Annotated in this window: 105 protein-coding genes, 3 tRNA genes, 2 pseudogenes and 1 other annotated feature (1 of these 111 running past the window's edge); of the genes and pseudogenes, 57 read left to right on the top strand and 53 right to left on the bottom strand. The window is 53.3% G+C overall.

Features of this window, described 5'->3' with window-relative positions:
- A protein-coding gene (locus NNO04_RS03365; RefSeq protein ID WP_271443485.1) for an MFS transporter crosses the window boundary here: on the bottom strand, positions 1-275 show its 5' portion. Its footprint begins 889 nt before the window's first position; only the first 275 of its 1,164 coding nucleotides appear in the window; it begins with the start codon at positions 273-275; its stop codon lies beyond the left edge, outside the window.
- A 445-nt stretch (positions 276-720) separates the two neighbouring features.
- Between NNO04_RS03365 and NNO04_RS03360 the strand changes: the two genes are divergently transcribed.
- The 3 genes from NNO04_RS03360 to bglB all read left to right on the top strand — a co-directional run bounded on the left by NNO04_RS03360 (position 721) and on the right by bglB (position 4,872).
- Positions 721-2,394 (top strand): hypothetical protein, encoded by a 1,674-nt coding sequence (locus tag NNO04_RS03360; RefSeq protein ID WP_271443484.1) that lies wholly within the window; start codon positions 721-723, stop codon positions 2,392-2,394.
- Positions 2,395-2,635: 241 nt separating this feature from the next.
- The gene (locus tag NNO04_RS03355; RefSeq protein ID WP_271443483.1) at positions 2,636-3,793 is read left to right on the top strand and encodes a hypothetical protein; all 1,158 of its coding nucleotides are present in this window, start codon (positions 2,636-2,638) and stop codon (positions 3,791-3,793) included.
- Positions 3,790-4,872, top strand: a complete 1,083-nt coding sequence (bglB, locus tag NNO04_RS03350) for a beta-galactosidase BglB (RefSeq protein WP_271443482.1) — start codon at positions 3,790-3,792, stop codon at positions 4,870-4,872. The genes NNO04_RS03355 and bglB overlap by 4 nt, the downstream gene beginning before the upstream one ends.
- A gap of 131 nt (positions 4,873-5,003) precedes the next feature.
- Here the strand turns inward: bglB and NNO04_RS03345 are convergent, their stop codons facing one another.
- The 6 genes from NNO04_RS03345 to symE all read right to left on the bottom strand — a co-directional run bounded on the left by NNO04_RS03345 (position 5,004) and on the right by symE (position 11,003).
- A complete protein-coding gene (locus tag NNO04_RS03345) occupies positions 5,004-6,284 on the bottom strand; it encodes a DUF445 domain-containing protein (protein ID WP_271443481.1) in 1,281 nt (426 codons plus the stop codon).
- Positions 6,285-6,440: 156 nt separating this feature from the next.
- Positions 6,441-6,971, bottom strand: coding sequence for an NlpC/P60 family protein (locus NNO04_RS03340; protein ID WP_271443480.1), 531 nt, complete (start codon positions 6,969-6,971; stop codon positions 6,441-6,443).
- A gap of 333 nt (positions 6,972-7,304) precedes the next feature.
- Positions 7,305-8,240, bottom strand: coding sequence for a LysR family transcriptional regulator (locus NNO04_RS03335; protein WP_271443479.1), 936 nt, complete (start codon positions 8,238-8,240; stop codon positions 7,305-7,307).
- Between the two features lie 20 nt (positions 8,241-8,260).
- Positions 8,261-9,466: an MFS transporter TsgA gene (gene tsgA / locus NNO04_RS03330; RefSeq protein ID WP_271443478.1), complete on the bottom strand. Its 1,206-nt coding sequence runs from the start codon at positions 9,464-9,466 to the stop codon at positions 8,261-8,263.
- Positions 9,467-9,505: 39 nt separating this feature from the next.
- Entirely contained in the window at positions 9,506-10,339 is an 834-nt protein-coding gene (xapA, locus tag NNO04_RS03325) for a xanthosine phosphorylase (RefSeq protein ID WP_271443477.1), read from the bottom strand.
- Between the two features lie 319 nt (positions 10,340-10,658).
- On the bottom strand, positions 10,659-11,003 hold the full coding sequence (symE, locus tag NNO04_RS03320) for an endoribonuclease SymE (RefSeq protein ID WP_271443476.1): 345 nt from the start codon (positions 11,001-11,003) through the stop codon (positions 10,659-10,661).
- Positions 11,004-11,561: 558 nt separating this feature from the next.
- Between symE and NNO04_RS03315 the strand changes: the two genes are divergently transcribed.
- Both NNO04_RS03315 and NNO04_RS03310 read left to right on the top strand, forming a co-directional pair.
- On the top strand, positions 11,562-12,038 hold the full coding sequence (locus tag NNO04_RS03315) for a hypothetical protein (protein ID WP_271443475.1): 477 nt from the start codon (positions 11,562-11,564) through the stop codon (positions 12,036-12,038).
- A gap of 3 nt (positions 12,039-12,041) precedes the next feature.
- Positions 12,042-12,626, top strand: a complete 585-nt coding sequence (locus tag NNO04_RS03310) for an OmpA family protein (protein WP_271443505.1) — start codon at positions 12,042-12,044, stop codon at positions 12,624-12,626.
- A gap of 34 nt (positions 12,627-12,660) precedes the next feature.
- Here NNO04_RS03310 and NNO04_RS22850 read toward each other — a convergent pair.
- Positions 12,661-12,807, bottom strand: a pseudogene (locus tag NNO04_RS22850) (PLP-dependent aminotransferase family protein); the annotation flags it as partial.
- Between the two features lie 205 nt (positions 12,808-13,012).
- On the opposite strand from NNO04_RS22850, the gene NNO04_RS03305 reads away from it, so the two are divergent.
- Both NNO04_RS03305 and NNO04_RS03300 read left to right on the top strand, forming a co-directional pair.
- A complete protein-coding gene (locus tag NNO04_RS03305; RefSeq protein ID WP_271443474.1) occupies positions 13,013-13,300 on the top strand; it encodes a BrnT family toxin in 288 nt (95 codons plus the stop codon).
- Positions 13,287-13,589: a BrnA antitoxin family protein gene (locus NNO04_RS03300; RefSeq protein WP_271443473.1), complete on the top strand. Its 303-nt coding sequence runs from the start codon at positions 13,287-13,289 to the stop codon at positions 13,587-13,589. The genes NNO04_RS03305 and NNO04_RS03300 overlap by 14 nt, the downstream gene beginning before the upstream one ends.
- Before the next feature lie 61 nt (positions 13,590-13,650).
- Here the strand turns inward: NNO04_RS03300 and yjiA are convergent, their stop codons facing one another.
- The 13 genes from yjiA to hpaG all read right to left on the bottom strand — a co-directional run bounded on the left by yjiA (position 13,651) and on the right by hpaG (position 28,009).
- A complete protein-coding gene (gene yjiA, locus NNO04_RS03295; RefSeq protein WP_271443472.1) occupies positions 13,651-14,607 on the bottom strand; it encodes a GTPase in 957 nt (318 codons plus the stop codon).
- Positions 14,608-14,619: 12 nt separating this feature from the next.
- Positions 14,620-14,814, bottom strand: a complete 195-nt coding sequence (locus NNO04_RS03290; protein ID WP_003830038.1) for a YbdD/YjiX family protein — start codon at positions 14,812-14,814, stop codon at positions 14,620-14,622.
- A 108-nt stretch (positions 14,815-14,922) separates the two neighbouring features.
- The gene (btsT, locus tag NNO04_RS03285) at positions 14,923-17,073 is read right to left on the bottom strand and encodes a pyruvate/proton symporter BtsT (RefSeq protein WP_271443471.1); all 2,151 of its coding nucleotides are present in this window, start codon (positions 17,071-17,073) and stop codon (positions 14,923-14,925) included.
- 271 nt (positions 17,074-17,344) lie between these two features.
- Entirely contained in the window at positions 17,345-17,857 is a 513-nt protein-coding gene (locus NNO04_RS03280; RefSeq protein WP_271443470.1) for a 4-hydroxyphenylacetate 3-monooxygenase reductase subunit, read from the bottom strand.
- Between the two features lie 17 nt (positions 17,858-17,874).
- Positions 17,875-19,437, bottom strand: coding sequence for a 4-hydroxyphenylacetate 3-monooxygenase, oxygenase component (gene hpaB, locus NNO04_RS03275; protein WP_162380751.1), 1,563 nt, complete (start codon positions 19,435-19,437; stop codon positions 17,875-17,877).
- 221 nt (positions 19,438-19,658) lie between these two features.
- Positions 19,659-20,549: a 4-hydroxyphenylacetate catabolism regulatory protein HpaA gene (hpaA, locus tag NNO04_RS03270; protein WP_271443469.1), complete on the bottom strand. Its 891-nt coding sequence runs from the start codon at positions 20,547-20,549 to the stop codon at positions 19,659-19,661.
- A gap of 9 nt (positions 20,550-20,558) precedes the next feature.
- A complete protein-coding gene (gene hpaX / locus NNO04_RS03265) occupies positions 20,559-21,935 on the bottom strand; it encodes a 4-hydroxyphenylacetate permease (RefSeq protein WP_271443468.1) in 1,377 nt (458 codons plus the stop codon).
- A 172-nt stretch (positions 21,936-22,107) separates the two neighbouring features.
- The gene (hpaI, locus tag NNO04_RS03260; protein ID WP_271443467.1) at positions 22,108-22,902 is read right to left on the bottom strand and encodes a 4-hydroxy-2-oxoheptanedioate aldolase; all 795 of its coding nucleotides are present in this window, start codon (positions 22,900-22,902) and stop codon (positions 22,108-22,110) included.
- Between the two features lie 10 nt (positions 22,903-22,912).
- Positions 22,913-23,716: a 2-oxo-hept-4-ene-1,7-dioate hydratase gene (gene hpaH / locus NNO04_RS03255; protein ID WP_271443466.1), complete on the bottom strand. Its 804-nt coding sequence runs from the start codon at positions 23,714-23,716 to the stop codon at positions 22,913-22,915.
- A gap of 297 nt (positions 23,717-24,013) precedes the next feature.
- Complete coding sequence (locus NNO04_RS03250) at positions 24,014-24,394, bottom strand: 5-carboxymethyl-2-hydroxymuconate Delta-isomerase (protein ID WP_271443465.1); 381 nt, start codon at positions 24,392-24,394, stop codon at positions 24,014-24,016.
- A gap of 9 nt (positions 24,395-24,403) precedes the next feature.
- Positions 24,404-25,255, bottom strand: a complete 852-nt coding sequence (gene hpaD / locus NNO04_RS03245; RefSeq protein WP_203359038.1) for a 3,4-dihydroxyphenylacetate 2,3-dioxygenase — start codon at positions 25,253-25,255, stop codon at positions 24,404-24,406.
- Position 25,256: 1 nt separating this feature from the next.
- A complete protein-coding gene (gene hpaE, locus NNO04_RS03240; protein WP_271443464.1) occupies positions 25,257-26,723 on the bottom strand; it encodes a 5-carboxymethyl-2-hydroxymuconate semialdehyde dehydrogenase in 1,467 nt (488 codons plus the stop codon).
- The gene (hpaG, locus tag NNO04_RS03235; RefSeq protein ID WP_271443463.1) at positions 26,720-28,009 is read right to left on the bottom strand and encodes a 4-hydroxyphenylacetate degradation bifunctional isomerase/decarboxylase; all 1,290 of its coding nucleotides are present in this window, start codon (positions 28,007-28,009) and stop codon (positions 26,720-26,722) included. Before hpaG ends, hpaE begins: the two co-directional genes overlap by 4 nt.
- Before the next feature lie 272 nt (positions 28,010-28,281).
- On the opposite strand from hpaG, the gene hpaR reads away from it, so the two are divergent.
- Positions 28,282-28,725: a homoprotocatechuate degradation operon regulator HpaR gene (hpaR, locus tag NNO04_RS03230; RefSeq protein WP_271443462.1), complete on the top strand. Its 444-nt coding sequence runs from the start codon at positions 28,282-28,284 to the stop codon at positions 28,723-28,725.
- Here the strand turns inward: hpaR and NNO04_RS03225 are convergent, their stop codons facing one another.
- The 4 genes from NNO04_RS03225 to NNO04_RS03210 are packed head-to-tail and all read right to left on the bottom strand — an operon-like array spanning position 28,726 to position 32,273.
- The gene (locus tag NNO04_RS03225; RefSeq protein WP_271443461.1) at positions 28,726-29,982 is read right to left on the bottom strand and encodes an NAD(P)/FAD-dependent oxidoreductase; all 1,257 of its coding nucleotides are present in this window, start codon (positions 29,980-29,982) and stop codon (positions 28,726-28,728) included.
- Positions 29,963-30,223, bottom strand: a complete 261-nt coding sequence (locus tag NNO04_RS03220; RefSeq protein ID WP_271443460.1) for a (2Fe-2S)-binding protein — start codon at positions 30,221-30,223, stop codon at positions 29,963-29,965. Before NNO04_RS03220 ends, NNO04_RS03225 begins: the two co-directional genes overlap by 20 nt.
- A complete protein-coding gene (locus tag NNO04_RS03215; RefSeq protein ID WP_271443459.1) occupies positions 30,220-31,329 on the bottom strand; it encodes an NAD(P)/FAD-dependent oxidoreductase in 1,110 nt (369 codons plus the stop codon). Before NNO04_RS03215 ends, NNO04_RS03220 begins: the two co-directional genes overlap by 4 nt.
- Positions 31,326-32,273: a 4-hydroxyproline epimerase gene (locus tag NNO04_RS03210; RefSeq protein WP_271443458.1), complete on the bottom strand. Its 948-nt coding sequence runs from the start codon at positions 32,271-32,273 to the stop codon at positions 31,326-31,328. Before NNO04_RS03210 ends, NNO04_RS03215 begins: the two co-directional genes overlap by 4 nt.
- A gap of 309 nt (positions 32,274-32,582) precedes the next feature.
- Between NNO04_RS03210 and NNO04_RS03205 the strand changes: the two genes are divergently transcribed.
- The 10 genes from NNO04_RS03205 (at position 32,583) to pgaD (ending at position 47,329) form a co-directional block, all read left to right on the top strand.
- Positions 32,583-33,410, top strand: a complete 828-nt coding sequence (locus tag NNO04_RS03205; RefSeq protein ID WP_271443457.1) for an AraC family transcriptional regulator — start codon at positions 32,583-32,585, stop codon at positions 33,408-33,410.
- A gap of 172 nt (positions 33,411-33,582) precedes the next feature.
- Positions 33,583-34,503, top strand: coding sequence for a dihydrodipicolinate synthase family protein (locus NNO04_RS03200; RefSeq protein ID WP_162380766.1), 921 nt, complete (start codon positions 33,583-33,585; stop codon positions 34,501-34,503).
- Between the two features lie 14 nt (positions 34,504-34,517).
- A complete protein-coding gene (locus tag NNO04_RS03195; RefSeq protein WP_271443456.1) occupies positions 34,518-36,125 on the top strand; it encodes an aldehyde dehydrogenase (NADP(+)) in 1,608 nt (535 codons plus the stop codon).
- 11 nt (positions 36,126-36,136) lie between these two features.
- Positions 36,137-37,738 (top strand): APC family permease, encoded by a 1,602-nt coding sequence (locus tag NNO04_RS03190; RefSeq protein ID WP_271443455.1) that lies wholly within the window; start codon positions 36,137-36,139, stop codon positions 37,736-37,738.
- 11 nt (positions 37,739-37,749) lie between these two features.
- Entirely contained in the window at positions 37,750-38,757 is a 1,008-nt protein-coding gene (locus NNO04_RS03185; RefSeq protein ID WP_271443454.1) for an Ldh family oxidoreductase, read from the top strand.
- Positions 38,758-38,894: 137 nt separating this feature from the next.
- Complete coding sequence (tsr, locus tag NNO04_RS03180) at positions 38,895-40,559, top strand: methyl-accepting chemotaxis protein (RefSeq protein ID WP_271443453.1); 1,665 nt, start codon at positions 38,895-38,897, stop codon at positions 40,557-40,559.
- Between the two features lie 586 nt (positions 40,560-41,145).
- Positions 41,146-43,569, top strand: coding sequence for a poly-beta-1,6 N-acetyl-D-glucosamine export porin PgaA (gene pgaA, locus NNO04_RS03175; RefSeq protein WP_271443452.1), 2,424 nt, complete (start codon positions 41,146-41,148; stop codon positions 43,567-43,569).
- An 8-nt stretch (positions 43,570-43,577) separates the two neighbouring features.
- Positions 43,578-45,596, top strand: coding sequence for a poly-beta-1,6-N-acetyl-D-glucosamine N-deacetylase PgaB (pgaB, locus tag NNO04_RS03170; RefSeq protein WP_271443451.1), 2,019 nt, complete (start codon positions 43,578-43,580; stop codon positions 45,594-45,596).
- Positions 45,589-46,914 carry a poly-beta-1,6-N-acetyl-D-glucosamine synthase gene (gene pgaC, locus NNO04_RS03165; protein WP_271443450.1) on the top strand — a complete coding sequence of 442 codons (1,326 nt, stop codon included), beginning with the start codon at positions 45,589-45,591 and terminating at the stop codon, positions 46,912-46,914. Before pgaB ends, pgaC begins: the two co-directional genes overlap by 8 nt.
- A 1-nt stretch (position 46,915) precedes the next feature.
- Positions 46,916-47,329, top strand: coding sequence for a poly-beta-1,6-N-acetyl-D-glucosamine biosynthesis protein PgaD (gene pgaD / locus NNO04_RS03160; protein WP_271443449.1), 414 nt, complete (start codon positions 46,916-46,918; stop codon positions 47,327-47,329).
- A gap of 140 nt (positions 47,330-47,469) precedes the next feature.
- On the opposite strand, the gene NNO04_RS03155 is transcribed toward pgaD, so the two are convergent.
- From NNO04_RS03155 to NNO04_RS03140, 4 genes are all read right to left on the bottom strand, one after another.
- Positions 47,470-48,747, bottom strand: a complete 1,278-nt coding sequence (locus NNO04_RS03155; RefSeq protein WP_271443448.1) for a TRAP transporter large permease — start codon at positions 48,745-48,747, stop codon at positions 47,470-47,472.
- Positions 48,738-49,217, bottom strand: a complete 480-nt coding sequence (locus NNO04_RS03150) for a TRAP transporter small permease (RefSeq protein ID WP_271443447.1) — start codon at positions 49,215-49,217, stop codon at positions 48,738-48,740. Before NNO04_RS03150 ends, NNO04_RS03155 begins: the two co-directional genes overlap by 10 nt.
- 72 nt (positions 49,218-49,289) lie before the next feature.
- On the bottom strand, positions 49,290-50,285 hold the full coding sequence (locus tag NNO04_RS03145; protein ID WP_271443446.1) for a C4-dicarboxylate TRAP transporter substrate-binding protein: 996 nt from the start codon (positions 50,283-50,285) through the stop codon (positions 49,290-49,292).
- Positions 50,286-50,504: 219 nt separating this feature from the next.
- Positions 50,505-51,425 carry a GntR family transcriptional regulator gene (locus NNO04_RS03140; protein WP_271443445.1) on the bottom strand — a complete coding sequence of 307 codons (921 nt, stop codon included), beginning with the start codon at positions 51,423-51,425 and terminating at the stop codon, positions 50,505-50,507.
- A 138-nt stretch (positions 51,426-51,563) separates the two neighbouring features.
- Here NNO04_RS03140 and NNO04_RS03135 point away from each other — a divergent pair, with 138 nt between their 5' ends.
- Together NNO04_RS03135 and NNO04_RS03130 are read left to right on the top strand one after the other, a co-directional pair.
- Positions 51,564-52,586, top strand: coding sequence for a zinc-binding alcohol dehydrogenase family protein (locus NNO04_RS03135; RefSeq protein ID WP_271443444.1), 1,023 nt, complete (start codon positions 51,564-51,566; stop codon positions 52,584-52,586).
- Between the two features lie 13 nt (positions 52,587-52,599).
- Positions 52,600-54,045, top strand: coding sequence for a tagaturonate reductase (locus NNO04_RS03130; RefSeq protein ID WP_271443443.1), 1,446 nt, complete (start codon positions 52,600-52,602; stop codon positions 54,043-54,045).
- A gap of 102 nt (positions 54,046-54,147) precedes the next feature.
- Here NNO04_RS03130 and opgB read toward each other — a convergent pair whose 3' ends face one another.
- The 6 genes from opgB to NNO04_RS03100 all read right to left on the bottom strand — a co-directional run bounded on the left by opgB (position 54,148) and on the right by NNO04_RS03100 (position 59,908).
- The gene (opgB, locus tag NNO04_RS03125; RefSeq protein WP_271443442.1) at positions 54,148-56,439 is read right to left on the bottom strand and encodes a phosphatidylglycerol--membrane-oligosaccharide glycerophosphotransferase; all 2,292 of its coding nucleotides are present in this window, start codon (positions 56,437-56,439) and stop codon (positions 54,148-54,150) included.
- A 267-nt stretch (positions 56,440-56,706) separates the two neighbouring features.
- Positions 56,707-57,201, bottom strand: coding sequence for a DUF2501 domain-containing protein (locus NNO04_RS03120; protein ID WP_271443504.1), 495 nt, complete (start codon positions 57,199-57,201; stop codon positions 56,707-56,709).
- 57 nt (positions 57,202-57,258) lie between these two features.
- Complete coding sequence (gene dnaC, locus NNO04_RS03115; protein WP_271443441.1) at positions 57,259-57,996, bottom strand: DNA replication protein DnaC; 738 nt, start codon at positions 57,994-57,996, stop codon at positions 57,259-57,261.
- Positions 57,993-58,538 (bottom strand): primosomal protein DnaT, encoded by a 546-nt coding sequence (gene dnaT, locus NNO04_RS03110; RefSeq protein WP_271443440.1) that lies wholly within the window; start codon positions 58,536-58,538, stop codon positions 57,993-57,995. The genes dnaC and dnaT overlap by 4 nt, the downstream gene beginning before the upstream one ends.
- 129 nt (positions 58,539-58,667) lie before the next feature.
- Positions 58,668-59,141, bottom strand: a complete 474-nt coding sequence (locus tag NNO04_RS03105; RefSeq protein ID WP_162380784.1) for a threonine/serine exporter — start codon at positions 59,139-59,141, stop codon at positions 58,668-58,670.
- Positions 59,132-59,908 (bottom strand): threonine/serine ThrE exporter family protein, encoded by a 777-nt coding sequence (locus NNO04_RS03100; RefSeq protein ID WP_271443439.1) that lies wholly within the window; start codon positions 59,906-59,908, stop codon positions 59,132-59,134. The genes NNO04_RS03105 and NNO04_RS03100 overlap by 10 nt, the downstream gene beginning before the upstream one ends.
- 610 nt (positions 59,909-60,518) lie before the next feature.
- Here NNO04_RS03100 and NNO04_RS03095 point away from each other — a divergent pair.
- Together NNO04_RS03095 and bglJ are read left to right on the top strand one after the other, a co-directional pair.
- A complete protein-coding gene (locus tag NNO04_RS03095) occupies positions 60,519-61,241 on the top strand; it encodes a helix-turn-helix domain-containing protein (protein ID WP_271443438.1) in 723 nt (240 codons plus the stop codon).
- Positions 61,202-61,876, top strand: coding sequence for a DNA-binding transcriptional activator BglJ (gene bglJ / locus NNO04_RS03090; protein ID WP_271443437.1), 675 nt, complete (start codon positions 61,202-61,204; stop codon positions 61,874-61,876). The genes NNO04_RS03095 and bglJ overlap by 40 nt, the downstream gene beginning before the upstream one ends.
- Positions 61,877-61,930: 54 nt before the next feature.
- Here the strand turns inward: bglJ and NNO04_RS03085 are convergent, their stop codons facing one another.
- Entirely contained in the window at positions 61,931-62,389 is a 459-nt protein-coding gene (locus NNO04_RS03085; protein WP_271443436.1) for a YbaK/EbsC family protein, read from the bottom strand.
- Between the two features lie 368 nt (positions 62,390-62,757).
- Here NNO04_RS03085 and NNO04_RS03080 point away from each other — a divergent pair, with 368 nt between their 5' ends.
- The gene (locus NNO04_RS03080; protein ID WP_271443435.1) at positions 62,758-64,101 is read left to right on the top strand and encodes a PTS sugar transporter subunit IIC; all 1,344 of its coding nucleotides are present in this window, start codon (positions 62,758-62,760) and stop codon (positions 64,099-64,101) included.
- Positions 64,102-64,132: 31 nt separating this feature from the next.
- On the opposite strand, the gene fhuF is transcribed toward NNO04_RS03080, so the two are convergent.
- Together fhuF and NNO04_RS03070 are read right to left on the bottom strand one after the other, a co-directional pair.
- Positions 64,133-64,921 carry a siderophore-iron reductase FhuF gene (fhuF, locus tag NNO04_RS03075; protein WP_271443434.1) on the bottom strand — a complete coding sequence of 263 codons (789 nt, stop codon included), beginning with the start codon at positions 64,919-64,921 and terminating at the stop codon, positions 64,133-64,135.
- 113 nt (positions 64,922-65,034) lie between these two features.
- Positions 65,035-66,099 (bottom strand): GGDEF domain-containing protein, encoded by a 1,065-nt coding sequence (locus tag NNO04_RS03070; protein WP_271443433.1) that lies wholly within the window; start codon positions 66,097-66,099, stop codon positions 65,035-65,037.
- A 217-nt stretch (positions 66,100-66,316) separates the two neighbouring features.
- Here NNO04_RS03070 and NNO04_RS03065 point away from each other — a divergent pair, with 217 nt between their 5' ends.
- Entirely contained in the window at positions 66,317-66,592 is a 276-nt protein-coding gene (locus NNO04_RS03065; protein WP_271443432.1) for a DUF1435 domain-containing protein, read from the top strand.
- A 35-nt stretch (positions 66,593-66,627) separates the two neighbouring features.
- Here NNO04_RS03065 and NNO04_RS03060 read toward each other — a convergent pair.
- From NNO04_RS03060 to rsmC, 4 genes are all read right to left on the bottom strand, one after another.
- Positions 66,628-66,713: transfer RNA gene (locus NNO04_RS03060), tRNA-Leu, on the bottom strand.
- Positions 66,714-66,746: 33 nt separating this feature from the next.
- A tRNA-Leu gene (locus tag NNO04_RS03055) sits at positions 66,747-66,833 on the bottom strand.
- Positions 66,834-66,861: 28 nt separating this feature from the next.
- Positions 66,862-66,948, bottom strand: a tRNA-Leu gene (locus NNO04_RS03050).
- A gap of 172 nt (positions 66,949-67,120) precedes the next feature.
- Positions 67,121-68,152 (bottom strand): 16S rRNA (guanine(1207)-N(2))-methyltransferase RsmC, encoded by a 1,032-nt coding sequence (gene rsmC / locus NNO04_RS03045; protein WP_271443431.1) that lies wholly within the window; start codon positions 68,150-68,152, stop codon positions 67,121-67,123.
- A gap of 102 nt (positions 68,153-68,254) precedes the next feature.
- On the opposite strand from rsmC, the gene NNO04_RS03040 reads away from it, so the two are divergent.
- From NNO04_RS03040 to NNO04_RS03005, 8 genes are all read left to right on the top strand, one after another.
- Positions 68,255-68,668 (top strand): DNA polymerase III subunit psi, encoded by a 414-nt coding sequence (locus tag NNO04_RS03040; RefSeq protein ID WP_271443430.1) that lies wholly within the window; start codon positions 68,255-68,257, stop codon positions 68,666-68,668.
- On the top strand, positions 68,637-69,083 hold the full coding sequence (gene rimI / locus NNO04_RS03035; protein ID WP_271443429.1) for a ribosomal protein S18-alanine N-acetyltransferase: 447 nt from the start codon (positions 68,637-68,639) through the stop codon (positions 69,081-69,083). The genes NNO04_RS03040 and rimI overlap by 32 nt, the downstream gene beginning before the upstream one ends.
- A gap of 21 nt (positions 69,084-69,104) precedes the next feature.
- Positions 69,105-69,782 (top strand): pyrimidine 5'-nucleotidase, encoded by a 678-nt coding sequence (gene yjjG, locus NNO04_RS03030; protein ID WP_271443503.1) that lies wholly within the window; start codon positions 69,105-69,107, stop codon positions 69,780-69,782.
- A 90-nt stretch (positions 69,783-69,872) separates the two neighbouring features.
- Complete coding sequence (gene prfC / locus NNO04_RS03025; protein WP_271443428.1) at positions 69,873-71,462, top strand: peptide chain release factor 3; 1,590 nt, start codon at positions 69,873-69,875, stop codon at positions 71,460-71,462.
- Positions 71,463-71,866: 404 nt separating this feature from the next.
- Positions 71,867-72,484, top strand: a complete 618-nt coding sequence (gene osmY / locus NNO04_RS03020; protein WP_271443427.1) for a molecular chaperone OsmY — start codon at positions 71,867-71,869, stop codon at positions 72,482-72,484.
- A 126-nt stretch (positions 72,485-72,610) separates the two neighbouring features.
- Entirely contained in the window at positions 72,611-72,772 is a 162-nt protein-coding gene (locus tag NNO04_RS03015; RefSeq protein WP_132454036.1) for a DUF1328 domain-containing protein, read from the top strand.
- Between the two features lie 124 nt (positions 72,773-72,896).
- Positions 72,897-73,970: a patatin-like phospholipase family protein gene (locus tag NNO04_RS03010; protein ID WP_271443426.1), complete on the top strand. Its 1,074-nt coding sequence runs from the start codon at positions 72,897-72,899 to the stop codon at positions 73,968-73,970.
- A complete protein-coding gene (locus NNO04_RS03005) occupies positions 73,967-74,743 on the top strand; it encodes a metal-dependent hydrolase (RefSeq protein ID WP_271443425.1) in 777 nt (258 codons plus the stop codon). The genes NNO04_RS03010 and NNO04_RS03005 overlap by 4 nt, the downstream gene beginning before the upstream one ends.
- 81 nt (positions 74,744-74,824) lie before the next feature.
- On the opposite strand, the gene NNO04_RS03000 is transcribed toward NNO04_RS03005, so the two are convergent.
- Both NNO04_RS03000 and NNO04_RS02995 read right to left on the bottom strand, forming a co-directional pair.
- The gene (locus tag NNO04_RS03000; RefSeq protein WP_271443424.1) at positions 74,825-75,688 is read right to left on the bottom strand and encodes a YjjW family glycine radical enzyme activase; all 864 of its coding nucleotides are present in this window, start codon (positions 75,686-75,688) and stop codon (positions 74,825-74,827) included.
- Complete coding sequence (locus NNO04_RS02995) at positions 75,660-77,210, bottom strand: YjjI family glycine radical enzyme (RefSeq protein ID WP_271443423.1); 1,551 nt, start codon at positions 77,208-77,210, stop codon at positions 75,660-75,662. The genes NNO04_RS03000 and NNO04_RS02995 overlap by 29 nt, the downstream gene beginning before the upstream one ends.
- A gap of 261 nt (positions 77,211-77,471) precedes the next feature.
- On the opposite strand from NNO04_RS02995, the gene deoC reads away from it, so the two are divergent.
- The 4 genes from deoC to deoD all read left to right on the top strand — a co-directional run bounded on the left by deoC (position 77,472) and on the right by deoD (position 81,768).
- On the top strand, positions 77,472-78,251 hold the full coding sequence (deoC, locus tag NNO04_RS02990; protein ID WP_271443422.1) for a deoxyribose-phosphate aldolase: 780 nt from the start codon (positions 77,472-77,474) through the stop codon (positions 78,249-78,251).
- Positions 78,252-78,346: 95 nt separating this feature from the next.
- A complete protein-coding gene (gene deoA, locus NNO04_RS02985) occupies positions 78,347-79,669 on the top strand; it encodes a thymidine phosphorylase (RefSeq protein ID WP_271443421.1) in 1,323 nt (440 codons plus the stop codon).
- 52 nt (positions 79,670-79,721) lie between these two features.
- Positions 79,722-80,945 carry a phosphopentomutase gene (gene deoB, locus NNO04_RS02980; RefSeq protein WP_271443420.1) on the top strand — a complete coding sequence of 408 codons (1,224 nt, stop codon included), beginning with the start codon at positions 79,722-79,724 and terminating at the stop codon, positions 80,943-80,945.
- A gap of 103 nt (positions 80,946-81,048) precedes the next feature.
- Positions 81,049-81,768: a purine-nucleoside phosphorylase gene (gene deoD / locus NNO04_RS02975; protein WP_203359000.1), complete on the top strand. Its 720-nt coding sequence runs from the start codon at positions 81,049-81,051 to the stop codon at positions 81,766-81,768.
- Positions 81,769-81,867: 99 nt separating this feature from the next.
- Here deoD and lplA read toward each other — a convergent pair whose 3' ends face one another.
- Together lplA and NNO04_RS02965 are read right to left on the bottom strand one after the other, a co-directional pair.
- On the bottom strand, positions 81,868-82,884 hold the full coding sequence (lplA, locus tag NNO04_RS02970) for a lipoate--protein ligase LplA (protein ID WP_271443419.1): 1,017 nt from the start codon (positions 82,882-82,884) through the stop codon (positions 81,868-81,870).
- A gap of 67 nt (positions 82,885-82,951) precedes the next feature.
- On the bottom strand, positions 82,952-83,599 hold the full coding sequence (locus NNO04_RS02965; RefSeq protein WP_271443418.1) for a YtjB family periplasmic protein: 648 nt from the start codon (positions 83,597-83,599) through the stop codon (positions 82,952-82,954).
- A 117-nt stretch (positions 83,600-83,716) separates the two neighbouring features.
- On the opposite strand from NNO04_RS02965, the gene serB reads away from it, so the two are divergent.
- The 3 genes from serB (at position 83,717) to nadR (ending at position 87,435) form a co-directional block, all read left to right on the top strand.
- Positions 83,717-84,685 (top strand): phosphoserine phosphatase, encoded by a 969-nt coding sequence (serB, locus tag NNO04_RS02960; protein ID WP_271443417.1) that lies wholly within the window; start codon positions 83,717-83,719, stop codon positions 84,683-84,685.
- Positions 84,686-84,696: 11 nt separating this feature from the next.
- Complete coding sequence (radA, locus tag NNO04_RS02955; protein ID WP_162380816.1) at positions 84,697-86,079, top strand: DNA repair protein RadA; 1,383 nt, start codon at positions 84,697-84,699, stop codon at positions 86,077-86,079.
- A 123-nt stretch (positions 86,080-86,202) separates the two neighbouring features.
- The gene (gene nadR / locus NNO04_RS02950; protein WP_271443416.1) at positions 86,203-87,435 is read left to right on the top strand and encodes a multifunctional transcriptional regulator/nicotinamide-nucleotide adenylyltransferase/ribosylnicotinamide kinase NadR; all 1,233 of its coding nucleotides are present in this window, start codon (positions 86,203-86,205) and stop codon (positions 87,433-87,435) included.
- Positions 87,436-87,465: 30 nt separating this feature from the next.
- Here nadR and ettA read toward each other — a convergent pair whose 3' ends face one another.
- On the bottom strand, positions 87,466-89,133 hold the full coding sequence (ettA, locus tag NNO04_RS02945; RefSeq protein ID WP_271443415.1) for an energy-dependent translational throttle protein EttA: 1,668 nt from the start codon (positions 89,131-89,133) through the stop codon (positions 87,466-87,468).
- Between the two features lie 212 nt (positions 89,134-89,345).
- On the opposite strand from ettA, the gene sltY reads away from it, so the two are divergent.
- Entirely contained in the window at positions 89,346-91,283 is a 1,938-nt protein-coding gene (gene sltY / locus NNO04_RS02940) for a murein transglycosylase (RefSeq protein WP_271443414.1), read from the top strand.
- Positions 91,284-91,372: 89 nt separating this feature from the next.
- Positions 91,373-91,699 (top strand): trp operon repressor, encoded by a 327-nt coding sequence (gene trpR, locus NNO04_RS02935; protein ID WP_271443413.1) that lies wholly within the window; start codon positions 91,373-91,375, stop codon positions 91,697-91,699.
- Between the two features lie 96 nt (positions 91,700-91,795).
- Here the strand turns inward: trpR and yjjX are convergent, their stop codons facing one another.
- Positions 91,796-92,311, bottom strand: coding sequence for an inosine/xanthosine triphosphatase (yjjX, locus tag NNO04_RS02930; RefSeq protein ID WP_271443412.1), 516 nt, complete (start codon positions 92,309-92,311; stop codon positions 91,796-91,798).
- 51 nt (positions 92,312-92,362) lie between these two features.
- Here yjjX and gpmB point away from each other — a divergent pair, with 51 nt between their 5' ends.
- Positions 92,363-93,010 (top strand): 2,3-diphosphoglycerate-dependent phosphoglycerate mutase GpmB, encoded by a 648-nt coding sequence (gene gpmB / locus NNO04_RS02925; protein ID WP_271443411.1) that lies wholly within the window; start codon positions 92,363-92,365, stop codon positions 93,008-93,010.
- On the opposite strand, the gene robA is transcribed toward gpmB, so the two are convergent.
- Positions 93,007-93,876, bottom strand: a complete 870-nt coding sequence (gene robA / locus NNO04_RS02920) for an MDR efflux pump AcrAB transcriptional activator RobA (protein ID WP_271443410.1) — start codon at positions 93,874-93,876, stop codon at positions 93,007-93,009. The two genes, gpmB and robA, sit on opposite strands and share 4 nt — an antisense overlap.
- A gap of 211 nt (positions 93,877-94,087) precedes the next feature.
- On the opposite strand from robA, the gene creA reads away from it, so the two are divergent.
- From creA to creD, 4 genes are read left to right on the top strand one after another with little or no spacing between them, the layout of a single operon-like run.
- The gene (gene creA / locus NNO04_RS02915; RefSeq protein ID WP_271443409.1) at positions 94,088-94,561 is read left to right on the top strand and encodes a protein CreA; all 474 of its coding nucleotides are present in this window, start codon (positions 94,088-94,090) and stop codon (positions 94,559-94,561) included.
- A gap of 11 nt (positions 94,562-94,572) precedes the next feature.
- Positions 94,573-95,262, top strand: a complete 690-nt coding sequence (creB, locus tag NNO04_RS02910; RefSeq protein ID WP_271443408.1) for a two-component system response regulator CreB — start codon at positions 94,573-94,575, stop codon at positions 95,260-95,262.
- On the top strand, positions 95,262-96,686 hold the full coding sequence (creC, locus tag NNO04_RS02905) for a two-component system sensor histidine kinase CreC (RefSeq protein ID WP_271443407.1): 1,425 nt from the start codon (positions 95,262-95,264) through the stop codon (positions 96,684-96,686). Before creB ends, creC begins: the two co-directional genes overlap by 1 nt.
- A gap of 58 nt (positions 96,687-96,744) precedes the next feature.
- Positions 96,745-98,103 (top strand): cell envelope integrity protein CreD, encoded by a 1,359-nt coding sequence (gene creD / locus NNO04_RS02900; RefSeq protein ID WP_271443406.1) that lies wholly within the window; start codon positions 96,745-96,747, stop codon positions 98,101-98,103.
- A gap of 61 nt (positions 98,104-98,164) precedes the next feature.
- Here the strand turns inward: creD and arcA are convergent, their stop codons facing one another.
- The gene (arcA, locus tag NNO04_RS02895) at positions 98,165-98,881 is read right to left on the bottom strand and encodes a two-component system response regulator ArcA (protein ID WP_001194359.1); all 717 of its coding nucleotides are present in this window, start codon (positions 98,879-98,881) and stop codon (positions 98,165-98,167) included.
- Positions 98,882-98,976: 95 nt separating this feature from the next.
- On the opposite strand from arcA, the pseudogene yjjY reads away from it, so the two are divergent.
- The 6 genes and pseudogenes from yjjY to thrC all read left to right on the top strand — a co-directional run bounded on the left by yjjY (position 98,977) and on the right by thrC (position 105,247).
- Positions 98,977-99,116, top strand: a pseudogene (yjjY, locus tag NNO04_RS02890) (protein YjjY).
- Between the two features lie 400 nt (positions 99,117-99,516).
- The gene (locus NNO04_RS02885; protein WP_271443405.1) at positions 99,517-100,203 is read left to right on the top strand and encodes a tRNA/rRNA methyltransferase; all 687 of its coding nucleotides are present in this window, start codon (positions 99,517-99,519) and stop codon (positions 100,201-100,203) included.
- Between the two features lie 213 nt (positions 100,204-100,416).
- Positions 100,417-100,482 carry a thr operon leader peptide gene (thrL, locus tag NNO04_RS02880; protein WP_162381205.1) on the top strand — a complete coding sequence of 22 codons (66 nt, stop codon included), beginning with the start codon at positions 100,417-100,419 and terminating at the stop codon, positions 100,480-100,482.
- Positions 100,418-100,538, top strand: a sequence feature (Thr leader region). It overlaps the preceding gene by 65 nt.
- Positions 100,539-100,563: 25 nt before the next feature.
- The gene (gene thrA, locus NNO04_RS02875) at positions 100,564-103,026 is read left to right on the top strand and encodes a bifunctional aspartate kinase/homoserine dehydrogenase I (protein WP_271443404.1); all 2,463 of its coding nucleotides are present in this window, start codon (positions 100,564-100,566) and stop codon (positions 103,024-103,026) included.
- Between the two features lies 1 nt (position 103,027).
- A complete protein-coding gene (gene thrB, locus NNO04_RS02870) occupies positions 103,028-103,957 on the top strand; it encodes a homoserine kinase (RefSeq protein ID WP_271443403.1) in 930 nt (309 codons plus the stop codon).
- Between the two features lie 3 nt (positions 103,958-103,960).
- Entirely contained in the window at positions 103,961-105,247 is a 1,287-nt protein-coding gene (gene thrC / locus NNO04_RS02865) for a threonine synthase (protein WP_192611002.1), read from the top strand.
- A gap of 49 nt (positions 105,248-105,296) precedes the next feature.
- Here thrC and yaaA read toward each other — a convergent pair whose 3' ends face one another.
- Both yaaA and NNO04_RS02855 read right to left on the bottom strand, forming a co-directional pair.
- On the bottom strand, positions 105,297-106,070 hold the full coding sequence (yaaA, locus tag NNO04_RS02860) for a peroxide stress protein YaaA (protein ID WP_271443402.1): 774 nt from the start codon (positions 106,068-106,070) through the stop codon (positions 105,297-105,299).
- Positions 106,071-106,139: 69 nt separating this feature from the next.
- On the bottom strand, positions 106,140-107,585 hold the full coding sequence (locus NNO04_RS02855; protein WP_271443401.1) for an alanine/glycine:cation symporter family protein: 1,446 nt from the start codon (positions 107,583-107,585) through the stop codon (positions 106,140-106,142).
- A 272-nt stretch (positions 107,586-107,857) separates the two neighbouring features.
- Here NNO04_RS02855 and tal point away from each other — a divergent pair, with 272 nt between their 5' ends.
- The 3 genes from tal to NNO04_RS02840 all read left to right on the top strand — a co-directional run bounded on the left by tal (position 107,858) and on the right by NNO04_RS02840 (position 110,938).
- Positions 107,858-108,811, top strand: coding sequence for a transaldolase (tal, locus tag NNO04_RS02850; RefSeq protein WP_192611005.1), 954 nt, complete (start codon positions 107,858-107,860; stop codon positions 108,809-108,811).
- 112 nt (positions 108,812-108,923) lie between these two features.
- Positions 108,924-109,511 carry a molybdopterin adenylyltransferase gene (gene mog / locus NNO04_RS02845; protein ID WP_271443400.1) on the top strand — a complete coding sequence of 196 codons (588 nt, stop codon included), beginning with the start codon at positions 108,924-108,926 and terminating at the stop codon, positions 109,509-109,511.
- A gap of 125 nt (positions 109,512-109,636) precedes the next feature.
- Complete coding sequence (locus NNO04_RS02840) at positions 109,637-110,938, top strand: MFS transporter (protein WP_271443399.1); 1,302 nt, start codon at positions 109,637-109,639, stop codon at positions 110,936-110,938.
- Positions 110,939-110,979: 41 nt separating this feature from the next.
- Here the strand turns inward: NNO04_RS02840 and satP are convergent, their stop codons facing one another.
- Positions 110,980-111,546 carry an acetate uptake transporter gene (gene satP / locus NNO04_RS02835; RefSeq protein ID WP_271443398.1) on the bottom strand — a complete coding sequence of 189 codons (567 nt, stop codon included), beginning with the start codon at positions 111,544-111,546 and terminating at the stop codon, positions 110,980-110,982.
- Between the two features lie 531 nt (positions 111,547-112,077).
- Between satP and dnaK the strand changes: the two genes are divergently transcribed.
- Both dnaK and dnaJ read left to right on the top strand, forming a co-directional pair.
- A complete protein-coding gene (dnaK, locus tag NNO04_RS02830) occupies positions 112,078-113,994 on the top strand; it encodes a molecular chaperone DnaK (RefSeq protein WP_162380858.1) in 1,917 nt (638 codons plus the stop codon).
- Between the two features lie 85 nt (positions 113,995-114,079).
- Positions 114,080-115,213, top strand: coding sequence for a molecular chaperone DnaJ (gene dnaJ / locus NNO04_RS02825; RefSeq protein ID WP_271443397.1), 1,134 nt, complete (start codon positions 114,080-114,082; stop codon positions 115,211-115,213).
- The last annotated feature ends 130 nt before the right edge of the window (positions 115,214-115,343 follow it).

The following is a 115,343-nucleotide window of genomic DNA, read 5'->3' as shown; positions in this document are numbered from 1 at the left end:
GTCGCAATGGCTGAGGTCAACAGCATGGGGCGTAAACGTGAGGGAAGATGGAACAGGCCGAAGGAGAACAACAGGCTTCCCGCCAGATAGCCAGCATAGTTAGCGCTGGCTATCCACGACAGTTGGCTGAAAGAGAAATGACCTTCCGTCAGCAGCAACGCCAACATCGGGGTATACAGAAAGCGGCCAATCCCCATGCCCAGCGCCAGTACCAGCATGCCAAAAAGCGACGTCCTGATGGAATAGCGATCCGAATCGGTGTTCCTCTGAATCATGCCGTGTTCTCTTTCCTTCTCTCATGCTGATTTTGTTATCATACATAGGTAAATGATAATAAAAAGTAAAATAATCAATGGTAACCTCATGGGGGAGCGACAATGTCTGGAGCGTCGTCTCTGAGGAATTCCGTCAACACGGGGGGAACAATAGTTTTTCACGTTATAAAATCAGAATGTTTTATCTTCGGGTGACAATGTTAAAACTCACGAGGGCAGGATGCGTAAATAACGGAATCCCCCTTTTGGGGTGGGCGCATTTTTTATTACGATAGCGTTAAATAAAATCAAGAAAATATTGCGCCAGTAAATATAAAAAATTTAAGTAATTCTGAATGATAAATAAAGACGATTAAATAAGGGTGATATCGTGCGGCACCAGCGCACAAACGCCTTGTTCTATGCTATCTATACGGGCGAAAACGTGCGGTAGAGGTAAATGAAGATGTGGCAAACGCGAGCGCTGGAACTTAACAATCAGGCGTACTGGAACTGGGAAAAAGCCTGCGAACTGGTCGAATGGGCCGTAGCGCATGATTTTAATACCCTTATTGTTGGACAAGTCGATCTGTTCGACAAACTGGTTTCCCCTAAAGGCTATACGCCGCATCAGTATAATGACCGCCTTTCCAGTCAGCAGCGCGCCCGTTGCGTTTATCTCAACCGGCTGGGAAAACTCTGTCAGCAAAAAGGGCTGCGTTTTTACCTGCAAGCCAAAGAGTTTAACTTTCCGACCGATCTGCTGCTCGCGCATCCGCAACTGTTTGAACCTGGCCGTGGCGTCCGCTTTGACGTTGATTTCTGGTGCGGGTATCTCGCCGACAAAGTCTCACTGATTTGCCAGCGCATTCCGGCGCTTACCGGTTTACTGGTGGCGATTTCCAACACCGATGGCCTGTTGCCGGTTTCGCGTCCTAACTGGGAGCTACCGTCGGAAGACGACACGACGCAGCCACAGCGTGACGAGCGCAGTTTTGCCATTTACAGCCGCTGTTTCAATACGTTATCCCGCGTGATGCAGGCGGAAAACAAACATCTGGTGCTGCGCGTATTCCCTGCCGGAAATCACGATCTCGGCAATGTGCTGGCGGCGATCCGCCCGTTGCCGGAGAGCGTCAGCGTCTCCATCAAACTCACGCCTGAACGGTTCTGGCCCTCCTTTCCCAACAACCCGGCGCTGTTGCAGGTTCGTGAGCGTGAAGTGTGGGCCGACATCGATCTGGTCGGCGAAGAAGTCGGCTGGGGCGTTTTCCCGTTCCCGCGTATCAATGAGTTGCAAGGGCGATTGTTGTGGTGTCGCAGCAACCCGGCGATTCGTGGCGCGGTATGTAAAGCCAGCTGGGAAGGCGTCGATAACCACTGGATCATGGGCACCCTGAGCGCCTGCAATCTGGTGGCGTGTAGCCGGATGCTTGCCAGTAACGGAACGCACTATACCGAAGCGCAACTGATGACCTGGTGGCTTGATGAAACCTACGGCTGGCGTCCCGACGAGAAAACGTTTGAAACGTTCTGTTCGCTGATGGAACAGGCGGGGCAGGTGCTGTACAAGGCCACCTACGTGCGTGACCACGTTTTTCACCGTCACAGCCAGGTACCGGAAAGCTACGGTCAGGCGGTCTGGAGTTTGTACGGGCAGCTAAACCGCAACCACTGGCTACCGGGCTCGGAGAGGGACATCACCTTCGATCGTAGCGATGTCGAAACCTCTGCTGCCTGCCTTTCGCGTATTGCCAGTGAAAAAGACGAAGCCCGTGAGGCGGCGGTAGCGCTGCGTGATCAGGCGCTGAGTTTTGCGCAAACGGCGGCCTTTCCCTGGGCGCTAAAACGCCGCTGGCTGGAGGAATGGCAAGGTTTTGCGCTCTACTGCCACCTGTTTTTACATGCCCAGAAAGCCTTTTTCACCCTGCGTTTTGCTCATGAAGCGGAGAACAGCTGGAGCATGCGCGAGATCTGCCAGATCAACATTCAGGAGTTGTACCGTAGCGCGGCAGAGCTGGAAGATTATTGTGAGAAACACGCTGATGCGTCACCCGGTCTGCACGTTCTGTTTGACGCCTCGCGGGTGCGATCGCTGGCAGACAGCCTGAGCGATGAACTTAAAATCCTGAAAGGGTAATTTTTGTGTGACGCAGATCACGAAAATGAGCGGAGGCTCAAATTTTGCGTGATCTGCATCACGCCGCATTGCCATCACCCTCAATAGGGTGTGATCTGCGTCACGCTCTGTCGCCTGGTATTCTCCGGATTGTGAGTTGTCAGGCATAACCCGATATTCCCCAAAAATGGTTGCTCGCCTCAAAAATCAAACCCGCTGAAAATATCGCCCATAGCATGAATTCTGCTGGAGATGAGTAAATATGTCACAGGGTGACTGGAAAGTAGTACAGGGAGACGCACTGACGCGTTTCCTGTTTTCAGCGGCAAAAAAAGAACGCTTTGCCGAGTTTTACACGGGCGAAGGGGCGGACCCGGCGACCAGTGAATCATTTTGTCGCGACGTGTTTCGTCAAAACCTGGCGCAGCGCGTGGTCAATCCCGCGGTGGCTCTGTCCTGCAATGAAGCTGTTATCGCCGATGAAAACGGCGTGGTCTCTTTCCCCGACTTCAGTCCGCTGCCGTTTCACGTTCAGCGCTGGTTGGCGATAGATCTTTACGCGCCGTCCACCGGGACCTTCGCCTTTCGTCTGGGAACCTGCGGTGGGGTTCGGGTCTGGTGTCGGGGCGCTCAAGTCGCCTGCTTCACGCCGTTTACGCGCAACTTCATGCAGCATACCGACGTTGAAATCCCGTTACGCGCAGGCAAAAACAGTCTGCTTATCCATCTGGATGAGCTGGCGGAGCGCGAGATGGCCTGCGCTCTGCAGATGGTCTATCTGGGCGCGCAAGCGCTGAGCGCGGCGTTTCCTCACAGCCAGGTGCAGGCTGAACATCAATGCACGTCGCAGCATCCGGTGGTTTCCCAAACGAACGCCTGTGCCAGCCACCTGTTGACGTTGATGCAACAGCGTCAATACGGACCACAGGCGGATGCGCTGCTGTACAGCGCTCTCAAGCATATCAGCGCACGCGAAGAAGGTTCGGTATTCTCCGTGCTACCGCTGCTGCAAATCTGGCGTTGCCACCAGGGCGAATACTTTTCCGACGTGATGTTCCGCCGCATAAAATCCACGCTGATGGGCTATCGCTATGGTCCCGATGAGCGCGGATGCGACGCCATGCGCTTCGACACAGAGAATCACGCACTGGCTTTCCATGCCGCGCAGTATCTGGCGGGGCAGAGCTTCCCGGACGGGCTGTTTATCGCCTCGTGTCGCAAAGGGCGCGACCAGCAGGCGATCGCCAAAGCGCGGCTGGAAAACTGGCTCAGCGTGGTTGAAGCACAGGGGCTGGCCGAATTGAATGCAGTAGTAAGCTATCCCGTTGATTATCGAGGGCTGTCTGCTCTCGCCCTCATGGCAGACGATGCGAGTCTGCGCGATCGTGCGGGCAAACTGATTAAAGGAGTTCAGGCATGAATCGTGATGCACTGATGGGAACGTTGGATCAGGTAGTTCGCGGATTTTGCCGTCTGAAAAACCTTGATGAAGTGGGCACCAGCGACGGATTCTCCATCCACTTCGAAGAGTGGGAGTGGGAGATAGGCGTCGGGCTGTACGGTTTCTGGCGTTTTGCGGATTTCCAGCAGGACAAAGCGCTGCAACAGTCGATCCTCAACTGGTACGAAACGCAGATCGGCAAAGGGTTGCCGGAGATGCAGATCAACACCACGGCGCCGATGATCGCACTGGCGCTGGTGGCGAAACATCATCAGCGTCAGGATCTGTTGACCGTTGTCAACGACTGGGCGGATGCGCTCCTGCGTGATTTGCCAAAAACGGAAGAGGGCGGTTTTCAGCATGTGGTGAAAGAGCAGGCCAATACCGGCCAGCTGTGGGATGACACGCTGTTTATGACCTGTCTGTTCCTTGGCGTGGCGGGCATTGCGCTGAAACGTCAGGATCTGATTGATGAAGCGGGATATCAGTTCCTGCTGCACACGCGCTATCTCAGCGATCCGGCGAGTGGGCTGTGGTATCACGGCTGGACGTTTGTCGATAAACACCATTACGCCGGGGCGTTTTGGGCGCGGGGCAACGCGTGGATCACCGTGGCGATCCCGGAGTTTATCGAGCTGATGGGCGAGCATCTCGACACCAGCGTGCGGCGCTTTCTGTCGCAGGTGGTGGCGCGCCAGGTTCGCACGCTCTGCGAACTGCAGGCCGACAACGGCATGTGGCATACGGTGCTTGACGATCCGCTTTCACCGCAGGAATCGTCCGCAACGGCAGGCATTGCCTACGGCATGCTGCGTGGCGTGCGGATGGGGATTCTGGATGATTCAGTCAGCGCCAATGCGCTGCGCGCGTTCGACGCCGTGATGGCGCGGGTGGACGATAGCGGTCTGGTGCTGGAAGCTTCACGCGGGACGATGCTCGGCTGGGATATTCAGTATTACTGTGACATCGCGATGGCACCAGTGCCTTATGCGCAGGCGCTCACCATGTTGCTGTTGCTGGAAATGGACCAAGGAAACTGGCTTGAGGCAACGCGATAGCGTTTATGCCGGATGGCGGCATAAATGCCTTATCCGGCCTATAATCCTGCGCCGTTTGGCCGAATTAGGTGCAGTCTGTAGGCCGGATAAGGCGAAGCCGCCATCCGGCAATCCCTGGCTTTACGTCCGTGTTAAAGGTTCGGCAGCGTCAGCAAAGCTGGAATTTGCGAGAGCAGATACAACACCAGCCCGATGGAGCCGCCGACCAGCGTGCCGTTGACGCGGATAAACTGCAAATCTTTGCCGATGTTCAGCTCAATTTGCCGCGACATATCCCGCGCGTCCCAGCTTTTAACCGTGTCGCTGATGTGACGGGTCAAAAACGCGGCAAACTCTGGCGCAACCTTACGCGCGGCCTGCTCCAGATGACCATTCAGCGATGCGCGCAGCGCGTCGTCGGCAACCAGCGTTTCACCAAACCATTGCCCGGCATGCGCGATCCGCTGTTTCACCCGGGAATCCTCGGCATTAATATCCGCTTTCAGCCACTGACGTACATCCGCCCATAGCTCGCCGAGATAACGGTTAAATGCCTCATCTTCTTTCAGATACGCTTTGATATTCTCTGCCCGCAACGCCATTTCCGGATCGTGTTTGAGTTTGTCGATCAAGGTAAACGTTGCGCGATCGAACGCATGGCGGATCTGATGGGCGCGATCGTGACTGATATCATCGAGCAGTGAGTTGACGGCGTCCGAAACCAGTTCGGCGCTGTGTTCTCCCAGCCATTCGGTCGGTAAAATTTTTGCTTTCAGCGGGTGCTCCGTCTCCAGCCAGCGCACGATCTGGTGGGCGATAAACGCCCGCGAGCTGTCACGCTGTAGCAGGGCGATGAGCTGGGCGATCAGCGTATCGAGCAACTCCTGATGGCGATCGTTTTTCGTCATACTCTCCAGCATTGCTGCGCTGGTTCCGGAAAGATCTACCTTATCAATGGCTTTATGCACCGCACGCTTGATCAGCCGTTGAATGCGGGCGTCGTCGGTCAGTTCCAGAAAACCGCTCATGATCTGCAACAGATGCTGCCCTATCCGCTGGGCGTTTTCCGGCTGGCTGAACCAGTGACCGAGAAGGCTGGCCGGTTCGTGGCGGCGAATCAGCGCCACCAGTGACTGGGTATCGAGAAACTTCTCCTGGACGAACAGCCCCAAATTTTCGCCGATCCGCTCTTTATTGCGGGGAATAATCGCCGTATGGCGAGAAATAAACGGAATCGGCACCCGGCGAAACAGCGCCACCACCGCAAACCAGTCGGCCAGCGCGCCGACCATCGCGGCTTCGGCAATCGCCTTAATGCCCAGCACCCAAAAGTTGGGCGGCAAAAAGAGCGTAATGACAAACGTTGCCGCAGCCATCAGCAGCAAAGAGAGCGCCAGCAACTTGGCGCGTTTGAGTTCAGCAATTTTATTCATAAGGGTAAGGATAGAGCCAGACGGGACGATCGTGCAAAGCGGCGTTAGCAGGTCGTCGTCGGCGAAACCTGGTGCAGCCGGTCTTCGGGCGTTTCGCCAGACAGGATTGCCCGTCAGATTGCCTGGTTCTCAATCTGACGGTGGCCAATCTGAACGTTACGAAAATTCCCGTACAGGCTTCATTCTCCGGGCGGTCAGAAAATGTTCTTGCCAGTAACTCCCAGACAGATGGGAGATCATCACACCATGAGAGCTGGAGGCATGGATAAATTGATCATTACCGACAAAGACACCGACATGGCGAACATTGGGTTTTGTCATAAAAAAGACCAGGTCCCCAGGTTTCAGTTGTTCCTGTTGAATCAGGTAACCAATGTGACTCTGCTCTGCGGCTGTTCTCGGTAAATTCAGATGAGAAACGGTGTGTATCACCCTGCGGGTGAAAGCCGAACAGTCAATGCCATTATGGCTATCTCCGCCCCAGAGATAACGGGTTCCTTTCCATACCGCAAATTCATCCATAATACGTTGCTTTAAATCCCCCTCTTTTGAGGCGGATATTGGCGGAGTCGATGATTTCAACGTATAAAAATTACCGTCTCCCCATTCTCCGGGAATAATGTGTTCAAAAGCAAAGGTGGTTGAGGAGGAAACTACAAATACAATAAATAAAATGATACGAAGCATAACTCGAAAACTAATTTATATGATCAAATCCTTACGTTTTTGCGCAAAAGTACCCCATCAACCATGATGGTTTAATTTTATATTTTTAACGACGCTAAAAATAATATCATTGATGAATGAATACATCGCTCACAAGATGGTCCACAATTGGACAGGGGGTAAATTTATTGTTTATCAAATGGATGAGGTGGGATTGCGCCAAAAGGCGGGACAGTGAATATTAAGTGAAGTTATTATTAAAATGGTGTAATCGCCAGTTTTAGATATTCTCTCTGCGATTGTTCTTATTCGTAAAAAATAGACGCAGGAGCAAGGCGGCGGAAAAACGCCACCCTAACCGCGCAGTGCCTGTAAAAAACGGGTGAACAGTTCAGGTAATGGTTCGTCGTACCACAATGCGTACAGGTCGGCGGGGATCGTCTCTTCAAGCGGGAGAAATGCCACGCCGGGCCAGTGGATCAGCGCGCAGGACTCCGGCAACAGCGCCACGCCACTGCCGGTGCTGACCAGCGCCAGCGCGGTTTGCGGCTCGAAAACCTGATGGGTAATCAGCGGCGAGATACCCAGTTCGAGACAGTGCTCATATACCTGATGGGCAAAATCGCTGCGGGTGAAGGAGAGTGAAATAAATGGCCGATCCGCCAGATCGCCAAGCGAGACTTTACCGCGACGGCACAGCGGATCGCTTTCATGCATGGCGACCTTCACCGCTTCACGAGCGATCAACTGACAGCGGATCTTCGCTTCGACGTGAGGAATCACATTGCGGTTGATGGCGATGTCGATGGTGCGGGCGCGCAGCGCTGTGATTTGCTCATGCTGCCCCAGTTCGTGCAGAGTCCAGTTCACATCGGGATTGGCTTCCCGAAACGCTTTCATGCGTTCCAGCAACGGACCCCACATCGCGCTGCCAATCACTCCAATGTTGATGTGCTGCTTTTCGCTGCGGCCAATCTGGCGCACATAGTTCAGTGACTGTTCGGTGGCGTTAAGCAGCCGGTCGACTTCGGCTTTCAGCACTTTTCCGGCGTGAGTCAACACGACTTTGCGGCTGGTGCGTTCGAACAATTCCACGCCGAGGATCTCTTCCAGCTCTTTGATTTGTATGCTGAGTGGCGGCTGAGAGATGTTCAGCCGCGCAGCGGCGCGGCCAAAATGCAGCTCGTCGGCAAGGGTCTGAAAATAGCGCAGCATCCGAAAGCGAATGCGGCTGTTGGCCTGAGGATCGAGCATGCCGGGCACCGTGAAGGAGGAGGGTGGCGGTATCATGCAACCCTCCCTGAACGCTGTCAAACTGCGACCGCCTCGCCCTGATGCAGGCGTTCGGCTTTGCTACAGGCAACCGCCATGAGCAACGTGACCATCAGCAGCGCATAGGCAATCGTCGAGGCGTTGACCGCGCCATGCAGGCCAAAGTGGCTGTTGACCAGCGAAGAGACGGTGGCGAACAGCAGCGTACCGACCGTACCGCAGGTGAGCAGGGCGGAGATAAGCGTTGGCGAACTGTGGCTGACCTGCAATGAACCGTAGCTCATCAACCCGGAGAACAGCCCGGAGTTGAAGAAGCCAAACGCGCCGCAGGCAATCAAAATCAGCGTGGTATTGGCGCTGTTGGTGATAAGCGCAATCGACACCAGCCCCACCGCCGTACAAATCAGCAGGAAGGTGCGCAGCTTCATCCACTTGACGGTGAACTGGTTGAGGAACAGGCCGATAGCCTTCGCCACCCAGTACACGGTGGTGTACAGCGCGGCTTCTTCCGGCTTAATCGTAAAGCGCCATTGCAGATAGCCCGGCGTCCACATGGTGAAAATCGGCTCGGCCAGCAGGAACAGGAACAGCGCGCCGCACAACAGCCATACCGGGCGACCCCACGGCTCTTTGCTGGACACTTCCTGATGTGCCGCTTCCGGTGCTTCGGTGCTCGGGTAACGGCTGCGCAATGTCAGGATCAGCATAATCACCCCCAGACCGCCCATGATGGCGTACATCGCTATCCAGCTTGCGCCGAGTTTAAACATCCATGCCAGCAGGAACGAGAGCGTTGCGCCCGCCAGGCTGAAAAAGAAGTCGGTAAAAATCAGCGCCGAGGAGCGGCTCTTTTCGTCCGGGTTGATGCGCACCACCAGATAGCTACCGATGGTCATGAAGATCCCGCCGCAGGCGCCGATAATCGCGACCGCCACGCTGAACATGGTCAGCGTCGGGGTAACGAACAGCAGGGCGCTGATGAGAATGGTCAGCGCGGCGGCGATCACCAGCGGCTTTTGCAGGCCCCATTTCCTCATCAAAATGCCGCCGAGCATGATCGGTACAAACATGCCGATGTTCATCAGCGTGAATACCTGACCGATAAAGCTCGGATCTTTGTTAAATGCCGCACACAGCGGGCCGAGCACGATCCCAAGCGTCGACACCAGCGCGCCGACGAAGTAATAGCTCAGATACGAGATCGCATTCAGACTGCCGCGAGAATAATGTTCTGACATCTGCATTTCTCCTGGCGGGCACTACGCCCGCCGCTGGACGGGAACTTAACGACAGTTCTTCACGAACTGGCTGATCAGGCGAATGAAATCGTCGGTCACCATCGCCGCGCATTTCAGCGTTTGCTCGTGGGAGAGTTCCACGTCGCTCAGGCCTTCCGCCATGTTGGTAATGGCCGACACCGCCAGCACTTTCAGGCCGCAGTGACGCGCCACAATCACTTCCGGCACCACCGACATACCCACCACATCGCCACCGATTTTCTGCATCATGCGGATTTCGGCTGCGGTTTCGAAGTTCGGCCCAGGATAGGAGACGAACACCCCTTCGTGCAGTTTCAGACCCAGATCGCGGGCAGTGTGGTGCAGTTTTTCACGCAGATCTTTGTCATACGCGTTGGCGAGGCTAAAGAAACGCGGACCAAAGCGGTCATCATTCGGCCCGACCAGCGGCGTGGAGGGCATGGTGTTGATGTGATCGTTAAGCGCCACCAGGCTGCCCGCCGGAATGTCCGGGTTCAGCGAGCCCGCGGCGTTGGTGCAGAACATAAATTCGCAGCCGAGCAGCTTAAAGGTGCGCACGGCGTGGGTCATGATGCCCATTCCGACGCCTTCGTAAAAATGGCCGCGCCCCTTCATGCAGATGAGATCCACGCCGTGCAGCGAGCCCATCACCACTTCGCCGGCGTGACCAATGACGGTGCTCACCGGGAACCCCGGCAGCTTTTCATAAGAGATAACGGTTTTGTTATCGAGCTTATCGGCCAGCGCCCCGAGACCGGAGCCGAGAATAAACGCGATGCGCGGCTGAAAGCCGGGTTTCGCCGCCTTAAGGATTTCAACGGCGTCGAACGGGGTATCGTTAATCATGGAATGCGACATAAAAACTCCTGAATGCGTAGGTTTATGCACATTCTGCGAAGCGGTCGATTGCTAATCCAATTGGATAAATACGCTTATCGATTCGTTTTTATGAATGAATAGTGAGGGGGAATTTTTGGAACGACGAAATTTCAAAGGGTTATGCAGAAGGAAATGCCGCTTCTGTGGGTAAGCGGGGAAAATGAGAAGGTTGAAGTGTGATGAGGTTCACTGGTGGCCAGTTCGGGTCTGGCGGTGTCTCTGCCGGATGGCGGCGCAACGCGCCTTATCCGGCCTACGGCTAGTGTAGGTCGGATAAGCGAAGCGCCATCCGACAGGCTTACATCAGTTTCTGCGTTTTACCCGCAATCACGCCGATAAACTCCTGCACCTGCTTTTGCTTACGTGCCGACAGCTTGCTCACCTGGCGCAGCGACTGCATTAATTCACTCTCTTCGGCGGCGGGCGGCTGCACGGTCAACACAATACACCCGTCCATCACTTTGACATCAATTTTGCTGCCGGTGGTAAAACCGGCCGCCTCCAGCCACTGACCTTTCAGGGTGAGCGCGGGAATACGGGTATAATCAGGATGGCGACTCGCATAACTGACGGTAGCAACGCGGTTATTTGCCGGGGACACTTCTGGTTCAAACGAATCTGCAATACAATGCGCGGTAGTCATAGTCTCTATTCTCTATTAATAGGGATTGTGATTAGCGATGCGGGTGTGTTGGCGCACATCCGCACCGCGCTAAAAAACCTGTACATAACATCAGCAAATAAAAACAAAGTCCAGCTAAAAATAGACAATAATAAAAACGTTACCGGAAATATTAATATAGAAATTAAAATATCGGAAAATATAAAAAAGCCGGATAAACAAAACGCCATCCGGCAATCAATATTAATTAAGCGTATTTATATGATGCTGTTTAAAATTCTCCGCCTGCGACAGTACGCCCATATACACATTATTACTCGAAGCACCGAATACTATTCTTTATTCAATCTAAAATTCATAAAACAACGGTCAATCCACTTCCCGTAATTCCACTGCATGACTGCTTACCTGTCCGGGTTGCCGGGTCGTAACGTGATCACGCTAACGTTTTTGCACGCTATGGGGGTGATACCGGGGCATTTTACTATACTTCGGGGGCATTACTCTCCCGGCGACTTTCCTATGTTATTGAAAATATTAAATAACAAAGGTAACGCCCTACAGAATAAGGACCTCAACATGAAGCGAATGAAAAACTTCGTTGCCTCCTGTCTGTTGACCGCGCTGGTTTTCCCGGGCGTCGCGCTGGCAGAGGATGCTCCAGCCGCGCCGCTGGCCACCGGTATGGTGAGCGCGGGGACGGCGGAAGCGCAGGTCGTGGAAGCGGTACGCCACGGCGACATCCTGACCGTCAAGGTACGCTTTAAGGGCCTTGCGGATAACCTGACTGCGCAATCTCTGTATACCGGAATAGATAAAGAGGCTCTCGCTAATTCCTTCTATTTGTTGGTGGGTAACAAGAAATATCTGCTACTGACCGATTCGAACGGTGTACCTCTGGCACCGAATAGCGTGATGTTTTCCTCGCGCCGCGGTGTACCGTACGTCGGTTCGTGGTACGGCAGTTTCCCAGCGCCGCCGAAAGACGTCAAAGAAGTGTATTTGACTATCGAAAACGTTGAGCCGCTCGGGCCCATCGCCATTACGGATCGTTAAGTGATGAGTCGCCTGCACAAACTCCTGTTCGCCAGCGGTCTGGCGTTGTGTACTGCCGCCGGAGCGGAAGAAGTGCCAGCGCATGCGCCGCCAGTGATCCTCGACCTTAAAGCGACAACGCTGGATCTGGTGGGCTTCCCGTCGGATACCGGCGGTGCGGTGCTGGATTTACAGAGCAAGGCGGCGGACCTGGCGAAGCAGTCGGCAGATATATCATTCCGCGATGATAAAGACGCGGTGACATTATCGATTCGTAGCGACGTGCTGTTTGCTTTTGATAGTGATGCGATCGCCAAAAAAGCCGAACCGACGCTGAAAAAGGTGGCGCAGCTCATCGCCGACGATCCTGGCGGCGTAGTCACGATCGAAGGGCATACCGATTCAGTGGGGAGCGATAAGTACAATCTCGATCTTTCGCAGCGCCGTGCCCGTTCGGTCGCCAACTGGCTGACGGCACACGGTGTGGACCCGTCACGTTTAAGTGAGAAGGGGGCAGGAGAAAGCCAGCCGGTGGCGAGTAACGATAGCGACGCCGGAAGGGCGAAAAACCGTCGCGTCGATTTCGTATTGCCGAAGAAGAAAGCGTAAGCTCGCTGCCTGACGACCGGATCTCTGCCGTATATTTCAGCGCTACCTTCACTGCCATCCCTGGCGGCACTTTCACCTGACGATGTTTGTCGATCGACGGCAGTGCGCGGTTGATCCGCAAACCATTTCTGTATTTCCCCGGTGCGACCGGGATCTTCATCTGGCACAGCTGCTGGGCGAGATTCAGCACTGTGCGTTGGCGGGCGTCGGGCATGATAAAGCCCTACGGGTTGTGGCCGCTGGGAGGAGAGCTTGCTCTGACCGCTCTGGGGATTTTTGTCCCTCTTATCCATTTATGCAAAATGTGATGCTTTTTCCAACATCAACGGTATAATTCCAGGATAATTGTCTATACTTTTTTGTATATACAATCAGGGATAGATACCATGCCGATGGAGTATGAGTGGGATGCGAATAAGGCCAGAAGCAACCAGATAAAACATGGCATTCGCTTTGAAGATGCCGTTCTTGTGTTCGATGATCCGTGGCATCTCTCACGGCAGGATCGTATAGAAAATGGTGAGCACCGCTGGCAAACCCTCGGGCTTGTGCATGGGATTATTGTCATTCTTGTTGCCCACACCGTTCGTTTTGAAAGTGGTAGCGAAGTCATTCGGATCATTAGCGCCCGAAAGGCTGACAGTAAAGAGAGGAATCGTTATGAGCATGGTTAAACATAAACGTGGTATGCCCTCCGCGCTCAATTCTCAGCATGAAGCTGAACTCAAGGCGCTGGCGGCGAAATCCGATGATGAGATTGATTACAGCGATATTCCTGCTTCGGAGGATGCAACGTGGTCAGAGGCCGCTCGCGGTAAGTTTTTCCGTCCGTTAAAAACGCAGGCGTCCGTGCGCATTGATGCTGATGTCATGGAGTGGTTGAAGCGCCCAGGGAAAGGGTATCAGACCCGGCTGAATGCGATTTTGCGCGAAGCCATGCTGCGAGAGCAAAACAAGAAATAGCGAGTGATTGCTCGCGTGTAGATGCCGGATGGCGGTTACGCCTTATCCGGCCTACAAAAATTTACTTCTTCAACCCCGCAAATGCCGTGCGGATCTCGTCTTCCGGCAGATTAATGCCGATAAACACAAGCGTGCTGTGCGGTTGTTCGTCGCCCCACGGGCGGTCCCAGTCGGCGCTGTAGAGGCGTTGCACGCCCTGGAACAGCAGGCGGTTTGGCTCGCCGTCGATCCACAGCATCCCTTTGTAGCGCAGCAGTTTGTCGGCGGATTCCAGCAGCAGGTTTTCCATCACGCGGGAAACGTCGCCGATGTCGACCGGGTAATCCAGCTCCACCACAATCGATGAAATGTCGTTCTGCTTGTCAGCGATAAAGTGGAAACGCGGTGTGGCGCTGACGATATTCTCTTCCAGCATAAAGCCGTTGGTGTTGAACAGCAGGGAGAGGTCGATATCGCCATGCGTCACGGTGTAAACCGGAGCGCGGGCGTTGATACGCGCCAGGCGTTCACGCAGTTTTTCGCTCTCGCCCGCCACATCGGTTTTGGTCAGCAGAATACGGTCGGCGTAGCCAATCTGCGACTGAGCAATGGTGAACTGGTTCATCTGCTCGTCGGCATGGACCGCATCGACCAGCGCAATCACGCCATCCAGCAGGTAGCGTTCGCAAATCACCTCGTGCGAGAAAAAGGTCTGAATAATCGGGCCAGGATCGGCCATGCCGGTACATTCAATCACCAGACGGTCGAAATGGATGTTGCCCTTGTCGAGGTTATCGAGCAGGTCCAGCAGCGCGTCTTCCAGCTCGCTGGAGCGGGTGCAGCAGATACAGCCGTTGGTGAGGGTTTTGATCTGCGTGGCGCGATCGCCAATCAGCTGATCGTCCACGGAAACTTCGCCGAATTCGTTTTCGATAACGGCAATTTTGTAGCCGTGCTGTTCGTTGAGAATATGGCGCAGCAGCGTGGTTTTACCGGCGCCAAGAAAACCGGTGAGTAGGGTAACTGCAATCGGGGTCATTCATTTCTCCTTCTAACAGCAACTGCTTCCGCCGCTACCGTAGCGGGCTTCCTGGCGCTCGCGGAAGAATTCTTCGTAAGTCATATAGGGCTTATCGGGATGGTTGGTCTTCATGTGCTCGACGTAGTTGTCGTAGTCCGGAATGCCAATCAACATCTTTGCCGCCTGACCGAGATATTTTTTTGCCTGACCTAAAGTACCAAACATTATACCGTCCCGTTAATGAATAAAGCCGGATAGTGGCATTCGCCTTATCCGGCCTACGTTAACTGCTTTCTGTAGGCCGGGTAAGCGTAACGCTACCCGGCACATCGATTAGTGGTGTGAAGAGGTCTTCACGCCGCCTTCCGGCACCGGTACATACGGCGTCTCTTTATCAGAGCGACCGTTGATGGTGCGGGCTTTCTGCCAGGTACGGAACCCGTAGAAAATGATGCTATAGACGACCACCAGGAACAGAATACTCAAACCTGCGTTGGTGTAGTTGTTCACCACGATATGGTTCATGTTGGCAATCTGCTGTGCAGTCAGTTCACCGCCATTAGCAATCTTCTCTTTGTACTGACTGGCCATGTAGAAGAAGCCTTCCATCTGCGGGTTGGTGCTGAACAGTTTCAGACCCAGCGCCCAGGTGGTGCAGATAAGCAACCATACTGCCGGAACAACGGTAACCCAGATGTATTTGGTGCGCTGCATTTTAATCAGTACGACGGTACAGAGGACCAGCGCCACGGCTGCCAGCATCTGGTTAGAGATACCGAACAGCGGCCACAGGCTCTTAACGCCGCCCAGCGGATCAACCACGCCTTGATACAGCAGGTAGCCCCACAGACCTACGCAGCCCGCAGTACCGATGATACCCGCAACCAGAGAGTCAGTTTTCTTCAGGAACGGAACGAAGTTACCCAGCAGGTCCTGCAGCATAAAGCGGCCAGAACGGGTACCGGCATCCAGTGCGGTCAGGATGAACAGCGCTTCAAACAGAATACCGAAGTGGTACCAGAAGCCCATATCGGCGATTGGCAGCACTTTGTGGAACACGTGTGCGATACCTACAGCCAGCGTCGGCGCACCACCAGCACGGTTCAGAACGGACGGTTCACCGATGTCTTTCGCCGTTTGCAGGATCTGCTCAGGTGAAATCACGAAGCCCCAGGAGCTCACGGTCGCGGCCGCATGTGCCGTTACGTCTTTCAGCTGCGCCATAATCAGCGGCGCGTTCTCGCCACCCATCTCATGCAGGTTCGGCATGGTGATGCCAAGGCCCGCTGGCGGGGTGTTCATTGCGAAGTAGAGACCTGGTTCGATGATGGACGCAGCAACCAGCGCCATAATCGCCACAAAGGATTCCATCAGCATTGCGCCGTAACCGATAAAGCGCGCGTCAGTTTCACACGCCAGCAGTTTCGGTGTCGTACCGGAAGAGATCAGCGCGTGGAAGCCAGAGACCGCACCACAGGCGATGGTGATGAACAGGAACGGGAACAGTGCACCTTTCCACAGCGGACCGGTACCGTCGATGTACTGAGTCATCGCTGGCATTTTCAGCTCTGGGTTGAGGAACACAATACCCAGCGCCAGACCGACGATAACGCCGATTTTCAGGAAGGTCGCCAGATAGTCGCGCGGCGCCAGAATCAGCCATACCGGCAGCAGTGCAGAAACAAACGCGTAGCCGATCAGTGCGAAGGTGATGGTGGTGTCTTTAAAGGTCAGCGCCGGGCCCCAGTACGGGTCGTGAGCAATCACGCCGCCGAAGTAAATAGAGGAAACCAGCAGCACGATACCAATAATGGAGACTTCACCCACACGTCCCGGACGCAGGAATCGCATGTAGATCCCCATGAACAGCGCGATAGGTACGGTTGAGCAAACGGTGAACACACCCCACGGGCTTTCGGCCAGTGCTTTTACCACGATCAACGCCAGTACCGCGAGGATGATGATCATGATGAGGAAGCAACCGAACAGCGCGATGGTTCCCGGTACTGAACCCATCTCTTCTTTGATCATCTCACCGAGAGACGCGCCGTTACGGCGAGAAGAGATAAACAGCACCATGAAGTCCTGTACCGCGCCTGCCAGCACAACACCGGCCAGCAGCCACAGGGTACCCGGCAGGTAGCCCATCTGTGCGGCCAGAACCGGGCCGACCAGCGGACCGGCACCGGCGATAGCGGCGAAGTGGTGACCGAACAGTACGTTGCGGTTGGTCGGCACGTAGTTCAGGCCGTCGTTATTGATGACCGCCGGCGTGGAACGCGTCGGGTCGAGTTTCATCACCTTTTGAGCGATGTACAGGCTGTAGTAGCGATAAGCCACCAGATATACCGAGACGGAAGCGACGATGATCCACAGGGCGCTGATGTGCTCACCCCGACGTAATGCCACTACCGAGAGGCAGAATGCCCCGATGATTCCGAGAATCACCCAGGGTATGTGCTTGAATATCTTTTTGGTATCCATAGTAAAACCTGGTTTCTTTAGATTAATAATTGGCCGAAGCCGTTTGAGTTAATGCGTGTGTTTGAGGAGGTAACTGACTGTTATGCTGGAGACGATCTTGCCAGAGAAACGCGCGCGTAAAGTAAGGTAAATAAGCGAGTGGTTGTATGTCAGCTTAAGCGGTCAGGAATGTCAGTGAGCGGTAAAGAGAGGGCGTGAGTGGTGGAAATTGTGTGATTTGTATCACAATGAAAGCGGGCGACAGCGCTGTCGCCCGTTGGGTTTCACATTTTTAGACGGTGGTTTCCATTTCCGTCATCACCGGATGGAAACGACGCTTGAAGTAGATCAGACCGTGACCGTCCTGGCCCAGGATAATGTTTTTGATCTCAACCAGATAAACAAGATGCGTGCCGATCGCCTGCACATCGCGGATCTCGCCTTCAAGGCTGGCCAGCGCGCCTTTCAGCACCGGTTGCGCCAGAGGCCCTTTTTGCCAGCAGGAGAGGTTAAAACGTTCGTCCATCGCCATCCCGGTCATGCCAGCGAAGTGGCGCGCCATCAGTTCCTGCTCGTGATTTAGCACATTGACGCACAGCTTACCGTTGTCCTGAAACACCGGATTCATGGCGCTGTTGGCGTTAATGCAGACCATCACCGACGGGGGCGTATCGGTCACCGAGCACACGGCGGTCGCGGTGATCCCGCAACGTCCACCGTCACCTTCGGTGGTCACAATATTGACCGCCGCCGACAGGCTGGCCATCGCATCACGAAAACGCAGACGTTGTTCATCTAATTGCATTTTGACCTCCGACTGCGTTATTTCAGCAGCTTATCCAGCAGGTTGATATCGTTGTTGTTGTGCAGGTGTGGCACCGTCCAGCCGTTCTGGTCGTATTCAGACAGGCAGCGGTCAACCATCGCCATCATTTTGTCCATGTTGCCGGAGGTCTGCGCCTGACGCAGACACTGCAGGCGGATCTCGTCCTGGCTACCGGAGTAGTTGATTTCATATAACTCGTGGCGTCCACCAAATTCGCTGCCGATGGCGTCCCACATCAGTTTTAAAATCTTAATGCGTTCAACGTGATCCATCCCGTTGGAGCCGCGCACATATTTTGCCAGATACTTGTCGATCTGTGGATTATTCAGATCACGCGCGCTGGAAGGCAGATAAATCAAACCGCTGGTGACGTTACGCTCAATAATGTTTTTGATCTTCGCATAGGCCATCGGCGCCATCACGCGGTAGGTTTGCAGCGCCGCGTGATCCGGCAGCCAGGCACCGTTTACCCACGGCGTCGCTTCTGAACACATGGAGTCGCTCAGCGCCCAGAACATGTTGCGCCAGGCCACCACTTCCCCGAGATCGGCCTGCACGCCACGGAACTCCGCAGTGCCGGTACATTCGAGCGATTTTTTCAGCAACGCGGTGATGAAGTCGAGTTTGACCGCCAGGCGTACGCACGCCTGTAGCGGGTACATACGGGCGAAACCGCCTTCCATTGTCCAGCGACGGCAGCGGTCAAAATCGCGGTAGATCAGCACGTTTTCCCACGGGATCAACACATTATCCATTACCAGAATGGCATCGTTCTCGTCAAAACGGCTGGAGAGCGGGTAGTCATACGGGGAACCGGTCGCACCGGCCACCATTTCATAGGAGGCGCGGGAAATCAGTTTCACACCGTCGGCGTCCATTGGGGCGACGAACATCAGCGCGAAGTCCGGGTTTTCGCCCATCACCTGCGCAGAACCAAAACCGATCATGTTGTAGTGAGTCAGCGCGGAGTTGGTCGCTACCACTTTCGCGCCGCTGACGATGATCCCGGCGTCGGTCTCTTTTTCCAGTTTGATGTAGACGTCTTTCACTTCGTCGGCCGGTTTATGGCGGTCGATCGGCGGGTTGACGATGGCGTGGTTAAAGTAGAGTCCGGTTTCCTGAATGCGGGTGTACCAGTTGCGGGCGTTCTGCTCAAACTGACCGTAAAACGCCGGATTCGCGCCCAGCGCGCAGCCAAAAGCGGCTTTGTAATCTGGCGTACGTCCCATCCAGCCGTAGCTCAGACGGGACCACTCCGCGATGGCGTCACGCTGCTGACGCAAATCGTTGGCGCTTTTCGCCACGCGGAAGAATTTGTGGGTGTAGCCGCCGCTGCCGGTGTCGGTGCCCCAGCAGAGGGCGTCTTGCATTTCCGGTTTGTGCAGTGCGTCGTAGAGTTGGGCAACGGAAGCCGCCGCGTTGCGAAACGCCGGATGCGTGGTGACATCTTTCACACGCTCGCCGTAGATGTAGATCTCGCGGCCATCCTGCAGGCTTTTTAAGTACTCTTCACCGGTTAATGGGCGTTTGGCGTCAGCGCGGAAATCTTCAGGTTTCATATTCAGACTCTCTTTTCGTCATCGGATGGAAAGCCTGCGCCAACGGGCGTTTCAGGCTTTAATGTTAAATTTGTGTTTTGTTTTTGTTGTTCAATTGAAGCGTGATAAGGCGACGGCGTGAAGGGACGATTGCGACAACGGCAGGTACTTTTCAGACGGGATTGTGTTTTGTGATCCGGGCGACTTTTTGACGGGCGGTGCTGCGCCTATCCGCCGGATATTCACGATACCGGTACTTTACTCGCCCGATACGCACTGGGTGAACATCCCACCAGCCGGTTAAAGAAGCGGGCGAAATAGGCGGGATCTTTAAACCCCAGTTGCCAGGCAATCTCATTGACCGCGCTGTCAGAAAACAGCAGTAGCCGTTTGGCCTCGCGCAGTTGCCGGTCGAAGATCAGCCGTTTAGGGGGCCGATTGGCGAAACGGCGACAAATGTCGGTCAGGCGGGACTCCGTCAGATGCAACTCGCTGGCATAATCCGGCACGCTCCAGTGCTGGTGGAAGTGGGTGTCGATCAACTGGGTGAAACGCTGAAACAGCTTCAGTTCGCCGCGCATTCCGCTTGCCGCATGGTCGTCGAGTCTGGCGTTACGCAGCAGCAGAGTGAAGACCGCCTGCGCCAAAAGTACCAGCGTGTGTTCGCTTCCGGGCAGTTGTTCTGTCGATTCCCGCGCAATCAGTTGCCAGTAGTGGGCAAGCGCCGCGAGTTCATCGGGTTTATCCGCCAGCGAAAGGCAAATCCCCGGCAGGCCGAACGTCTCCCGCGTGCCGGGGTAGAGCACTTCTAATAGTGGCCAGATCAGCGCTTCCCGCACCGTCAGCACGTGGCCGTCGCTGTCGGATTCGGTGATAAACGCGTGCGGAACCGAAGGTGGCGTCAGGACAAACAGCGGCGCCTGGACCGAATAGCGGTGATCGTCGAGCTGGAGTTCGATCTGTCCGGTATCAAGAAAGTGCATCTGAAAGAACTGGTCGTGGCGATGCGCCTGCATATCGCGGCCAAAAAACGCCGCCATGCGGGCGAAAGACTGGTAATGCACATCGTCGCTGCCGAGGCTTTCGTCATACTCTTTGCTGATGTCGATATTGGTGATCGAACTCTGGCACATACTCGCTCCTTACGGGGTGGCGCGCGGGCGCGATGACTGCATGGGAATTAACCAGATAATGACGGCGCCGACAATCAGCAGCGAGGCGACAAACCACAATCCGCTGTTAAAGCTGCCGGTGATATCTTTCAGCCAGCCGATCATAAAGGGGCTGAGCGCCGATCCAATATTGCCCGTGGCGTTGATCACCGCAATCCCGATCGCTCTCGCCCGCAGGCTGATCGACTGATCCGGCGTGGTCCAGAAAATGGCCATTGCGCAGAACGATCCGGTCGATGCCATGATGATCCCCAGCATCTGGAGCAGATTGTTATCGGTGGCGGAGGCCAGTAGCCAGCCTGCGGCGGCGAAGAGATACGGCAGGGTGGTGTGGTACTTACGCTCCTGACGGCTGTCCGAATGGCGACTCCAGAAGATCATCCCGAAAATAGTACACACCTGCGGAATGGCGGCCAGCAGTCCGATAGTGATGTTGCTGCTGCCCTGATTAAAACTTTGCAGGATCTGCGGCGTCCAGATACCGATGGCGCTCAGCGTATTGGTCAGGCAGAAATAGGCCAGCGTATACATCATCACAATCGGGGTGAAGATTTCGCGCCACAGGCTGCGCTGCTGCATGGCGTGGTGACTCACGGCACCTTCCGGCTGCACCAGCGTCAGGCGGTCGTTGTCCATCATCTCCTGCAGACATTTTTTGTCTTCAGCCGTCAGCCATTTGGCCTTCGCCGGGGAGTCGTCCAGCCAGAACCAGACCAGGACGCCCAGCAGGACCGACGGGAACCCTTCCAATAGGAACAGCCACTGCCAGCCGCGAAGATCAAACAGACCGTCCATCGCCAGAATATAGCCAGAGACAATCGAGCCGAGCGCCGTGGTGACGGGCATGGCTATCATAAACAGGGCGTTGGCGCGGGCGCGGAAAAACGCCGGAAACCAGTAGGTTAAATAGAGCAGAATGCCCGGTAAAAAACCGGCCTCGGTGATGCCGACCAGAATACGCAGTATGTACAGGCTGTTAGGCCCGGTGGCAAACAGGGTCGCGGTGGAGGCAATTCCCCACAGCACCATAATGGTCGCGATCCAGCGGCGAGCGCCGACGATACTGAGCATGATGTTGCTGGGAATACCGAAAATAACGTACGCGGCGTAAAACAGGGTGGTCGCCAGGCCGAACATGGTGGCGTTTAGCCCCAGATCGCGGCCCATCGTTAATCCGGCAAAACCAATGTTGATGCGATCGAGGAAGGAAAAAATAAACAGCACGAACAGAAACACGATCAGGCGGCGAAACAGCTTGTTGATTACCGACTGTTGCTGCGCCGTCAGTTGTTTATGCTGACTGGCGGGGTTTTGTTTCTCAGGGATTGCAGATGAGGTGTCGCTCATTGTTTTTCCTCTAATGGGAATTTTGTAGGGTACGACATGGATTGTGCCGGAGAGGGCTAATGCCTTATCCGGCCTACGGTTTGGTACTGCTGTCTGCCGGATGGCGGCGATGCCTTATCCGGCCTACGGTTCACTACTGCTGTTTGCCGGATAAGCGCAGCGCCATCCGGCGTTAATACACGCCGGGTACTGCCGGTTTGACATTGGCGTGTGCGCCAAACCGTTCAGCTAACGCTTCGGCGGCGCGGGCAAGCAGGGTGGTGTCGACGCCAACGGCGACAAACAGCGCGCCGAGTTCAAGATAGCGTTTCGCCAGTTGCTCATTGGCCATCAAAATGCCCGGCGCTTTACCTGCGCCACGAATTTGCGCGATGGCATTTTCAATCGCCGCCTGCACTTCCGGATGCTGTGGATTACCGGCAAAGCCCATATCGGCGCTCAGATCCGCCGGGCCGATAAACACGCCGTCCACCCCTTCAACATCCAGAATCTGCGGTAAATTCTTCAGCGCTTCTCGGGTTTCTATCTGCACCAGCACGCACATTTCATCGTTCGCCTTTTGCAGATAATCCGGGATGCGATTCCAGCGCGAGGCGCGCGCCAGGGCGCTGCCAACACCGCGAATTCCGGCCGGAGGATAACGGGTGGCGCTCACCGCCAGACGGGCTTCATCGGCGTTTTGCACCATCGGAACGAGCAGCGTTTGCGCGCCAACGTCCAGCAACTGTTTGATCTGCACCGGATCGTTCCACGAAGGACGAACGATCGGCTGGCTGGCGTAGGGGGCAATCGCCTGGAGTTGCGTCAGCACCGTTTGCACGTTATTCGGCGCATGCTCACCGTCGATAAGCAGCCAGTCGAAACCCGCGCCCGCCAGCAGCTCCGCGCTGTAATTGCTGCACAGCCCCAGCCACAGGCCGATTTGCGGACGGCCCGCTTTCAGCGCCGCTTTGAATACATTTTGCATCGTCGTCTCCTTACACAAAGCGGCAGCTAATAGAGCCCATATTGCCGTAGTCCACATGGAAGGTGTCGCCCTTGCTGGCCGTCACCGGGCGGGTAAACGAGCCGCCGAGAATGATCTGCCCTGGCTCCAGTTGCACGTCGTAAGGCGCCAGCTTGTTCGCCAGCCACGCCACGCCGTTGGCCGGGTGATTGAGAACGCCAGCGGCCACGCCGGTCTCTTCGATCACGCCGTTGCGATAGAGCAGGGCGGAGATCCAGCGCAGATCCAACTGGTCTGGCTTAATCGGGCGACCGCCGAGGATAACGCCTGCGTTGGCCGCGTTATCGGAGATGGTGTCGAACACTTTGCGCGGACGCTGCGTTTGTGGGTCGATGTTGTGACAGCGGGCGTCGATCAACTCCAGCGCCGGGATCACGTAATCTGTCGCGTTGTAGACGTCGAACAGGGTGCAGTTCGGGCCGCGCAGCGGTTTTGCCAGCACGAACGCCAGCTCGACTTCAATACGCGGGACGATAAAGCGATCGGTTGGGATATCGCTGCCGTCATGGAAAAACATGTCGTCGAGCAACGCGCCGTAGTCCGGTTCGCTGATCTGCGAGCTGGCCTGCATCGCTTTCGAGGTCAGGCCGATTTTGTGGCCTTTCAGCACGCGGCCTTCGGCGATTTTCAGACTGACCCATTCGCGCTGAACGGCATAGGCGTCGTCGATGGTGATCGCCGGATAATCCAGCGAGATCTGGCGGATCTGCTCGCGGGATTGTTCCGCCTGATGCAGACGCTGCGCAATCAGGGTATGGGTGTGTTTATCGAGCATGTTAGTTTCCTTTGTGCTGCTGTTGCCGGATGGCGGCTTTGCCTTATCCGGCCTACGGGCCGGTGTTGCACTTTATTCGACCTGCGGTTTGGTGCTGTTTTTTGCCGGATGGCGGCTTTGCCTTATCCGGCCTACGGGCCGGTGTTGCACTTTATTCGGCCTGCGGTTTGGTACTGTTTTTTGCCGGATGGCGGCTTTGCCTTATCCGGCCTACGGGCCGGTGTTGCACTTTATTCGGCCTGCGGTTTGGTGCTGTTGTAGGCCCGGTAAGCGCAGCGCCACCGGGCAAAAAGCGCGTTACTTAAATAACGCGTGCACATTGTTTTGTTTGTAATTCAGCGTCGGATGCAGCTCGTCGAGTTCAAATGACAGCGCCAGATAGCGGTTGGCCATCAACTCAGCGAAATGGGTTTTGATAAGCGCAAACAGCATCTCACCCACGGCCTCGCGGCTCTCCAGACTGCGCCCGGTGCCGATTTTCAGCGTCATATGGACAAACGCATAGTCGTGTTGACCGTCGGCCATCTGCCAGGTATCCAGCCAGTGCGCGCGGCTGCGGATACCGCCGAGCGGGAAAATACCCGTGGCGGCAAGCGCCTCGTTCACTTTGGCGAACAGTCCCGGCAAGTCGGCCTGTTCACGGATGTTGTCGGTACATTCAGCAATAAAGTGCGGCATTTTCTCTCCTTAGGCGGGCAGCGGGAATACGGCGTTCACCTGGCCGGTGCCGGAACTGGCGAATAACTCGGTGAGGAACTCCACCTTGCCGTCGTATTTGTCCCAACCGAGCATGCCCAGCAGCATCACCGTGTCGTGCATGTTGCCTTCGCCGTAGCAGTAGTCGGCGTACTCCGGCAGCATGCTGCAAAACTCTTTGAACTGCCCTTCGCGCCACAGCTTGACCACGCGCTCGTCCATCTGACGATCAAACTCGCGGGTGTAGCTGTTCATCCCTTCTTCCGCACGCTGGTCGTCGATGAAACGGTGCGACAGCGAGCCGCTGGCGAGCACCGCCACGGTGCCGTCGTATTTTTCAATCGCGCTGACGATCGCCTCGCCAAGCTTGCGGCTGTCGGCGAAGTCATGCACGGTACAAAAGGCGGAGATCGACACCACTTTGAAATGCTTATCGCTGTTCATGTAGCGCATCGGCACCAGCGTGCCGTACTCCAGCTTCAGGCTCGGGATGTTGTGCGCTTTGGCGCGCACGCCCAGCTTGACCGCTTCATCGGCAATCAACTGACCCAGTTCCGGATTGCCGTCATAGTCGTAGGTCATGTCGCGGATAAAATGCGGCAGTTCATTACTGGTATAGATGCCGGAAAAATGGTCCGCGCAGTTAATGTGGTAGGCACTGTTCACCAGCCAGTGGGTGTCGAACACGATAATGGTGTCGACGCCCATCTCGCGGCAGCGATGGCTGATCTCTTTGTGTCCGTCGATCGCAGCCTGGCGGCAACCGTGGTTTTTCCCCGGCAGCTCAGAGAGATACATTGACGGCACATGTGTGATTTTTGCGGCTAACGCTAATGTGCCCATATCAGACTCCCCATTTCGGGATCGGATGGTCGCCCATAGAAATGCAGACGTTCTTCATTTCGGCGAACACCTCGAAGCTGTATTCTCCGCCTTCACGCCCGGTACCGGAGGCTTTTACGCCGCCAAACGGCTGGCGCAGGTCGCGCACGTTCTGGGTATTCACAAACACCATGCCGGCTTCGATATTGCGCGCCAGGCGCAACACTTTGCTGACATCCTGGGTCCAGATATAGGAGGCGAGGCCGTACTCCACGTCGTTAGCCAGACGCAGACCTTCCGCCTCGTCTTTGAACGGCAGCAGACACGCCACCGGCCCGAAGATCTCTTCCTGGGCCACGCGCATCCGGTTGTCGACGTCCGCCAGCACCGTTGGGCGCAGGAAGTTGCCGTTTCTCAAATGCGCAGGCAGATCGGTCGGTTTGTCCGGGCCGCCCGCCAGCAGGGTGGCGCCTTCTTCAATGCCGAGGCGAATATAGCCGGAGACTTTCTCCCAGTGCTGCTGGCTAATCAGCGCGCCGACCTGGGTGTTCGGATCGTTCGGATCGCCCACGCGCAGACGGTTGGCGCGTTCGGCAAAGCGTTTAACGAATTCCGGGTAGATGCTCTGCTGAATAAAGATGCGCGAACCGGCGGTGCAACGCTCGCCGTTGATCGAGAAGATAGTGAACAGGGCTGCGTCCAGCGCACGCTCAATGTCGGCGTCTTCAAAAATCAGTACCGGCGATTTGCCGCCCAGTTCCATCGAGTATTTCTTCAGCCCGGCGTTTTTCATGATGTTGCGCCCGGTGGCGGTGCCGCCGGTAAACGACACGGCACGCACATCGTGATGACGCACCAGCGCGTCGCCTGCCGTAGCGCCGTAGCCCTGCACTACGTTCAGCACGCCCGCCGGAATGCCCGCTTCCAGCGCCAGTTCGCCCAGACGATCGGCGGTCAGCGGCGAGAGTTCCGACATCTTCAGCACCGCGGTATTGCCCAGCGCCAGGCACGGCGCGACCTTCCAGGTGGCGGTCATAAACGGTACGTTCCACGGCGACACCAGCGCGCAAACCCCCACTGGCTGCACCAGCGTGTAGTTGAGCATTTTGTCGTCAACCGGGTAGGTTTTGCCGTTCATCTGCTGGCACACTTCGGCGAAAAATTCGAAGTTGTGGGACGCACGTGGGATCAGCACGTTTTTGGTCTGGTGGATTGGCAAACCGGTGTCGGCGGTTTCCATCGCGGCGATTTCTGGCACGTTCTGATCAATCAGATCGCCGAGACGGCGCATCAGGCGTGCGCGCTCTTTCATCGGCAGATTCGCCCATTTCGGGAACGCCTCTTTCGCGGCCGCTACCGCCTGGCTTACCTCCGCTTCACCGCCGGACGCCACTTCCGCCAGCACGTCTCCGCTGGCCGGATTGGTGGTGTGGAAATAGTCGGTGCCCGCCACGTTTTTGCCGTTGATCCAATGGTTTATTTTTTTCATTTTGCGGTTTCCTCACTCACAATTCGGTTGACCAGTCGGCCCACGCCTTCCACTTCCACCACCACTTCATCACCCGGCACCACATCGGACAGCCCTTTTGGCGTGCCGGTTGCGATCATGTCGCCCGGTTGCAGGGTCATGAATTCGCTCAGGTAAGCGATCAAAAATGGGATGTTGAAGATCAGATCGGCGGTGGTGCCTTGCTGGCGCAATTCGCCGTTGACGAAGGTGCGCAGAGTTAAGTTGTGTGGATCCGGGATCGCGGCTTTATCAACGACCCACGGCGCAATCGGGGTCAGACCGTCGCGGTTTTTCACCCGCAGATTCGGGCGGTAGTAGTTTTCCAGATAGTCGCGGATGGCGTAGTCATTACAGACGGTGTAACCCGCGACATAGTCCATTGCATCGGCTTCGGTTACGTTGCGCGCCGTTTTGCCAATCACCACCACCAGTTCCGCTTCGTAGTGCATGTACTCAATGTTGTTCGGGCGAACGGAGGTCTGGTTATCGCCGTTAAATGTGTTGGGCGCTTTGATAAACACCAGCGGCTCTTCCGGCGGTTTGAAATCCAGCTCGCTGGCGTGGTCGGCGTAGTTCAGGCCCAGCGCGAACAGGGTGCCGTTAGGGTGTGAAAGCGCAGGGCGGGTTCTGATTTCCGTCATTTCGCGCGCGTCCACCACCGGGTTTTCCAGCGGCGGGAAACCGTCCGCCAGAATGCGCACTTGGTCGCCGGGCTGAATGTCCACGCGAGCGTGCGGGGTGCCGATCAGTATGGCGTCGCCTGGGTTGAGGGTGGCGAATTCGCTGAGCGCGCTGAGCAGTTCGGCCGCGCTGCGTTGCAGGTCGGCGGTGTTCCAGCGATCGGCTTCGCGACCGTTGATTTCGGTGATAATCGTCAGGTTATCGACGTTTTTCAGCGCCACCGTTTCGCCCAGCGGGCAGAAACCGTCGCGGCATTTTGCTTTGATGGCCGGGCGGTAGAAGCTCTCTTCCGGCAGGCTGACCTCGTTGGCCAGCGCATAACCAGCGATATAGTTTGCCGCTTCTGCAATCGAGACTTTGCGGGCTGTTTTGCCGACCACCAGCGCGATCGTCGCACCGCTTTGCACCGTTTCGCCCTGCGGATGAGGGATTGCCTCTCCGCTGCGGATCACCGTGTTGTGCGGCTTAATAAACCAGACAGCCGTCTTCGGCGGTGCTTTATACGGGGCTTGCGTAAACGCGTCGCGCCAGGCATCAAGCTGGCTGCGATGGTTTAACGCGACGGCAAAAACAGTACCTTTCATACACAAACTCCTCAGGGTGAAATACCACACTGTGATTTCATTAATATATTAATGATTCGGTTGTATGCTTTTGCTGCGCGTTTGGCAAACGGAAGTGAAATATTTGTGATATCAGTAACATTAAATTTACATATCAAATTTAATATTTATACTTATCATGTAATTAAAAAAATGGCGTTCTTTCTGTTAGACTTTTTCGCCTAAAGTGGGTTGTTTATAAAAACATCATTATTGAATTGTTTATCTGTTAATGATTTTTCCAGGGGAAGACCATGCATGACTCTTTAACCATTGCACTGTTGCAGGCACGAGAAGCGGCAATGTCTTACTTTCGTCCCATCGTGAAGCAACACAATCTGACGGAACAGCAGTGGCGCATCGTGCGCGTACTGGCGGAATATCCGTCGATCGACTTTCACGATCTGGCGTTTCGTACCTGCATTTTGCGCCCGAGCCTGACCGGTATTCTGACGCGGATGGAACGCGATGGACTGGTACTGCGTTTAAAACCGGTGAATGACCAGAGAAAGCTGTATGTGTCGCTGACGAAAGCGGGCAATGCGCTGTATGAACATGCGCAGTCGCAGGTGGAAGAGGCGTACCGGCAAATTGAAGCGGAATACACGCCAGAGAAGATGCAACAACTGACGGCGCTGCTGAGCGAGTTTATTGCGCTCGGCAATCGCCATATTGCCGAACGCGGGGAAGAAGAATAACTACGCGTCTGATTTTGCCAGATGGATAAGCGTTTCGGTTCTGGCAGGAGAAAGCGGTTCACGCGGCTGGGGAAGCGGCCAGTGATAGAGCCAGCGGGCGCTGGTGGCGCAGGTTTTTCCCTGACAGGCGCCCATACCGCAACGTGAAGCCAGCTTTGCGGTTTGCCAGTTTTTTGCGTCCGCAACGTCGCCACAGCGTACATCTTCACAGCGGCAGAGTAATGTTTCCGGCGTGACGACCTCTTTGAGTGAGTCGGGCAGGGCGAATGTGGCATTGAGCGCGTTGGCAAAACGTTGCCAGCGATCGCGTTTTTTGATCGCTTCGCTCGCGCGTTCCGGGCACTGTGCCGCGACATAACCAGCGACTTCCCCTTCCGCCAACGCCAGTTCGCTACCGCCAAACCCCGTACACTCCCCGGCGGCGAAAATATCAGGCTGACTGGTGCGCTGGTGCGCATCCACGGTGATGGCGTTGTCTGCTGTCGCACAGCCAAAAATCAGCGCCGGTTCAAGATTGGGCACCAGCCCATAGCCAATGGCCAGGCGGTCGCAGGCGATTTCGCGGATTTTACCGTGTTGACGCACGGTGACTGCCCGCAGCGTTTCGTCGCCCAGCGCCTGCGTGACCTGGCTTGCCATGCAGTAATTTACTGGCGTGATGCCGAAGAGTTGACGCAGTTTGACCGGCCAGCGCCACAGTCCCATCGCAAAGCGAACCAGCGCAGTGCGCGGCGCCTGCTCCACGATCGCGACAATCTGACCGCCTGCTTTACGCACCGTATCGGCAACCGCCAGCAACAGCGGGCCGCTACCGGCAATGACAACCCGTTCGCCGTTGAGCGGCAAACCCTGTTTGATTTGCGCCTGCAAACCGCCAGCGCCGGTGACGCCAGGCAGCGTCCAGCCAGGAAAGGGCAGTGACAGTTCACGCGCGCCGCAACACAAAATTAATCGCTGCCAGTGGACAATCCCACCGCTTTCTGCGGTTTCAAACAGCACGCTGTGTGAGGAGGGACGGGCAATCAGACGGGCAGCAGGCAAATGGGTGATCCGCGATTCGCGTTCCACGGCGTCACGATACTGTTTGGCCAGCGGCGGGAGTGCGGCCTGTGGCCCGTCGCGCCAGATTTGCCCACCTGGGCGCGGATTATCATCCAGGATTACCACCTGCTTGCCGCTTTGCGCTGCTGCCAGCGCGGCCGCCAGTCCGGCAGGTCCAGCGCCGAGGATCAGAATGTCACAGTGCAATGTGTGCATGGTCGCTCCTTTCTATTTTCATCTCCGGCTGGCATACCGTCTGGCAGGCCAGCACCCGGCGTCCATTCACCGTCACGCGACACTCCTGACAGATGCCCATTCCGCAAAACGGGGCGCGTGGGCTGTCATGGACAGAGCGGCGTGTGACAGGGTTGCCGCTGATCGCCAGCGCGGCGGCGACGTTGATTTCCGCCGGAACCTGGCAGGGCTGACCGTCAATAAACAGGGTTATGATTTTCATGCGCTGGCCTCCTGGCGGATCAGGCGTGCGGGCAGCCAGGCGTCTGGCGCAAAAGCGGGGCGTTCGCCGAGGATCTGTGCGCAGAGCAGCTCGGCAGTTGCCGGTGCGGTGGTCACGCCAAGCCCCTCATGACCGAGCGCCAGCCAGATGCCGGGGCGCGAAGGATGCGGACCGATAAGCGGATTGCCGTCGGCGGAGGCGGCGCGAAAACCGCTCCAGCAACGGATGATATTCAAACTGGCGATCGCCGGTAAAAAATGGCGTGCGCGCTGTAACATGGTCGCCAGTAGCGGCAGATCCAGCTCACGGTCGAGGGTGTCGAACTGGCGCGAGGAACCAATCAGCCATTGTCCGGTAGGGCGCGGTTGCACATTAAACGCTACCGAGGTTCCGCCGGCGTGGGCGCTGGCACCGTAGCCCAGCTCGACCAGTTGATGGTTCAGCGTTGCGCCGTAGCGGTCGGTAATGGCCAGTTGACCTTTCTTGGGGCGCAGCCAGTTTTCCTGTAACAGCGCATTTGCGCCTAAGCCGCAGGCGACCACAATCACGCGCGCCCGCAGACGCTTACCGCTCTCCAGCACCACCTGGGGCGCGTCTATTGAGACGGCCCCTTCGTTGACACAGGTAATGGCCTGCGCCGCATCGTCAATAAACCAGCGTGCCACGTTGGGGGCGTAAACAATGCCGTCGCCCGGCACCCACAAGCCTCCCGCCAGATTCGGCGTCAGCAGCGGTTCACGCGCGGCAACCTGGGCGCGGGTCTGCATTTCGCTTACGACCTCGTGCCCTGCCATGCGCTGTTGTTTCTCCTGGGCGAGGGCCAGTTCCTGCTCGTTTTCCGCCAGCCATAAGGTTCCGCAGCCGTGCCAGGCACAGTTTTGCGGCATCCGTGGCGTGAGTTCCCGCCAGCGTGCCAGCGACCAGGCTGAAAGCGCCAGTTCGGCGGGATCGTCATCCATACAGACCAGATGCCCCATTCCGGCGGCGGTTGCTCCAGCGTGCCCGTCGTCAATGAGGGTGACGCGTTGCCCGTGTTTCGCCAGTTGCCAGGCGCAGGCTGCGCCAACTATCCCGGCACCGATGACAATGACGTCGCTTTCTGTCACAGGGTGATCCCCCAGCGGAAAGGATCGTCCGCATTGAGGATCAAGCGGTTGTCGCCGCACACCCACGCTTCACCGCGGATCGTCGGGATGACCTGATCGCCTTCGCGGGTATAACTGGCGGTAAATTGGCTGCCGATGATGCTTGCCTGTCGCCAGGTTTCTCCGGGCTGCAATTTGCCGTCATCGGCGAGGCACGCCAGTTTGGCGCTGGTGCCAGTGCCGCACGGCGAACGGTCCCACGCTTTGCCTGGACAGAGGACAAAGCTGCGACTGTCGGCACGATCGTCACTGGCAAACAGCTCAATATGATCGATAACACCGTCATTTTCGCCGCGGATCCCTGCCGCTTCCAGCCCTTCACGGATGGCCCACGCATAATCGGTGAGGGCGGGGATCTGATCTGGCGTGATATCGAACGGATGATCGTTAACGAGGAAAAACCAGTTGCCGCCCCAGGCGATATCGCCGCTGACGGTGCCGTGTTGCGTGACCACGCTGACCTGTTTACGCCAGCGATACGACGGTACGTTTTCGACCGAAACGCTGCCGTCGTCGTGGAGGGTGGCGGTGACATCGCCCACCGGAGTTTCAATGCGGTGTTGACCGGGTTTGATGCGCCCAAGCCAGGCCAGAGAGGCAATCAATCCTATCGTGCCGTGACCGCACATATTCAGGAATCCGGCGTTGTTGAAGAAGATAACCCCGGCGGTGGCCTCGGGGGAGACGGGCTCGCAGAGCAGCGCGCCGACCAGCACGTCATTTCCGCGAGGCTCCAGGATGATGGCTTTGCGCCACGCATCGTATTCGCGGGCAAAGCGTTCCCGACGCTGCGCCATTGTACCGTTACCGAGATCCGGAAAACCCGCCACCACCAGGCGCGTCGGTTCACCGCCGGTGTGTGAGTCAATCACTCTGAGTTCGCTTTCCTGCTGTGTCGTTGTCATGAGATCTCCGAAACGTTAAGTGTTTGTTGCTAGATGCTGGCGCAACCTTTGCGTTCCGGCTTGACTGCTTTCACCACCTGAGATGACGAAATCAGCACAGCTCATCCGCGGGATTTTGCATGGTGAGTATAACTATTGCTTATTAATCAATTTATTATTTATGTGGTAAACCAAAAGATGTCTCTGCGCCAGTGCGTGAAACAGGGGAAATCGTAAACCACTGGCAGGATCGCAAAACGCGCGACTGGCGCTTGATTGGTTAATAAAAAGTTAATAAATATCCCTCGTCACTTATTGTGAGGAAGCGTTATGTCCTGTGTTTCTGATGACGTGTCGGGGAAAGCCCCGACGCAAGAGGTGGGGCTGGAGGTGGGTGAACTCAGCCAGATCTGTGAGGGGCTGGCCCGCCAGCGCCCGGAAAACATTCAGACCTTGCTTAATGCGATGGCGCTGATTGCGCCGCTACTCAACGCCATTCCCAACGTGGTCTTTTTTATCAAAGACGTGCAGGCAAGATACCTGCTGGTCAATATGACGCTGGCCCGTCGTTGCGGGTTCAAGAATGTGGTTTCGTTGCTGGGGAAAACCTCGGCGGATGTGTTTCCTTCTGCGCTGGGACAGGGTTATACCGAGCAGGATCTGCGGGTTCTGCGCGAGGGTGTGACGCTGCGCGATCAGCTGGAGATGCATCTGTATAACGGTCGCGAGCGGGGCTGGTGTCTGACGCAAAAGCTGGCGCTGCGCGATATTCATGGGCAGGTGATCGGGATGGCGGGGATCTCCCACGATCTGCTGGAGACGCAGGCGCGTCATCCGGCATGGCAGAGGCTGGCGATCGTGGATGATCATATCCGCAAACACTATCACCGCCCGATCGCAATGGAAGAATTGACCATGCTGAGCGGGATGTCGGTGGCGCAGATTGAACGCTACTGCAAACGCATTTTTCACCTGACGCCGCGTCAGATGATCCACAAAGTCCGTCTCGAAAAAGCCACCGAGTTACTGGCGGGCACGACGCCCATCACCGATATCGCATTGCAATGCGGCTATACCGATCACAGCGCATTTAGTCGCCAGTTCAAAGCGATGACCGGCTCTACGCCACGGGATTTTCGCCTGACGCTGGCGAGCTGATCCTCCTTTTGCGACCTCCCCCAGGGAAGAGGGGAGAATCGCCACTGTGCTAATTTCGTCATCCTGGCAAAGGAAAACCCACAAGCCGCCGAACGCCTTAGCCGTCAATCTGTCAGTGAATATTCACCATTCGTTCACCAATGTTTAACAAATTGACGACAAGGAATCGAAAATGAGCAAAAAAGCTATTCACTGGAGCGGCGTGTTTCCGGCCGTCAGCACACAGTTTCGCAGCGATTACTCACTGGATTTAGACGCCACCCACACGGTGATGAAAAACCTGGTCAAGGATGGTGTTTCAGGCCTGGTGGTGTGTGGCAGCGTTGGGGAGAACACCTCGCTGACCACCCAGGAAAAATTACAAATTATCGAAGTGGCGAAAGACGCTGCAGGCGGCCAGATCCCGGTGATTGCCGGGGTGGCGGAATTCACCACTGCCTTCGCCCAGAAGATGGCGAAAGAGGCTGAGAAGGTGGGCGTTGATGGCATTATGGTGATGCCTGCGCTGGTTTACTCTTCAAAACCGCATGAAACCGCCGCCCACTTCCGTAGCGTCGCGACCGCCACCGACCTGCCGATTATGGTCTACAACAACCCGCCGATTTACAAAAACGATGTCACGCCAGACATCCTGGCAACCCTCGCCGACTGCGACAACATCGTCTGTTTTAAAGATTCCTCCGGCGATACCCGTCGCTTTATCGATCTGCGTAATGCCGTAGGCGACCGTTTTGTGCTGTTCGCCGGGCTGGATGATGTGGTGGTTGAGAGCATTGCGGTGGGCGCTGAAGGCTGGATCTCCGGGATGTCGAACGCCTTCCCGCGTGAAGGCGAGACGCTGTTCCGTCTGGCAAAACAGCAACGCTATGAAGAGGCGATGGCGCTGTACCGCTGGTTTATGCCGCTGCTGCACCTCGATGCGCGTCCGGATTTGGTGCAGTGCATCAAGCTGTGCGAAGAGTTGCTGGGACGCGGTAGCGCCGTGACCCGTCCGCCGCGCCTGGCGCTGGAAGGTGAAACGCGCGCGCAGGTGGTGGCGGTGGTTGAACAGGCGCTGGCAACCCGTCCACAGCTGCCGGATGTCGGCCTCTGAACGCAGGAGTGAACATGACATTACGACAGTCTGAACAGGGCTTGCAGTTTATTGCCGGTCAGCGTGTTGGGGGTGGCGACGCCACCCTGCTCAGTCTGCGCGCCGAAGATGGCGAAGCCACCGGTTATCGGTTCCTGTCGGCCACCCGTGAGGAGGCCGCACAGGCGGCGCTGGCGGCGGAGCGGGCGTTTGCGGTGTATTCGCAGACCACGCCCGAAGCGCGGGCGCGTTTCCTGGAGGCCATCGCCAGTGAACTGGACGCGCTGGGCGAGGCGTTTTTTGCCATCGCGCATCAGGAAACGGCCTTGCCGCTGGCGCGTTTGCAGGGGGAGCGGGCGCGTACCAGTGGCCAGTTGCGGATGTTTGCCGGGGTGCTGCGTCGCGGCGATACGCATGGCGTGCGTATTGATACGGCGTTACCTGACCGTCAGCCGTTGCCGCGTCCGGATTTGCGCCAGTATCAGGTGGCGCTCGGGCCGGTCGCTGTCTTTGGCGCCAGTAATTTCCCACTCGCCTTTTCAACCGCGGGTGGCGACACCGCCGCAGCGCTGGCGGCAGGCTGCCCGGTAGTGGTGAAGGCGCACCCAGGACACATGGCGACCGCCGAATACACCGCACTGGCGGTATTGCGCGCGGCAGAGGCGTGCGGCATGCCAGCGGGTGTTTTCAATATGATTTTTGGCACCGATATCGGCGCTGAACTGGTGAGGCATCCGGCGATTCAGGCGGTCGGTTTTACCGGTTCGCTGCGCGGCGGAAAAGCGCTGCAACAACTGGCGCAGCAGCGCCCGCAGCCGATTCCGGTGTTTGCGGAGATGTCTGCCATTAATCCGCTGATTATTTTGCCCCAGGCGCTGGCGAAAAATGCCGCCACACTGGCAAACGACCTGGTGGCCTCTTTTACGCTGGGTAGCGGTCAGTTTTGTACCAAACCCGGACTGATTCTGGTGATGCAGGGGGAAGGGGAGAGCCGTTTCTCTGATGCGTTAGTCGAGGCGGTGGAGCGCGCTCCGGCGCAGGTGATGCTCAATGCCACCACGCTTGCGCATTACCAGCAAGGCGTGAGCGCGCTGGATGCTCACCCGAATATTCAACGTATTGCAGGCCGCAATGAGAACGTCACCGGACGCGCGCAGGCGCGCTTATACAAAGCGCCCGCTTCGCTGCTGCTGGCGAAAGCTCCGCTGTTGCAAGAAGAAGTGTTCGGGCCGTTGGCGGTGTTAGTGAGTGTGGCGGATGAGGCCGAACTGTGCGCCATTCTGCGGGTGATTCAGGGACAGCTCACCATTACGGTTCATGCCGAAGCGGATGACCGACAACTGGCGGCGCGGCTGTTACCGATGCTGGGTGAGAAAGCCGGGCGCGTGCTGTTTAACGGGTATCCCACCGGCGTGGAAGTGTGTGACGCAATGGTGCATGGCGGTCCGTGGCCGGCGACCACCGATGCGCGCGGTACGTCGGTCGGCACCAAAGCCATCGAGCGTTTTTTGCGTCCGGTGTGTTTGCAAAATGTCCCTGGCGCACTGTTGCCGCCTGCCGTGCAGGATGCCAATCCATTAAACCTGCTGCGCCTGGTGAACGGGCAGTGGACCCGGGAAGCGATTTCCCCCTCTGTTAACTGAAGGGCACAATCATGACGATTCACTCTACACCGCAAACTCAGACCCGGGTTGTTGAATCGGGGAAATTTAAAAAGCAGCTGACGTTAACGGATCTGACGTTTATTGGACTGGGGGCGATTTTTGGCTCCGGCTGGCTGTTTGCCGCCAGCCATGTCGCCTCGATTGCCGGACCTGCCGGTATCGCCTCGTGGGTGATCGGCGGCATCGCCGTGTTACTGTTGGGCATTGTGTATTGTGAGCTGGGCGCGGCGTTGCCGCGTGCCGGGGGGATTATTCGTTACCCGGTGTTTTCTCACGGCGAGTTGATGGGATACTTGCTCGGTTTTATTACGCTTATCGCGTTTTCCAGCCTGATCTCTATCGAAATCGTCGCGGCGCGTCAGTATGCCGCAGCCTGGTTTCCGGCACTGACGCAACCCGGTTCCAGCGACCCGACGTTGCTCGGCTGGGTGGTGCAATTTTTGTTACTCTGCTTTTTCTTTGCGTTGAACTACTACAGCGTCAAAACATTTGCCCGTTCGAACAACATCATCAGCATACTGAAATTCCTCGTGCCGCTGGTGGTGGTGATCACCCTGTTTGCCTTCTTTAAACCCGAAAACCTGCACGCGCAGGGGATTGCGCCGTTTGGTATGTCGGGCGTCGAGGCGGCGATAAGCGCCGGCGGGATTATTTTTGCCTATCTGGGGCTAACGCCGATTATCTCGGTTGCCAGTGAAGTGCAAAACCCGCAGCGAACCATTCCGGTGGCGCTGATTTTGTCGGTTGTACTGTCGACCATTATCTATGTGCTGCTGCAACTGGCGTTTCTCGGCAGTATCCCAACCGAGATGCTGAACGGCGGCTGGGCGGAAGTCAGTAAGCAGTTCTCTTTGCCGTACCGCGATATCGCCATTACGCTGGGGATGGGCTGGCTGGCGTTTATGGTGGTCAGTGACGCGATTGTCTCTCCGAGCGGAACCGGCAATATTTATATGAATGCGACGCCGCGCGTGATTTACGGGTGGGCGAAAGCGGGCACCTTCTTTAAAGCGTTTACCCACATTGATAAAGAGTCTGGTATTCCCCGCCCGGCGTTGTGGCTGACATTTGGATTATCGATTTTCTGGACGCTGCCGTTCCCGTCATGGGAGCAGTTGATCAGCGTTGTGTCCGCCGCGCTGGTGCTCAGTTACGCCATCGCGCCGGTAACAGCGGCAGGGCTGCGCCGGAATTCGCCCGATCTGCCGCGTCCGTTCCGCGTTCGCGCATTTCATATTATCGGTCCACTGTCGTTTGTGATCTCCGCGCTGATTGTCTTTTGGTCCGGCTGGGGAACGCTTTCGTGGTTGTTGGGGCTGCAGATCGTCATGTTCGTGGTTTATGTGTTGTGTAAATCCAAAGTGCCGGTGCATACCGTCAGTCTGGCGCAGCAGGTGAAGTCTTCGCTGTGGCTGGTAGGTTTTTACGCGCTGATTATGCTGTTCTCCTGGTTAGGCAGTTTTGGCGGTACAGGGGTGATTGGCCATCCGTGGGATACCGTGATGGTTGCGGTAATGTCGCTGGGAATTTACTACTGGGGCGAGCGCACTTGTCTACCACAAGCTAACTTTACTGGAGACGAAGAAGAGTAAAGGAGAAGGTAATGACAATGGTAAACCTCTCGTTAACAGAGGCTTACTCGCTGGCACATCAGGTGCTACGCGGGAATGGATTCAGTGAAGAGCATGCCACGGTGGTGGCGCGCAATGTGACCAACGGGGAGCGCGATGGCTGCGCTTCCCACGGTTTATGGCGGTTGCTGGGTATTGTCGACACGCTACGCAAAGGCAAAGTGTCGCCAGACGCGCTGCCGGTGGTGACCGACAGCGCCCCGGCGATAGTGAAGGCGGATGCCGGCGGCGCGTTTTCGCTGCTGGCATTTGAACAGGCGTTGCCGTTATTGATTGAGAAAACGCGGCATTGCGGAATTGCTGCGCTGGCTATCAATCGTTGCGTCCATTTTTCGGCGCTGTTTGCCGACATTGAACCGCTGACGGACGCCGGGCTGGTGGGCTACGCCTGTACGCCAAGTCATGCCTGGGTCGCGCCTGCCGGTGGTACTCGACCGCTGTTTGGCACCAACCCGATTGCGTTTGGCTGGCCGCGTGGCGAAAGGCCGCCGTTTATCTTTGATATGGCAACCAGTGCGGCGGCGCGGGGAGAGATCCAACTACATTTACGCGCCGGAAAACCGATCCCCGAAGGCTGGGGGGTAGACAGCGACGGGCAGCCGTCAACCGATCCGCAGGCAGTGCTGGATGGCGCGATGCTGACCTTTGGCGGGCATAAAGGCTCGGCGTTTGCGGCGATGGTCGAACTGTTGGCCGGACCGTTGATTGGCGACATGACCAGCGCGGAGTCGCTGGCCTGGGATAACGGCGCCGGAGGACTGCCGTATGGCGGCGAACTGATCCTGGCGTTTGATCCGACACGTTTTCTCGGACAGGATGCGCATCTTCATCTGGCGCGGGCAGAAACATTGTTTGATGCGATGCAGAGTCAGGGCGCGCGTTTGCCTGGCGAGCGGCGTTTTGTGGCGCGGGCAAAGGCCGCAGAGGAAGGCGTGGTCATTACCCGTACGTTGTACGATGACATCTGCGCGCTCAGGTAGAGTTATCAGGCGGTAGTCTGTCATGGCGTTTTTTGCCAGCATTTTGCACAAAATACCTGTGACAGACATCGCTATTGCATAAAGTTTTCTCATTCCAGGCCGACAACCAGAGTATCTGTCTAGCGGAATGAGAAAACATGTTAAAACGAATTAAGATTGTGACCAGCTTACTGCTGGTGTTGGCAATATTTGGCCTTTTACAACTGACCTCGGGCGGTTTGTTCTTTAACTCATTGAAAAATGACAAAGAAAACTTCACCGTTCTACAGACCATTCGCCAGCAGCAGTCCACGCTGAATTCCAGCTGGGTTGCGTTGCTGCAAACCCGTAATACCCTCAACCGGGCGGGTATCCGCTACATGATGGATCAGAACAATATCGGCAGCGGCGCGACCGTTGTCGATCTGATGCAGATTGCGAGCACGTCCCTGAAGCAGGCGGAAAAACACTGGGCCGATTATGAAGCGCTGCCGCGCGATCCACGCCAGAGCGAGGCTGCGGCTGTCGAGATAAAGCGTAGCTACGATATCTATCACAATGCGTTGGCAGAGCTGATCCAGTTGCTGGGCGCAGGTAAGATCAATGAGTTCTTTGATCAACCGACGCAGGGCTATCAGGACGGTTTTGAAAAACCGTATATGGCCTATATGCAGCAGAACGATCGCCTGTATGACATTGCGGTTGAAGACAACAATAGCTCCTATAGCCAGGCGATGTGGGTGCTGGTCAGCGTGTTAATCGCGGTGATGCTGGTGATCGTCGCTGTCTGGTTCGGCATCAAATTCTCGTTAATCGAACCGATGAACCGCCTGATCGAGAGCATTCGCCATATCGCCGGTGGCGATCTGGTGAAGCGTATTGACGTGGAAGGCTCTAACGAAATGGGGCAACTGGCAGAAAGCCTGCGCCACATGCAGGGTGAGCTGGTGCGTACCGTGGGCGATGTGCGTAACGGGGCTAATGCGATTTACAGTGGCGCCAGCGAAATTGCGATGGGCAACAACGATCTTTCTTCCCGTACTGAACAGCAGGCGGCCTCTCTGGAAGAGACGGCAGCCAGCATGGAAGAGCTGACGGCCACCGTGAAGCAGAACGCCGAGAACGCGCGTCAGGCCAGCCATCTGGCGCTGAGCGCTTCAGAAACCGCGCAGAAGGGCGGTAAAGTGGTGGATAACGTAGTGCAAACCATGCGTGATATCGCCTCCAGTTCGCAGAAAATTGCCGATATTATCAGCGTGATCGACGGTATTGCCTTCCAGACTAACATTCTGGCATTGAACGCGGCGGTAGAAGCGGCGCGTGCGGGCGAACAGGGCCGTGGCTTTGCGGTGGTTGCCGGGGAAGTGCGTAATCTGGCGCAACGCAGTGCTCAGGCCGCGCGTGAGATTAAGAGCCTGATTGAAGATTCCGTCAGTCGTGTGGACGTGGGTTCAACGCTGGTTGAGAGCGCGGGTGAAACCATGGATGAGATTGTTAACGCGGTGACCCGCGTGACCGATATCATGGGCGAAATCGCCTCTGCGTCTGATGAGCAGAGTCGCGGTATCGACCAGGTCGGTCTGGCTGTTGCTGAGATGGATCGCGTGACGCAGCAGAACGCCTCGTTGGTCGAAGAGTCCGCTGCCGCCGCTGCCGCGCTGGAAGAGCAGGCTAGTCGTCTGACCCAGGCTGTCGCCGTATTCCGTATTCAGCAAGAACAACAGCGTTCTCGCGAGCTTGCCGCCGCGAAAAGCGTTTCTGCGCCGGTAGTGCCGCGCAAAGCTGCTGTTACCGATGCCGGTGAGAACTGGGAAACATTCTGATGTGACGAGTTGCGCCCTGGTGATCAGGGCGCTCAAAAAGTCGTATACCCTGCTGTTATCACTTTCATGCTTATACCTTCGTACGTTTACCTTTCCCGAAAATAATGACCTTATTGCGTTCATCTCTTTGGCTTTATAGCGCGCGTGGAAAAATAATGTCACTGCAAATTTTGGATTGTCATGATGTTAAATCCCCCTTCAATTATGTATTGTTAATTCATTAATCACGCGTGGAAATATTAGTGGAGTAAGATTTCTTCCTCGTCGCATATTCGCTAACGCATTTTTATAAACGTTCAAAAAAACTGAGTTTATAATTCGTTTTTTCCTGATTGGTTTGTGTTTTTTATTGTTTTATAGTGACGAAAGCATAAGGAACTATGCGATATAGTAACTGTTGACGATACCCGTTAACTGACCGCCAAACGATAAAGGATTTCATATGAGTCTTCTCTACTCCCATCTATTCCCGATACATAAATTAAGTCTCTTCCTGATTTACTAATATATTGGAACTTAAGTTTTTATAAGTTTTCAACCTCTGACGTTCAGCGATTTAACATTTTTACGAACAGGACTTTACAGGATGTATATCTCAGTCCGTAAAAACAGCCTCAGCGCAAAGTGGGCGCTTAATATTTTTACCTCAATGTTATTTGCGTGCAGCCCTGCTGCGGTTTCTGCCATAAACAATCAGTATGATGCGCTGATTATTGAAGCCCGTAAGGGAAATACGCAACCCGCGTTAACCTGGTTTTCTGAAAATACTGATCTGAATAATAATCAGATTGCTGACTGGTTGCAGATTAGCGCCTGGAGCGGACAAGACCACCAGGTTGTTGAAATATACAACCGCTATCGTAATCATCATTTGCCAGTGCGTGGATATGCTGCAGTCGCTATCGCATATCGCAACCTACAGCAGTGGCAGAAGTCACTCGCCTTGTGGCAGAAGGTTGTCAGCCAGGAACCACAAAACAAGGATTATCGGCGTGGGCAAATTTTAACACTGGCTGATGCGGGCAAATACGATGAGGCATTGAATAAGCTCCAGCAGTTGAAGCGTGAATATCCTGACAATGCTAATCTTCTCGCTGAAGCCTATATCTACAAACTGTCCGGACGTCACCAGGATGAATTGCTGGCTATCACCGAGTCATTACCCGCTTCTGCTTCACCCGTTCGCTATTCTCCGGAATATGTACAGGCATTGCGTAATAACCAGCTTTCTGCGGTTATTGATGACACGCATTTAACCCCGGATGTTCGCGCAGATATTCACGCGGAACTGGTCAGACTCTCGTTTATGCCAACCCGCAGTGAGAACGAGCGGTACGATATTTCCGACCGCGCGCTCGCGCTGTATGCGGAATTAGAGGCGCAGTGGAAAAATAATCCAGACGTTATTCAACAGTATCAGCGAATCCAGATTGATCATCTCGGGGCGTTATTAACCCGCGATCGCTATAAAGAGGCCATCGCGCATTATCAACGCATAAAGCACTCTGTTGACGTTATTCCGCCGTGGGCACAATATTGGGTTGCTTCTGCTTATCTCAGGGATCATCAACCCGAAAAAGCCCAGGCGATGATGACGGCGCTTTTTTATCACCAGGATCAACTGGTCGCAGGGTTATCAGAAGAGGAGAGTGCGGATCTCTTTTACAGCCATCTGGAAAGTGAAAACTATTCCAGCGCGTTAACTGTCACCCAGCATACGCTCAATACCACCCCCGCTTATCGACGGATCATGGGCTCCCCGCTGGCCATTCCCAATGACAAATGGTTGCAGAGTTATTCATTTCTCTCCGCTATTTCACAATATGGGAATGATTTACCGCACGCTGAAGCACTGACCCATGACCTTGCCAGCAAGGCGCCGGGCAATCAGGGACTACGCATCGATTACGCCAGCGTATTGCAGGCGCGTGGTTTACCGCGCGCGGCAGAAACGGAATTAAAAAAGGCAGAAGTGCTGGAACCGGGCAACATCACACTGGAAGTGGAACAAGCCTGGACCGCGTTAACCTTGCAGGAGTGGCAACAGGCAAAGGTACTCACCGAGGATGTTGTGACCCGCAAACCGCAAGATCCCGCCGTTCAACGCTTACAGCGTGCGGTTGACGTGCATGATCTTGCGGAGCTTCGCGTCGCGGGGTCAGTTGGGCTGGATTCCGATGGCCCGGATAACGGTAATCATGATGTCAATTTAACCAGTGTGGTTTACTCGCCGCCGATCAATGAAAACTGGCGCGGATTTGCCGGTTTTGGTTTCGCTGATGGGCAGTTTAGCGAAGGAAAAGGCATCGTCCGCGACTGGTTAACCGGTGTCGAATGGCGTTCTCGTGATCTCTGGTGGGAAGCTGAGTTCTCCGGGCGTTATTTCAATCATGAAACCAAACCCGGTGCACGCCTGTCCGGCTGGTATGATTTTAACGACAACTGGCGTATCGGTACGGAGTTTGAGCGAATTTCTCACCGTGTTCCTTTGCGGGCGATGAAAAACGGCATTACCGGCAACAGTGCACAGGCATATTTGCGCTGGTATCAGAATGAACGTCGCCAGTATACCGGCGGCTGGGCGTTCACCGATTTTTCTGACGGTAACGAGCGTAATGAAGCGTTTATTAGTGGGCAGGAACGGGTGTGGTCTTCACCCAATTTAATTGTCGATTTCCAGCCTTCAATCTGGTACGGGCAGAATACGAAAAAAGACACCCCTTATTACAACCCGGAGAAAACGCTCGATATCGTTCCGGCATTTGAAGTAAACCATCTATTGTGGCGTAACTATGAGAATAGTTGGCAGCAAACATTTAGCGCGGGTGTCGGTACCTCCTGGCAAAAAAATTATGGCACGGATCTGATAACGCAAGTCGGCTATGGGCAACGAGTGGCATGGAATGATGTTATTGATGCTGGTGCAACGTTGCGCTGGGAAAAACGACCTTATGACGGCGACAGGGAACATAATTTATATGTTGAATTTGATATGACATTCAAATTTTAAGGAATATTATGTTACGTAAAGGATTAAAATATCTATTTATGCTGATTAGCATCATTATGCTGTCCGCATGTTTACATCAGCCAAAACACAAATTTACGCCGCCGCAGAATCGAGAAACATTACAGGCCGAACGTCCGTGGCCGCATAATCGTTTTGTGGCTATTTCATGGCATAACGTCGAAGACGAAGCGGCCGACCAGCGTTTTATGTCGGTGCGCACGTCGGCCCTGCGCGAGCAGTTTGCCTGGTTGCGTGAAAATGGCTACCAGCCCGTCAGCATTGCACAAATTCGTGAAGCGCACCGTGGTGGTACTCCCCTGCCGGAAAAAGCGGTGCTGCTCTCCTTTGATGACGGCTACCGGAGTTTTTACACCCGCGTATTCCCCTTGTTGCAGGCTTTTCAGTGGCCTGCATTGTGGGCGCCGGTGGGCAGTTGGGTAGATACCCCCCTCGATCAGAAGGTACTCTTTGGTGATGAAAAAGTGGATCGTGACTATTTTGCTACCTGGCAACAGGTTCGCGAATTATCACGCTCACCGCTGGTTGAGATCGCTTCTCATACCTGGAATTCTCACTATGGTATTCAGGCTAATTCTGCCGGTAGCTTATTACCCGCTTTTGTTAATCGCACATATTTAACCCACAGTGGGCGTTACGAAACAGAAGCGGAATACCGCGAAAGAATTCGTCAGGATGCGGTAAAAATGACGGAGCAACTGCGTAAACATACGGGGATAACACCGCGGGTATTTGTCTGGCCTTATGGTGAAGCCAGCGGCATTTCCATTGAGGAATTAAAAAAACTGGGTTATGACATGTTTTTTACCCTTGAGTCAGGACTGGCCTCCACACAGCAACTGGATTCCATTCCACGGGTATTAATTGCCAATAACCCTTCATTAAAAGAGTTTGCCCAGGCCATTATCAGCGTTCAGGAAAAATCACCTGAGCGGGTTATGCATATCGATCTTGATTACGTGTTTGATAATGACCGTCAGCAGATGGAGCGCAATCTTGATCTGTTAATTCAGCGGGTCAAAGATATGCGAATTTCCACCGTCTATTTGCAGGCATTTGCCGATCCTGCTGGCGACGGTCTGGTCAAAGAAGTATGGTTCCCGAATCGTCTGCTACCGATGAAAGCGGATCTGTTTAACCGCGTCGCCTGGCAATTACGGACCCGAGCGGGAGTCATGGTGTATGCCTGGATGCCAGTATTAAGTTGGGATTTAGATCCCACATTAGCGCGAGTCGAGTATACGGCGCCAAAGAACCAGACAGCACAGATACACCCGACGCAATATCGCCGTCTCTCTCCTTTCGATGCCAAAGTCAGGGAGCAAGTCGGTATACTGTATGAAGATTTAGCCGGACACGCTTCTTTTGATGGCATCCTTTTTCATGATGATGCGCTGATGTCCGACTTTGAAGACGCCAGTGCGCCCGCGATTGCGGCATATCAGAAAGCGGGATTTGCAGGTAACCTGGATGCTATCCGCCAAAACCCTGAGCAATTTAAACAGTGGACGCGTTTTAAAAGCCAGGCGCTGACAAACTTCACCTTAGAACTTAGCGCGAAAGTCAAAGCAATACGCGGTCCGCAGATTAAGACTGCACGCAACATTTTTGCACTCCCTGTGATACAACCGGATAGTGAAGCGTGGTTTGCACAAAATTATGCCGATTTCTTACAGAGTTACGACTGGACGGCGATTATGGCGATGCCCTATATGGAAGGCATTGATGAGAAGGTCGCCGATAAATGGCTAATGCAACTGGTGGATCATATAAAAGCGATCCCCCAGGCAAAGGATAAATCAATTTTAGAATTACAGGCACAAAACTGGAAAAGTAATGGCCAGCACGAGGCTATTCGTTCTCAGCAACTTGCTCACTGGATGAGTCTTTTACAACTGAATGGAATTAAAAACTATGGCTATTATCCCGATGATTTTCTTCTCAACGTCCCTGCAATAGACGTTATTCGCCCTGAGTTTTCCACTGCCTGGTACCCGAAAAATGACTAATCGCATCGTATCTTTTTTTATATTGTGTCTGGTGTTATTTATTCCTTTAAGTATCGCGCTGTTTCACTCCGGCGAATTAATGATGAGATTCGTCTTCTTCTGGCCATTTTTTATGTCCATTATGTGGATAGTTGGCGGCGTCTATTTCTGGGGATACCGTGAACGACATTGGGAATGGGGAGAAAATGCTCCCGCACCGCAACTTAAAGACAATCCGCCAATCTCCATTATCATCCCTTGTTTTAACGAGGAGAAAAATGTTGAGGAAACGATTAATGCTGCGTTAGCTCAGCGCTACGAAAATATTGAAGTCATTGCTGTTAACGATGGTTCATCGGATCAAACCGGGGCTATATTAGATCAGTTGGCCACGCAATACTCCCGACTGCGAGTGATTCACCTTGCACAAAATCAGGGCAAAGCCATTGCGCTTAAAACGGGGGCCGCCGCAGCGAGAAGTGAATATTTAGTGTGCATTGATGGAGATGCTCTGTTGGATCGCGATGCGGCAGCCTATATTGTCGAGCCAATGTTGTTTAACCCTCGCGTTGGTGCGGTGACCGGTAATCCACGTATCCGCACACGCTCTACTCTGGTGGGCAAAGTACAGGTCGGTGAGTATTCTTCCATTATCGGTTTGATTAAGCGGACCCAGCGTGTTTACGGTAATGTTTTTACTGTATCCGGTGTTATCGCCGCCTTCCGTCGCAGTGCGCTGGCTGATGTGGGTTACTGGAGTGATGACATGATCACGGAAGATATTGATATTAGCTGGAAGCTGCAACTGAAGCAGTGGACTATTTTTTACGAGCCGCGGGCGCTGTGCTGGATACTCATGCCGGAAACATTAAAAGGCCTCTGGAAGCAGCGACTGCGCTGGGCTCAGGGCGGTGCGGAAGTGTTCCTGAAAAATTTGACCAAACTGTGGCACTGGAAAAACCATCGTATGTGGCCGCTTTTTTTCGAATATTGTCTGACCACTATATGGGCTTTTACTTGTCTTATCGGTTTTATTATTTTCACTATTCAGCAGTTGGGTGCGCCCGTGAATGTCGAACTGACACATATCGCCGCGACACATACCGCGGGTATATTGCTGTGCTCCCTTTGCCTGATCCAGTTTATTGTCAGCCTGGTTATTGAGAATCGCTATGAGCATAATCTGGCATCATCGCTATTCTGGATTATCTGGTTCCCTGTTATTTTCTGGATTCTGAGTTTGGCGACCACGCTGGTTTCATTTACCCGGGTTATGCTGGTCAGAAAAACCAGTCGAGCGCGCTGGATAAGTCCCGATCGCGGTATTATGAGAGGCTAATATGAATTCGTTAATTATAAATACCCAACAAAGCACTGTACGGCAAGCCATTGACTATTTAGCGACTTTTCTACTATGGGCTGTGTTTGTTTTTTTTATCGTGAATTTTATCATCGGTTTGATGAACGGTTATTTATGGGAAAATGAAGCAAAAGACAGGCTGCAATTCTATTTTTTACTGGCGGTTGCCAATTCCATTGCGTTAATTATATGGGCGATCTACAACAAAATTCGTTTTCAGAAACACCAGAAAACGAAAGCTATCCGATTTACCCGTCAACAATTTGCCAAAAGTCTGGATATCTCTGAAGACCTTTATCAGCAGATGCAGGATAGCCAAAAGTTACATGTGTATGTCAACACTCATGGGGCAATACAAAAAGTGACATCAGAAACCCGTTCGAACGCGCTATAAGTGCAGGCACAGGATTTTATAATCAATGGACCGATTACATCATCATTACTTCCTGCTCTTGTTCTGAACACACGGGTACCGGTGAGGTTATTTCATTCGGGGGATTGGTTGCGCCCTGGCGAACAGGGCGCGGCCTTTTTTTACAGTGCGGGCAGGAAGGTTGTCAGAGCTGGAATAAACGTCACCATCAGCAGCACGAAGATCAGTGCGGCTAACAGCGGTAACACTTCACGGAGAAAATCAGCAATTTTTGTTCCCGTGATAGAGGTCGCGACGAACATGACCGTTCCCATTGGCGGCGTCAGGCAACCGATGGCCAGGTTGAGGATCATCATCACGCCGAAGTGAATCGGATCGATGCCCAGCATGCGTACCGTTGGCATTAATAACGGAACCAGTACGATGATGGCGGCATTTCCTTCAATAAACATCCCGAGAAACAGCAAGACCAGGTTCACGATAAGCAGGAACATGTAAGGATTATCAGAGAATCCAGTCATCACCACGGCCAGATCCTGCGCAATCTGCTCGTTGGTTAATACCCATGCCAGCGCTGAGCAGGTCATGATGATGAGCATGACGCTGGCTGTTGAGCGTGCAGTTTCCAGTAACGATGCCGCGATATCTTTCACCGTCATTTCACGATAGAAGAACGCGCCGATAATGATCACAAACACGACGGCAATTGCGCCTGCTTCCGTCGGGGTGAAGATCCCAAAGCGGATCCCGCCGATAATCACCAGAATCAAAATTAATGCTGACGTGGCGCCTTTACCCGCTTCCCAAAGTTCGCGGCAAGTTGGGCCGTGGGCTCTGGCAGGGAGATAACCGCGTTTTTTCGAGATCAAATAGATCGTGAACATCAGTGCGACGCAGCACAAGAGTCCCGGAATGATCGCGGCCATAAACATCTTTCCGATGGAGACATCGGCAACAAAACCGTAAATGATCAGCGCGATTCCCGGCGGGATGATCGGCGTGATAAGCGATCCGGCAGCGGTGACGGCGGTAGAGAAACTTTTGCTGTAGCCGAGTTTGGTCATCTCAGGCACCAGCATTTTTGACAACATTGCGCAGTCAGCGAGGTTAGATGCCGACAACCCTCCCATCATGGTACTGAGCAGGACGTTGGACTGGGCCAGTCCGCCCGGATAGTGACCGGAGAGTACACCGGTGAATCGCAACATGCGGTGCGTAATACCGGTATAGTTCAACAAGTTACCGAGCAAAATAAAGAACGGGATCGCCAGTAATGTGACGTTTTCTCCAGCGCCGATGATACGTTGAACTGCAATCAGCGGTGAAATGTCGCCTGTCATATAAAAGTAAATCAGTATTGCGACCAGTACGCTGATGAAAATCGGCGTATTCAGAATAAACAGAAACAATAAGACAATACACGCGATCGCTACTGACATACGACCTCCCTGCGTTTCAGTTTTTGAATATCTTGCCAAAGGTGCTGCAGGCAGAACATCACCATGATCCCAGCGCCTGTCGGCACAGCAAAATCGATGTACAGATAGGAGACCCCAAGAATAGGGGTGATTTTATCGACGGCGATAAGTGACAGTTCATAGCCGAGATAGCCAAATGTAGACAGTGAGACAATGGCAATCAGGTGGGTGATGATGGCGCAAACTAAACGCCCGCTTTCCGGCAGCATGGAGGTGAAGGCATCAATACTGACGTGCATGCGATGGCCCATTGCTGAGGCCGCACCAATCATAATCAACCAGATGTAACAGATAATCAGCGCTTCCTCACCCCAGATCAGTGGGGCGTTAAGCAGCCAGCGCATCAAAACGGCCACTACCGTAATGAGCACAATCCCACCTGCCATCAGGCAGGCCAGAATATCGCTGAATTTATTGAGAAACCGAAACATAGTTATACCTATACGGCGATACTTTTTTAGGGGGAGGAAAACGCGCAGCCAGTGTGCTGCGCGATGACTCCGTTACTGTGCAATGATTTCCTGTGTTTTCTCATACAGCCCTGGCGTCCATTCCGGGAATTTTGTGTAGAACGGTTTTGACGCTTCACGGAACAGATTGCGGTCAACTTCTACGACAGTGACGCCTTCTTTCTTCATCTTCTCAATCAGCTCTTGTTCTTCTTTTTGAACGAGCTCAGTCAAGTATTTCCCTGCCTGATCGCCGGAGTTCACCAGGGCGGCCTGAATTTCTGGCGGGAGTTTTTTGTAGGTGCCGCTTCCCATGACCAGGTTGGTCACGTTCTCTACGTGGCCGGTAAGGATCAAGTATTTAGCCGCTTCATGGTGTTTTTGTCCGTACAACACCGGGATCGGGTTTTCTGCGCCATCAATCACTTTCAGGTTCAGCGAGGTGTAGACTTCGGCGAGTGGCAGCGGCGTCGGGGTTGCGCCCATCGCTTTCATGCCTTCAATTTGAATGCGATTGTTTGGTACGCGAATCTTGAGGCCTTTTAAATCTTCCGGTTTAGTGACCATTTTGGTGGTCAGCATATGGCGCGTACCATACAGCCAGTCTTTAGAAACGATGTGCAGACCTTTAGCATCCAGTTTCGTTTCCAGATCCTTGTACCAGTCTGACTGGTTGAGTTTGAAGATATCCTTATAGCTAGTGCCGACGTAAGGACCAAACATAATGCCGAAATCAGGCACATAGTCAGAGAAGAATGCGCCATCGGCGAGGGTAATCAGCGGACTACCCAGTTTCATTTGTTCAATGACATCCTTTTTCGAGCCTAATTGTGAACTGGGATAAGCAACGAGTTCACCTTTACCGCCGGTTTGTTCATTAAATAAGCGTGCCCATTCACGGATTGCCTTATCAAAAGGTTCTCCTGGATTGTTTTCGTAGGCAACTTTCAACGTATATTCGGCAGCGGCTATCGCAGAATTACTAAAAGAGAAAGTGGCGAGTATAGAGCCAACAGCGAATGCTAGTAACGTTTTTCTTTTTTTAGACATCAGACTCATTATTACTCTCCATTTTTGTAGTGGGTACTGAGGATATTATTATGGTGCCCGGTTTTTCCGGGATGTATTACAGAGTTTCTAAATTATTTATTATTATGCGTGTTGATTATCTTAAAATGTTTAGCAGAGCCTAAAATGTCTTATTAATGGATGGTTATTTTTATTAAGAAATTGTGGCTATGGTAATGGTTTGCTGTTTTTAATCGGTATTTAAAGCCTCGTGGATTTGCGACTTGTCGTGTTGATGGAGTGGATCATGGTCTGCCGGGCGGTTTGCAGATGCTGGCGTAATGCGGCTGTGGCGCTGAGATCATTGCGACAGATGAGGGCGCTGAGAATCGTCATATGTTCATTGACAGCAACGATATTTCTTTGCTTGAGATCGCTCTCATCCCATTGATAATGAAAGTGAAAAATAACAGAGATAATCTCCAGCGATTGATCAAAAAAGACATTTTCGGCGGCGCTGAGAATCAGGTTGTGAAAGTCCCGGTCCAGCAGGGAAAACATGCGATAGTTGTCGCTGATGGTGTCGCGTAATGCGCGGTGACGATCGAGTAAATCCCGCGCTTTCTGCCAGCGGATATCCGTGACGGGGAGATTGAGAAAGTGTTGCAGGGCGTGGGTCTCCAGCATTTCTCGTAGCTCAAAAAGCTGTTCGGCATAGCGTTGATCAAACTGCTGCATACGCCACAGGCCACGTCGTTCGCTGATGATTAGATTGTAACGCCCGAATTTTAAAAGATATTCTCGCACAACGACCGGGCTGACGCCGGCAGCGCGCGCCAGTTGCAGTTCGGAAAAGGTCTCACCGGCGCGTAGCTGCCGTTGGTTTATCATGGTGAAAAAGGCGTGCTCGAAAATACGGTTTTGCTCAGCCAGTGAGGCGGAGGTACAGGCGAAACCGTCATCATTATTAGGCTTGCGGGCGATCACATAGTCGTTGCCAACCGGCGTCAGGACGCCGCATTCGCTTAAATGGCTGAGCATATGGCGCACCGTGGTACGGCTGATGTTGTACATTTCTGCCAGCGCGCTTTGCGAGGGGAGCGGGGAGGGGATATGGCCGCGAGCCATATCATCGATCATCTGGTTAATGACATTGTGACGTAAATTTTGTGAGCGGCTCATCGGTCTCTCCTTTTGGGCGTATTAAAACCCGATTTAAAACATTTTAATGCGTCGGCATTCACAAATTACGTTTCCTGTCTCTTCGATATTTTTATTTTCATCGATATCTGATGCAACGAAAAAATGGAGAGCAGAATCATGTCAACGATGAACACGCTGATTTGCCAGGAACCGAAAAAATTAGTTTGGGAAGAACGTCAAATTCCTATTCCTGGTGAGGGGGAAGCATTAATAAAAATTAAATCCGTAGGGATTTGCGGTACCGATATTCATGCCTGGGGAGGCAATCAACCCTTTTTCAGTTATCCTCGCGTGTTGGGTCATGAAATATGTGGCGAAATCGCCGGGTTAGGTAAAAATATTCCGCACCTGAAAGTGGGTCAACAGGTTGCGGTTATTCCTTACATAGCGTGTCAGCAATGTCCGGCATGCAGCAGTGGGCGTACCAACTGCTGTGAGAAAATTTCGGTAATTGGCGTGCATCAGGATGGCGGCTTTAGCGAGTATTTGTCTGTTCCTGCGACTAACCTGCTGACGGCGGACGGTATTGATCCGCAGGCGGCGGCGCTGATTGAGCCTTATGCTATCAGCGCGCATGCGGTGCGCCGGGCGGCGATTGCGCCAGGCGAGCAGGTGCTGGTGGTGGGCGCAGGGCCGATTGGGCTAGGGGCGGCGGCCATCGCCAACGCCGACGGCGCGCAGGTGGTCGTCGCCGATACCAGTCCCGCGCGTCGGGAACATGTGACTTCTCGCCTGAAACTCCCGGTCATTGATCCGTCTGCCGATGATTTTGACGCACAGTTACGCGCGCAATTCGGCGGCTCCCTGGCGCTAAAAGTCATTGATGCGACGGGGAATCAGCATGCGATGAACAACAGCGTTAACCTGATTCGTCATGGCGGCAGCATCGTTTTCGTTGGACTCTTTAAGGGCGACTTGCAGTTTTCCGATCCTGAGTTCCACAAGAAAGAGACCACCATGATGGGCAGCCGTAACGCCACGCCGGAGGATTTCGCCAAAGTAGGGCGTCTGATGGCGGAAGGTAAACTGACCGCAGAGATGATGTTGACGCACCGCTACCCCTTCACCACGCTGGCGGAGATCTACGAACGTGATGTGATTAACAACCACGAGCTGATCAAAGGCGTGATTACTTTCTGACAGGGATAGAACAATGAAGACATTGAATCGACAGGATTTTCCGGGGCCGAATTACCCGACGAAAGTGATTCAGTTTGGCGAAGGCAATTTTATGCGGGCGTTTGTGGACTGGCAACTGGATGTCCTCAATGAGACGACGGATTTGCAGGCGGGTATCACCCTGATTCGTCCTATTAATACTGATTTTCCGCCGTCGTTAAATACTCAGGATGGCCTGTACACCACGGTGATCCGTGGCCTGAACGAGCAGGGCGAGGCCGTCAGCGACGCGCGTCTGATCCGTTCGGTGAATAACGAGATTAACCCGTATCAGGATTTTGCCGGGTATCTGGCGCTGGCGCATAACCCCGATATCCGTTTTGTGTTTTCTAACACCACTGAGGCAGGGATCAGTTACCACGAAGGTGACAGTATCGATGATGCTCCGCCTGTGAGCTTCCCGGCGAAACTGACACGTCTGTTACTGGAGCGTTTTAATCACTTCAACGGCGCGCCAGATAAAGGCTGGGTGATCATTCCCTGCGAACTGATCGACTATAACGGCGATGCGCTCAAAGCGTTAATTCAGCGTTATGCGCAGGAGTGGCAGTTGTCTCCGGCGTTTCTCGACTGGCTGGAGACGGCAAACACCTTTTGCTCCACATTGGTGGACAGAATCGTGACCGGCTATCCGCGTGAGGAAGCACCAGCGCTGGAAGCACAGCTGGGGTATCACGATGCGTTTCTCGACACCGCCGAGCATTTTTATCTGTTTGTGATTCAGGGACCGGCCTGGCTGGCAGAAGCGCTGAAATTAACGGAATCTTCGCTGAATATTCGTATTGTTGACGACATCAAACCGTATAAAGAGCGTAAGGTCGCCATTCTTAATGGCGCGCATACCGCACTGGTTCCGGTGGCGTGGCTGTGCGGGTTGGAGACGGTCGGCGAAGCGATGCAGGACGAGGACGTGCGACACTTTGTGGAAAAGGCGATTAACCAGGAGATCATCCCGGTGCTGGATCTGCCCGCCGCTGAACTGCGCGAATTTGCCGATGCGGTGACAGGACGTTTCCAGAATCCGTATATCCGCCATCAGCTACTTTCTATCGCGCTCAACGGGATGACGAAATTCCGCACGCGTATTTTGCCTCAGTTGCTGGCAGGTCAGCAGGGCAATACATATCCCGTGCGCCTCACGTTTGCGCTTGCGGCGCTGATTGCGTTTTACCGCGGCGAACGGGCGGGAGAGACGTATCCGCTCCAGGACGATGAACAGTGGCTCACTCGCTATCAACAGATGTGGCCGCGCGTGGGTGCAGATCTGTCGTTGCAGGAGCTGGTCGATACCGTCCTTCGCGATAAAGCGCATTGGGGCGAGGATTTAACGTTGTTGCCGGGGCTTACCGCTCAGGTGACGGCCAGCCTGGAGAATATCCTGGTCCAGGGGATGCGACAGGCGGTGAAAGCGCTGGATTAAGGTTGCCATGCAGCGCCCGGAGCCGTGTTGGGCGCTGTTTTTTTACCAATAAAGAGAGGCCCGGTGGCATGACGCTTTCGGGCCAACGTTTTTTACTCGGGATTATCCTTCGGCATTCACCACTTTGATTTCGACCATGCCGATCCCCAGTTTCCGTGGCGAGTGCCCCAAAATGTTGCCCTCATTGGTAGATTGCGGGTCGGGTGGCGTGATCACCAGCGTGCTGGCTGCTTCCGGGTTGTCAAAATGCAGCGTAGTCGTGGTGATATCATTACCTAACCGCAGTATCTGTTCTTCTCTGCCCACACGTACTGGTATAGGGCGATCGGCGTTCGCGCCGTAGGCTTTGGCGGTGATCACCAGATCGAATTTTTTGGGCAACGGCGTCTTGTACTCGATTTTGACCTCTTCACCCAGTTGCGCGTTGGACCAGCGCCCCCAGGATTCCGGGCGAGAGATGCCGCTGAACTGCTTCACCTCTTCCGGCGCACCTGCGACGTTAAAGACGAAACTGTCCGCTTTGTAGCGAATATCGTTATCGACGATTTTCAGCGTATCCACGTTGCCTTTGTAACGCTCCATATCGATGAGGGTGTCCTTAAACGCCGTCTTGCCCTTCCACTGTGCTTTGTTCACGTGTTGTACGACTTGTTCGCCGCCCAACTGACCCTGTGAAACACACCAGTCGGTGGAGAGAGCCAGTTCCGGCGACCACAGTTGCGCCATTTTGTAGCAGCGGTCGACCCAGACAAAGTTGTCGCGCGGGGCGAAATCCGCCAGCTGGAAGCGTAACGGGGCGGAGTATTCGCTTTCTGGTAGCGGTTCAACGCGATTGTCTGAGACACGCAACAATAGCGGCAAACGGAAATGACTGCCCGAGAAGGCGATCATGTTTTTATCCTGATCGATGGTGAACGTTTTCATCTCTTTGGGGAAATTCCACAAGCGGATGATGTCGGGTTTCCACGCCAGCACTTTCTCTTTAATGTTCAGGAATACCAGCGACATGGATTCGCCGGACAAGCTGCTGCGCCCGAGTCCAATAAAGTTGTCCCCGCCGAGAATATCGAGCACGGTCGCGCCGTTATCCATCGTGTTGCGTTTGACCGCCAGCGTCTCTTGCTGAGGCTGGTCGCCACGCAGAACGAAAAACAGGTTGTTGCGATCTTGCTTGTTCAGGTACTTCCACGCGGTGTTGTTCATCGCCAGATGATCGGAAGAGACGACGATAACGGTGTCTTTAAACCACGGTGATGCTTTGATCTTATTGATAAACTGGGCGATGTTTTCCTGGCTGCAGCTGACGGCGCTAAATGACTGGTTGGGCTTGCCGTCGAAGTCGTAACGTTTGCGGTTGCAGGTGCGCGAGATAAATCCATCCGGGTGATGGGTATCGACGGTCAGCGTAAACAGAGAGAAACGCTGGCCGGCGCGAGAGAGTTCTTCAAACTTTTTCCACGCTTCGTCGAGCACCGTATCGTCGTAGAAACCCCAGTCATTACGATACGTTGGGTCCGCGACCACGGTTTTTAACTCTTCGGCGCCGTAGAGATGATCGAAGCCGTGGGATTTCAGGAACACATCTTTACCCGCAAAACGCAGGTTAGCACCCTGAACAAAATAGTTTTGGTAGCCGGAGTTCTTCAGGATATCGCCAAGGCAGATATTCTGCGGGAAAAAGCTGGAAACCGATGCCGAGGCGTTGCCTTCAAAGGGGGCAAACAGCGGAATACCGCACTGAGAGGCGACCATCCCGGCAATGGTGTAATCCGTGCCCGGTAATTGCATGGTTTGACTGAAATCCAGCCCTTCGTTTTTCAGCGCGCCCAGCTCCGGGGTGAGATCCGGGAAGGCGTCATTGTCAAAATAGGTGCGCTCAAGGCTTTCGCCGTAGATATAGACCAGATTCAGTTTGGGGTTGGGGATCGTTTTCGACGGCTCTTTGTAATAAGCCGTGAAATCAGGATCGCCATCGCGGGACTGTGATTTCACCAGTTCGGTAATCTGGCGAAACGCCGGGCTGGCGTCTACCGAAGCCAGCGCCAACAGCAATGCCAGCAGACTATAACCCATATGATGGGGATGGTGCCGACGGCGGCGAAGAACCCAGCCCAGCGCACCAAAAACCAGCGTCAGCGCGAGGATTATCCCCACGCCCGGAAGAATGTATTTACTGACGCCCGCGCCTGTCAGGCTGTTGGTCAACGTGTAGAGCACGGCATCGTTGATGCCATCGCCGGTAAAGTAGTCGCTGGCGTAGAGTGTGATATTCAGGACAACAAATAGACCGAGCACCGTCAGGGTGGCGGCAAACCACCAGGTGTTACGACCCGCTTTCCAGGCATAAATTAGCACAGAGGCGAGAAACAAGGAGATGGACAGAAATTCAGACAACTCACGATCCTCAGTTATAGCCTGCTCCTCCCGGCGATATATCAGGAGGGCTAATCTTTTTCGGGGTATACAATGTAATTGCGATGTTACACTGCTGCAATTCTAGTGACATTAAATTACGTTGTTATTCAGAATTGGTTTAGAAAGCGTATTTTTTGATCGCTATCACTTCCCGCGATTCCGGCGTGTACCAAGGGGTGAGGGGAGAAAAGAGAGGATTAAGGCCGCGTTTCTTGCTGACGCGCTAAAACGCGGCGTGTGGAGCGATTAGGAAATGAAACTCATGCCTTGCTTAAGTACCAAATCGCAGGCCTTGGTTTTGACTTGCTCCGCCAGCGGGGTGCTGCCGATGTTGCTCAGGTTCAACTGCTGGCCATCTTTGGTATTTAGCAGACCCTGAATACCGTCCAGATAGTTGGTATCCTGTTTTTGCTCGTTTGCGCTCAGACCCAGTTTATCCAGCACCTGATTTTTGACGTTTTCCGCATCAGTGGCGGACGCCAGTTTTTGTTTGGCGCAATACTGCAAAATCCCCGCCGCGTTGTTCATGTTGCTGGCGCTTAACGCGTCAGTGCTGCCATTTAGCAGACTGGTGAGGGAGGAGAGCGATGTGCTGCTCTGTCCTGAGGTGGTGGTGCTTTTGGTGAGTTCGTTGGCCGCGCTGGAGAGCGAATCCTGCCAGGATGATGCGAAAATGCTGGTGGAGATGAGTGCGCTGGCGGCGATCGCGCAGTGCAGAATGCGTTTTGTTGTTTTCATAATAGTAACTCGTATGTGCCTTTTCAGCGAAGTATAGCGCTGCTCGTATTAAGAATGGTCTTAATACTCCTTCCCGGTCACACGGCTACGATAGCTGTCCCAGTTGAAAATTACATAAAGACTATCACCAAGCATCATTCGATCCATCACGCGTTCGCCGAGCAATTTGCTCATCTCTTCCATATTGCTGTTGGTTAACATGCCAGTCGGACGTTTTGAGGATGAGCGACGATCGACGATCTGATTGATGATCACTTTTTCGTAGCGAGATTCGGTTTGCACGCCAATTTCGTCGATCACCAGCAGATCGACATTACTCAGGTCGTTGAGCAACTGTTCTTCACTGGTTTCACGATTCGTGAAGGTTTCTTTCATCGCCGACATAATATCGGCGACGGTAATGATCAGGACGGATTTTCCCCGCAGGAGCAGCTCATTGCAGATTGCTGCGGCCAGATGGTTTTTCCCCGTCCCTGGTGTGCCGGAGAAGATAAAGCTGGAGATATTGCCATCGAACTCTTCCACATACTGACGTGCTTGATTTAGAGCATCAAGTTGTCCTTGGCATTCCACTTTGTAGTTGTCAAATGAGCAATTTTGATGGAGTGGTCTGATGCCTGAACGGTTAAAAGTACGCTGCATTTTCATAGCCCGATTTTCGCGCTCTATTGCTGCCGAACGAATCGCACCTTGTTCTTTTTGCCAGGCAAGCAATTCTTCACCTGTTCTAAAAGCTGGCTTCACATTCGGTGGAATCATTTTTTGCAGGCGTTTCATAAGACTACTGACGTCTTTCATTTAGCACCTCGGAATCCTTTAGGAATTGCTTTATCGGGTTCAGAAATCGTGTTCACATCACGTTTGGGTAGGCCACCATTGCTGGCCCGGCCGATCTGGAGACTGCGCGCCAGCTTTTGCTGCCACTGAATATGGTGAAAGACTTTGCCTTCCGCCTGCCAGTAAGCCACAAATGACGCTAACTCTTCTGCGGTCACCGGCTCTCTTAACGCGACGCCCCATAATGCCGCCTGACGCTGGAAGTCGGCATCCGGCTGCCAGTCAGGATACATCGCAAATTTCCCCATCGGTACCGCAACGGGCGTGGCCTGCGGTTCTTCGTAAAACTGTGCGTCCAGCGTGACGTCGCTTCCCGGGCGTGACAGTTTTTCTTCAAGCGCCAGCAATTCTGCCAGACGGGCAGGCGTGACGGCATAAAATGCAGGCACGTTATTGGCAAATACCGCGACCGCGCCGCCAGCCGATTTCGCCAGCACGGCGTTGTGATCGTGGACTAATGCGTCAATACCGATGACGTCCGGGGTTAAAATTCTGCAAGACATAATGTTTCTCAATACGGAACAACAACCGAGAAGGGAGACTGTTTTTATAGTAACACACCGATGACCAGAAGCGGCAGGGAGGCGGGATGACCGCCTCTTACTCGCGAAGTGATGCCAGAGGAGGGGGAATCAAACGCGTGGGCGTTTGCGGTACAACCAAAGTCCCGGCACGGAAAGCCCGATGGACAGCGCGCCGACAATGGATGACGCTTTCAGGAAATTCGTCAACAAGGTGATCATCAGAGGATCGCTGTAGCCAAAATGACCGATCTTAACGGCGGAAATCATCGCGGTGTAAGCGGAGATCCCCGGGAACATTGGGATAACTGCCGCCACGGTGAAGACCTTCGGGTGCGCCAGATACCAGCGCGACCACTGGATACCGATACTGCCGACCAACAGAGAAGCCATAAAGGTCGACCATTCAATGTTAAACCCGGCGGTCATCATCGCCATCCGCGAGCCGTGGCCCAGCGCACCCAGCAGGGCGCACCAGGGCAGCGCCCGGTGGGGGACGTTAAATACCATCGCGAACCCAACGGCAGGGATTGCCGACAAAATCATGTCCTGCATAAGGGCAAGAACGAACTCGATTACACCCATCCGCGAAGCCCCCATAACGTTAAAGACATCACGACGCCCACACAGGTCGCCAGCGTTAACAGGCTGGCGATCGCCCAGCGCGCAAGCCCGGTATTAATGTGGCCCTTAAACATATCTGCGACAGAGTTGATTAGGGGAAATCCCGGTACCAGCAGCAGTACGCTGGCCGCCATCGCGATCGTCGGGGTTTGGCTGAACGTGTCCAGACGCAGTAACAGGCCCGAGATGGTTGTCGCAACAAAGGCGGTAATACAAAAGTTGATTTGCGGGTGGAGATGTCGGTGCGCCAGAAGCTGACGGATATACATAGCCACCATGCTGGCGAAAAAGGTGATCACGGCGCCGTCCCATCCGCCCTTATTCAGTTTACAGAAACAGGCGCAGGAAAGGCCGACCATGAAAGCCACCAGCCATCGCGGATAACGCAGAGGTCTGATTTGGCTAAAACGCTTCTCGACTCCCCGACAGTCCAGGAGTTTGTGTTCGGCCAGAATCACAATGTGTTGAACTTCCGTGACAACGTGCATATTAATGCCACGATCCTGATTCTTCCGCGTTGACGTCAGACAGTGGCCGTCTTTAATGGTGGTGAGAACGATGGCGTTAGAAGAGATGGCGCTTTCTACGCTGTCCATCCCTAGCGCCAGACCCAGACGCGTAGAGAGTTCATCAACCAGTGCGCTTTCTGCTCCGTGCTGTAATAAAAACAGCCCGCATTGAATACATAACCGTGTAACTGTTCGTTGTAACAACTGCTCTGTTTGCATGACTCGCCCTGATTGAAAGACGGGTAAAAATGACAAAGTCTTCTTTGTAACACGAAGTATGAGTCCGTTGGCTCTGGCCCGGATCAATCTTTGTGTTGAAAAAAACGTCAGGGTGATGGTTTGCTCATTTGAACCGTGTCGCCCCCGTTTTGTGGTGAGATCTATCATTGCAGTGCATTGATCAGGTTGTGTCAATGAGGAAGGTTGGTGTAAAGCACACCGACGATTGTCCACGAACGGCTGTTGGTAGCATTATGATTATACGGGGATTACTGATACAACAGACGCCCTCTTTATTCATCAGGGAAGATAAGTAGAAGTTGCTAAAACATATTGTGAATTTATTAAATGAAATTAATTCACCTTAAAATATCAGATGATTCAAATGAGTTAATTTAATTGTGTGGGAATTGTTTTTATAAAACACTATGTGATAGTGTTAAACAGCACTTATACTATGTGGGTTTTGGTATGGTTGCAGTCACTGTGTATAAAAATAAGATAATGGAATAATTCATATCGCTAATTAATTTCATTTTCATCTTGCTATTTATATGTTTGTTTTATTAATAGATATGGAAATGAGAAAGGATGTGAATATGGAGGAGTTATGTTGCCAGGACGCTACAAAAATGGAATTGTTATCAGCAAAATACCTGTTATCCAGGCTGGACTAAGAGGTGTCATTCTGGGTCACTTTCCCGATCATGAGTTAACATTCTGCCGTTCAGTCGAAGAGCTCACATTGTTGCAGCTGCGCTGCACTGAACTGGTATTGGTTGATTTAACGGGGGAAAGCAATCAACCTCGCGCTGTTTGTGAACAGTTTTATACATTATTAACGCAATTTAATGATATTAAATGGATTTTTATCGTTCCTCTCAGTTACTACCCTTTGGCCGTTGAGATATTGATGGGACCTGCCACGACGTTGCTTTCTGACGAAGATCCTGTTGAAAGCGTGGTTAATGCTATTCGTTCCGGTAATTATAGTGCGGAGCATATCAGTAAAGCGCTGATGTTTCCGGTACTGCAAAACATGACTGAATATGGTGGACAGTCGATGGTGCTTACTCTATCGGAGCGAAAAGTATTACGGCTTCTCGGAAAAGGGTGGGGAATTAATCAAATAGCGTCATTGTTGAAAAAGAGTAATAAAACCATCAGTGCCCAGAAAAACAGTGCTATGCGTCGTTTGTCCATACACAGTAATGCCGAAATGTACGCATGGATTAACAGTTCTCAAGGAGCAAGAGAATTGAACTTACCTTCAGCATATGGAGATACCACGGAATGGAAAAAAGAATCATCAAGAGAAATGTCGCACTGGTAGAAAAGTGCGCAATGAGCAGTATTGGTATTAAGAGTTTATTTAATTCGGATCCTGAATGTCTCTATCAGCTTCATCTATTTTCTAATCAGTCTGAATTTAAAGTAGCAATGGTAAATACGCCTTTTTCTGCGGTTATCTTCTCCCTGTCTGCAATCCGAGAAGATCGGCGGGTGGGGTTGGCGTGCCTGACGGAACTGGCGATCGATTTCCCGCGAATGCGTCGACTGGTCATCGCCGACGACGATAATGAAGCCCGTCTTATTGGCTCTCTGTCGCCCTCACAACTGGATGGCGTATTAAGTAAGTCATCGTCGCTGAGTGGTTTAAAAGAACAGCTGTTTTTAGCGCTGAACGGTGTTAGTCGGGTGAAGGAAAACAGCAGTAATCTTTGGTGCACCAGTCAGAGTCGTACGATAAGTCCTACTGAACGTGAAATATTACGGTTTATGTCGCACGGCTATTCGATGGTTCAGATAGCTGTGCAGCTTGAACGTAATGTCAAAACGATCCGGGCACATAAATTTAATGTCATGTCCAAGCTGGGTGTGAATTCTGATGCCGGATTGCTGGATGCGGCGGATATATTGCTGTATCTGCGTGCTATGGAGCCCCGCCCTACACTGCACACAGCATAGTGTGCGGTATACCTGAAACGACGAGTGAGACAGTCCTTCAGACTTGACGGCAGATCACTGGCAGACATCAATCCAGGTTGCTGAAGTCAGCTCGGCCATCCTTTCAGGTGCGATTCTTATTGCACTATGCGTTGCGCCAGCAGCAGGCAATACCTCTGTGTAATGCCTGAGGGAGACATCGCAATAGACTGGCAGAGGAGTTTCCAGACCAAAAGGGCAGACGCCGCCTGGTGGATGACCTGTTGCGTTTACCACCTCATCAAAACTGAGCATACGCGCTTTCGCCCCAAACGTTTCTTTGAGCTTTTTATTATCCAGGCGGACATCACCTTTGGCGACAACCAAAATAATGTTGTCCTTCACCTTTAGTGAAAGTGTTTTTGCAATTTGTCCTGGCTCCACATTGTGGGCTTTCGCTGCCAGCTCGACCGTTGCAGTGCTCTGATCCAATTCGATAATTTCAATATCCGGGGCATATTCGGCCAGAAATTGCCGTACAGATTGCAGACTCATTCATTCCTCCTGACGCGGTGTAAGCAGCCCTGTTTTTTGGATAACTGTGTGGCGTAATTTGTCATAAGGAAAGTATCGCTGTAAATATTTTAAAGTAACAAAGCAGTAACATACTCAAATATTAGATCCTCTTCACAATCACAGAAACCGGTTACAGTAACCGGTTGCGGTACGAGTGGTGGAGATTAATACTAAAATTGTCACTTCCTCTGAACTACATAATAAGAGCCATCTATGAAACTTGATTCTCTACGCTGCATCGCGGGTCTTTATTTCGGCACGGTTGCGAAAAGTAGTAATGGATTTTTACGTGGCGGTGTTGTTGCTGCCTGCACGTCTACGTTGTTTTGACAGACTGGAGAACGGATATGTCTACCAACCATGCTGTGTTTAATGTGATTTTTCGGTTTGTTGAAAACTATGTTAGCCCCGTTGCCGGGCGGATATCCTCACAGCGTCACGTGATGGCGATCCGTGATGGGTTTATTTCCGCGATGCCGTTTATGATTGTAGGTTCGTTTCTGCTGGTGTTTGCCTATCCTCCCTTTTCTCCTGATACCACCTGGGGATTTGCCCGTGCGTGGCTGGATATGGCAAAACAGTTCGAAGGTCAGATACTCACGCCGTTTGATATGACGATGGGGATCATGTCCATCTACATTTGCGCAGCCATCGCATACAACCTGGGAAAACACTACGTTAAGTCGCATCAGTTAGATCCTTTTATGTGTGCAATGCTTTCGATCATGGCGTTTTTACTGATTGCAGCACCGAAAACGAAAGGTTCCCTGCCGGTTGACAGCCTCGGAGGCACCGGTATTTTTACCGCGATTCTGGTGGCTATTTACTGCGTCGAAATGATGCGTTTTCTGAAAGCGCACAATATCGGTATTCGCCTGCCAGATCAGGTTCCCCCGATGATCAAAAACTCTTTTGATCTACTGATTCCGGTATTGGTGGTTGTCCTCACGCTTTACCCTCTGAGTCTGCTGATTCAGGCGCAGTTTGATATGCTGATCCCACAAGCCATCATGGCGATCTTTAAGCCATTGGTCTCAGCGGCTGACTCCCTGCCTGCAATTTTGCTCGCGGTTTTGATTGGCCATCTGTTGTGGTTTGCGGGGATACATGGAGCCGCGATTGTCTCTGGGATGCTACAAATGTTCTGGCTGACCAATCTTGGAATGAACCAGACCGCACTGGCGCAGGGCGCACCGTTGCCGCACATCTTTATGGAAGCGTTCTGGACGTTCTTTATTGTTGTCGGTGGGTCCGGTGCGACAATGGGGCTGGTCATTTGTTATCTGCGCAGCCGTTCAGTCCACCTGCGATCCATTGGTCGTTTGAGTGTGGTTCCCAGCATTTTCAATATTAACGAGCCAGTCATTTTCGGTACGCCGATTGTGATGAACCCGGTCTTTTTTATTCCGTTCCTGCTCGCGCCGATGGTTAACGCGATACTGGCCTGGGCGGCAATGAAACTCGACTTGATTGGGCGTGTAATTTCCGTTGTTCCGTGGACCGCACCAGCGCCGGTAGGGGCTGCCTGGGCGTTAGGCTGGGATTACCGTGCGGCAGTACTGGTAGTGGTGCTGGCATTGGTGTCTGCCATTATTTATTTCCCGTTCTTCAAAGTTTACGAGAAACAGTTGCTGGCGCAGGAAGCTGAGGAAGCCGAGCGTACGGAAGAGGAAAGTCAGCAGGTTGCATAAGGTGAAAAAGCAAGGGGCAATGGCTCCTTGCTTATTTTAACGTACAGTCGCCACACTGCTGAACCTCAGGGAGGCGATAGCGCTGGCAGCAGGTTCTGCGCACCAAAAGCCCTTCGCGTGGAACGACAGTTCGCCACAGGGGGTTATCTTCACCGCCGGACAGTTTTTTCTCGAAGAAGCAAGTCTGGCGCAGTGTCGTCACTAGCTCTTCTCCCAGAAGTGGTTTCATTTCTGTCAGATACCAGTGGATCAAATACCCGGTGTTGCTCCAGATAAGTTTACTATTAATCTCTCCGGTAGCTTCCAGTGCCTGAACGATGGGCACTAACGCCCGGAGAATCAGCGTTTCTAACCGTTGCTGGGGAGAGTGCAACGTCGCCTGGTGATCCTGGTGCACGTTCACCCAGAAACAGGCTGCCCGTCCCGTTTCATGAAACCCAACGCTGACATATTCAGGAGAAACATCAATAACTTTTTCCTGAGTGAGCAGGGCAAGCATCAGCGGGGGAACCATCAGTCCGATATACCATTGCGCCCATAGAGAAATCAGTGGCTTATTTTCGCGTGGCTGTGTGAGGTGATTGCGATAGATGTGATCGGAATAAATCGCCAGCAATGAGCTCAACGCGCTGGGAGAAGACCACTGTGCCAGCGTCATGGCGCCTTGCGGGGCGGGTTCATCGAGACGAATAAAATCCAGTAAATGCTCTCGGGTTTGCGCGATCGTTTCACGCACAGCATCGGCAAGCGCTGGCTCCCCCGACGGGAGATGAGCCTGCCAGATGACATCTTCAATAATGGGAGCAGAACGATAGGCCATAGCGCTATATCTGGATAGTAATCTAAATGAGAATGATTACGAATCCTAGCGATAGAGCGAAACGATGGCAAGTGCTTTGTCGCTATCTTCTGCGGCGTAGCACGATTAAACCATCAGGAGAGGGGGAGTTCATCGAAAACCAACGTATTATTTCGCCCCTGGTTTTTCGCTTCATACAGCGCTTTATCGGCTCGGGAGATCGCGCTATCAATGTCTTGATTGAGCAATGGCGCAATGCCGATGCTGATGGTGACATTTGTCGCGGTACTCTCATTAAACATATGCGGAATATCGAGATCGTAGACTTTTTGTCGAATCTGTTCGGCGGTGGCCCGTGCTTGTTGCTGATCGACAGCGGTCAGCAGAACCATAAATTCTTCGCCGCCAAAACGCGTGACAATATCCCGTGAACGGACGGCGTCACGAATCGCCGCAGAGACACGAATCAGTGCCTGATCGCCCATCATATGCCCGTAATGATCGTTGTAGGCTTTGAAATGGTCGATATCGAGAAGCAGGACATAGTGCCCGCGGTTGTCCAGGACCAGCAGGGTATCCAGTTTATTTTGCAGGCCACGGCGATTATACAAACCGGTTAACGGATCCAACATGCTCAGACCGTTCAGAGTCTCCCTCTCTTCCAGCAATTTGTACATTAGCCGTTGGGCGAAGCGATCATAGCGCTTTTGGATCACATGCTGAATGGCGATGCCTGCCATCGGCAATGCCATTAAATAGAGTATCCGCAATCCGTGCTGATCACCGTTAAACCATAAGCAGACAAATACCGAAGGTAACGAGTGAAGCGTAAACGCGATGATGTTGTTAGCAAAAGCAATGGAGCCAATAAATAACACACTCAACAGGGATATGATTAAGAATGAAAAATCGCTGTGCTCTAATACCTTATATTTCATTGTGATATGGAATGCCCACAGTATGCCAAATATTAGAGATACAAATGGGAGGCTGATTCGTTTATCACTGTATTTTCCATGCCAGGCCAGTAACAGCGAGCCTGTGACAACGATAAGAATCGCAGGGGCGGAAAGTGTACTGGTCTCATACAGAGGAAACGCTAATACAAACAGTGCAGATGCTGCGTTAAGAAACAGAAAAAGGCGGAGTGAAAATTGATATTTCTTGGTGCGCAGTGTTCGCCAGGATTGTGCTGTCATATATAAATATCGTTATTAATCTGCAGGATATGTTGAGTGGGTGGCTTAAATGAAAAATAACGCGCGAGGAGGAAACTCACCTGGGTATTCGTTTTATGGTGTTCGTAAGTTAACCAGCGAGCAATTTATCACCTTACCAAATTTATGTCATCTATTGTGAGGTTAAACTCATGGAAGCGACGAATATGGCGTGCTGACAGATAAGAAAATATATCATATGATATTGCTTATCATTATCGATTTAAGAGGTAAAACCATGTTGCAACGTGCGCTGGGCAGTGGGTGGGGGATGTTGTTGCCGGGAATGGTTATTACCGGGCTGGCGTTTACCGATCTGTCTCTCGCAGCATGGAAAGCGATGATTGTGTCAGGATTGCTACTGACTTCATTGATGTTATATCACAAACAGTTACGACACTTTGTGTTGCTACCATCATGTATGGCACTGGTGAGCGGTATTATGCTGGTGTTGATCAACGTGAGTCAGGGATAAAACGCAGAGGGGAAAAGCGCGGAAAATAAGATAATTGGTGCGAGGGGGGGGACTCGAACCCCCACATCCTAAGGACACTAACACCTGAAGCTAGCGCGTCTACCAATTCCGCCACCTTCGCACAGTCATCTTACTTTTTTTGATATCGCCTCGTTGGTGCGAGGGGGGGGACTTGAACCCCCACGTCCGTAAGAACACTAACACCTGAAGCTAGCGCGTCTACCAATTCCGCCACCTTCGCCCAGTGCGAGCAATATCAACGTGGTTTATGGTGCGAGGGGGGGGACTTGAACCCCCACGTCCGTAAGGACACTAACACCTGAAGCTAGCGCGTCTACCAATTCCGCCACCTTCGCATACCATCGATTCTTAAAAAAGAATCACTACCACGGAGGCGCATTCTAGTGGTTTTAAGCTATTCGTCAATAGTTAATTACGTGGGATGAATTGATTGCTGTAAAAATGGCCTGCTATGTAGCGACCGGATGACAGGCGCGAGCATCCGGTCCGGCCTTCACATTCAGTTAGTCAGGCTTTCTTCGCCTGACGGGTCATCACCGTGCGGTACACCTTAAAACGGCCGGTTTGCGCGATGACTTCGTGGAAACCAAACGTTTCATCCAGCACTTTCGGATATGGCAGGAAGGCGTTGGCGACAATTCGCAGTTCACCGCCGCTGTTCAAATGGCGAACGGCACCGCGAATTAGCGTTTGTGCAGCGTCAAGACTGGTCTGAATTCCGTCATGGAAAGGCGGGTTGGAGATGATCATGTCAAAACGGCCCGTCACTTCCGAAAACACATTGCTGGCGAATACATCACCTTCAATGCCGTTCGCTGCAAGCGTTGCACGGCTGGCTTCAACCGCAGGCGCGGAAACATCGCAAAGGGTCAGGCGCACTTTCGGGGAGTGGCTCGCTAATGCAACAGACAGTACGCCTGCACCACAGCCAACATCCAGAACTTTACCTTTGGTGTGTGGCGTCAGCGTTGAGAGCAAAAGCTGACTGCCGACATCCAGACCATCACGGCTAAACACGCCAGGCAGAGTTTTAATGGTCAGTCCTTCGTGAGTATATTCGCCCCAGAATGCGTCGGCATTAAAGACCGGTTGTTTTTCCAGACGACCGTGGTACAGACCGCAGCGGCGCGCGCTATCGATTTTATTCAACGGCGCGTATTCGGCCAGCATCTGCTCTGCGCTGCGAACACCACTACGGTTTTCACCCACCACGAAAATGTCTGTGCCGACAGGCAGCAGTGACAAGATGTTCATCAACTGGAACTGCGCTTCCGGCTTGTTCTTCGGCCAGTAGTAGATAAATGTGTCGCAGTCGGCGACATCGCTGGCTTCTGCCACCAGGCTAAAACGCGCCTGGTCGCCCATCTGGCGGCTTAATACCTGCCAGTGGTGAAATTGCTGAGTATGCACGCGGCTGGCGGCACTTTCGAAGCGGGCAGGCAGGTCATCCTGCAAATCTCCGGCAAACAGAATACGGCTTTGTTCGAAATCATCACTGTGACGCAGCAAGACTTCACTTGCCGGGGTAAAAGCAGACATGAAAAATTCCTCTATTGTTCCAGGCGGCGATTATAGTTGTTTGTTGGCGCAGTTTCGACGAATTTGCTATATTTGCGCCCCTGATTACAGGAGCGTTTCGCTATGACATCCCGACGAGACAGGCAGTTACAGCAACTGGGCATTACGCAGTGGTCGCTGCGTCGCCCTGGCGCGCTGCAGGGCGAGATCGCGATTTCAATTCCTGCGCATGTTCGTCTGGTCATGATTGCCGCTGACTTACCGGCGCTGAATGACCCGCTGATGAGCGATATTTTATGCGCGTTGACCCTCAGCCCGGACCAGGTACTGCAACTGACGCCCGACCGTGTCACGATGCTGCCGCAGGGGAGTCGCTGCAACAGTTGGCGGCTGGGGACAGAAGAACCGCTGTTACTGGAAGGCGCACAGGTCTCGACTCCTGCGTTTAATGAATTACGGGTAAACCCAACGGCACGCGCCGCACTATGGCAACAAATCTGCGCATATGAACACGATTTCTACCCTCAATCCGACTGATCTCCCCGCAGCCTTTCAGATTGAAAAACGCGCCCATGCGTTTCCGTGGAGCGAACACACTTTTGCCAGTAATCAGGGCGAACGCTATCTCAACTATCAATTGACGGTAGACGGAAGGCTGGCGGCCTTTGCCATTACGCAGGTCGTACTGGATGAAGCTACGCTGTTTAATATCGCTGTCGACCCGGATTTTCAACGTCAGGGATTGGGACGGGCGCTGCTGGAACATCTCATTGATGAACTGGAAAATCGCGGCATTCTGACGCTGTGGCTGGAAGTCCGCGCCTCTAATGTTGCTGCTATCGCGCTATATGAAAGCTTAGGCTTTAACGAGGCAACGATTCGCCGTAACTATTATCCGACGGCGGACGGACGCGAGGACGCCGTCATAATGGCACTTCCTATAAGTATGTAATAAAAGAGGCAAGGTGTAATGATGAAGTGGGACTGGATTTTCTTTGATGCCGATGAAACGCTGTTTACGTTTGATTCCTTCACCGGCTTACAGCGGATGTTTCTCGACTATAGCGTGACCTTTACCGCTGAAGATTTTCAGGACTACCAGGCCGTCAATAAACCTCTGTGGGTGGATTATCAAAACGGCGCGATTACCTCATTACAGCTGCAACACGCACGCTTCCAGGACTGGGCTGAACGTTTGAGTGTGCCGTCGGGCCAGCTTAATGACGCATTTATTAATGCGATGGCAGAAATTTGCTCGCCGTTACCGGGGGCCGTCTCTCTGCTCAACGCCATTCGCGGTAAAACGAAAATTGGCATTATTACCAATGGATTTACCGCGTTGCAGCAAATTCGCCTTGAGCGTACCGGACTGCGCGACCATTTTGACCTGCTGGTCATCTCTGAGCAGGTTGGCGTGGCGAAACCTGACCCGCGTATTTTTGATTATGCGCTGGAGCAGGCGGGCAATCCTGATCGCTCCCGTGTGCTGATGGTAGGCGATACCGCGGAGTCTGATATTCTGGGTGGTATCAATTCCGGGCTATCCACCTGCTGGTTAAACCCACTCCATCGTGACCAGCCTGCGGGTATTGCACCGACCTGGACGGTAGCGTCATTAAGCGAACTGGAGCAGCTCCTGTGTAAACACTGATTGCCTCCCCCCTGTTGATGGGTAAAATAGCCGCATTTTTCGTATTCAACATGCGCGGCCTTAGCCGTGCTTACCTAAGAAGATTTGACTATGACGTTGTCTCCTTATTTGCAAGAGGTGGCCAAACGCCGCACTTTTGCCATTATTTCTCACCCGGATGCCGGTAAAACCACTATCACTGAAAAAGTGTTGTTGTTCGGACAGGCTATCCAGACCGCCGGTACCGTGAAAGGCCGTGGTTCTAACCAGCATGCAAAATCTGACTGGATGGAAATGGAAAAGCAGCGTGGTATCTCTATTACCACCTCTGTGATGCAGTTTCCGTATCATGATTGTCTGGTGAACCTGCTGGACACCCCCGGGCACGAAGACTTCTCGGAAGATACTTATCGTACGCTGACGGCGGTGGATTGCTGCCTGATGGTGATCGACGCCGCGAAAGGTGTTGAAGACAGGACCCGTAAGCTGATGGAAGTAACCCGTCTGCGCGATACGCCGATCCTCACTTTTATGAACAAACTCGACCGTGACATCCGCGACCCGATGGAGCTGCTGGATGAAGTGGAAAACGAGCTGAAAATCGGTTGTGCGCCGATCACCTGGCCGATTGGCTGCGGTAAGCTGTTTAAGGGTGTTTACCACCTTTATAAAGACGAAACCTACCTGTATCAGACCGGTAAAGGGCACACCATCCAGGAAGTGCGCATCGTTAAGGGTCTGAACAACCCTGAACTGGACGCTGCCGTCGGTGAAGATCTGGCGCAACAGCTGCGTGATGAACTGGAGCTGGTACAGGGCGCATCAAACGAGTTCGACAAAGAGCTGTTCCTGGCCGGTGAAATCACCCCTGTCTTCTTTGGTACTGCGCTGGGTAACTTCGGTGTGGATCATATGCTGGACGGTCTGGTGGAGTGGGCGCCTGCGCCGATGCCGCGTAAAACCGACACCCGCACTGTGGAAGCCGAAGAAGAAAAATTCACCGGTTTCGTCTTTAAAATTCAGGCCAACATGGACCCGAAACACCGTGACCGCGTTGCTTTTATGCGTGTCGTTTCCGGTAAATACGAAAAGGGCATGAAGATGCGCCAGGTGCGTATCGGTAAAGACGTGGTGATTTCTGACGCGCTGACCTTTATGGCCGGTGACCGTTCTCATGTGGAAGAAGCGTATCCGGGCGATATCCTCGGTCTGCATAACCACGGCACTATTCAAATCGGCGATACCTTCACCCAGGGCGAAATGATGAAGTTCACGGGGATCCCGAACTTCGCGCCGGAACTGTTCCGCCGTATTCGCCTGAAAGATCCGTTGAAGCAGAAGCAACTGCTGAAAGGGCTGGTGCAGCTTTCAGAAGAGGGCGCAGTACAGGTGTTCCGTCCTATCGCTAACAACGATCTGATCGTGGGGGCGGTAGGTGTGCTGCAGTTTGATGTGGTCGTGGCCCGTTTGAAAAGTGAGTACAACGTTGAGGCGATTTATGAGTCTGTCAACGTGGCGACAGCGCGCTGGGTAGAATGCGCTGATGCGAAGAAATTCGAAGAGTTCAAACGCAAAAACGAAATCCAGTTGGCGCTGGATGGCGGTGATAACCTCACCTATATCGCCCCAACCATGGTTAACCTCAACCTGACGCAAGAACGTTACCCTGACGTTCGGTTCCGCAAAACCCGCGAGCACTAATCTACCTTCCAGAGCGCGGTATATCCGCGCTCTGCGACGTTTTCCCTCTTCTCTTCCCGTTGCGGAATGTTCTTAAATGCCTCTGTTTTTCCTGTAATTGTCTATTTTTTAACCATGTCAGCAAGCGATTTTGCGATTGTGATCTATATTTAACAAAGTGATGACATTTTTGACGGCTTTTACAACTGATCATTTCGATGATGTTGGTTGTTAAAACTGTAAATAATTTTAATCACGATATTAAAAACTGACTCAGAAGGTCTCAGGGCACAGATTTATCATGAAAATTTCTGATTGTGATCTCTGCCATTGACTTCTGAACTGGGTGATTTTCACCACATTCAGCAATGCAGCCTCGTGTTGCCTGAGCTCAAATTATGAGCAAACCATACAGGAATAAATCGATGACTATGACAAGACTTAAGATTTCTAAAACTCTGCTGGCCGTTATGCTGACCTCCGCCGTCGCGACAGGTTCTGCGTTTGCAGAAACCTCTACGATGGATAAGGCGCAATCCGGGGCTGAAAGCGCAGGGCAAAAGATCGATAGCTCTATGAATAAAGTCGGTAATTTCATGGATGACAGCACCATCACTGCGAAAGTGAAAGCCGCACTGGTGGACCACGAAAGCATTAAGAGCACCGATATCTCCGTCAAAACCGACCAGAAAGTGGTGACGCTCAGTGGGTTTGTCGAAAGCCAGGCGCAGGCGGAAGAAGCGGTAAAAGTCGCAAAAGGCATTGAGGGCGTGAGTTCCGTTAGCGACAAACTGCATGTTCGTGATAGTAAATCAGACTCCGTGAAAGGCTATGCGGGTGATACGGCAACCACCAGCGAGATTAAAGCGAAGCTGCTGGCTGACGACATGGTTCCCTCCCGCAAAATCAAAGTCGAGACCACTGATGGCGTGGTTCAGCTCTCCGGTACCGTTGATTCTCAGGCGCAAAGTGAGCGCGCTGAGAGTATCGCCAAAGCGGTTGATGGCGTGAAAAGTGTCAAAAATGATCTGAAAACTCAGTAATTCTTCGTAATTTGCCCTCCTGACTTTGTCGGGAGGCGCACCGTACACCACACTCAAACTATCGCAAATGAGCAGCCTGAGCGCTCATCTCACGCGGTCGACATTAACTAGGGTAAGGAGAGGCTTATGTTTCGTTGGGGCATTATATTTCTGGTTATCGCGTTAATTGCCGCCGCTCTGGGGTTTGGTGGGCTGGCTGGCACCGCTGCAGGGGCCGCGAAAATTGTCTTCGTCGTAGGGATTATCCTGTTCCTGATCAGCCTGTTTACGGGCCGTAAACGACCCTAGCGCTCAATCCGTAACGTTTTGTTGATACTAAGCCAGTCTGGTGGACTGGCTTTTACGGTTTTAGCACAGGCAAAATTGCGTTACTTTGTCGCTCTATAATACAAAAAAGAACAGGAAGGCAGAGGTGGGGCAGCGAATACCCGTCACGCTCGGCAATATAGCGCCGCTAACAATAAATACATTTCGCCCGGGCAGTATGGCACTGGTGTGCGAAGGTGGAGGGCAGCGGGGGATTTTTACCGCCGGGGTGCTGGATGAGTTTATGCGCGCGCAATTCAACCCCTTTGATCTCTACTTCGGTACTTCCGCTGGGGCGCAAAACCTTTCGGCTTACCTCTGTAATCAGCCCGGCTATGGGCGCAAAGTCATCATGCGTTACACCACAAAGCGCGAATTCTTTGATCCAGTGCGCTTCGTGCGTGGGGGAAATCTCATCGATCTCGACTGGCTGGTGGAGTCGAGTGCCGGGCAGATGCCTCTGGCAATGGATAACGCGTCGCACTTGTTTGAAATGGGGAAAAAGTTTTACATGTGCGCCTGTCGCGGCGATGACTACTCGCCGGTCTATTTTTCGCCAACGAAACAAAACTGGCTCGATCTGCTGCGTGCCTCCAGCGCCATTCCTGGATTCTACCGAACGGGCGTCGAACTTGATGGCATCAGCTATTTGGATGGCGGCGTCAGCGATGCGATTCCCGTTCGTGAGGCGGCGAAGCAAGGAGCAAAAACGCTGGTGGTGATCCGCACCGTCCCCTCGCAGATGTACTATACGCCGCAGTGGTTTAAGCGCATGGAACGCTGGCTGGGAGAAAGCAGTTTGCAGCCGCTGGTCAATTTGGTGAAGCATCACGAAGCCAGTTACAGTGCAATTCAGCGCTTTATAGAAAAGCCGCCGGGTAAATTACGTATCTTTGAGATCTACCCGCCAAAGCCTTTACAAAGCATGGCGCTGGGGAGCCGCATTCCGGCACTGCGTGAAGATTACAAAACCGGGCGTCTGTGCGGGCGATATTTTCTGGCGACGGTGGGCAAACTGCTGGCGGAAAACCCGCCGTTAATCCGTCATACGCCGAAGATTGCGGCGCCGGGAAGGGTGGTGGTGCCAGCCGCTCCGGTGGCCAACGACACGCATGTGAAAACCATGAGTGGTGCGCTCCAGGCCAATGACACTGCGTTCAATAATGAGGATCTGGCGTGAGTGGGGGCTTTATTGATACGCACTGCCATTTTGATTTTCCGCCGTTTTGCGGCGATGAGGTGGCCAGTATTCAGCGCGCTGCAGATGCCGGTGTTGGGAAAATCATCGTCCCGGCAACGGAGTCGGCGAACTTCTCACGTGTGCAGGCGCTGGCGGAACAGTTCCCGCCACTGTTTGCCGCACTCGGTCTGCACCCTATTGTCATTGAACGTCACACCGGCCACTGTCTGGAACAGCTCCAACAGATCCTGGATAAGCGCCCACAGAAAGTGGTCGCGGTAGGGGAGATTGGCCTGGATCTTTACCGGGACGATCCTCAGTTTGCAAGGCAAGAGTTCTTACTGGAAGCGCAACTTAAACTGGCGAAACGCTATGATCTGCCAGTGATCCTCCACTCCCGTCGCACGCACGACACGCTGGCGATGCATCTTAAGCGCCAGAATTTGCCGCGAACCGGCGTGGTTCACGGTTTCTCTGGTAGCCTGCAGCAGGCAGAGCGATTTGTTCAACTGGGCTATAAAATTGGCGTGGGAGGCACTATTACGTATCCTCGCGCCAGTAAAACGCGTGACGTCATGGCGCGGCTTCCGCTGGGGGCTTTACTGCTGGAGACGGACGCGCCGGACATGCCGCTGAACGGTTTTCAGGGGCAGCCGAATCGCCCGGAACAGGCCGTCAGAGTGTTTGAGGTGTTATGTGAATTGCGCCCGGAGCCTGAAGAGGTGATTGCCGATGCGCTGTATCGCAATACGACAACGCTTTTTCATCTCTGATTGCCGGAGGGCGACGAGAATCGTAAAAATTGCCCTATTTTGTAGGCCCGGTAAGCGTCAGCGCCACCGGGCGATTCAGATTTACAAATACAGCGCCGGGAAAATCAGATTGTTCACACCGCGATCCTGCAAGGCGCTCGCCAGGACCTCCACGTCGCCAGGCTTCGCCCCCGGCCAGTTTCTGGCTTCGCCATACACTCCGTGGGCGTGGAAAGCATTCAATCGGATGGGGATATTTCCCAGAGTAGAGATAAACGCCGCCAGCGGGTCGATGTGTTGCATATAATCCGTCTGGCCGGGAATGATCAGCAGGCGCAGTTCCGCCAGCTTTCCGCGCTCTGCCAGCAGTAGAATGCTGCGCTTAATCGGCGCATTATCCCGCCCTGTGAGCCGTTGGTGGCATTCGTTTCCCCACGCTTTAAGATCGAGCATGACCCCGTCACACAACGGGAGTAACTTCTCCCAGCCTGTTTCGCTCAACATCCCGTTACTGTCTACCAGACAACTCAGATGACGCAGGTGCGGGTCGGCTTTGACGGCCGCAAACAGTTGCAGGATAAACGGTAACTGCGTTGTGGCTTCGCCGCCGCTGACGGTGATGCCTTCGATGAACAATGATGCTTTGCGGATATGGCTTAATACAGCGTCAATACTCATCGTCTGCGCCATCGGCGTGGCGTGTTGTGGGCACATCTGCAGGCAGGTGTCGCACTGCTTGCAGACATCAGCCTGCCACACCACTTTTTCGGCAACGAGACTCAGCGCCTGGTGCGGACAGTGGGCGACACACTCTGTGCAATCATTACAGCGTCCCATCGTCCACGGGTTGTGGCAATTTTTACAGCGCAGATTACATCCCTGTAAAAACAGGGCCAGACGACTGCCTGGCCCATCGACACAGGAGAAGGGAATAATTTTACTGACTAAAGCGCATTTGCTGTTCATGACTTATCACGCGGGGCTGTCGTTCCAGAATTCGTGTATTCCGTGCGGCTTCCTCTCCCAGCCAGGTGGTGTTGGTACGTGAGCCTTCGGCGCGGTATTTTTCCAGGTCTGATAAACGCACCATATAACCGGTGACGCGCACCAGATCGTTACCGCTGACGTTGGCGGTAAATTCCCGCATTCCCGCTTTGAACGCCCCGAGGCAAAGCTGTACCAGCGCCTGCGGATTACGTTTGATGGTTTCATCCAGCGTCAGGATGTCGCTGATCCCGGAGTGATACCACGCATGGTGCGGGGCGACGGTTTGCAGATGGGTGATGGGATCCGGTTCGTCGCCATAGGGCAGACGCGCACCCGGCGTCGTGCCGATATCTGAACTGATACCTGATTGTGCATGCAGCATCGCTCTTTGCTTCCAGCCGTGTTTCACCGGTGTCTTTTCGACAAACCCAGCCAGTTGCTCACTGATGCGATAACCCAGCGCGTTTGCGGCCTCATCTTTCCCGTATCGCGCTTTCAACCCTGCTTTTTCACACAGCAGGTTGACGGCTTCCGCCAGGCCATACATACCAAACATGGGCACAAAACGTTGCGGATCGATCAACCCTTCCTGCACCAGGAAGCTATTCTCAAAGAAATGTGATTGTTCGTAGAGGAAGTCACAACGGGCATCAATGATGGAAATTTGCTGCTGGCAGTAGTGCGGTAGCGTGCGTGTAAAGAAGTCATCGACAGAGGTGCTGCGCTCTGCAACGGCTTTCAGGTTGAGCCTGACCAGTGTGCTGCCACCCCCCGCAAGGGGGAGAGAGTTGTAACAGCTGACGACGCCATAACCGCCTTTTGTGAAAATTTTATCATTTTCGGGGCCGTTGGAAATATGAGGTTTGCTGCATTCGCAAATATTTTTCGCAACCTCCAGCAGCAAATCATCTGGTGTGATTTGCGGATCATAAATAAACGTCAGGTTAGGTGCTACCTGCTTTAGCTCTACATCTGCGCGTAAAATTGCACGCGTGACAGGGGTATCGGCAGGGCCAATGTTGGCATGCATAAACGCATCAGGGAGGGTTCTGTCGAGATAGCGCCAGAAACGTTTAATTCGAATATCGATCTCTTCTTGTGTTAGAATTCTAACATATGGCTGGATCAGCGTATCGAGGTGACCGAGGAAAACCGGCATCGATGTTACCGAGGGCACATGGTGGTACAGAATGGTGAGCAAGGATAATGCGTCATCTAAATCCTGCGCCCCTTCCAGCTCCAGCCACTGTGAACCGTTAGCCAGAAAACGCGCATAATCAGGCAATACATAGCGGGGCTTGAAGGGGGCATGTCCTTCAAACATATCGCAAATAACGCCATCATCCAGCGCCTGGCGGGCATCAGACGGGAGCGCCGGATAAGGCAAGTTGTTCTCGGCTTCCAGCGCCAGGAAATGGCGTTTTTGTTCAGGGCTGAGCACCGGGCTGGCGACGATTTGCTGGCAACGTTGTTGCAGGGCGGTTTCGCTTGAAACAGGCATCTTCGTATCCTTTTTGTACCGAAGGTTTAGCGCCATTGTAGAAAGTTACGCCACGGTGGCTTTTGATCCTGATGCGCCTGTCGCATCCTCGCAGGGCCTGAAAAGGTCATTTATTTGAAGTTGATCTCATTAGAGTAATGCAAATTTGTACGTAGTTTTCATTAACTGTGATGTATATCGAAGTGTGATAGCGGGTGAATGTTAGAATACTAACAAATCCGCAAGGTGAAATTTTATACGGCGATGCCGTTGGAGAATCAAATGACCGATTTAAAAGCAAGCAGCCTGCGCGCGCTGAAACTGATGGACCTGACCACCCTGAACGACGATGACACCAATGAAAAAGTGATTGCCCTGTGTCATCAGGCGAAAACGCCGGTCGGCAACACGGCCGCAATCTGCATCTACCCGCGTTTCATTCCGATTGCGCGTAAAACCCTGAATGCGCAGGGTACGCCGGATATCCGTATCGCGACGGTGACTAACTTCCCGCACGGTAACGACGACATCGAGATCGCTCTGGCGGAAACCCGTGCGGCAATCGCCTACGGTGCGGATGAAGTGGATGTGGTGTTCCCGTACCGCGCGCTGATCGCCGGTAATGAGCAGGTGGGTTTTGATCTGGTGAAAGCCTGTAAAGACGCCTGTGCGGCGGCTAACGTGCTGCTGAAAGTGATCATCGAAACCGGTGAACTGAAAGAAGAAGCGTTGATCCGTAAAGCGTCTGAAATCTCCATCAAAGCGGGTGCGGATTTCATCAAAACCTCTACCGGTAAAGTGCCGGTAAACGCGACGCCGGAAAGCGCGCGCATCATGATGGAAGTCATTCGTGATATGGGTGTTGCCAAAACGGTTGGCTTCAAACCGGCTGGCGGCGTACGTACTGCTGAAGACGCGCAGCAGTTCCTGGCAATTGCCGACGAACTGTTTGGCGCCGACTGGGCTGATTCTCGTCACTACCGTTTCGGCGCATCCAGCCTGCTGGCGAGCCTGCTGAAAGCACTGGGCCACGGCGACGGTAAAAGCGCAAGCAGCTACTAAGGCTTGATTCTGTCGAATGGCGCTTATGCCGCCATCCGACATTGTATTCGATTGGCCGGAGGCGCACTGCCCAGGCCCAGAATCGGGAGGTTACCTTGTTTCTCGCACAAGAAATTATTCGTAAAAAACGTGATGGTCATGCGTTGAGTGATGAAGAAATTCGTTTCTTTATTAACGGGATTCGTGACAACACCATCTCTGAAGGGCAGATCGCCGCCCTGGCGATGACCATTTTCTTCCACGATATGACAATGCCAGAACGCGTCTCGCTGACTATGGCGATGCGGGATTCAGGAACCGTACTGGACTGGAAAAGCCTGAATCTGAATGGCCCGATTGTTGATAAACACTCTACCGGCGGCGTGGGTGACGTGACGTCCCTGATGTTGGGGCCGATGGTGGCAGCCTGCGGGGGTTACATTCCGATGATCTCCGGACGTGGCCTCGGTCATACCGGCGGTACGCTCGACAAACTGGAAGCGATCCCGGGGTTTGATATCTTCCCGGATGACACCCGTTTCCGTGAAATTATTAAAGACGTGGGTGTGGCGATAATTGGGCAAACCAGCTCGCTTGCACCGGCGGATAAACGTTTTTATGCCACGCGCGACATTACCGCGACCGTGGACTCCATCCCCTTGATTACTGCGTCTATTCTGGCCAAAAAACTGGCGGAAGGGCTGGATGCGCTGGTCATGGATGTCAAAGTAGGTAGCGGCGCCTTTATGCCAACCTATGAACTTTCTGCCGCGCTGGCAGAAGCGATCGTCGGCGTAGCCAATGGCGCGGGAGTGCGGACGACGGCGCTGCTGACTGACATGAATCAGGTACTGGCCTCCAGCGCAGGTAACGCGGTAGAAGTGCGTGAAGCGGTGCAGTTCCTGACCGGAGAATATCGCAATCCGCGTCTGTTTGACGTCACGATGGCGCTGTGCGTAGAGATGCTGATCTCCGGCAAGCTGGCCAGTGATGATGCAGACGCGCGTGCAAAACTGCAGGCTGTGCTGGATAACGGTAAAGCGGCGGAAATCTTTGGTCGTATGGTCGCGGCGCAGAAAGGGCCGACTGACTTCGTCGAAAACTACGCAAAATACCTGCCGACTGCGATGCTGAGTAAAGCAGTATACGCTGACAGCGAAGGGTTTGTGGGTGCAATGGATACCCGCGCGCTCGGCATGGCCGTGGTGGCGATGGGCGGCGGTCGCCGTCAGGCATCGGACACTATTGATTACAGTGTCGGTTTTACCGACATGGCGCGTCTGGGCGACAGTGTTGACGGACAACGCCCGCTGGCGGTGATCCACGCGAAAGATGAGGCCAGTTGGCAAGAAGCGGCGAAAGCGGTCAAAGCGGCAATCAGACTTGACAACGAAGCGCCTGAAATTACACCGACAGTGTATCGTCGAATCACCGAATAGCGATATACTGATCTGATCGCTTTTTTGCAGCGCAAGATGTATGGAGAACAAGATGAAACGTGCATTTATTATGGTGCTGGACTCCTTTGGTATTGGTGCAACTGAAGATGCGGATCGCTTCGGCGACGTAGGTTCCGACACTCTGGGCCATATTGCAGAAGCCTGCGCCAAAGGCGAGGCTGATAATGGTCGTAAAGGCCCTCTGAATTTGCCGAACCTGACCCGTCTGGGTCTGGCGAAAGCGCACGAAGGCTCGACGGGTAAAATTGCTGCCGGGATGGATGGCAACGCAGAAGTGATTGGCGCCTATGCATGGGCGCATGAGCTCTCTTCCGGTAAAGATACCCCGTCGGGACACTGGGAAATCGCTGGTGTGCCGGTTTTATTTGACTGGGGTTACTTCAGCGACCACGACAATAGCTTCCCGCAGGAACTGCTGGATAAGCTGGTGAAACGCGGCAATTTGCCGGGCTACTTGGGCAACTGCCACTCTTCCGGTACTGTGATTCTGGATCAGTTGGGCGAAGAGCATATGAAAACCGGCAAGCCGATTTTCTACACCTCCGCTGACTCTGTGTTCCAGATTGCCTGCCACGAAGAGACCTTTGGTCTGGATCGTCTGTACGAGCTGTGCGAAATCGCTCGTGAAGAGTTAACCGAAGGTGGTTACAACATTGGTCGTGTTATCGCGCGTCCGTTTATCGGCGACAAAGCCGGTAACTTCCAGCGTACCGGTAACCGTCACGATCTGGCCGTTGAACCGCCAGCGCCAACCGTGTTGCAAAAACTGGTTGATGAGAAAGACGGTCATGTGGTTTCTGTGGGTAAAATCGCGGATATCTATGCCAACTGCGGTATCACCAAAAAAGTGAAAGCCACAGGGCTGGATGCGCTGTTTGACGCGACCCTGAAAGAGATGAAAGAGGCTGGCGACAAGACTATCGTCTTTACCAACTTTGTTGATTTCGACTCTTCATGGGGCCACCGCCGCGATATCGCGGGATATGCTGCGGGTCTGGAGCTGTTCGACCGCCGCTTGCCGGAACTGATGGAGCTGGTAGGGGAAGATGACATTCTGATCCTGACTGCAGACCACGGTTGTGACCCAAGCTGGCAGGGCACCGACCATACGCGTGAGCACATTCCGGTACTGGTTTATGGTCCGAAAGTGAAACCCGGTTCGCTTGGTCACCGTGAAACGTTCGCGGATATCGGCCAAACGCTGGCGAGCTATTTCGGCACGTCTGCAATGGACTACGGCAAAAACATGCTTTAAACCTGTTGCCCGGCGGCGCGTTGCTTGCCGGGCCTACGATTTTGTAGGTCGGGTAAGGCGTAACCGCCACCCGACAAAACAACACTTTTAAAAGGATCTGAAGATGGCTACCCCACACATTAATGCAGAAATGGGCGATTTCGCAGACGTAGTTTTGATGCCGGGCGATCCGCTGCGTGCGAAGCACATTGCTGAAACTTTCCTCGAAGATGTTCGCGAAGTAAATAACGTTCGCGGCATGCTGGGTTTCACCGGGACGTATAAAGGCCGTAAGATCTCCGTCATGGGTCACGGTATGGGTATCCCGTCCTGCTCTATCTACACCAAAGAGCTGATCACCGATTTCGGCGTGAAGAAAATCATTCGTGTCGGTTCCTGCGGCGCAGTACGTACTGATGTCAAACTGCGTGATGTGGTGATCGGTATGGGTGCCTGCACCGACTCCAAAGTGAACCGTATCCGTTTCAAAGATCATGATTTTGCCGCGATTGCTGATTTCGGCATGGTGCGTAACGCTGTTGACGCAGCGAAAGCGCTGGGCGTTGACGCTCGCGTTGGCAACCTGTTCTCCGCAGACCTGTTCTACTCTCCGGACGGCGAAATGTTCGACGTGATGGAAAAATACGGCATTCTGGGCGTAGAAATGGAAGCGGCAGGCATTTACGGCGTGGCAGCTGAGTTTGGTGCGAAAGCGCTGACCATCTGCACCGTATCCGACCATATCCGTACCCACGAGCAGACCACTGCGGCTGAGCGTCAGACGACCTTCAACGATATGATTAAGATTGCACTGGAATCTGTACTGCTGGGCGATAAAGAGTAATTTTCGTTCAGGACAGTGTAGGCCCGGTAAGCGTAGCGCCGCCGGGCAAAAAGCCGGGTGGCGGCTTCGCCTTACCCGGCCTACAAAACCGTATTGATATTATCGAATAGCCTTCGCAATCCACGCCGACAGTTCCCGCAACGCTTTTTCCTGTTCTGGAAAATCCACTAACAGCGCATCACACGCCTGTTGCAGTACATCTGAACGATACAGACAGCCCTGCAAACGCGTAGCCAGGGCTTCCAGCGGTGCCGGGTTCAGGCTATCGGTAAAGATCTGTGCTCGGGTAATGTTGCCTTTCTCTACATCAAAGTGCAGCTCCACACCGCCCCAGCTAAAGCGTTCATCCAGCAGATGTGAAAACGCCGGTGCCTGGCCAAAGTTCCATTCCCAACTGCTTTGACGGGCAAACGTTTCGGCAAAATTTGGCAGATCTGGCGTGTTATCCGGCGAAATAATTTCCGCTTCCACACGCTCACCGTAGTGGGCGAAAAAGGCGTCGGTTATTGCCTCGCACACCTGAGCGTGGGTAATGCCCGGCAGCAGTTCGACCAGATTCGCGACCCGCGCCCGCACGGAGGTAATCCCTTTGGCTTCAAGCTTCTTTTTATCCGGATTCAGATAGTTCGCCAGACGACTCAGGTCGGCGTTGAGCAACAATGTGCCATGATGAAAACCACGATCTTTCGTTTCACGATAGGCGGAGCCGGACACTTTGCGCTCCCCATCGGCGGTTTTAACGATCAGGTCGTTGCGCCCGGAAGCTTCTGCGGTAACGCCGAGTGACTTCAGCGCATGAATCACAATGGCCGTTGAAATGGTTTTGTCGTATTCCGGTTTCCCTGCCATAAAGGTAAAACAGGTATTGCCGAGATCGTGGAATACTGCGCCACCGCCGCTGCTACGGCGCGCCAGACGGACGTTGTCTTCCTCCATGCGCCGGGTATTGCACTCCTTCCACGGATTTTGCGCCCGACCAATCACCACCGTATCTGCGTTACGCCACAGGAACAAAACGCGCTGCGTGGCAGGCATCTGGCGGAAAATACACTCTTCGACCGCGAGGTTGAACCAGGGATCGTAAGAGTCTGAGATAAGCAAGCGTAGTGTCGACATGGCAGATTTCCTTTCTATAACTGACGTCTATATTAATGCTAACGTACTGGCGCTGCACTTTCGCGGCTTACGGATCCTTTTTCTCGTTCTCTTCCTCTTCGGGTACGGACTTGCTGGCGGTCAGCAGGAAGGGAGATTGTTGCCAGCGTGTGCGTTTACCCTGGAGAAGGGTTCGGGTTAATACCACGCCAATGGCCAGTGACAGAAGCAGCATCAGACGTAGAATATTGGTGGTGTTATCGACCTGCTTTGCTTCGGTGGCTAAGGTGTGCGTGTCGAGCGTCAGACGCAGATAGCCCAGTGGGCCATTTTTCCCCTGAATGGGTTCGACAATCTGCTGGTTAAAATAGCCGCCCGCTTTTTTGCCGTCCAGCGCCAGCCTGTCGCGCACATTAATGCTTTCGCCTGCACGGGTGATGAGATTGCCTTGCTCATCGTAAACCCCGGCATCCAGGATACGGCTCCCTTCGGTGAGCTGGCGGAGTACAATGGCGATACGTTTTTCATCAGGCGTTTCAGTGCGCATTAACGGTGCGATGTTGAGCGTCACCTGATGCGCCAGCGTACGGGCCAACTCTTCCAGTTGCGGATTTCGTTGTCGCTGATGGTTTTGACTGAACCAGGACGCACCCTGCATCAGCGCAACAAGCAGTGCGAGACAGAACAATACAATCACTGCACGATGAAGCCGGAATTTGAGTTTTGCGCGAGCCATATTCCACCTGCTGAAAATTTGAGGCTTAATGTTGCCAGAAGCGATGGTTACAGGGTAGCCTCATGCGTTATTTTCCCCTGGATGTTTCCCGACCCGTACGATTTTACAGGAGCTTTAATGCCTAACATTACCTGGTGCGACCTGCCTGAAGATGTCTCTCTGTGGCCAGGTTTGCCCCTCTCATTAAGTGGTGACGAGGTGATGCCACTCGATTACCACGCAGGCCGTAGTGGCTGGCTGCTGTATGGTCGCGGGCTGGACAAGCAGCGTCTGACGCAATACCAGAGCAAACTGGGGGCGGCGATGGTGATTGTCGCCGCCTGGTGCGTCGAAGATTATCAGGTTATTCGTCTGGCGGGTTCACTAACGCCGCGCGCAACGAAGCTGGCGCACGATGCAAAACTGGATGTCGCCCCACTGGGCAAGATCCCGCACCTGCGTAAGCCAGGTCTGCTGGTGATGGACATGGATTCCACCGCGATCCAGATCGAATGCATCGACGAAATCGCGAAACTGGCCGGTACGGGTGAAATGGTGGCGGAAGTGACCGAACGAGCTATGCGTGGAGAACTGGATTTTACCGCCAGCCTGCGTAGCCGCGTGGCGACGCTGAAAGGCGCGGATGCCGATATTCTGCGCCAGGTTCGTGAAAACCTGCCTCTGATGCCGGGTCTGACACAACTGGTGCTGAAGCTGGAAACGTTGGGCTGGAAAGTGGCTATCGCTTCTGGCGGATTCACGTTCTTTGCCGAATACCTGCGTGACAAGCTACGTTTGTCGACGGTGGTGGCGAACGAACTGGAGATCATGGACGGGAAATTCACGGGGAATGTGATTGGCGACATCGTTGATGCGCAGTACAAAGCCAATACTCTGGTACGTCTTGCGCAAGAGTATGAGATTCCGCCCGCGCAGACTGTGGCGATCGGTGACGGGGCCAACGATCTGCCGATGATCAAAGCGGCAGGGCTGGGTATTGCGTACCACGCCAAGCCGAAAGTGAATGAAAAGACGGAAGTGACTATCCGTCATGCCGATCTGATGGGGGTGTTCTGCATTCTCTCTGGCAGCATGAATCAGAAATAACGAGGTAAACCGTGGCAAAAGCTCCAAAACGCGCCTTTGTTTGTAATGAATGCGGGGCCGATTATCCGCGCTGGCAGGGGCAATGTAGCGCTTGCAACGCCTGGAACACCATCACTGAGGTGCGCCTTGCGGCATCGCCGACGGTGGCGCGTAACGAGCGGCTCAGCGGCTATGCCGGTAATGCTGGCGTGGCAAAAGTGCAGAAGCTGGCGGATATCAGTCTTGAAGAACTGCCACGTTTTTCGACCGGATTTAAAGAATTTGACCGTGTGCTGGGCGGTGGTGTCGTGCCCGGCAGCGCCATTCTGATCGGGGGGAATCCCGGCGCGGGGAAATCTACGCTGCTGCTGCAAACGCTGTGCAAACTGGCGGAACAGATGAAAACCCTGTATGTCACCGGGGAAGAGTCTTTGCAGCAGGTGGCGATGCGCGCCCATCGGCTTGGTCTGCCGACGGCGAATCTGAATATGCTGTCGGAGACCAGTATTGAACAGATCTGCCTGATTGCTGAAGAAGAACAACCGAAACTGATGGTCATCGACTCCATTCAGGTGATGCACATGGCGGATATCCAGTCTTCGCCGGGCAGCGTTGCGCAGGTTCGTGAAACGGCGGCTTATCTGACACGCTTTGCCAAAACACGCGGTGTCGCTATCGTGATGGTCGGCCATGTAACGAAAGACGGCTCGCTGGCAGGGCCAAAGGTGCTGGAGCACTGTATTGACTGCTCCGTGTTGCTTGATGGCGACGCCGACTCCCGTTTTCGTACCTTGCGCAGCCATAAGAACCGTTTTGGCGCTGTCAACGAGCTGGGTGTTTTTGCCATGACCGAGCAGGGACTGCGGGAAGTCAGTAACCCTTCCGCGATTTTCTTAAGCCGGGGTGATGAAGTGACCTCTGGCAGCTCGGTGATGGTGGTCTGGGAAGGTACGCGCCCTCTGCTGGTGGAGATTCAGGCGCTGGTCGATCACTCCATGATGGCAAACCCGCGTCGTGTTGCCGTTGGGCTGGAGCAAAATCGCCTGGCTATTCTGTTGGCGGTACTGCATCGCCACGGCGGTCTGCAAATGGCTGACCAGGATGTGTTCGTCAACGTGGTGGGCGGCGTCAAAGTGACGGAAACCAGCGCGGATCTGGCGTTACTGCTGGCAATGGTTTCCAGCCTGCGCGACAGGCCATTGCCACAGGATCTGGTGGTGTTTGGCGAAGTCGGGCTGGCGGGGGAAATTCGCCCTGTGCCGAGCGGCCAGGAACGCATTTCTGAGGCGGCGAAACACGGTTTCCGCCGCGCCATCGTCCCGGCAGCCAATGTCCCGAAAAAAGTGCCGGAAGGGATGCAAATCTTCGGTGTCAAAAAACTCTCAGATGCGTTAGGCGTGTTTGACGACTTATAATTGCCTATATGTACTCGCCTCCCAGGCCTGAAAAGCGTAACGCCATCAGGCATGGGATGGTGAAAGTGCCGGATGGCGGCGATGCCTGATCCGGCCTACGATTTTTTTCAGCAGGAGGCACCTTTGTCAGCGTTCGACTACTTAAAAACCGCCATTAAGCAAAAAGGCTGCACATTGCAGCAGGTGGCCGATTCCAGCGGAATGACCAAGGGGTATTTAAGTCAGTTGCTGAATGCCAAGATTAAAAGTCCCAGCGCGCAAAAGCTGGAGGCGTTGCATCGTTTTTTGGGGCTGGAATTCCCCCGTATGCAGAAAAATATCGGCGTGGTGTTTGGTAAATTTTATCCCCTGCACACCGGGCATATCTATTTGATTCAGCGCGCCTGTAGCCAGGTGGACGAACTGCATATCATCATGGGTTATGACGACGCGCGCGACCGCGCCTTGTTCGAAGAGAGCGCGATGTCCCAGCAGCCGACGGTTTCCGATCGTCTGCGTTGGTTATTACAGACCTTTAAGTATCAAAAGAACATCCGTATTCATGCTTTTGATGAGGCGGGCATGGAACCGTATCCGCATGGCTGGGATGTCTGGAGCAACGGCATTAAGACGTTCATGGAAGAAAAAGGCATTCAGCCTAACTGGATCTACACTTCCGAAGAGGCCGATGCACCGCGGTTTCTTGAGCATCTGGGTATTGAAACCGTGCTGGTGGATCCGAAACGCACCTTTATGAGCATCAGTGGGGCGCAAATTCGTGAAAACCCTTTCCGCTACTGGGAATACATTCCCACCGAAGTGAAACCGTTTTTTGTGCGTACTGTGGCGGTACTGGGGGGAGAGTCGAGTGGTAAATCGACGTTGGTGAATAAACTTGCCAACATCTTCAATACCACCAGCGCCTGGGAATACGGGCGTGATTACGTCTTTTCTCACCTCGGCGGTGATGAGATGGCGTTGCAATATTCCGATTATGACAAAATTGCTCTTGGCCACGCACAATACATTGATTTTGCAGTTAAATATGCCAACAAAGTGACGTTTATCGACACTGACTTTGTCACGACCCAGGCGTTCTGCAAAAAGTATGAGGGACGCGAACATCCTTTCGTACAGGCATTGATTGATGAATACCGCTTCGATTTGGTGATCCTGTTGGAAAACAACACGCCGTGGGTGGCTGACGGTTTACGCAGTCTGGGGAGTTCGGTCGATCGCAAAGAGTTTCAGACGCTACTGGTATCGATGCTTGAGAAGAACAATATTGAGTTTGTGCACGTCGAAGAAGCGGATTATGACTCGCGGTTCCTGCGCTGTGTGGAACTGGTCAAAGAGCTGATGGGCGAGCGGGGATAAAAAATGGCCCTCCACAGAGGGCCATTCCGATTACTTCGCGATACGCTTGTACTTGATACGCTTCGGCTCCAGCGCGTCTGCGCCCAGCGTGCGTTTCTTATACTCTTCGTATTCGGTGAAGTTACCTTCGAAGAATTCGATCTTACCTTCATCCTGATAATCCAGAATGTGGGTAGCGATACGGTCGAGGAACCAACGGTCGTGCGAGATAACCATGGCGCAACCCGGGAATTCCAGTAAGGCGTTTTCCAGCGCGCGCAGGGTTTCGATATCCAGGTCGTTGGTCGGTTCATCGAGCAGCAGCATGTTGCCGCCAACCTGCAGCAGCTTCGCCAGGTGCAGACGACCACGCTCACCACCGGAGAGTTCGCCGACGCGTTTACCCTGATCAACACCTTTAAAGTTAAAGCGGCCAACGTAAGCGCGGCTTGGCATTTCGGTGTTGCCGATCTTCATGATATCCAGCCCGCCGGACACTTCTTCCCAGACGGTTTTGCTGTTATCCATCGCATCACGGAACTGGTCAACAGAGGCCAGCTTCACGGTTTCGCCCAGCGTGATGGTGCCGCTGTCTGGCTGCTCCTGACCGGACATCATACGGAACAGCGTGGATTTACCCGCGCCGTTCGGGCCGATGATGCCGACAATCGCCCCTTTCGGTACTGAGAAGCTCAGATCGTCGATCAGTACGCGATCGCCGTAGGACTTACGCAGGTTACTGACTTCAACGACCTTATCGCCCAGACGCGGTCCAGGTGGAATAAACAGTTCGTTGGTTTCGTTACGTTTCTGGTATTCGGTGTTATTGAGCTCTTCAAAGCGTGCCAGACGGGCTTTGCCTTTGGACTGGCGGCCTTTCGCGCCCTGACGCACCCACTCCAGCTCTTTCTCAATGGATTTACGGCGAGCCGCTTCCTGAGAGGCTTCCTGCGCCAGACGCTGGTCTTTCTGCTCCAGCCAGGAGGAGTAGTTGCCTTCCCACGGGATACCTTCGCCGCGGTCAAGTTCGAGGATCCAACCGGCAACGTTATCAAGGAAGTAACGGTCGTGGGTAATCGCCACGACAGTGCCTTCGAAGTCGTGCAGGAAGCGTTCCAGCCAGGCCACGGATTCGGCATCCAGGTGGTTGGTCGGTTCGTCGAGCAGCAGCATGTCTGGTTTTTCCAGCAGCAGACGGCAGAGCGCCACACGGCGACGTTCACCACCGGAAAGGGTAGCCACTTTCGCATCCCAGTCTGGCAGACGCAGTGCGTCAGCAGCACGCTCCAGCTGTACGTTCAGATTGTGGCCATCATGCGCCTGGATAATCTCTTCCAGCTTGCCTTGTTCCGCCGCCAGCTTGTCAAAATCAGCATCCGGGTCAGCGTACAGCGCGTACACTTCATCCAGACGTTTCAGGGCACCCACCACCTCGGCAACCGCTTCTTCGATAGATTCGCGAACGGTGTGTTCCGGGTTCAGCTTCGGTTCCTGCGGCAGATAGCCAATTTTAGTGCCAGGCTGTGGGCGCGCTTCGCCTTCGATATCGGTATCGATGCCAGCCATGATACGCAACAGGGTCGACTTACCGGCACCGTTCAGGCCCAGTACGCCGATCTTAGCGCCAGGGAAGAAGCTCAGAGAAATGTTTTTCAGAATATGACGTTTCGGCGGAACCACTTTGCCGACACGATGCATGGTATAAACGAATTGAGCCACGTTGGACTTCGCCTCTATGTTTATCGTGATGAATAAGAGTTTTCAAAGGCGAAGTGTAGCTGTTTTCACTGTCCAATCCCAGCTAGCAGATCTCACTCGCAGTAAAAGTAAAAAAGTGTCCGCAACATGGCGCAAATGCTAATGACTGGTTAGCATAAATTTATTACGTGGCATGAAGCTGCATTGACGTACATTGATTAGAGGAAGAGCTTGTGGACAAAGCCAAACAATTTACCTGGCGTCTTCTGGCGGCCAGCGTATGCCTGCTGACGGTGAGTAGTGTGGCAAGGGCTGATTCACTGGACGAACAGCGTAACCGCTATGCGCAAATTAAACAGGCCTGGGATAACCGACAGATGGATGTCGTTGAGCAGATGATGCCAGGACTGAAGAGTTACCCGCTGTATCCCTATCTTGAATACCGTCAGATCACTGACGATTTGATGAATCAGCCAACAGTGACGGTCACCAATTTTGTTCGTGCGAATCCGACGCTGCCCCCGGCGCGTACGTTGCAATCGCGTTTTGTGAATGAGCTGGCGCGGCGTGAAGACTGGCGAGGGCTCCTCGCATTCAGCCCGGAGAAACCCAGCACCACAGAAGCGCAATGCAATTATTACTACGCGAAATGGAATACCGGACAACCCGAAGAGGCATGGACCGGCGCAAAAGAACTCTGGTTGACGGGGAAAAGCCAGCCGAATGCCTGTGACAAATTATTTAGTGTATGGCGGGCTTCCGGTGCGCAAGATCCGTTGGCTTATTTAGAACGTATTCGACTGGCGATGAAGGCGGGCAACACGGGGCTGGTGACAGTGCTGGCCGGACAGATGCCCGCGGAATACCAGACTATTGCCTCTGCCATTATCTCTCTGGCAAATGATCCCAACAGCGTGATGACATTTGCGCGCACCACCGGTGCGACCGATTTTACCCGTCAAATGGCGGCAGTCGCCTTTGCCAGCGTGGCGCGTCAGGATGTCGAGAATGCCCGACTGATGATCCCTTCTCTGGTGCAGGCGCAGCAGCTCAATGAGGATCAAACTCAGGAGTTGCGTGACATCGTCGCGTGGCGACTGATGGGCAATGACGTCACCGATGAACAGGCGAAATGGCGTGACGACGCCATTATGCGTTCACAGTCGACGACGCTGGTCGAGCGTCGTGTCCGTATGGCGTTAGGAAATGGCGATCGCCGCGGGTTGAACACCTGGCTGGCGCGTCTGCCAATGGAAGCCAAGGAAAAAGACGAATGGCGTTACTGGCAGGCCGATCTGTTGCTGGAGCGGGGCCGCGATGCGGAGGCGAATGAGATCCTGCATGCGCTGATGCAGCAGCGTGGTTTCTACCCAATGGTAGCTGCACAGCGATTAGATGAAGAGTACATCCTGAAAATCGATAAAGCGCCTGATAATGTGGATTCGGCGCTGACGCAGGGGCCAGAAATGGCGCGGGTCAGGGAACTGATGTACTGGAATATGGACAACACTGCGCGCAGCGAATGGGCGAATCTGGTAAGCAGCAAAACCAAATCCGAACAGGCGCAACTGGCACGTTATGCCTTCAACAACCATTGGTGGGATCTCAGCGTGCAGGCGACGATCGCCGGCAAGTTGTGGGATCATCTGGAAGAGCGTTTCCCACTGGCCTATAAAGATCTTTTTACCCGCTACACCAGCAGCAAAGATGTTCCGCAGAGCTACGCGATGGCTATTGCGCGTCAGGAAAGCGCGTGGAATCCGAAAGTGAAATCCCCGGTAGGCGCCAGCGGTTTGATGCAAATCATGCCGGGCACGGCAACGCATACGGTGAAAATGTTCTCCATTCCGGGGTACAGCAGTCCGAACCAACTGTTAGATCCGGAAACCAATATCAATATTGGCACCAGTTACTTACAGTATGTTTACCAGCAGTTCGGTAATAACCGCATTTTCTCCTCTGCGGCTTATAACGCAGGGCCAGGGCGCGTACGTACCTGGCTTGGCAATAGCGCCGGGCGCATTGATGCCGTTGCGTTTGTGGAAAGCATTCCCTTTTCTGAAACGCGCGGCTATGTGAAGAATGTACTGGCTTATGACGCTTACTATCGCTACTTCATGGGCGGTAAGCCGACGTTGATGAGCGACACAGAATGGCAGCGTCGTTACTGATCGCTTCTGTTGTGGTATGCTATCGTACTCGTTAAAGAGTACAATCAGGGGAAGCGAATTCGTTTCCCCCCGCAATATGGCGATATTTTATGACCCAGCAATCCCCCTATTCAGCTGCGATGGCAGAGCAACGTCACCAGGAATGGTTACGTTTTGTTGAGCTGTTAAAACGCGCCTACGAGCAAGATCTGCATTTTCCACTACTGAATTTGATGATGACGCCGGACGAGCGCGAAGCGCTGGGGACGCGCGTGCGTATCATTGAAGAACTGTTGCGCGGCGAGATGAGTCAGCGTGAGCTGAAAAACGAACTGGGGGCGGGGATCGCGACGATCACGCGCGGTTCGAACAGTCTCAAGTCCGCGCCGGTCGAACTGCGCCAGTGGCTGGAGCAGGTGCTGCTGAAAAATGGCTGACTGTTGATGGCCGAATGGCGGCTTCACCTTATCTGGCCTACGGCGAAATATCATCTGTTTGCAGGCTGGGTAAGCGAAGCGCCATCAGGCAAAACACTATTGATACACCGCATTATGGAACGGACTTAGCGCCAGAATCACCGCCTGGTGATAGACGCTGGCGCGCGTTAACGTTCCGGCGGTAAACACGCCAATCGCACCTTCTTTACGCCCAATCTCATCAATGCCGGTATAGTGAGACATCACCGGGCCGAGCGCGTCTCCTGCCTGTACTTTCTCCAGAATGACGGCGGGTAACGGCAGGGTGGCTGAACGTGATTCCCCGCGCTGTTCGCGGTTTTCGATAACGACCCAACTGAATGTACTGCCTTCATCAATACCCGCTTCAATAGCGACCCAAAAGTCAGCCTGCGGGCGCAGGGCACGCGCGTTTTCTACGCGATTTCGTGCGCCAGCGCGCGTTTCCTGACTTCCAAAGGGTTGTTCTGGTACCCCACTCTCGACGGCGACGGATTCAATATGGCAGGATCCTTCACCGAAAATCTCGTTAAATGCCTGCAGAATTGCCTGAATTTTGGCGGGATTGGTGGTTGCTGAGACAACATGGTGCATAATCAGATTTACTCAGAAAAGAATGTCATCGCAGTATAACGGATAAAAAGCATGTTACAGGTATACCTTGTTCGCCACGGTGAGACGCAGTGGAACGCCGAGCGACGTATTCAAGGCCAGTCTGACAGCCCGCTGACCGCTAAAGGTGAGCAACAAGCCATGCAAGTGGGCGCGCGCGCCAAAGAGCTTGGCATAACTCATATCGTGAGCAGTGATTTAGGTCGCACGCGTCGCACGGCAGAGATAATCGCCCAGGCGTGTGGCTGTGATATCACCTTCGATGCTCGTCTGCGTGAGTTGGATATGGGCGTGCTGGAAAAACGGCACATCGATTCACTCAATGAAGAAGAAGAGAACTGGCGGCGCCAACTGGTTAATGGCACGGTCGATGGCCGTATTCCGGATGGCGAATCCATGCAGGAACTGAGTGAGCGCGTAAACGCCGCACTGATGTCTTGCCTGGAACTCCCGCAAGGCAGCCGGCCTCTGCTGGTCAGCCACGGTATTGCGCTGGGCTGTCTGGTCAGTACGATTCTGGGGTTACCAGCCTGGGCGGAACGTCGGTTACGCCTGCGTAACTGCTCTATTTCCCGCGTCGATTATCAGGAAAGTTTGTGGCTGGCGTCTGGCTGGGTTGTTGAAACCGCAGGGGACATCTCGCATCTGGACGCCCCTGCGCTGGATGAGTTGCAGCGTTAACGACGAATCGGAATCAGGAATTCGCAGCGCAGGTTAATAGGGCGATCGCTTGCTTTGGCATCATCTGCCGGGAAGTATCGCTCTATATCCTGCCCTTTACGGCGAGTCAGATTCAGCGTTGGCATGCATGTCCCGTAGACTGTCAGGATAAAGTCCTGAACACCGGTGCCCAACCCTTCATAAGTGAACATCACGTATTCACCCCCTTGCAACAGCACAGGGTGTCCGGCCTGCACATAACCGTCGGCTTGCTCTCGTGGTAAGGCCGTGGTGTAAAACACTTCCTGCTCGTCATCCTTCTCAATGCTTGGGCGCGATTCGTTAAGCCCATACAGCACAGGGGGGATTGTCGGCGCCTGGCTCAGGAAATCTCGCCAGAACTGAACGCGCATCTCGTGGCGGAAATCGGAAATTTGTTCCAGCGAACAGGAATAGCTCTGTGTGATGCCGAGCAGATGAGTGTCTTCCAGCGTGACAAACTGATGTTCAGGCAGGGTAAATTCGCCCAACCGCAGAGGAGGGCGGATCCCGAAGGAGCTCCACTCTGGAGAACGGCGATACAACGCGGGCGTTTGAGAGAATTGCTTCTTAAAAGCGCGTGTAAAAGTTTGTTGAGAATCGAAGCGGTATTGCAGAGCAATGTCCAGAATCGGACGCGCCGTCAGGCGCAACGCCACAGCGGATTTCGATAATCGACGGGCACGGATATACGCGCCGATAGCATGGCCCGTCACGTCCTTGAACATTCTCTGCAGATGCCACTTGGAATAACCCGCTTTTGCCGCCACATTGTCAAGCGACAGGGGCTGATCCAGATGACCTTCCAGCCAGATTAATAGGTCGCGAATAATGCCAGCCTGATCCATAAAATATCCTCATCCTTTCAACAACGAGTACCTGACATCAGGTAATCGGATAATAGCATTTTTTGCTGTTTTAGCATTCAGTGTTTTTTTTGCGCATAAATGCTTTTTTTCGTCAGTCGAAAGCGTGATTATTGTAATCCTGTGATCTGTAAACATTTTATTCTAAAATGTTTAATAATTGCACAGCGTAACATTTAGAAATGGTAACAATATGAAATATAAGAGCTTAGTAATATCCTCAATTCTGCTCATGATGACACATGTTGCGCATGCAGAGCAGATTGGTTCAGTCGATACCGTCTTCAAAGTGCTGGGGCCGGACCATAAAATAGTTGTGGAAGCGTTCGATGATCCCGATGTCAAAAACGTCACCTGCTATGTGAGCCGTGCAAAAACAGGGGGCATTAAAGGGGGACTGGGACTCGCTGAAGACACCTCGGATGCCGCGATTTCGTGTCAGCAGGTAGGGCCGATTGAACTGAGCGAAAGAATAAAAAACGGTAAGGCGGAAGGTGAAGTCGTCTTTAAAAAGCGGACTTCGCTGGTGTTTAAGTCATTACAGGTCGTCCGTTTTTATGATGCGAAACGCAACACACTTGCCTATCTGGCATACTCTGACAAGGTTGTCGACGGGTCGCCTAAAAATGCCATTAGCGCGGTACCCATTATGCCGTGGCGGGAATAACAAGGACGTCTATGCAACAGGAACGGGTCTGGTTGGTTGAAGATGAGCAAGGTATTGCCGATACGCTTATCTACATGCTGCAACAGGAAGGATTTGCCGTCGAGGCGTTTGAACGTGGGTTCCCCGTACTGGAACAAGCTCGTTCCAGACTGCCCGATGTCATCATTCTGGATGTAGGATTACCCGATATCAGTGGTTTTGAGTTGTGTAGAAAATTGCTGGAACGCCACCCGGCATTACCGATCCTCTTTTTGACCGCACGTAGCGATGAAGTGGATCGGCTTCTCGGGCTGGAGATTGGTGCGGATGACTATGTCGCGAAACCTTTTTCTCCACGGGAAGTGTGCGCCAGAGTGCGCACACTGCTTAGGCGCGTGAAGAAGTTTTCAACCCCTTCACCGGTTCTGCGTATTGGACAGTTTGAGCTGGACGAACCCGCGGCGCACATTGCCTGGTGCGGCATGCCGCTCAACCTTACGCGCTATGAATTTCTGTTACTGAAAACGTTATTGGCGTCGCCCGGGCGCGTTTACTCTCGTCAGCAATTGATGGATTTGGTCTGGGCCGATGCGCAGGATACCTTTGACAGGACGGTCGATACGCATATCAAAACGTTGCGGGCGAAGCTTAGGGCGATCAATCCGGACGTCTCTCCCATTAATACTCATCGTGGTATGGGATACAGTCTGAGGAGCGCCTGATGCGCATCGGTATGCGATTGCTGCTCGGCTATTTTCTGATCGTGGCCGTCGCCGCCTGGTTTGTACTGTCGATATTTGTGCAGGAGATAAAGCCAGGCGTGCGCAGGGCAACGGAAGGGACGCTGATCGATACCGCGACGCTGCTGGCGGCGCTGGCGCGAGATGATGTGCTCTCTGGCGATCCTGCACATGGCAGACTGGCGCAGGCGTTTAGCCATCTGCAGAACCGTCCCTTTCGCGCCAATATCAGCGGTATTAACAAAGTGCGCAATGAATACCATGTCTACATGACCGATACCCAGGGCAAGGTACTGTTTGATTCCGCAAATAAAGCGGTGGGCGAAGACTACTCGCGCTGGAATGATGTGTGGCTCACGCTGCGCGGACAGTATGGTGCGCGCAGCACACCGCAAATTCCTGATGACCCGGAAAGCACCGTGATGTATGTCGCAGCACCCATTACCGATGGCGGCAATATCATCGGCGTACTCAGCGTAGGTAAACCCAATGCGGCGATGGCTCCGGTCATTAAGCGTAGTGAACGGCGAATATTATGGGCGAGCGCCGTATTGCTGGGCATCGCATTAGTGATTGGCGTTGGGATGGTCTGGTGGATCAACAGCTCGATTGCCAGGCTGGCGCGCTATGCCGATTCGGTGACGGAGAATCAACCTGTAGCCTTACCAGAACTGGGCAGCAGTGAGCTGCGTAAACTGGCTCAGGCGCTGGAAAGTATGCGTCTGAAGCTGGAAGGTAAAAACTACATTGAACAGTATGTGTATGCATTAACGCATGAATTGAAAAGCCCGCTGGCAGCGATTCGTGGCGCTGCGGAGATCTTGCGGGAGGGACCGCCTCCTGATGTTGTCGCGCGGTTTACCGGGAATATATTGACGCAAAACGCCCGCATGCAGGTGTTGGTTGAGACCCTGCTACGCCAGGCGCGACTTGAAAACAGGCAGGATATCGCGTTGACGCCGGTGGCGGTCGACCCGCTGTTTATTCAGGTAAGTGAGGCCCGCAGCATTCAACTGGCCGCAAAAAATATCTCGCTGTATATCAGCCCTTCGCCGTATGTGGTTTCAGCCGATCCGGCATTGCTGGAGCAGGCTCTGGGGAATCTGCTTGATAACGCGATCGATTTTACGCCTTTGCAGGGGGATATTATCCTGAAGGCGGAAGCCGATGCGGAATTTGTCACACTCTTGATTTGCGATACCGGCAGCGGAATTCCTGATTTTGCGCTCCCGCGTATTTTTGAACGTTTCTACTCATTACCGCGTGAGAATGGGCACAAGAGCAGCGGTCTGGGACTGGCGTTCGTAAGCGAAGTGGCCCGTTTACTCAAAGGAGAGGTTGCATTGAAGAACCGTCCGGAAGGTGGTGTTCAGGCATCGCTGACACTTCACCGTCACTTCACATAACTTCAAATTCTCCCCACATAGCCGTTCTACTCTGCAGTCATTGCAAAGGAGAAAGGCTATGTTTAAATCCCCCCTGTTCTGGAAAATGGTCACGTTAAGTGGCGCGATATTACTGCTGTTGATTCCGTTGATAATGGTCAGAGAGATCATTGTGGAGCGAGCGGACTACCGCAGTACCGTCGAGGATGCGATTCGTCAAAGTACCAGTGGGCCGCAAAAAGTGGTTGGCCCGCTGATTGCCGTTCCCGTGACAGAGCTGTATACCGTCCTGGAAAATGAGAAAGAAGTTCAGCACAAGCGCAGCTACATCCATTTCTGGTTGCCGGAATCTTTGATGGTGGAGGGAAATCAGAACGTTGAGTCCCGCAACATCGGTATTTATGACGCTCAGGTCTGGCATAGCGATTTGTCGATGAAGGCGGAGTTTGATGCTACTCGCCTGAGCGAATTAGAGAGGCCGAATATCACCCTCGGAAAACCGTTTATTGTTGTGGGCGTAGGCGATGCCCGGGGGATCGGTGTGGTAAATGCACCGCAGGTGAATGGCACTACGCTGGCAGTTGAACCCGGTACCGGGCTTGCAGGAGGGGGGCAAGGTATTCATATTCCACTGCCGAATGCACAATGGGCAAAGACGAATCTGAGTCTGGCGTTTTCGCTAAACCTAAGTGGAACCGGGAGTTTTTCAGTGGTGCCGGTTGGGCGAAATAGCGAAATGACGCTGGTCAGCAACTGGCCCCATCCCAGCTTCCTTGGCGATTTCTTACCAACCAACCGTGAGCTGAGCGAGTCTGGGTTTCAGGCTAAATGGCAGAGTAGCTGGTTTGCCAATAACCTCGGTGAACAGTTTCCTGAGGCAGGAGAGACTGAAAAAATAGGCTGGTACAGCCTGCCGTCGTTCAGTGTCGCCGTCACCACACCCGCCGATCAGTATCAATTAACCGACAGGGCGACAAAGTATGCCATTTTGCTGATTGCGCTGACGTTCATGGCCTTTTTTATCTTTGAAACCCTGACGGCGCAACGCCTGCATCCTATGCAATATCTGCTGGTCGGGATGTCACTGGTCATGTTTTACCTATTATTGCTGGCGCTGTCTGAACATATCGGTTTTACGGCGGCATGGGGCGCTGCGAGTCTGGTGGGCGCGTTGATGAACGGTGTTTATTTACAGGCTGTGCTGAAAGGGTGGCGTAATAGTGTGTTGTTTACCCTGGCGTTATTGGCGCTGGATGGGGTGATGTGGGTACTGTTGAACTCCGCAGACAGCGCGTTGCTGCTGGGAACCGGCGGACTCCTGTTGGCGTTAAGCGGGGTGATGTTCCTGACGCGTCATTTTGACTGGTATTCGCTTTCACGTCCGAAGACGAATGAATCCAAACCTGCCCACGAAGATGAATTGCGTATCTGGAAATAGTGCTGGTGAGAAATGAAAAACGGCGCCAGGAGCGCCGTTTTTCATACCGGAAGTGTCAGGATTAATCCTGCAGGTCGCCGCAGAAACGGTAGCCTTCGCCGTGGATAGTGGCGATAATTTCCGGCGTATCCGGCGTTGATTCGAAATGTTTACGAATACGACGGATGGTCACGTCAACAGTACGGTCATGCGGCTTCAGCTCGCGACCGGTCATTTTCTTCAGCAGTTCTGCACGAGACTGGATCTTACCCGGGTTCTCACAGAAGTGAAGCATGGCGCGGAATTCGCTGCGTGGCAGTTTATACTGCTCGCCATCCGGACCAATCAAAGAACGGCTGTTGATATCGAGTTCCCAACCATTGAATTTGTAGCTTTCAACGCTACGGCGCTCTTCGCTGACGGTACCCAGGTTCATGGTACGAGACAGCAGGTTACGCGCGCGGATGGTCAGTTCGCGTGGGTTAAACGGTTTGGTGATGTAGTCGTCCGCACCGATTTCGAGGCCGAGGATTTTATCGACTTCGTTATCGCGGCCTGTCAGGAACATCAACGCAACGTTAGCCTGTTCACGTAGTTCACGAGCTAACAGAAGGCCGTTTTTCCCTGGCAAATTGATATCCATAATCACCAGGTTGATGTCATATTCAGAGAGGATCTGATGCATTTCCGCGCCATCTGTCGCTTCGAATACATCATAGCCTTCCGCTTCGAAAATACTTTTTAACGTGTTGCGTGTTACCAACTCGTCTTCAACGATAAGAATGTGCGGGGTCTGCATGTTTGCTACCTAAATTGCCAACTAAATCGAAACAGGAAGTACAAAAGTCCCTGACCTGCCTGATGCATGTCGCAAATTAACATGATCGGCGTAACATGACTAAAGTACGTAATTGCGTTCTTGATGCACTTTCCATCAACGTCAACAACATCATTAGCTTGGTCTGGGTACTTTCCCTCTGGACCCGACAGTGTCAAAAACGGCTGTCATCCTAACCATTTTAACAGCAACATAACAGGCTAAGTGATACCGGACACCCAATAAAACTACGCTTCGTTGACATATATCAAGTTCAATTGTAGCACGTTAACAGTTTGATGAAATCATCGTATCTAAATGCTAGCTTTCATCACAAAATTGCAGCAATCCAACTAGTTGCGCGACCTAACTAATAAATGTAATGAATCCAATGGATGCGCTTCATTTTAAATTAATTTATCCTAAATAAACAGAAGGATATGCAACTTTTATTAACATAATAATCGTTAGTAAACACAAGAAACAGTTTAGCGTCTTTTACTGAATGTGAAATGCTGATTCAGTGATTTTCGTTAAAAATTTGTAAATTCGCGCCGCGTAATATGATGATATGCATCACATTATTCCCCGCAGGCCAGTCAAAAAGAGTCTCATAAATGCGTTTAACAATCATCCTGGTCGCACCGGCCAGAGCGGAAAATATTGGTGCGGCGGCACGCGCCATGAAGACGATGGGGTTTACCGATTTACGTATCGTCGACAGCCAGGCCCACCTTGAACCCGCTACGCGCTGGGTCGCGCATGGTTCAGGTGATATTATTGATAATGTTAGTGTTTTTCCTACCCTGGCAGAGGCTCTGCACGACGTTGAATTTACCGTCGCGACGACCGCCCGCAGCCGCGCGAAATTTCATTACTATGCAACGCCGGCAGAACTGGTGCCCCTGTTGCAGGAAAAGTCTGGCTGGATGAATCACGCCGCGTTGGTTTTTGGACGCGAAGATTCCGGGCTGACAAATGAAGAATTGGCGCTGGCGGATGTGCTGACGGGGGTTCCGATGGTGGCTGATTACCCTTCGCTCAATTTAGGCCAGGCGGTGATGGTCTACTGCTATCAATTAGCAGGTTTAATGCAACAATCCATAAAAGAGACTGAAACATCTGATGAGTTTCAGTTGCAGGCATTACGCGCACGAATTGTAAGGTTATTGGGTTCTCTGGATGTGGCTGATGACATCAAACTGGCAGATTGGTTACAGCAACGCATTGGCATGTTAGGGCAGCGGGACACCGCAATGTTGCACCGTTTGCTGCATGATATTGAGAAAAATATAACAAAATAAAATCTCTAGCGAATGGTGTTTGATGGGTTTTTATTCTGGTTTCAAGTGGGGTTTCCCCTCTGTATTGGTTGAAAGTAAAGACGCAGGCAGCAGCACATGAACAAGTTTCGAAGTGTTACCAAATTAAAAATTTATTGACTTAAGTCATCAGATACTTTAACCAATATAGACAGACAGCACAGACAGATAAAAATTACAGAGAACACAACATCCATGAAACGCATCAGCACCATTATGACCACAACCATCACCATTACCACAGGTAACGGTGCGGGCTGACGCGTACAGGAAACACAGAAAAAAGCCCGCACCTAAACAGTGCGGGCTTTTTTTTCGACCAAAGGTAACGAGGTAACAACAATGCGAGTGTTGAAGTTCGGTGGTACATCAGTGGCAAATGCAGAACGCTTTCTGCGAGTTGCCGATATTCTGGAAAGCAATGCCAGGCAGGGGCAGGTCGCAACCGTGCTTTCTGCCCCTGCGAAAATTACTAACCATCTGGTGGCGATGATTGAAAAAACCATCGGAGGTCAGGATGCTTTACCCAATATCAGCGATGCCGAACGCATCTTTTCCGAACTTCTGACGGGACTCGCTGCCGCGCAGCCGGACTTTCCGTTGACGCAATTGAAAGCCTTTGTCGAACAAGAGCTTGCGCAGATCAAACATGTGCTGCATGGCATCAGCCTGCTAGGGCAGTGCCCGGACAGCATCAATGCCGCGCTCATCTGCCGTGGTGAAAAAATGTCGATCGCCATTATGGCAGGCTTGCTGGAAGCACGTGGCCACGGCGTAACAGTCATTGATCCGGTTGAGAAGTTACTGGCGGTTGGGCATTACCTCGAGTCTACCGTCGATATCGCTGAATCCACGCGTCGTATTGCTGCCGGACGTATCCCCGCAGACCATATGGTGCTGATGGCCGGTTTTACCGCCGGGAATGATAAAGGTGAGCTGGTCGTGCTGGGGCGTAACGGCTCTGACTATTCGGCTGCCGTTCTGGCTGCCTGTTTACGTGCGGATTGTTGTGAAATTTGGACTGACGTTGATGGCGTGTATACCTGCGATCCTCGCCAGGTTCCGGATGCCAGGTTGCTGAAATCGATGTCTTATCAGGAAGCCATGGAGCTCTCCTACTTCGGCGCCAAAGTTCTCCACCCTCGCACGATTACCCCCATTGCTCAGTTCCAGATCCCATGCCTGATTAAAAATACCGGAAACCCGCAAGCGCCCGGTACGCTGATTGGCGCCAGTTGCGATGATGACAATCTGCCGGTGAAAGGGATCTCGAATCTTAACAACATGGCGATGTTCAGTGTTTCCGGTCCGGGGATGAAGGGGATGGTGGGAATGGCGGCGCGCGTGTTTGCCGCCATGTCTCGCGCCGGTATTTCGGTCGTCCTGATCACGCAGTCCTCTTCTGAGTACAGCATCAGTTTCTGTGTGCCGCAGGGTGACAGTGCGCGAGCTCAACGTGCGATGCAGGATGAGTTCTACCTGGAGCTGAAAGAAGGTTTGCTGGAGCCGTTGGCGGTGACTGACCATCTGGCCATCATCTCTGTGGTGGGAGATGGCATGCGTACGCTGCGTGGCATTTCGGCAAAATTCTTCGCTGCACTGGCGCGCGCCAACATCAATATTGTCGCTATTGCGCAAGGCTCTTCCGAGCGCTCTATTTCTGTCGTGGTCAACAATGACGATGCAACCACCGGTGTCCGCGTAACACACCAGATGCTGTTCAATACCGATCAGGTCATTGAAGTGTTTGTCATCGGTGTGGGCGGCGTCGGCGGCGCGTTACTGGAACAGCTCAAACGCCAGCAGAGCTGGCTGAAGAATAAACATATCGATCTGCGCGTTTGCGGTGTGGCGAACTCAAAGGCGCTGCTGACCAACGTGCATGGGTTGAATCTGGAAAACTGGCAGGCGGAACTGGCGGAAGCGAAAGAACCCTTCAACTTAGGCCGTTTAATTCGCCTGGTGAAGGAATATCACCTGCTCAACCCAGTCATTGTGGATTGCACCTCCAGCCAGGCCGTTGCGGATCAATACGCCGACTTCCTGCGCGAAGGTTTCCATGTGGTGACGCCAAACAAGAAAGCGAACACCTCGTCGATGGATTACTACCATCAACTGCGTTATGCCGCAGAAAAATCGCGGCGCAAATTTTTATATGACACCAACGTTGGCGCGGGTCTGCCGGTGATTGAAAACCTGCAAAACCTGCTTAACGCGGGCGACGAGCTGCAAAAATTCTCCGGTATTCTCTCCGGCTCACTCTCTTTTATCTTCGGTAAACTGGATGAAGGGATGAGCCTCTCACAGGCCACCACGCAGGCCCGTGAGATGGGCTATACCGAACCCGATCCGCGCGACGATCTCTCGGGGATGGATGTTGCACGCAAGCTACTGATCCTCGCCCGTGAAACGGGGCGGGCGCTGGAGCTTTCCGATATTGTGATCGAGCCGGTGTTACCAGAAGGGTTTGATGACTCTGGTGATGTCGCGACGTTTATGACGAATCTGCCGCAGCTTGATGACGTCTTTGCGGCACGCGTGGCGAAAGCCCGTGATGAGGGCAAAGTGTTGCGCTACGTGGGCAACATTGAAGAGGACGGCGTTTGTCGCGTGAAGATTGCCGAAGTGGATGGCAACGATCCTCTGTTCAAAGTGAAAAACGGCGAAAACGCGCTGGCGTTCTACAGCCACTATTATCAACCGCTGCCGCTGGTATTGCGTGGTTACGGTGCGGGCAACGACGTCACGGCGGCGGGGGTCTTTGCCGATCTCCTGCGTACCCTCTCATGGAAGTTAGGAGTTTAAGATGGTGAAAGTTTATGCTCCGGCTTCCAGCGCCAATATGAGCGTCGGGTTTGATGTCCTTGGGGCGGCCGTGACGCCCGTTGATGGTTCGCTGCTGGGAGATGTGGTCACCGTTGAAGCGTCGGACAGCTTTCGTCTGGAAAATCGGGGGCACTTTGCTGACAAATTGCCGCCAGAGCCGCGTGAAAATATTGTCTACCAGTGTTGGGAGCGTTTTTGCCAGGAACTTGGCAAGCAAATCCCGGTGGCGATGACGCTGGAAAAGAACATGCCGATAGGTTCCGGGCTAGGTTCCAGCGCCTGTTCCGTCGTTGCTGCGCTGGTGGCGATGAACGAACACTGCGGTAAACCGCTGAACGATACGCGACTGCTGGCCATTATGGGGGAGCTGGAAGGACGTATCTCCGGCAGCATTCATTACGATAATGTCGCGCCCTGTTTTCTGGGCGGCATGCAGTTGATGATTGAAGAAAACGGCATCATTAGCCAACAGGTGCCAGGCTTTGATGAGTGGCTATGGGTACTTGCCTATCCGGGGATCAAAGTGTCCACGGCGGAAGCCCGTGCGATCTTACCCGCGCAGTACCGTCGTCAGGATTGCATTGCCCACGGACGACACCTGGCTGGATTTATTCATGCCTGTTATTCCCGTCAGCCGCAGCTGGCTGCAAAGCTGATGAAAGATGTGATCGCTGAACCTTATCGCGCGCGTCTGCTGCCGGGGTTTAGCCAGGCACGTCAGGCGGTGGCGGAGATCGGTGCGCTGGCCAGCGGTATTTCCGGGTCCGGACCGACGCTGTTCGCGCTGTGTGATAAACCGGATACCGCTCAACGCGTAGCGGATTGGCTGACTAAACACTACCTGCAAAATCAGGAAGGCTTTGTTCATATTTGCCGTCTGGATACGGCGGGCGCACGAGTACTGGGATAATCAATGAAACTCTACAATTTAAAAGATCACAATGAGCAGGTCAGCTTTGCGCAGGCCGTCACGCAGGGACTGGGCAAAAATCAGGGATTGTTCTTTCCACATGAACTCCCGGAATTTAGCCTGACCGAGATTGATGAGATGCTGAACCAGGACTTCGTTGTCCGCAGCGCTAAGATCCTCTCGGCATTTATCGGCGATGAGATCCCGCAGGAGATCCTTGAAGAGCGTGTACGCTCCGCGTTTGCGTTCCCGGCACCGGTGGCACAGGTAGAAAGTGATGTCGGCTGTCTGGAGCTGTTTCACGGACCCACCCTGGCATTTAAAGACTTCGGCGGGCGTTTTATGGCGCAGATGCTGACGCATATCAGCGGCGATAAACCGGTCACCATCCTGACGGCGACCTCCGGGGATACCGGTGCGGCAGTGGCTCACGCCTTCTATGGCCTGAAAAACGTGCGTGTCGTTATTCTCTACCCACGCGGTAAGATCAGCCCATTGCAGGAAAAACTGTTCTGTACCCTTGGCGGCAACATTGAAACCGTGGCGATCGACGGTGATTTTGATGCCTGTCAGGCACTGGTGAAACAGGCGTTTGATGATGAAGCGCTGAAGCAGGCACTGGGACTGAACTCGGCCAACTCTATTAACATTAGCCGTCTGTTAGCGCAGATTTGTTACTACTTCGAAGCGGTTGCACAGTTGCCGCAAGAGGCACGTAATCAACTGGTGGTTTCTGTTCCCAGCGGTAACTTCGGCGATCTGACTGCCGGCCTGCTGGCGAAATCGCTCGGTCTGCCGGTGAAGCGTTTTATCGCCGCAACCAACGTGAATGACACGGTACCGCGCTTCCTGCATGACGGGCAGTGGGCGCCTAAGACGACGCAGGCGACGTTGTCGAATGCCATGGATGTCAGTCAACCGAACAACTGGCCGCGTGTAGAGGAGTTGTTCCGTCGTAAGATTTGGCGTCTGAACGAACTGGGTTATGCGGCGGTGGACGACGCGACGACGCAAGAAACGATGCGTGAGTTAAAAGCGGTGGGTTACACCTCAGAACCGCACGCAGCGGTGGCTTATCGTGCGTTGCGTGATCAACTGCACCCTGGCGAGTATGGTTTGTTCCTGGGGACCGCGCATCCGGCAAAATTTAAGGAGAGCGTAGAAGCGATTCTCGGCGAAACGCTGGATCTGCCAAAAGAGCTGGCGGACCGCGCGGATCTGCCGCTGCTTTCTCATCATCTGCCCGCCGATTTCGCGGCGTTACGTCAGTTGATGATGACACGCAGCTAGTTGCTGTGCCGGATAGCGACGCTGATGCGTCTTATCCGGCATACTTTAGTTACTGCTCGTGGCGTTTAAACACCAGTTCACCCTGTCCAGACGCTTCTTCATCAAAGAAATAACCTTCGCTGTTAAACCCGGTAAGTTGTTCCGGTGTCGTCAGGCGATTTTCAATAATGTAGCGGCTCATCAGACCGCGCGCTTTTTTGGCGTAGAAACTGATGACCTTGAACTTGCCGTTTTTCTCATCAAGGAAAACCGGTTTGATAAGTTCGGCGTTCAGTTTCTTCGGCTTCACTGATTTAAAGTATTCGTCTGACGCCAGGTTGATAACCACCTGATCACCTTGTGCTTTCAGGGCTTCATTGAGCTTTTCAGTGATGGTATCGCCCCAGAATTGGTAGAGGTCTTTCCCTTTCGCGTTTTCAAGGCGAATCCCCATTTCCAGTCGATAAGGTTGCATCAAATCCAGCGGGCGCAAAACGCCATACAAGCCGGAGAGCATGCGTAAATGTTGCTGGGCGAAGTCAAAATCCGCATCGCTGAAGGTTTCCGCGCGCAGTCCGGTGTAGACATCCCCTTTGAACGCGAGAATGGCCTGACGCGCATTCTCGGGGGTGAAGTTGGGTTGCCAGTCGTGAAAGCGGGTGGCATTGAGGTCGGCCAGCTTGTCGCTTACCCCCATCAGTTTACCAATCTGTGGCGCAGAGAGTTTACGCGCTTCGCGGATAAGCTGCTGGGAGTGATCCAGCAACTCGGGCAGGGTATGACGCGTAGTCGCCAGCGGGCTCTGATAATCGAGCGTTTTTGCAGGTGAAATGAGAATCAGCATATCCAGTCCTTGCGGGAAATTTACTGCGACTTTAGCAAAAAAAACGACAGAATTGATCGATGGTTGCGATTACCTTGTGTCATCCCGATCGTCCTGTGTCTCTTCCCAGCTCCCCGGTGCCAGCTGTTGGCTGATATCAGGATAACGTAGAGGATCAAATACAGGCTGTACGCCGAGTTTACGCTGACGCAGGTAATCTCCCGCCAGGGTATACACCACCGGAGAAAGTAACAAAATTGCCGTCAGGTTGGTGATCGCCATGCAGGCCATAATGATGTCGGCCAGTTGCCATACCACGGGCAGGCTCAGCAGCGTTCCCAGGACAACGATACCGACGGTGGTTATACGCAAAATCCAGATATTCCGGGCATTGTTCAGTTGAAGAAAAATCAGGTTATTTTCGGCGTAAATATAGTTGGCGACGATCGAGCTGAAGGCAAACAGCACCACAATCAACGCGACGAATCCAGCTCCCCATTCTCCGGCCAATGAGGTCATTGCCCGCTGAACAAGCTGAATACCTTCGGTTGGCATATAAGCGGTGCCGTGGTCAGCCAGTAAAATGATCATGGCGCTGGCCGTACAAATAATCACCGTGTCGGTAAACACACCGAACATTTGCACAATGCCTTGTGCGGCAGGATGGGGAGGCCATGATGCCGCCGCTGCTGCGGCGTTAGGCGTAGATCCCATACCGGCTTCATTCGAGAACATGCCCCGCTGAAATCCACTGGTAATGGCCTGGCTGAGCGTATAGCCAGCGACTCCAGCAGTTGCTTCCTGCCAGCCGAAGGCACTCTTCACAATAGCGGTAATGACGCCGGGGAGTTGGTCTATATGCCAGACACAGATCGTCACACTGGCGGTCAGCCACAGCACGGCCATTACGGGGACGAACCACTGCATGATCCGTGCGACACTTTTGATTCCACGGATGATCACCAGCAATGCCAGAGACGCGAGTGCCAGACCGGAATAGAGGGGGGGGATGTCAAAGGCAAAATTCAGTGCCCGCGCAACAGAGTTTGCCTGGACGCTGTTAAAAATAATACCGTAAGCAATGAGTAAGAAGATGGCAAAGATAACGCCCATCCAACGCATGCCGAGCCCTCGCGCCATATACCAGGCGGGACCGCCGCGAAACTGGCCTTTACTGTCGCGTTCTTTATAGAGTTGGGCGAGCGAGCATTCAGCAAAGGATGTCGCCATACCGACTAGCGCTGACACCCACATCCAGAATACTGCGCCGGGGCCGCCTGCGGTGATTGCGACAGCGACGCCCGCTAAATTACCGCTGCCAATACGGGCGGCAAGACTGGTGCACAGTGCCTGAAATGACGTTAAGCCGCCGGGTTGTGGGGTAAGGCTATTTTTCAGACTTTTGCCAAACTGGCGAAGATAGCGAAATTGAACGAGCCCGGTACGGTAAGTGAACCAACATCCTGCGCCAAAGAGCAGGTAGATCATCACCGATCCCCAAAGTACGTCATTAATAAATGATAAAAAATCAGGCATTAACATCCCTCTTGTTGATGCCGGTACGTTTCGATTTCTCTGTGTAAGCGTTACCAATTCCTATGCAGTATATACCCTACAAGATGATTGATAACAGAATCCTATGATACACAAGAGCGTGGTCAGCAATGCCGCGCAGGGTCAATGTCGTGTTAAAAACCGCATCGGGCGGTTAACCGTGTTGTCTTCGGTTGCGATGTCAGTACGTCGTGTTATCATCAGGGCAGACCGGTTACATCCCCCTAACAAGCTGTTTAAAGAGAAACACTATCATGACGGACAAATTGACCTCCCTTCGTCAGTTCACTACCGTGGTGGCTGACACCGGAGACATCGCGGCAATGAAGCTGTACCAGCCGCAGGATGCCACAACTAACCCTTCTCTCATTCTGAATGCAGCGCAAATCCCGGAATACCGTAAGCTGATTGACGACGCCGTTGCCTGGGCTAAACAGCAGAGTAACGATCGCGCACAGCAAGTGGTTGATGCAACCGACAAGCTGGCGGTGAATATTGGTCTGGAGATCCTGAAACTGGTCCCTGGCCGTATCTCTACCGAAGTTGACGCGCGTCTGTCTTACGACACCGAAGCGTCTATCGCGAAAGCTAAACGTCTGATCAAACTCTACAACGATGCGGGTATCAGCAACGATCGTATTCTGATCAAACTGGCTTCCACCTGGCAGGGTATTCGTGCTGCGGAGCAGCTGGAAAAAGAAGGCATCAACTGTAACCTGACTCTGCTGTTCTCCTTCGCGCAGGCGCGTGCATGCGCAGAAGCAGGCGTGTACCTGATTTCTCCGTTCGTTGGCCGTATTCTTGACTGGTATAAAACCAATACCGACAAAAAAGAGTACGCACCGGCTGAAGATCCAGGCGTGGTTTCTGTCACGGAAATCTACGAGTACTACAAACAGCACGGTTACGAAACCGTTGTGATGGGCGCAAGCTTCCGCAACATGGGTGAAATTCTGGAGCTGGCGGGTTGCGATCGCCTGACTATCGCGCCTGCACTGCTGAAAGAGCTGGCTGAAAGCGAAGGCGCCGTTGAGCGTAAACTGTCCTTCTCTGGCGAAGTGAAAGCGCGTCCGGAACGCATCACTGAGTCTGAATTCCTGTGGCAGCACAACCAGGACCCAATGGCTGTAGACAAACTGGCGGATGGTATCCGTAAGTTTGCGGTAGACCAGGGGAAACTGGAAAAAATGATCGGCGACCTGCTGTAATCATTTTTAGCGTGGCTCTGATACGGGTCACGCTAACCTCTTCTGAAACCTGTCTGTCCATCCTTCCACAGTGTATCATTCTGTTTAACGAGACTGTTTAAACGGAATAATCATGAACACCTTACGTATTGGCTTAGTTTCCATCTCAGACCGCGCCTCCAGCGGTGTTTATCAGGACAAAGGTATCCCGGCTCTGGAAGAGTGGCTGGCGGCCGCCCTGACGACTCCTTTTGAAGTTGAAACCCGGCTGATACCGGATGAACAGGCGATTATTGAACAAACGCTGTGTGAACTGGTCGACGAGATGAGTTGCCACCTGGTGCTGACGACAGGTGGAACCGGACCTGCGCGCCGCGATGTGACGCCAGATGCGACGCTCGCCGTCGCTGACCGGGAAATGCCCGGTTTTGGCGAACAGATGCGCCAGATCAGCCTGCACTTTGTGCCAACAGCGATTCTTTCTCGCCAGGTGGGCGTTATTCGCAAACAGGCGTTGATCCTCAATTTGCCTGGACAACCTAAATCCATCAAAGAAACGCTGGAAGGGGTGAAAGATGCAGACGGCAAAGCGCTGGTGGCGGGGATTTTTGCCAGTGTACCGTATTGTATACAGCTTCTGGATGGCCCGTATGTGGAAACAGCACCCGAAGTGGTAGCATCATTCCGCCCGAAAAGCGCTATTCGCGATACAAATACCTGAAGTTAACCGTTTCATGACATAAGCGGTGAAGTGAGTGGAGTATTGAATTGTTTACGATATAGTAATTTTTGATTTACATATATCGCTAAATAAAATCAATTACTCCACTTTATTCATGGTTTGCTATGTCACAACACACACGACCTCTGAATCGTCAGGATTATAAAACCCTTACGCTCGCCGCTCTCGGTGGTGCGCTTGAGTTTTATGACTTCATTATTTTTGTCTTCTTCGCGGCTGTCGTTGGCGAACTGTTTTTCCCTGCTGATATCCCGGAATGGCTCCGTCAGGTGCAAACCTTTGGCATCTTTGCTGCCGGTTATCTGGCGCGTCCACTGGGGGGCATCATCATGGCGCATTTTGGCGACAGGGTGGGGCGTAAAAAAATGTTCACCCTGAGCATTTTGCTGATGGCCGTGCCGACGCTGGCGATAGGTCTGTTACCTACCTTTTCCTCCCTGGGGATTCTGGCGCCGTTGCTGCTGTTGCTGATGCGCATTTTGCAGGGGGCGGCCATTGGCGGTGAAGTCCCTGGCGCGTGGGTGTTTGTGGCGGAACATGTGCCTGAACGTCGGATAGGGATCGCCTGTGGGACGTTGACCGCGGGATTGACGGTGGGGATCCTGCTCGGCTCTGTCGTTGCCACGCTGATTAACACCAGCATGACTCAACAGGCAGTACACGATTATGGCTGGCGTATTCCCTTCCTGCTCGGCGGTGTTTTCGGCTTTGTGGCGATGTATCTACGTCGCTGGTTACAGGAAACGCCCATCTTCCTCGAAATGCAGCGTCGTAAAGCGCTGGCGCAGGAGCTTCCGGTAAAATCCGTTGTGGTTAACCACCGAAAAGCGGTGGTGGTCTCGATGCTGCTGACCTGGCTTTTGTCGGCAGGTATTGTGGTAGTGATTTTGATGTCGCCCGTCTGGCTGCAAAAACAGTACGGCTTTGCGCCAGCCCTGACCCTGCAGGCAAACAGCATCGCGACCATCATGCTGTGTGTGGGATGTTTGCTGGCTGGATTGGCCGCCGATCGTTTTGGTGCCAGTAAGACCTTCATTGTGGGGAGTCTGCTGCTGGCCTGCTCAAGCTGGCTCTTTTATCACTTATCAGGCGCGCATCCGGAGCAACTCTTCTTCCTCTATGGCGTTGTCGGGTTGTGTGTCGGTGTGGTAGGGGCGGTGCCCTATGTCATGGTCAGAGCTTTCCCGGCGGAGGTTCGCTTCACCGGTATTTCATTTTCTTACAATGTCTCGTATGCGATTTTTGGGGGACTGACGCCGATTTTCGTCACTGTGCTGATGGGCATTTCGCCGATGGCACCTGCCTGGTATGTGCTGGCGTTATCGCTGATAGGGCTGGGATTAGGAATGTGGCTGCGTCAGGATATTTATTACCGTGATATCCATGAAGCGGCAAAACTGCAATAAGAGTAAAAAAATATCCCCCCGGTCGGGGGGATATCAAAAAATTAGTGCGCTTCGCCGATAGGCAGAATGGTGCGCCCAAACTGTTCGTTCAGCACTTCGCCCATGGCCAGATAGATGGCGCTGGAACCGCAAACTAAGCCCACCCAGCCTGCAAAGTGGATCACCGCTGCATTACCGCCGATGTTGCCGACAGCCAGCAGAGCAAACAGCACTGTCAGACTCAGGAAGACAAACTGCAGTGCACGGTTGCCTTTCAGCGTACCGAAGAACATGAACAGCGTGAACACGCCCCACAGTCCCAAATAGACGCCCAGGAACTGTGTATTAGGTGCATCTGTCAGACCCATTTTCGGCATTAACAGGATCGCGACCAGTGTCAGCCAGAAGGAGCCGTAAGAGGTGAATGCGGTTAAGCCGAAGGTGTTGCCTTTCTTGTATTCCAGCAGACCGGCAAAGATTTGCGCGATACCGCCGTAGAAAATCCCCATCGCGAGAATAATACCGTCAAGAGCAAATAAACCCACGTTATGCAGGTTAAGCAGAATGGTGGTCATGCCGAAACCCATCAGGCCCAGCGGCGCCGGATTAGCCAACTTAGTGTTGCCCATAATTCCTCAAAATCATCATTGATTGAATGGTGAAATAGTTTCCCCGAAAAAGCAGTATGAGTTCGGGGCGCGGCATAATAATCATGGGGATGGGGGCTGTCTATGATCTATCATGGGTAAAACGAAGTATTTTTACTCAAGTGCGCGTTTTACTTTTGAGTGACGCCGATCACACCGCGTTTACACCGTTTATGTCGCACTCATTGGCCCATCGAAAAGAGACAGAGAGACTGCGCTTTTCGTGAGGGACAGTCTGGATTTCGGTCTTATAAAGGTGCCAGAAAAGGGATAAAAGCACTTTTCTGGTCGAGGTACAGTCGTCTTATTATGCTTTTTGCGTATTTATTTTCTCTTCGCAGTAAAAAAAATTTTCATGCCCCCCTTGATGACGTGGGTTACGACCCCATCTTGTAGTCAACCGCAGTGAGTGAGTCTGAAAAAAAACGATTCAGGGTAGTTGAAACCGCACGTTTCGCCCTTATTACAGATTCACAACCACATGATGACCGAATTTTTAGTGGAGACGTTTAGATGGGTAAAATTATTGGTATCGACCTGGGTACTACCAACTCTTGTGTAGCGATTATGGATGGAACTCAAGCACGTGTGCTGGAGAATGCCGAGGGCGATCGCACCACGCCTTCTATCATTGCTTATACCCAGGATGGTGAAACTCTGGTTGGTCAGCCGGCTAAACGTCAGGCAGTGACAAACCCGCAAAACACTCTGTTTGCGATTAAACGCCTGATTGGCCGCCGCTTCCAGGACGAAGAAGTACAGCGTGATGAAGCCATCATGCCGTACAAAATCATCGGTGCTGACAACGGTGATGCATGGATTGATGTTAAAGGTCAGAAAATGGCACCGCCGCAGATCTCTGCTGAAGTGCTGAAGAAAATGAAGAAAACGGCTGAAGATTATCTGGGCGAGCCAGTAACTGAAGCGGTTATCACTGTACCTGCATACTTCAACGATGCTCAGCGTCAGGCAACCAAAGACGCTGGCCGTATCGCAGGTCTGGAAGTCAAACGTATCATCAACGAACCGACAGCAGCAGCGCTGGCTTACGGCCTGGATAAAGAAGTCGGCAACCGTACTATCGCGGTATATGACCTCGGTGGCGGTACTTTTGATATCTCTATTATCGAAATCGACGAAGTTGATGGCGAAAAAACCTTCGAAGTACTGGCAACCAATGGTGATACTCACCTCGGTGGTGAAGACTTCGACAGCCGTATGATCAACTATCTGGTTGACGAATTTAAGAAAGATCAGGGCATTGACCTGCGTAACGACCCGCTGGCAATGCAGCGCCTGAAAGAAGCCGCAGAAAAAGCGAAAATCGAACTGTCTTCTGCGCAGCAGACCGACGTGAACCTGCCGTACATCACTGCAGACGCGACCGGTCCGAAACACATGAACATCAAAGTGACCCGTGCGAAACTGGAAAGCCTGGTCGAAGACCTGGTAAACCGTTCTATCGAGCCGCTGAAAGTTGCTCTGCAGGATGCTGGCCTGTCTGTTTCTGACGTTCAGGACGTTATCCTGGTGGGTGGTCAGACGCGTATGCCAATGGTTCAGAAGAAAGTGGCTGAATTCTTCGGTAAAGAACCGCGTAAAGACGTTAACCCGGACGAAGCGGTTGCAATCGGTGCTGCTGTTCAGGGTGGTGTATTGACCGGTGATGTGAAAGACGTGCTGCTGCTGGACGTTACCCCGCTGTCTCTGGGTATCGAAACCATGGGCGGCGTGATGACTCCGCTGATCGCTAAAAACACCACCATCCCGACCAAGCACAGCCAGGTGTTCTCTACCGCTGAAGACAACCAGTCTGCGGTAACCATCCATGTGCTGCAGGGTGAACGTAAACGAGCCGCTGATAACAAAGATCTGGGTCAGTTTAACCTGGATGGCATCAGCCCGGCACCGCGCGGTATGCCGCAGATCGAAGTGACCTTCGATATTGATGCCGATGGTATCCTGCACGTTTCCGCGAAAGACAAAAACAGCGGTAAAGAGCAGAAGATCACCATCAAAGCGTCTTCTGGTCTGAACGAAGAAGAAATTCAGAAAATGGTTCGCGAAGCAGAAGCGAACGCAGAATCTGACCGTAAGTTTGAAGAGCTGGTTCAGACCCGTAACCAGGGTGACCATCTGCTGCACAGCACGCGTAAGCAGGTTGAAGAAGCAGGCGATAAATTGCCGGCTGACGACAAAACTGCCATCGAGTCCGCTCTGACTGCGCTGGAAGCATCTTTGAAAGGTGAAGACAAAGCAGACATCGAAGCAAAAATGCAGGCGCTGGCTCAGGTTTCCCAGAAACTGATGGAAATCGCTCAGCAGCAGCATGCACAGCAACAGGCTGGTTCAGCTGATGCTTCCGCAAACAATGCGAAAGATGATGATGTTGTCGACGCTGAGTTTGAAGAAGTGAAAGACAAAAAATAATCGCCCTTTGATTGGGTAATTACTGACACGGGCGAAGAGGTTTCCTCTCCGCCCGTTTATGCATGTTAAGGGCAGATAAAAAGAGATGGCTAAGCAAGACTATTACGAGATTTTAGGCGTTTCCAAATCAGCGGAAGAGCGTGAAATCAAAAAGGCCTACAAGCGCCTGGCCATGAAATTTCACCCGGACCGTAACCAGGGTGATAAAGAGGCCGAAGCCAAATTCAAAGAGATCAAAGAAGCCTATGAGGTCCTGACCGATGCACAAAAACGTGCGGCTTACGATCAGTACGGCCATGCTGCGTTTGAGCAAGGCGGTATGGGCGGCGGCGGCGGTTTTGGCGGCGGGGCTGACTTCAGCGATATCTTTGGTGACGTGTTTGGCGATATCTTTGGCGGTGGTCGTGGCCGTCAGCGCGCCTCACGTGGTGCTGATTTACGTTACAACATGGATCTCACTCTGGAAGAAGCCGTGCGTGGCGTCACCAAAGAGATCCGGATCCCGACGCTGGAAGAGTGTGATATTTGCCACGGCAGCGGCGCGAAATCAGGTACTAAACCGCAGACCTGTCCAACCTGTCACGGTTCTGGCCAGGTACAGATGCGTCAGGGCTTTTTCGCTGTACAGCAGACCTGTCCGCACTGTCAGGGCCGCGGTACGCTGATCAAAGATCCGTGTAACAAATGCCACGGTCATGGTCGCGTTGAGAAAAGTAAAACGCTGTCCGTTAAAATCCCGGCAGGCGTGGATACTGGCGATCGCATTCGTCTTTCTGGTGAAGGTGAAGCCGGTGAGCATGGCGCGCCAGCAGGTGATCTGTACGTTCAGGTGCAGGTAAAACAGCACCCGATTTTCGAGCGTGAAGGTAACAACCTGTATTGTGAAGTACCAATCAACTTCGCAATGGCGGCGCTTGGCGGTGAGATTGAAGTCCCAACGCTGGATGGCCGCGTGAAGCTGAAGGTGCCTGGCGAAACGCAGACCGGCAAATTGTTCCGTATGCGCGGCAAAGGCGTGAAGTCTGTACGCGGTGGCGCACAGGGTGATTTACTCTGCCGCGTTGTCGTCGAAACGCCGGTTGGCCTGAATGACAAACAGAAGCAACTTTTGCAAGATCTTCAGGATAGCTTTGGTGGCCCAACGGGCGAGAAAAACAGCCCGCGTTCAAAAAGCTTTTTCGATGGCGTGAAAAAATTCTTCGATGATTTGACTCGCTAGTTGCTTGCATGAGATCGAACCAGGGCCTGAGGTTGAAAAATCTCAGGCCTTTTTTATTCAACGTATTCCTATATTTCGGCAAGGCGTAAGGCTTCATTGTCTCGTTAAAACCGAATTGTTAATCATAAAT

Source organism: Citrobacter sp. Awk 4 (genome assembly GCF_028069725.1).
GTDB lineage: Bacteria > Pseudomonadota > Gammaproteobacteria > Enterobacterales > Enterobacteriaceae > Citrobacter_D.
The sequence above is the reverse complement of the archived record's forward strand: the minus strand, read 5'-3'. Positions and strand labels throughout refer to the sequence as shown.

What these genes read in the sequence shown, in the direction of transcription:
- symE (WP_271443476.1), bottom strand. Translation starts at nt 11,003, where the DNA reads ATGACTACCGCGCATTGTATTGCAGATTCGTTTGAACCAGAAGTGTCC.
- NNO04_RS03150 (WP_271443447.1), bottom strand. Translation starts at nt 49,217, where the DNA reads ATGTTTCGGTTTCTCAATAAATTCAGCGATATTCTGGCCTGCCTGATG.
- NNO04_RS02855 (WP_271443401.1), bottom strand. Translation starts at nt 107,585, where the DNA reads ATGCCTGATTTTTTATCATTTATTAATGACGTACTTTGGGGATCGGTG.
- gpmB (WP_271443411.1), top strand. Translation starts at nt 92,363, where the DNA reads ATGTTACAGGTATACCTTGTTCGCCACGGTGAGACGCAGTGGAACGCC.
- NNO04_RS03355 (WP_271443483.1), top strand. Translation starts at nt 2,636, where the DNA reads ATGTCACAGGGTGACTGGAAAGTAGTACAGGGAGACGCACTGACGCGT.
- NNO04_RS03290 (WP_003830038.1), bottom strand. Translation starts at nt 14,814, where the DNA reads ATGTTTGGTACTTTAGGTCAGGCAAAAAAATATCTCGGTCAGGCGGCA.
- fhuF (WP_271443434.1), bottom strand. Translation starts at nt 64,921, where the DNA reads ATGGCCTATCGTTCTGCTCCCATTATTGAAGATGTCATCTGGCAGGCT.
- robA (WP_271443410.1), bottom strand. Translation starts at nt 93,876, where the DNA reads ATGGATCAGGCTGGCATTATTCGCGACCTATTAATCTGGCTGGAAGGT.
- NNO04_RS03185 (WP_271443454.1), top strand. Translation starts at nt 37,750, where the DNA reads ATGACAATGGTAAACCTCTCGTTAACAGAGGCTTACTCGCTGGCACAT.
- dnaC (WP_271443441.1), bottom strand. Translation starts at nt 57,996, where the DNA reads ATGAAAGACGTCAGTAGTCTTATGAAACGCCTGCAAAAAATGATTCCA.
- osmY (WP_271443427.1), top strand. Translation starts at nt 71,867, where the DNA reads ATGACTATGACAAGACTTAAGATTTCTAAAACTCTGCTGGCCGTTATG.
- hpaX (WP_271443468.1), bottom strand. Translation starts at nt 21,935, where the DNA reads ATGAGCGACACCTCATCTGCAATCCCTGAGAAACAAAACCCCGCCAGT.
- NNO04_RS03225 (WP_271443461.1), bottom strand. Translation starts at nt 29,982, where the DNA reads ATGCACACATTGCACTGTGACATTCTGATCCTCGGCGCTGGACCTGCC.
- bglB (WP_271443482.1), top strand. Translation starts at nt 3,790, where the DNA reads ATGAATCGTGATGCACTGATGGGAACGTTGGATCAGGTAGTTCGCGGA.
- tsr (WP_271443453.1), top strand. Translation starts at nt 38,895, where the DNA reads ATGTTAAAACGAATTAAGATTGTGACCAGCTTACTGCTGGTGTTGGCA.
- pgaD (WP_271443449.1), top strand. Translation starts at nt 46,916, where the DNA reads ATGAATTCGTTAATTATAAATACCCAACAAAGCACTGTACGGCAAGCC.
- pgaB (WP_271443451.1), top strand. Translation starts at nt 43,578, where the DNA reads ATGTTACGTAAAGGATTAAAATATCTATTTATGCTGATTAGCATCATT.
- NNO04_RS02965 (WP_271443418.1), bottom strand. Translation starts at nt 83,599, where the DNA reads ATGGCTCGCGCAAAACTCAAATTCCGGCTTCATCGTGCAGTGATTGTA.
- NNO04_RS03300 (WP_271443473.1), top strand. Translation starts at nt 13,287, where the DNA reads ATGAGCATGGTTAAACATAAACGTGGTATGCCCTCCGCGCTCAATTCT.
- tsgA (WP_271443478.1), bottom strand. Translation starts at nt 9,466, where the DNA reads ATGCAGATGTCAGAACATTATTCTCGCGGCAGTCTGAATGCGATCTCG.
- mog (WP_271443400.1), top strand. Translation starts at nt 108,924, where the DNA reads ATGAACACCTTACGTATTGGCTTAGTTTCCATCTCAGACCGCGCCTCC.
- NNO04_RS03210 (WP_271443458.1), bottom strand. Translation starts at nt 32,273, where the DNA reads ATGACAACGACACAGCAGGAAAGCGAACTCAGAGTGATTGACTCACAC.
- pgaC (WP_271443450.1), top strand. Translation starts at nt 45,589, where the DNA reads ATGACTAATCGCATCGTATCTTTTTTTATATTGTGTCTGGTGTTATTT.
- pgaA (WP_271443452.1), top strand. Translation starts at nt 41,146, where the DNA reads ATGTATATCTCAGTCCGTAAAAACAGCCTCAGCGCAAAGTGGGCGCTT.
- NNO04_RS03070 (WP_271443433.1), bottom strand. Translation starts at nt 66,099, where the DNA reads ATGACAGCACAATCCTGGCGAACACTGCGCACCAAGAAATATCAATTT.
- dnaK (WP_162380858.1), top strand. Translation starts at nt 112,078, where the DNA reads ATGGGTAAAATTATTGGTATCGACCTGGGTACTACCAACTCTTGTGTA.
- dnaJ (WP_271443397.1), top strand. Translation starts at nt 114,080, where the DNA reads ATGGCTAAGCAAGACTATTACGAGATTTTAGGCGTTTCCAAATCAGCG.
- NNO04_RS03315 (WP_271443475.1), top strand. Translation starts at nt 11,562, where the DNA reads ATGAAGCGAATGAAAAACTTCGTTGCCTCCTGTCTGTTGACCGCGCTG.
- xapA (WP_271443477.1), bottom strand. Translation starts at nt 10,339, where the DNA reads ATGTCGCATTCCATGATTAACGATACCCCGTTCGACGCCGTTGAAATC.
- creC (WP_271443407.1), top strand. Translation starts at nt 95,262, where the DNA reads ATGCGCATCGGTATGCGATTGCTGCTCGGCTATTTTCTGATCGTGGCC.
- hpaE (WP_271443464.1), bottom strand. Translation starts at nt 26,723, where the DNA reads ATGAAAAAAATAAACCATTGGATCAACGGCAAAAACGTGGCGGGCACC.
- NNO04_RS03345 (WP_271443481.1), bottom strand. Translation starts at nt 6,284, where the DNA reads ATGAATAAAATTGCTGAACTCAAACGCGCCAAGTTGCTGGCGCTCTCT.
- NNO04_RS03360 (WP_271443484.1), top strand. Translation starts at nt 721, where the DNA reads ATGTGGCAAACGCGAGCGCTGGAACTTAACAATCAGGCGTACTGGAAC.
- NNO04_RS03205 (WP_271443457.1), top strand. Translation starts at nt 32,583, where the DNA reads ATGTCCTGTGTTTCTGATGACGTGTCGGGGAAAGCCCCGACGCAAGAG.
- hpaA (WP_271443469.1), bottom strand. Translation starts at nt 20,549, where the DNA reads ATGTGCCAGAGTTCGATCACCAATATCGACATCAGCAAAGAGTATGAC.
- yaaA (WP_271443402.1), bottom strand. Translation starts at nt 106,070, where the DNA reads ATGCTGATTCTCATTTCACCTGCAAAAACGCTCGATTATCAGAGCCCG.
- NNO04_RS03250 (WP_271443465.1), bottom strand. Translation starts at nt 24,394, where the DNA reads ATGCCGCACTTTATTGCTGAATGTACCGACAACATCCGTGAACAGGCC.
- NNO04_RS03140 (WP_271443445.1), bottom strand. Translation starts at nt 51,425, where the DNA reads ATGAGCCGCTCACAAAATTTACGTCACAATGTCATTAACCAGATGATC.
- hpaG (WP_271443463.1), bottom strand. Translation starts at nt 28,009, where the DNA reads ATGAAAGGTACTGTTTTTGCCGTCGCGTTAAACCATCGCAGCCAGCTT.
- satP (WP_271443398.1), bottom strand. Translation starts at nt 111,546, where the DNA reads ATGGGCAACACTAAGTTGGCTAATCCGGCGCCGCTGGGCCTGATGGGT.
- creA (WP_271443409.1), top strand. Translation starts at nt 94,088, where the DNA reads ATGAAATATAAGAGCTTAGTAATATCCTCAATTCTGCTCATGATGACA.
- rimI (WP_271443429.1), top strand. Translation starts at nt 68,637, where the DNA reads ATGAACACGATTTCTACCCTCAATCCGACTGATCTCCCCGCAGCCTTT.
- arcA (WP_001194359.1), bottom strand. Translation starts at nt 98,881, where the DNA reads ATGCAGACCCCGCACATTCTTATCGTTGAAGACGAGTTGGTAACACGC.
- NNO04_RS03305 (WP_271443474.1), top strand. Translation starts at nt 13,013, where the DNA reads ATGCCGATGGAGTATGAGTGGGATGCGAATAAGGCCAGAAGCAACCAG.
- NNO04_RS03340 (WP_271443480.1), bottom strand. Translation starts at nt 6,971, where the DNA reads ATGCTTCGTATCATTTTATTTATTGTATTTGTAGTTTCCTCCTCAACC.
- NNO04_RS03195 (WP_271443456.1), top strand. Translation starts at nt 34,518, where the DNA reads ATGACATTACGACAGTCTGAACAGGGCTTGCAGTTTATTGCCGGTCAG.
- thrC (WP_192611002.1), top strand. Translation starts at nt 103,961, where the DNA reads ATGAAACTCTACAATTTAAAAGATCACAATGAGCAGGTCAGCTTTGCG.
- NNO04_RS03190 (WP_271443455.1), top strand. Translation starts at nt 36,137, where the DNA reads ATGACGATTCACTCTACACCGCAAACTCAGACCCGGGTTGTTGAATCG.
- trpR (WP_271443413.1), top strand. Translation starts at nt 91,373, where the DNA reads ATGACCCAGCAATCCCCCTATTCAGCTGCGATGGCAGAGCAACGTCAC.
- prfC (WP_271443428.1), top strand. Translation starts at nt 69,873, where the DNA reads ATGACGTTGTCTCCTTATTTGCAAGAGGTGGCCAAACGCCGCACTTTT.
- yjiA (WP_271443472.1), bottom strand. Translation starts at nt 14,607, where the DNA reads ATGACCCCGATTGCAGTTACCCTACTCACCGGTTTTCTTGGCGCCGGT.
- creD (WP_271443406.1), top strand. Translation starts at nt 96,745, where the DNA reads ATGTTTAAATCCCCCCTGTTCTGGAAAATGGTCACGTTAAGTGGCGCG.
- thrA (WP_271443404.1), top strand. Translation starts at nt 100,564, where the DNA reads ATGCGAGTGTTGAAGTTCGGTGGTACATCAGTGGCAAATGCAGAACGC.
- NNO04_RS03080 (WP_271443435.1), top strand. Translation starts at nt 62,758, where the DNA reads ATGTCTACCAACCATGCTGTGTTTAATGTGATTTTTCGGTTTGTTGAA.
- rsmC (WP_271443431.1), bottom strand. Translation starts at nt 68,152, where the DNA reads ATGTCTGCTTTTACCCCGGCAAGTGAAGTCTTGCTGCGTCACAGTGAT.
- NNO04_RS03130 (WP_271443443.1), top strand. Translation starts at nt 52,600, where the DNA reads ATGAAGACATTGAATCGACAGGATTTTCCGGGGCCGAATTACCCGACG.
- NNO04_RS03095 (WP_271443438.1), top strand. Translation starts at nt 60,519, where the DNA reads ATGTTGCCAGGACGCTACAAAAATGGAATTGTTATCAGCAAAATACCT.
- bglJ (WP_271443437.1), top strand. Translation starts at nt 61,202, where the DNA reads ATGGAAAAAAGAATCATCAAGAGAAATGTCGCACTGGTAGAAAAGTGC.
- deoB (WP_271443420.1), top strand. Translation starts at nt 79,722, where the DNA reads ATGAAACGTGCATTTATTATGGTGCTGGACTCCTTTGGTATTGGTGCA.
- dnaT (WP_271443440.1), bottom strand. Translation starts at nt 58,538, where the DNA reads ATGTCTTGCAGAATTTTAACCCCGGACGTCATCGGTATTGACGCATTA.
- creB (WP_271443408.1), top strand. Translation starts at nt 94,573, where the DNA reads ATGCAACAGGAACGGGTCTGGTTGGTTGAAGATGAGCAAGGTATTGCC.
- NNO04_RS03280 (WP_271443470.1), bottom strand. Translation starts at nt 17,857, where the DNA reads ATGCAATTAGATGAACAACGTCTGCGTTTTCGTGATGCGATGGCCAGC.
- NNO04_RS02840 (WP_271443399.1), top strand. Translation starts at nt 109,637, where the DNA reads ATGTCACAACACACACGACCTCTGAATCGTCAGGATTATAAAACCCTT.
- NNO04_RS03085 (WP_271443436.1), bottom strand. Translation starts at nt 62,389, where the DNA reads ATGAGTCTGCAATCTGTACGGCAATTTCTGGCCGAATATGCCCCGGAT.
- tal (WP_192611005.1), top strand. Translation starts at nt 107,858, where the DNA reads ATGACGGACAAATTGACCTCCCTTCGTCAGTTCACTACCGTGGTGGCT.
- serB (WP_271443417.1), top strand. Translation starts at nt 83,717, where the DNA reads ATGCCTAACATTACCTGGTGCGACCTGCCTGAAGATGTCTCTCTGTGG.
- NNO04_RS03100 (WP_271443439.1), bottom strand. Translation starts at nt 59,908, where the DNA reads ATGCAAACAGAGCAGTTGTTACAACGAACAGTTACACGGTTATGTATT.
- NNO04_RS03065 (WP_271443432.1), top strand. Translation starts at nt 66,317, where the DNA reads ATGATATTGCTTATCATTATCGATTTAAGAGGTAAAACCATGTTGCAA.
- hpaD (WP_203359038.1), bottom strand. Translation starts at nt 25,255, where the DNA reads ATGGGCACATTAGCGTTAGCCGCAAAAATCACACATGTGCCGTCAATG.
- hpaH (WP_271443466.1), bottom strand. Translation starts at nt 23,716, where the DNA reads ATGCTCGATAAACACACCCATACCCTGATTGCGCAGCGTCTGCATCAG.
- NNO04_RS03220 (WP_271443460.1), bottom strand. Translation starts at nt 30,223, where the DNA reads ATGAAAATCATAACCCTGTTTATTGACGGTCAGCCCTGCCAGGTTCCG.
- NNO04_RS02995 (WP_271443423.1), bottom strand. Translation starts at nt 77,210, where the DNA reads ATGCCTGTTTCAAGCGAAACCGCCCTGCAACAACGTTGCCAGCAAATC.
- hpaI (WP_271443467.1), bottom strand. Translation starts at nt 22,902, where the DNA reads ATGCAAAATGTATTCAAAGCGGCGCTGAAAGCGGGCCGTCCGCAAATC.
- NNO04_RS03105 (WP_162380784.1), bottom strand. Translation starts at nt 59,141, where the DNA reads ATGGGTGTAATCGAGTTCGTTCTTGCCCTTATGCAGGACATGATTTTG.
- deoD (WP_203359000.1), top strand. Translation starts at nt 81,049, where the DNA reads ATGGCTACCCCACACATTAATGCAGAAATGGGCGATTTCGCAGACGTA.
- NNO04_RS03155 (WP_271443448.1), bottom strand. Translation starts at nt 48,747, where the DNA reads ATGTCAGTAGCGATCGCGTGTATTGTCTTATTGTTTCTGTTTATTCTG.
- yjjX (WP_271443412.1), bottom strand. Translation starts at nt 92,311, where the DNA reads ATGCACCATGTTGTCTCAGCAACCACCAATCCCGCCAAAATTCAGGCA.
- NNO04_RS03015 (WP_132454036.1), top strand. Translation starts at nt 72,611, where the DNA reads ATGTTTCGTTGGGGCATTATATTTCTGGTTATCGCGTTAATTGCCGCC.
- NNO04_RS03310 (WP_271443505.1), top strand. Translation starts at nt 12,042, where the DNA reads ATGAGTCGCCTGCACAAACTCCTGTTCGCCAGCGGTCTGGCGTTGTGT.
- deoC (WP_271443422.1), top strand. Translation starts at nt 77,472, where the DNA reads ATGACCGATTTAAAAGCAAGCAGCCTGCGCGCGCTGAAACTGATGGAC.
- NNO04_RS03135 (WP_271443444.1), top strand. Translation starts at nt 51,564, where the DNA reads ATGTCAACGATGAACACGCTGATTTGCCAGGAACCGAAAAAATTAGTT.
- yjjG (WP_271443503.1), top strand. Translation starts at nt 69,105, where the DNA reads ATGAAGTGGGACTGGATTTTCTTTGATGCCGATGAAACGCTGTTTACG.
- hpaR (WP_271443462.1), top strand. Translation starts at nt 28,282, where the DNA reads ATGCATGACTCTTTAACCATTGCACTGTTGCAGGCACGAGAAGCGGCA.
- btsT (WP_271443471.1), bottom strand. Translation starts at nt 17,073, where the DNA reads ATGGATACCAAAAAGATATTCAAGCACATACCCTGGGTGATTCTCGGA.
- hpaB (WP_162380751.1), bottom strand. Translation starts at nt 19,437, where the DNA reads ATGAAACCTGAAGATTTCCGCGCTGACGCCAAACGCCCATTAACCGGT.
- NNO04_RS03145 (WP_271443446.1), bottom strand. Translation starts at nt 50,285, where the DNA reads ATGTCTAAAAAAAGAAAAACGTTACTAGCATTCGCTGTTGGCTCTATA.
- NNO04_RS03200 (WP_162380766.1), top strand. Translation starts at nt 33,583, where the DNA reads ATGAGCAAAAAAGCTATTCACTGGAGCGGCGTGTTTCCGGCCGTCAGC.
- NNO04_RS03335 (WP_271443479.1), bottom strand. Translation starts at nt 8,240, where the DNA reads ATGATACCGCCACCCTCCTCCTTCACGGTGCCCGGCATGCTCGATCCT.
- NNO04_RS03000 (WP_271443424.1), bottom strand. Translation starts at nt 75,688, where the DNA reads ATGAACAGCAAATGCGCTTTAGTCAGTAAAATTATTCCCTTCTCCTGT.
- thrB (WP_271443403.1), top strand. Translation starts at nt 103,028, where the DNA reads ATGGTGAAAGTTTATGCTCCGGCTTCCAGCGCCAATATGAGCGTCGGG.
- lplA (WP_271443419.1), bottom strand. Translation starts at nt 82,884, where the DNA reads ATGTCGACACTACGCTTGCTTATCTCAGACTCTTACGATCCCTGGTTC.
- NNO04_RS03040 (WP_271443430.1), top strand. Translation starts at nt 68,255, where the DNA reads ATGACATCCCGACGAGACAGGCAGTTACAGCAACTGGGCATTACGCAG.
- NNO04_RS02885 (WP_271443405.1), top strand. Translation starts at nt 99,517, where the DNA reads ATGCGTTTAACAATCATCCTGGTCGCACCGGCCAGAGCGGAAAATATT.